112 protein-coding genes, 2 tRNA genes and 2 riboswitches (2 of these 116 cut by a window edge) are annotated in these 114,189 nt (G+C 69.5%); of the genes, 40 read left to right on the top strand and 74 right to left on the bottom strand.

The features are described 5' to 3' along the window. Positions 1-19, top strand: partial view of an MBL fold metallo-hydrolase gene (locus FCG67_RS17225; RefSeq protein ID WP_246045121.1) — the 3' portion only. The gene continues 797 nt to the left of window position 1, outside the view; the window shows 19 of its 816 coding nt (coding positions 798-816); its start codon lies off the left edge, out of view; its stop codon occupies positions 17-19. 12 nt (positions 20-31) lie between these two features. On the opposite strand, the gene FCG67_RS17230 is transcribed toward FCG67_RS17225, so the two are convergent. From FCG67_RS17230 to FCG67_RS17240, 3 genes are all read right to left on the bottom strand, one after another. Then, positions 32-211, bottom strand: a complete 180-nt coding sequence (locus FCG67_RS17230) for a hypothetical protein (RefSeq protein ID WP_136910920.1) — start codon at positions 209-211, stop codon at positions 32-34. A 75-nt stretch (positions 212-286) separates the two neighbouring features. Next, positions 287-362: transfer RNA gene (locus tag FCG67_RS17235), tRNA-Thr, on the bottom strand. Between the two features lie 69 nt (positions 363-431). After that, positions 432-1,625 (bottom strand): DNA polymerase III subunit delta', encoded by a 1,194-nt coding sequence (locus tag FCG67_RS17240; RefSeq protein ID WP_136910921.1) that lies wholly within the window; start codon positions 1,623-1,625, stop codon positions 432-434. Positions 1,626-1,715: 90 nt separating this feature from the next. On the opposite strand from FCG67_RS17240, the gene FCG67_RS17245 reads away from it, so the two are divergent. Then, positions 1,716-2,105, top strand: coding sequence for a VOC family protein (locus tag FCG67_RS17245; protein WP_136910922.1), 390 nt, complete (start codon positions 1,716-1,718; stop codon positions 2,103-2,105). Here FCG67_RS17245 and FCG67_RS17250 read toward each other — a convergent pair. The 4 genes from FCG67_RS17250 to FCG67_RS17265 all read right to left on the bottom strand — a co-directional run bounded on the left by FCG67_RS17250 (position 2,042) and on the right by FCG67_RS17265 (position 6,770). Next, the gene (locus FCG67_RS17250; RefSeq protein WP_136910923.1) at positions 2,042-2,794 is read right to left on the bottom strand and encodes a helix-turn-helix domain-containing protein; all 753 of its coding nucleotides are present in this window, start codon (positions 2,792-2,794) and stop codon (positions 2,042-2,044) included. The genes FCG67_RS17245 and FCG67_RS17250 overlap by 64 nt on opposite strands. Positions 2,795-2,823: 29 nt before the next feature. After that, the gene (gene topA, locus FCG67_RS17255) at positions 2,824-5,739 is read right to left on the bottom strand and encodes a type I DNA topoisomerase (RefSeq protein WP_136910924.1); all 2,916 of its coding nucleotides are present in this window, start codon (positions 5,737-5,739) and stop codon (positions 2,824-2,826) included. A 101-nt stretch (positions 5,740-5,840) separates the two neighbouring features. Next, complete coding sequence (locus FCG67_RS17260) at positions 5,841-6,425, bottom strand: hypothetical protein (RefSeq protein WP_136910925.1); 585 nt, start codon at positions 6,423-6,425, stop codon at positions 5,841-5,843. Between the two features lie 141 nt (positions 6,426-6,566). Beyond that, positions 6,567-6,770: a cold-shock protein gene (locus FCG67_RS17265; protein ID WP_005248460.1), complete on the bottom strand. Its 204-nt coding sequence runs from the start codon at positions 6,768-6,770 to the stop codon at positions 6,567-6,569. Positions 6,771-7,158: 388 nt separating this feature from the next. Here FCG67_RS17265 and FCG67_RS17270 point away from each other — a divergent pair, with 388 nt between their 5' ends. Next, entirely contained in the window at positions 7,159-9,492 is a 2,334-nt protein-coding gene (locus tag FCG67_RS17270; RefSeq protein WP_136910926.1) for a DEAD/DEAH box helicase, read from the top strand. On the opposite strand, the gene FCG67_RS17275 is transcribed toward FCG67_RS17270, so the two are convergent. The 9 genes from FCG67_RS17275 to FCG67_RS17315 form a co-directional block, all read right to left on the bottom strand. Further along, complete coding sequence (locus FCG67_RS17275; protein ID WP_136910927.1) at positions 9,489-11,906, bottom strand: lysylphosphatidylglycerol synthase transmembrane domain-containing protein; 2,418 nt, start codon at positions 11,904-11,906, stop codon at positions 9,489-9,491. The genes FCG67_RS17270 and FCG67_RS17275 overlap by 4 nt on opposite strands. A gap of 13 nt (positions 11,907-11,919) precedes the next feature. Then, positions 11,920-13,728, bottom strand: coding sequence for an APC family permease (locus FCG67_RS17280; protein WP_246045133.1), 1,809 nt, complete (start codon positions 13,726-13,728; stop codon positions 11,920-11,922). A gap of 213 nt (positions 13,729-13,941) precedes the next feature. Next, positions 13,942-14,544, bottom strand: a complete 603-nt coding sequence (locus FCG67_RS17285; protein WP_136910929.1) for an alkylhydroperoxidase domain protein — start codon at positions 14,542-14,544, stop codon at positions 13,942-13,944. Then, on the bottom strand, positions 14,541-15,038 hold the full coding sequence (locus FCG67_RS17290) for a CMD domain-containing protein (protein ID WP_136910930.1): 498 nt from the start codon (positions 15,036-15,038) through the stop codon (positions 14,541-14,543). The genes FCG67_RS17285 and FCG67_RS17290 overlap by 4 nt, the downstream gene beginning before the upstream one ends. Next, positions 15,035-16,057 (bottom strand): LLM class flavin-dependent oxidoreductase, encoded by a 1,023-nt coding sequence (locus FCG67_RS17295; protein WP_136910931.1) that lies wholly within the window; start codon positions 16,055-16,057, stop codon positions 15,035-15,037. Before FCG67_RS17295 ends, FCG67_RS17290 begins: the two co-directional genes overlap by 4 nt. A 1-nt stretch (position 16,058) precedes the next feature. Next, the gene (locus FCG67_RS17300; protein ID WP_136910932.1) at positions 16,059-16,802 is read right to left on the bottom strand and encodes an ABC transporter ATP-binding protein; all 744 of its coding nucleotides are present in this window, start codon (positions 16,800-16,802) and stop codon (positions 16,059-16,061) included. Further along, positions 16,789-17,688, bottom strand: a complete 900-nt coding sequence (locus tag FCG67_RS17305; protein ID WP_136910933.1) for an ABC transporter ATP-binding protein — start codon at positions 17,686-17,688, stop codon at positions 16,789-16,791. The genes FCG67_RS17300 and FCG67_RS17305 overlap by 14 nt, the downstream gene beginning before the upstream one ends. Beyond that, positions 17,669-19,504 carry an ABC transporter permease gene (locus tag FCG67_RS17310; protein WP_136910934.1) on the bottom strand — a complete coding sequence of 612 codons (1,836 nt, stop codon included), beginning with the start codon at positions 19,502-19,504 and terminating at the stop codon, positions 17,669-17,671. The genes FCG67_RS17305 and FCG67_RS17310 overlap by 20 nt, the downstream gene beginning before the upstream one ends. Then, a complete protein-coding gene (locus FCG67_RS17315) occupies positions 19,501-20,649 on the bottom strand; it encodes an ABC transporter substrate-binding protein (RefSeq protein ID WP_136910935.1) in 1,149 nt (382 codons plus the stop codon). The genes FCG67_RS17310 and FCG67_RS17315 overlap by 4 nt, the downstream gene beginning before the upstream one ends. Positions 20,650-20,970: 321 nt before the next feature. Continuing rightward, a riboswitch (SAM riboswitch) is annotated at positions 20,971-21,084 on the bottom strand. Between the two features lie 189 nt (positions 21,085-21,273). Here FCG67_RS17315 and FCG67_RS17320 point away from each other — a divergent pair. Next, on the top strand, positions 21,274-22,050 hold the full coding sequence (locus FCG67_RS17320) for an SDR family oxidoreductase (RefSeq protein ID WP_136910936.1): 777 nt from the start codon (positions 21,274-21,276) through the stop codon (positions 22,048-22,050). Here FCG67_RS17320 and FCG67_RS17325 read toward each other — a convergent pair. Next, the gene (locus FCG67_RS17325) at positions 22,047-22,628 is read right to left on the bottom strand and encodes a TetR/AcrR family transcriptional regulator (protein ID WP_136910937.1); all 582 of its coding nucleotides are present in this window, start codon (positions 22,626-22,628) and stop codon (positions 22,047-22,049) included. The genes FCG67_RS17320 and FCG67_RS17325 overlap by 4 nt on opposite strands. 101 nt (positions 22,629-22,729) lie before the next feature. Here FCG67_RS17325 and FCG67_RS17330 point away from each other — a divergent pair, with 101 nt between their 5' ends. Further along, a complete protein-coding gene (locus FCG67_RS17330) occupies positions 22,730-23,356 on the top strand; it encodes an FMN-dependent NADH-azoreductase (RefSeq protein WP_136910938.1) in 627 nt (208 codons plus the stop codon). After that, positions 23,334-24,557 carry an MFS transporter gene (locus FCG67_RS17335; RefSeq protein ID WP_211243243.1) on the top strand — a complete coding sequence of 408 codons (1,224 nt, stop codon included), beginning with the start codon at positions 23,334-23,336 and terminating at the stop codon, positions 24,555-24,557. The genes FCG67_RS17330 and FCG67_RS17335 overlap by 23 nt, the downstream gene beginning before the upstream one ends. Positions 24,558-24,626: 69 nt before the next feature. Here FCG67_RS17335 and FCG67_RS17340 read toward each other — a convergent pair whose 3' ends face one another. From FCG67_RS17340 to ssd, 10 genes are all read right to left on the bottom strand, one after another. Next, positions 24,627-25,487 carry a hypothetical protein gene (locus tag FCG67_RS17340; RefSeq protein ID WP_136910939.1) on the bottom strand — a complete coding sequence of 287 codons (861 nt, stop codon included), beginning with the start codon at positions 25,485-25,487 and terminating at the stop codon, positions 24,627-24,629. After that, positions 25,484-26,230 carry an HAD family hydrolase gene (locus tag FCG67_RS17345; protein WP_136910940.1) on the bottom strand — a complete coding sequence of 249 codons (747 nt, stop codon included), beginning with the start codon at positions 26,228-26,230 and terminating at the stop codon, positions 25,484-25,486. Before FCG67_RS17345 ends, FCG67_RS17340 begins: the two co-directional genes overlap by 4 nt. Continuing rightward, entirely contained in the window at positions 26,227-27,042 is an 816-nt protein-coding gene (locus FCG67_RS17350) for an AfsA-related hotdog domain-containing protein (protein ID WP_136910941.1), read from the bottom strand. Before FCG67_RS17350 ends, FCG67_RS17345 begins: the two co-directional genes overlap by 4 nt. Before the next feature lie 22 nt (positions 27,043-27,064). Then, a riboswitch (SAM riboswitch) is annotated at positions 27,065-27,176 on the bottom strand. A gap of 125 nt (positions 27,177-27,301) precedes the next feature. Next, complete coding sequence (locus tag FCG67_RS17355; RefSeq protein ID WP_136910942.1) at positions 27,302-27,646, bottom strand: Rv3654c family TadE-like protein; 345 nt, start codon at positions 27,644-27,646, stop codon at positions 27,302-27,304. Continuing rightward, positions 27,643-27,999, bottom strand: coding sequence for a TadE family type IV pilus minor pilin (locus tag FCG67_RS17360; RefSeq protein WP_246045122.1), 357 nt, complete (start codon positions 27,997-27,999; stop codon positions 27,643-27,645). The genes FCG67_RS17355 and FCG67_RS17360 overlap by 4 nt, the downstream gene beginning before the upstream one ends. A gap of 14 nt (positions 28,000-28,013) precedes the next feature. Continuing rightward, positions 28,014-28,217 (bottom strand): DUF4244 domain-containing protein, encoded by a 204-nt coding sequence (locus tag FCG67_RS17365; protein WP_136910943.1) that lies wholly within the window; start codon positions 28,215-28,217, stop codon positions 28,014-28,016. A gap of 72 nt (positions 28,218-28,289) precedes the next feature. Next, positions 28,290-28,874 carry a type II secretion system F family protein gene (locus tag FCG67_RS17370; protein WP_136910944.1) on the bottom strand — a complete coding sequence of 195 codons (585 nt, stop codon included), beginning with the start codon at positions 28,872-28,874 and terminating at the stop codon, positions 28,290-28,292. After that, a complete protein-coding gene (locus FCG67_RS17375) occupies positions 28,871-29,653 on the bottom strand; it encodes a type II secretion system F family protein (protein ID WP_246045134.1) in 783 nt (260 codons plus the stop codon). The genes FCG67_RS17370 and FCG67_RS17375 overlap by 4 nt, the downstream gene beginning before the upstream one ends. Next, positions 29,650-30,840, bottom strand: a complete 1,191-nt coding sequence (locus FCG67_RS17380; protein ID WP_136910945.1) for a TadA family conjugal transfer-associated ATPase — start codon at positions 30,838-30,840, stop codon at positions 29,650-29,652. The genes FCG67_RS17375 and FCG67_RS17380 overlap by 4 nt, the downstream gene beginning before the upstream one ends. After that, a complete protein-coding gene (gene ssd / locus FCG67_RS17385; protein WP_136910946.1) occupies positions 30,837-31,949 on the bottom strand; it encodes a septum site-determining protein Ssd in 1,113 nt (370 codons plus the stop codon). The genes FCG67_RS17380 and ssd overlap by 4 nt, the downstream gene beginning before the upstream one ends. Positions 31,950-32,327: 378 nt before the next feature. On the opposite strand from ssd, the gene FCG67_RS17390 reads away from it, so the two are divergent. Further along, entirely contained in the window at positions 32,328-33,158 is an 831-nt protein-coding gene (locus FCG67_RS17390; protein ID WP_425467855.1) for an HAD-IB family hydrolase, read from the top strand. Between the two features lie 446 nt (positions 33,159-33,604). On the opposite strand, the gene FCG67_RS17395 is transcribed toward FCG67_RS17390, so the two are convergent. Genes FCG67_RS17395 through FCG67_RS17420 form a run of 6 tightly spaced genes read right to left on the bottom strand, consistent with a single transcriptional unit; the run spans position 33,605 to position 40,182 of the window. Further along, positions 33,605-34,357: a Fic family protein gene (locus tag FCG67_RS17395; RefSeq protein WP_136910948.1), complete on the bottom strand. Its 753-nt coding sequence runs from the start codon at positions 34,355-34,357 to the stop codon at positions 33,605-33,607. A gap of 60 nt (positions 34,358-34,417) precedes the next feature. Continuing rightward, on the bottom strand, positions 34,418-34,876 hold the full coding sequence (locus tag FCG67_RS17400; RefSeq protein ID WP_136910949.1) for a VOC family protein: 459 nt from the start codon (positions 34,874-34,876) through the stop codon (positions 34,418-34,420). A 48-nt stretch (positions 34,877-34,924) separates the two neighbouring features. Continuing rightward, on the bottom strand, positions 34,925-36,628 hold the full coding sequence (locus FCG67_RS17405) for a dipeptide ABC transporter ATP-binding protein (RefSeq protein ID WP_136910950.1): 1,704 nt from the start codon (positions 36,626-36,628) through the stop codon (positions 34,925-34,927). Positions 36,629-36,656: 28 nt separating this feature from the next. Then, positions 36,657-37,637 (bottom strand): ABC transporter permease, encoded by a 981-nt coding sequence (locus FCG67_RS17410; RefSeq protein WP_136910951.1) that lies wholly within the window; start codon positions 37,635-37,637, stop codon positions 36,657-36,659. Continuing rightward, positions 37,630-38,556 carry an ABC transporter permease gene (locus FCG67_RS17415; protein ID WP_136910952.1) on the bottom strand — a complete coding sequence of 309 codons (927 nt, stop codon included), beginning with the start codon at positions 38,554-38,556 and terminating at the stop codon, positions 37,630-37,632. The genes FCG67_RS17410 and FCG67_RS17415 overlap by 8 nt, the downstream gene beginning before the upstream one ends. A 33-nt stretch (positions 38,557-38,589) precedes the next feature. Next, the gene (locus FCG67_RS17420) at positions 38,590-40,182 is read right to left on the bottom strand and encodes a peptide ABC transporter substrate-binding protein (protein WP_425467850.1); all 1,593 of its coding nucleotides are present in this window, start codon (positions 40,180-40,182) and stop codon (positions 38,590-38,592) included. A 361-nt stretch (positions 40,183-40,543) separates the two neighbouring features. Here FCG67_RS17420 and acs point away from each other — a divergent pair, with 361 nt between their 5' ends. Both acs and FCG67_RS17430 read left to right on the top strand, forming a co-directional pair. Then, positions 40,544-42,487: an acetate--CoA ligase gene (gene acs, locus FCG67_RS17425; protein ID WP_136910954.1), complete on the top strand. Its 1,944-nt coding sequence runs from the start codon at positions 40,544-40,546 to the stop codon at positions 42,485-42,487. A gap of 232 nt (positions 42,488-42,719) precedes the next feature. After that, positions 42,720-43,907 (top strand): trypsin-like peptidase domain-containing protein, encoded by a 1,188-nt coding sequence (locus FCG67_RS17430; protein WP_136910955.1) that lies wholly within the window; start codon positions 42,720-42,722, stop codon positions 43,905-43,907. Here the strand turns inward: FCG67_RS17430 and FCG67_RS17435 are convergent. Then, complete coding sequence (locus FCG67_RS17435) at positions 43,904-45,304, bottom strand: MFS transporter (protein WP_136910956.1); 1,401 nt, start codon at positions 45,302-45,304, stop codon at positions 43,904-43,906. The two genes, FCG67_RS17430 and FCG67_RS17435, sit on opposite strands and share 4 nt — an antisense overlap. Positions 45,305-45,513: 209 nt before the next feature. Between FCG67_RS17435 and nhaA the strand changes: the two genes are divergently transcribed. The 3 genes from nhaA to FCG67_RS17450 are packed head-to-tail and all read left to right on the top strand — an operon-like array spanning position 45,514 to position 48,299. Then, positions 45,514-46,800 (top strand): Na+/H+ antiporter NhaA, encoded by a 1,287-nt coding sequence (nhaA, locus tag FCG67_RS17440; protein ID WP_136910957.1) that lies wholly within the window; start codon positions 45,514-45,516, stop codon positions 46,798-46,800. A gap of 2 nt (positions 46,801-46,802) precedes the next feature. After that, positions 46,803-47,336, top strand: coding sequence for a phage holin family protein (locus FCG67_RS17445; protein WP_077043945.1), 534 nt, complete (start codon positions 46,803-46,805; stop codon positions 47,334-47,336). Between the two features lie 33 nt (positions 47,337-47,369). Further along, entirely contained in the window at positions 47,370-48,299 is a 930-nt protein-coding gene (locus FCG67_RS17450) for an alpha/beta fold hydrolase (RefSeq protein WP_136910958.1), read from the top strand. Between the two features lie 63 nt (positions 48,300-48,362). On the opposite strand, the gene FCG67_RS17455 is transcribed toward FCG67_RS17450, so the two are convergent. The 4 genes from FCG67_RS17455 to nth are packed head-to-tail and all read right to left on the bottom strand — an operon-like array spanning position 48,363 to position 51,634. Then, complete coding sequence (locus FCG67_RS17455) at positions 48,363-49,553, bottom strand: MarP family serine protease (protein ID WP_136910959.1); 1,191 nt, start codon at positions 49,551-49,553, stop codon at positions 48,363-48,365. Further along, the gene (locus tag FCG67_RS17460) at positions 49,550-50,257 is read right to left on the bottom strand and encodes an NUDIX hydrolase (RefSeq protein WP_136911046.1); all 708 of its coding nucleotides are present in this window, start codon (positions 50,255-50,257) and stop codon (positions 49,550-49,552) included. The genes FCG67_RS17455 and FCG67_RS17460 overlap by 4 nt, the downstream gene beginning before the upstream one ends. Positions 50,258-50,271: 14 nt before the next feature. Next, a complete protein-coding gene (locus tag FCG67_RS17465) occupies positions 50,272-50,946 on the bottom strand; it encodes a TlpA family protein disulfide reductase (protein WP_136910960.1) in 675 nt (224 codons plus the stop codon). A 7-nt stretch (positions 50,947-50,953) separates the two neighbouring features. After that, the gene (gene nth, locus FCG67_RS17470; RefSeq protein WP_136911047.1) at positions 50,954-51,634 is read right to left on the bottom strand and encodes an endonuclease III; all 681 of its coding nucleotides are present in this window, start codon (positions 51,632-51,634) and stop codon (positions 50,954-50,956) included. A 185-nt stretch (positions 51,635-51,819) separates the two neighbouring features. Here nth and FCG67_RS17475 point away from each other — a divergent pair, with 185 nt between their 5' ends. The 4 genes from FCG67_RS17475 to FCG67_RS17490 all read left to right on the top strand — a co-directional run bounded on the left by FCG67_RS17475 (position 51,820) and on the right by FCG67_RS17490 (position 55,060). Beyond that, a complete protein-coding gene (locus FCG67_RS17475; RefSeq protein WP_097212824.1) occupies positions 51,820-52,086 on the top strand; it encodes a hypothetical protein in 267 nt (88 codons plus the stop codon). 179 nt (positions 52,087-52,265) lie between these two features. Further along, positions 52,266-52,940 carry a Crp/Fnr family transcriptional regulator gene (locus FCG67_RS17480; protein WP_077043064.1) on the top strand — a complete coding sequence of 225 codons (675 nt, stop codon included), beginning with the start codon at positions 52,266-52,268 and terminating at the stop codon, positions 52,938-52,940. A 170-nt stretch (positions 52,941-53,110) separates the two neighbouring features. After that, positions 53,111-54,040, top strand: a complete 930-nt coding sequence (locus tag FCG67_RS17485; RefSeq protein ID WP_246045124.1) for an alpha/beta hydrolase — start codon at positions 53,111-53,113, stop codon at positions 54,038-54,040. Between the two features lie 87 nt (positions 54,041-54,127). Further along, positions 54,128-55,060 (top strand): LysR substrate-binding domain-containing protein, encoded by a 933-nt coding sequence (locus tag FCG67_RS17490; protein WP_136910961.1) that lies wholly within the window; start codon positions 54,128-54,130, stop codon positions 55,058-55,060. A gap of 82 nt (positions 55,061-55,142) precedes the next feature. Here FCG67_RS17490 and FCG67_RS17495 read toward each other — a convergent pair whose 3' ends face one another. The 11 genes from FCG67_RS17495 to sp36 all read right to left on the bottom strand — a co-directional run bounded on the left by FCG67_RS17495 (position 55,143) and on the right by sp36 (position 64,315). Beyond that, positions 55,143-56,483, bottom strand: a complete 1,341-nt coding sequence (locus FCG67_RS17495) for an MFS transporter (RefSeq protein WP_136910962.1) — start codon at positions 56,481-56,483, stop codon at positions 55,143-55,145. Positions 56,484-56,691: 208 nt separating this feature from the next. Beyond that, a complete protein-coding gene (locus FCG67_RS17500) occupies positions 56,692-57,687 on the bottom strand; it encodes an amidohydrolase family protein (protein ID WP_136910963.1) in 996 nt (331 codons plus the stop codon). Positions 57,688-57,690: 3 nt separating this feature from the next. Further along, positions 57,691-58,212 carry a 3-hydroxyanthranilate 3,4-dioxygenase gene (locus FCG67_RS17505; protein WP_136910964.1) on the bottom strand — a complete coding sequence of 174 codons (522 nt, stop codon included), beginning with the start codon at positions 58,210-58,212 and terminating at the stop codon, positions 57,691-57,693. After that, on the bottom strand, positions 58,209-58,664 hold the full coding sequence (locus tag FCG67_RS17510) for a RidA family protein (protein ID WP_136910965.1): 456 nt from the start codon (positions 58,662-58,664) through the stop codon (positions 58,209-58,211). The genes FCG67_RS17505 and FCG67_RS17510 overlap by 4 nt, the downstream gene beginning before the upstream one ends. Continuing rightward, complete coding sequence (locus FCG67_RS17515; RefSeq protein ID WP_136910966.1) at positions 58,661-59,419, bottom strand: 2-keto-4-pentenoate hydratase; 759 nt, start codon at positions 59,417-59,419, stop codon at positions 58,661-58,663. The genes FCG67_RS17510 and FCG67_RS17515 overlap by 4 nt, the downstream gene beginning before the upstream one ends. 11 nt (positions 59,420-59,430) lie before the next feature. Next, the gene (locus tag FCG67_RS17520) at positions 59,431-60,252 is read right to left on the bottom strand and encodes a 2-keto-4-pentenoate hydratase (protein WP_246045125.1); all 822 of its coding nucleotides are present in this window, start codon (positions 60,250-60,252) and stop codon (positions 59,431-59,433) included. Continuing rightward, on the bottom strand, positions 60,249-61,724 hold the full coding sequence (locus FCG67_RS17525; protein WP_136910968.1) for a 2-hydroxymuconic semialdehyde dehydrogenase: 1,476 nt from the start codon (positions 61,722-61,724) through the stop codon (positions 60,249-60,251). The genes FCG67_RS17520 and FCG67_RS17525 overlap by 4 nt, the downstream gene beginning before the upstream one ends. Before the next feature lie 76 nt (positions 61,725-61,800). Further along, positions 61,801-62,694, bottom strand: coding sequence for an LLM class flavin-dependent oxidoreductase (locus FCG67_RS17530; RefSeq protein WP_136910969.1), 894 nt, complete (start codon positions 62,692-62,694; stop codon positions 61,801-61,803). 82 nt (positions 62,695-62,776) lie between these two features. Next, the gene (locus FCG67_RS17535) at positions 62,777-63,562 is read right to left on the bottom strand and encodes an MBL fold metallo-hydrolase (RefSeq protein WP_136910970.1); all 786 of its coding nucleotides are present in this window, start codon (positions 63,560-63,562) and stop codon (positions 62,777-62,779) included. 123 nt (positions 63,563-63,685) lie between these two features. Beyond that, a complete protein-coding gene (locus FCG67_RS17540) occupies positions 63,686-64,144 on the bottom strand; it encodes a RidA family protein (protein WP_136910971.1) in 459 nt (152 codons plus the stop codon). A gap of 6 nt (positions 64,145-64,150) precedes the next feature. Continuing rightward, complete coding sequence (gene sp36, locus FCG67_RS17545; protein ID WP_072750449.1) at positions 64,151-64,315, bottom strand: Sp36 family protein; 165 nt, start codon at positions 64,313-64,315, stop codon at positions 64,151-64,153. Positions 64,316-64,369: 54 nt separating this feature from the next. On the opposite strand from sp36, the gene bagA reads away from it, so the two are divergent. Together bagA and bagB are read left to right on the top strand one after the other, a co-directional pair. After that, the gene (gene bagA, locus FCG67_RS17550) at positions 64,370-65,386 is read left to right on the top strand and encodes an ATPase BagA (protein ID WP_136910972.1); all 1,017 of its coding nucleotides are present in this window, start codon (positions 64,370-64,372) and stop codon (positions 65,384-65,386) included. Then, positions 65,383-66,495, top strand: coding sequence for an ATPase BagB (gene bagB / locus FCG67_RS17555; protein WP_136910973.1), 1,113 nt, complete (start codon positions 65,383-65,385; stop codon positions 66,493-66,495). The genes bagA and bagB overlap by 4 nt, the downstream gene beginning before the upstream one ends. Here the strand turns inward: bagB and FCG67_RS17560 are convergent. Then, positions 66,474-67,730 carry an MFS transporter gene (locus tag FCG67_RS17560; RefSeq protein WP_136910974.1) on the bottom strand — a complete coding sequence of 419 codons (1,257 nt, stop codon included), beginning with the start codon at positions 67,728-67,730 and terminating at the stop codon, positions 66,474-66,476. The two genes, bagB and FCG67_RS17560, sit on opposite strands and share 22 nt — an antisense overlap. After that, complete coding sequence (locus FCG67_RS17565; RefSeq protein WP_211243246.1) at positions 67,727-68,209, bottom strand: MarR family winged helix-turn-helix transcriptional regulator; 483 nt, start codon at positions 68,207-68,209, stop codon at positions 67,727-67,729. The genes FCG67_RS17560 and FCG67_RS17565 overlap by 4 nt, the downstream gene beginning before the upstream one ends. Positions 68,210-68,312: 103 nt before the next feature. Here FCG67_RS17565 and FCG67_RS17570 point away from each other — a divergent pair, with 103 nt between their 5' ends. Further along, positions 68,313-68,762 carry a cupin domain-containing protein gene (locus tag FCG67_RS17570; RefSeq protein ID WP_136910975.1) on the top strand — a complete coding sequence of 150 codons (450 nt, stop codon included), beginning with the start codon at positions 68,313-68,315 and terminating at the stop codon, positions 68,760-68,762. A gap of 177 nt (positions 68,763-68,939) precedes the next feature. Beyond that, complete coding sequence (locus tag FCG67_RS17575) at positions 68,940-69,587, top strand: hypothetical protein (protein WP_136910976.1); 648 nt, start codon at positions 68,940-68,942, stop codon at positions 69,585-69,587. A 96-nt stretch (positions 69,588-69,683) separates the two neighbouring features. Here FCG67_RS17575 and FCG67_RS17580 read toward each other — a convergent pair whose 3' ends face one another. The 3 genes from FCG67_RS17580 to FCG67_RS17590 form a co-directional block, all read right to left on the bottom strand. After that, the gene (locus tag FCG67_RS17580) at positions 69,684-70,619 is read right to left on the bottom strand and encodes a hypothetical protein (protein WP_136910977.1); all 936 of its coding nucleotides are present in this window, start codon (positions 70,617-70,619) and stop codon (positions 69,684-69,686) included. Then, a complete protein-coding gene (locus tag FCG67_RS17585; RefSeq protein ID WP_169310554.1) occupies positions 70,612-71,235 on the bottom strand; it encodes an RNA polymerase sigma factor in 624 nt (207 codons plus the stop codon). The genes FCG67_RS17580 and FCG67_RS17585 overlap by 8 nt, the downstream gene beginning before the upstream one ends. 237 nt (positions 71,236-71,472) lie before the next feature. Then, on the bottom strand, positions 71,473-71,796 hold the full coding sequence (locus tag FCG67_RS17590; protein ID WP_077043079.1) for a WhiB family transcriptional regulator: 324 nt from the start codon (positions 71,794-71,796) through the stop codon (positions 71,473-71,475). A 251-nt stretch (positions 71,797-72,047) separates the two neighbouring features. On the opposite strand from FCG67_RS17590, the gene FCG67_RS17595 reads away from it, so the two are divergent. Continuing rightward, positions 72,048-74,420 carry a penicillin-binding protein gene (locus tag FCG67_RS17595; protein WP_211243247.1) on the top strand — a complete coding sequence of 791 codons (2,373 nt, stop codon included), beginning with the start codon at positions 72,048-72,050 and terminating at the stop codon, positions 74,418-74,420. A gap of 69 nt (positions 74,421-74,489) precedes the next feature. Here the strand turns inward: FCG67_RS17595 and FCG67_RS17600 are convergent, their stop codons facing one another. Beyond that, on the bottom strand, positions 74,490-74,966 hold the full coding sequence (locus tag FCG67_RS17600; RefSeq protein WP_077043081.1) for a GatB/YqeY domain-containing protein: 477 nt from the start codon (positions 74,964-74,966) through the stop codon (positions 74,490-74,492). 69 nt (positions 74,967-75,035) lie between these two features. Here FCG67_RS17600 and FCG67_RS17605 point away from each other — a divergent pair, with 69 nt between their 5' ends. Both FCG67_RS17605 and FCG67_RS17610 read left to right on the top strand, forming a co-directional pair. Continuing rightward, positions 75,036-75,998 (top strand): metallophosphoesterase, encoded by a 963-nt coding sequence (locus FCG67_RS17605; RefSeq protein WP_425467851.1) that lies wholly within the window; start codon positions 75,036-75,038, stop codon positions 75,996-75,998. A 38-nt stretch (positions 75,999-76,036) separates the two neighbouring features. Further along, a tRNA-Pro gene (locus tag FCG67_RS17610) sits at positions 76,037-76,110 on the top strand. 100 nt (positions 76,111-76,210) lie between these two features. Here the strand turns inward: FCG67_RS17610 and FCG67_RS17615 are convergent. The 3 genes from FCG67_RS17615 to FCG67_RS17625 all read right to left on the bottom strand — a co-directional run bounded on the left by FCG67_RS17615 (position 76,211) and on the right by FCG67_RS17625 (position 78,918). Further along, positions 76,211-77,146, bottom strand: a complete 936-nt coding sequence (locus FCG67_RS17615; RefSeq protein ID WP_136910980.1) for an AraC family transcriptional regulator — start codon at positions 77,144-77,146, stop codon at positions 76,211-76,213. Between the two features lie 54 nt (positions 77,147-77,200). Beyond that, on the bottom strand, positions 77,201-78,127 hold the full coding sequence (locus FCG67_RS17620; protein ID WP_136910981.1) for an NADP-dependent oxidoreductase: 927 nt from the start codon (positions 78,125-78,127) through the stop codon (positions 77,201-77,203). Positions 78,128-78,276: 149 nt separating this feature from the next. Next, positions 78,277-78,918 carry a TetR/AcrR family transcriptional regulator gene (locus tag FCG67_RS17625; protein ID WP_211243248.1) on the bottom strand — a complete coding sequence of 214 codons (642 nt, stop codon included), beginning with the start codon at positions 78,916-78,918 and terminating at the stop codon, positions 78,277-78,279. Positions 78,919-79,258: 340 nt separating this feature from the next. Here FCG67_RS17625 and FCG67_RS17630 point away from each other — a divergent pair, with 340 nt between their 5' ends. Next, complete coding sequence (locus FCG67_RS17630; RefSeq protein WP_136910982.1) at positions 79,259-79,669, top strand: VOC family protein; 411 nt, start codon at positions 79,259-79,261, stop codon at positions 79,667-79,669. 170 nt (positions 79,670-79,839) lie between these two features. Continuing rightward, positions 79,840-80,034 carry a hypothetical protein gene (locus FCG67_RS17635; protein WP_136910983.1) on the top strand — a complete coding sequence of 65 codons (195 nt, stop codon included), beginning with the start codon at positions 79,840-79,842 and terminating at the stop codon, positions 80,032-80,034. Between the two features lie 130 nt (positions 80,035-80,164). On the opposite strand, the gene FCG67_RS17640 is transcribed toward FCG67_RS17635, so the two are convergent. Continuing rightward, entirely contained in the window at positions 80,165-80,347 is a 183-nt protein-coding gene (locus FCG67_RS17640; protein ID WP_097213001.1) for a hypothetical protein, read from the bottom strand. A gap of 128 nt (positions 80,348-80,475) precedes the next feature. Beyond that, on the bottom strand, positions 80,476-80,958 hold the full coding sequence (locus FCG67_RS17645) for an adenosine-specific kinase (protein ID WP_136910984.1): 483 nt from the start codon (positions 80,956-80,958) through the stop codon (positions 80,476-80,478). 309 nt (positions 80,959-81,267) lie between these two features. On the opposite strand from FCG67_RS17645, the gene FCG67_RS17650 reads away from it, so the two are divergent. Further along, entirely contained in the window at positions 81,268-82,662 is a 1,395-nt protein-coding gene (locus FCG67_RS17650; RefSeq protein ID WP_136910985.1) for an FAD-binding oxidoreductase, read from the top strand. 8 nt (positions 82,663-82,670) lie between these two features. Here the strand turns inward: FCG67_RS17650 and FCG67_RS17655 are convergent, their stop codons facing one another. Continuing rightward, positions 82,671-83,270 carry a TetR/AcrR family transcriptional regulator gene (locus tag FCG67_RS17655; RefSeq protein ID WP_136910986.1) on the bottom strand — a complete coding sequence of 200 codons (600 nt, stop codon included), beginning with the start codon at positions 83,268-83,270 and terminating at the stop codon, positions 82,671-82,673. A gap of 89 nt (positions 83,271-83,359) precedes the next feature. Here FCG67_RS17655 and FCG67_RS17660 point away from each other — a divergent pair, with 89 nt between their 5' ends. After that, the gene (locus tag FCG67_RS17660) at positions 83,360-84,019 is read left to right on the top strand and encodes an enoyl-CoA hydratase-related protein (RefSeq protein ID WP_136911052.1); all 660 of its coding nucleotides are present in this window, start codon (positions 83,360-83,362) and stop codon (positions 84,017-84,019) included. A gap of 5 nt (positions 84,020-84,024) precedes the next feature. Here the strand turns inward: FCG67_RS17660 and FCG67_RS17665 are convergent, their stop codons facing one another. Continuing rightward, a complete protein-coding gene (locus FCG67_RS17665) occupies positions 84,025-84,639 on the bottom strand; it encodes a dihydrofolate reductase family protein (protein WP_136910987.1) in 615 nt (204 codons plus the stop codon). 74 nt (positions 84,640-84,713) lie between these two features. Then, a complete protein-coding gene (locus FCG67_RS17670; protein WP_246045136.1) occupies positions 84,714-85,616 on the bottom strand; it encodes a LysR family transcriptional regulator in 903 nt (300 codons plus the stop codon). 169 nt (positions 85,617-85,785) lie between these two features. Here FCG67_RS17670 and FCG67_RS17675 point away from each other — a divergent pair, with 169 nt between their 5' ends. The 7 genes from FCG67_RS17675 (at position 85,786) to FCG67_RS17705 (ending at position 95,267) form a co-directional block, all read left to right on the top strand. Then, complete coding sequence (locus tag FCG67_RS17675; RefSeq protein ID WP_136910989.1) at positions 85,786-87,216, top strand: MFS transporter; 1,431 nt, start codon at positions 85,786-85,788, stop codon at positions 87,214-87,216. Continuing rightward, positions 87,213-87,965: a 3-hydroxybutyrate dehydrogenase gene (locus FCG67_RS17680; protein ID WP_136910990.1), complete on the top strand. Its 753-nt coding sequence runs from the start codon at positions 87,213-87,215 to the stop codon at positions 87,963-87,965. The genes FCG67_RS17675 and FCG67_RS17680 overlap by 4 nt, the downstream gene beginning before the upstream one ends. Further along, positions 87,965-88,732, top strand: coding sequence for a CoA transferase subunit A (locus FCG67_RS17685; RefSeq protein ID WP_211243249.1), 768 nt, complete (start codon positions 87,965-87,967; stop codon positions 88,730-88,732). The genes FCG67_RS17680 and FCG67_RS17685 overlap by 1 nt, the downstream gene beginning before the upstream one ends. A gap of 2 nt (positions 88,733-88,734) precedes the next feature. Then, positions 88,735-89,415 carry a CoA transferase subunit B gene (locus tag FCG67_RS17690; RefSeq protein ID WP_246045138.1) on the top strand — a complete coding sequence of 227 codons (681 nt, stop codon included), beginning with the start codon at positions 88,735-88,737 and terminating at the stop codon, positions 89,413-89,415. A 267-nt stretch (positions 89,416-89,682) separates the two neighbouring features. Next, positions 89,683-92,286 carry a beta strand repeat-containing protein gene (locus tag FCG67_RS25580; RefSeq protein WP_136910992.1) on the top strand — a complete coding sequence of 868 codons (2,604 nt, stop codon included), beginning with the start codon at positions 89,683-89,685 and terminating at the stop codon, positions 92,284-92,286. A 162-nt stretch (positions 92,287-92,448) separates the two neighbouring features. Further along, positions 92,449-93,804, top strand: a complete 1,356-nt coding sequence (locus FCG67_RS17700) for an MFS transporter (protein WP_136910993.1) — start codon at positions 92,449-92,451, stop codon at positions 93,802-93,804. After that, positions 93,801-95,267, top strand: a complete 1,467-nt coding sequence (locus tag FCG67_RS17705; protein ID WP_136910994.1) for a pyridoxal phosphate-dependent decarboxylase family protein — start codon at positions 93,801-93,803, stop codon at positions 95,265-95,267. The genes FCG67_RS17700 and FCG67_RS17705 overlap by 4 nt, the downstream gene beginning before the upstream one ends. 60 nt (positions 95,268-95,327) lie before the next feature. Here the strand turns inward: FCG67_RS17705 and FCG67_RS17710 are convergent, their stop codons facing one another. From FCG67_RS17710 to mscL, 7 genes are all read right to left on the bottom strand, one after another. Beyond that, on the bottom strand, positions 95,328-95,804 hold the full coding sequence (locus FCG67_RS17710) for a Dps family protein (protein WP_136910995.1): 477 nt from the start codon (positions 95,802-95,804) through the stop codon (positions 95,328-95,330). Between the two features lie 128 nt (positions 95,805-95,932). Further along, entirely contained in the window at positions 95,933-96,391 is a 459-nt protein-coding gene (locus FCG67_RS17715) for a Fur family transcriptional regulator (protein WP_136910996.1), read from the bottom strand. Positions 96,392-96,731: 340 nt separating this feature from the next. Continuing rightward, entirely contained in the window at positions 96,732-98,207 is a 1,476-nt protein-coding gene (locus FCG67_RS17720; protein ID WP_136910997.1) for a catalase, read from the bottom strand. A 289-nt stretch (positions 98,208-98,496) separates the two neighbouring features. Beyond that, entirely contained in the window at positions 98,497-99,996 is a 1,500-nt protein-coding gene (locus FCG67_RS17725) for a flavin-containing monooxygenase (RefSeq protein ID WP_136910998.1), read from the bottom strand. After that, positions 99,993-100,577 carry a TetR/AcrR family transcriptional regulator gene (locus FCG67_RS17730; RefSeq protein ID WP_136910999.1) on the bottom strand — a complete coding sequence of 195 codons (585 nt, stop codon included), beginning with the start codon at positions 100,575-100,577 and terminating at the stop codon, positions 99,993-99,995. The genes FCG67_RS17725 and FCG67_RS17730 overlap by 4 nt, the downstream gene beginning before the upstream one ends. 35 nt (positions 100,578-100,612) lie before the next feature. Further along, positions 100,613-102,007, bottom strand: coding sequence for a hypothetical protein (locus FCG67_RS17735; protein ID WP_246045126.1), 1,395 nt, complete (start codon positions 102,005-102,007; stop codon positions 100,613-100,615). A 135-nt stretch (positions 102,008-102,142) separates the two neighbouring features. Next, positions 102,143-102,550 (bottom strand): large-conductance mechanosensitive channel protein MscL, encoded by a 408-nt coding sequence (gene mscL, locus FCG67_RS17740; protein WP_136911000.1) that lies wholly within the window; start codon positions 102,548-102,550, stop codon positions 102,143-102,145. Between the two features lie 288 nt (positions 102,551-102,838). On the opposite strand from mscL, the gene FCG67_RS17745 reads away from it, so the two are divergent. Then, entirely contained in the window at positions 102,839-103,243 is a 405-nt protein-coding gene (locus FCG67_RS17745; protein WP_136911001.1) for a DUF7144 family membrane protein, read from the top strand. Between the two features lie 114 nt (positions 103,244-103,357). Then, complete coding sequence (locus FCG67_RS17750) at positions 103,358-104,278, top strand: hypothetical protein (RefSeq protein ID WP_136911054.1); 921 nt, start codon at positions 103,358-103,360, stop codon at positions 104,276-104,278. Positions 104,279-104,365: 87 nt separating this feature from the next. Here the strand turns inward: FCG67_RS17750 and FCG67_RS17755 are convergent, their stop codons facing one another. Beyond that, the gene (locus FCG67_RS17755) at positions 104,366-105,400 is read right to left on the bottom strand and encodes an aspartate-semialdehyde dehydrogenase (RefSeq protein ID WP_097213022.1); all 1,035 of its coding nucleotides are present in this window, start codon (positions 105,398-105,400) and stop codon (positions 104,366-104,368) included. 2 nt (positions 105,401-105,402) lie between these two features. Then, complete coding sequence (locus FCG67_RS17760; protein WP_136911002.1) at positions 105,403-106,671, bottom strand: aspartate kinase; 1,269 nt, start codon at positions 106,669-106,671, stop codon at positions 105,403-105,405. A gap of 208 nt (positions 106,672-106,879) precedes the next feature. Between FCG67_RS17760 and FCG67_RS17765 the strand changes: the two genes are divergently transcribed. Both FCG67_RS17765 and FCG67_RS17770 read left to right on the top strand, forming a co-directional pair. After that, positions 106,880-108,061, top strand: a complete 1,182-nt coding sequence (locus FCG67_RS17765; RefSeq protein WP_136911055.1) for a low temperature requirement protein A — start codon at positions 106,880-106,882, stop codon at positions 108,059-108,061. A 42-nt stretch (positions 108,062-108,103) separates the two neighbouring features. After that, positions 108,104-109,639 carry a bifunctional 3'-5' exonuclease/DNA polymerase gene (locus tag FCG67_RS17770; protein WP_211243250.1) on the top strand — a complete coding sequence of 512 codons (1,536 nt, stop codon included), beginning with the start codon at positions 108,104-108,106 and terminating at the stop codon, positions 109,637-109,639. Here FCG67_RS17770 and FCG67_RS17775 read toward each other — a convergent pair. Beyond that, on the bottom strand, positions 109,615-110,613 hold the full coding sequence (locus FCG67_RS17775) for a helix-turn-helix domain-containing protein (protein WP_136911004.1): 999 nt from the start codon (positions 110,611-110,613) through the stop codon (positions 109,615-109,617). The genes FCG67_RS17770 and FCG67_RS17775 overlap by 25 nt on opposite strands. 89 nt (positions 110,614-110,702) lie before the next feature. Then, positions 110,703-111,491: a protein kinase family protein gene (locus FCG67_RS17780; protein ID WP_136911005.1), complete on the bottom strand. Its 789-nt coding sequence runs from the start codon at positions 111,489-111,491 to the stop codon at positions 110,703-110,705. A 329-nt stretch (positions 111,492-111,820) separates the two neighbouring features. Between FCG67_RS17780 and FCG67_RS17785 the strand changes: the two genes are divergently transcribed. Both FCG67_RS17785 and FCG67_RS17790 read left to right on the top strand, forming a co-directional pair. Then, positions 111,821-113,545 (top strand): FUSC family protein, encoded by a 1,725-nt coding sequence (locus FCG67_RS17785; RefSeq protein WP_136911006.1) that lies wholly within the window; start codon positions 111,821-111,823, stop codon positions 113,543-113,545. 55 nt (positions 113,546-113,600) lie between these two features. Then, positions 113,601-114,189: the beginning of an amidohydrolase gene (locus FCG67_RS17790; protein WP_136911007.1), read on the top strand. 638 nt of this gene lie beyond the right edge of the window; the window shows 589 of its 1,227 coding nt (coding positions 1-589); its start codon is at positions 113,601-113,603; its stop codon lies beyond the right edge, outside the window.

Genomic DNA, 114,189 nt, shown 5'->3' on the forward strand with positions numbered 1-114,189 from the left:
CGCCGCCGTCACCGACTGAGCGCGGGTCCGGCTATCCGGCGAGGTCGTCCGGGCCGATCGGGTCGGCGTCCCAGAGGGCCTGGGTGACCGGCGGCCGGGCCCGGTTGACGACGACGAACCCCACCGCGATGAGTGCGCCCACCACGGCTCCGCGCACGACGCGGCGACATGCGCGGGTGGACTTCGTCGGCTCGGGTTCGGTGGGGGTCATGCGAGGAGTCTCCCGCACTCTCGCGCAAAACTCGAAAGGCCCCTCTCCCGCGGGTGCGGGTGAGGGGCCTTCGAGTGGAGCCGCCTAAGAGAATCGAACTCTTGACCTTTTCATTACGAGTGAAATGCTCTACCGACTGAGCTAAGGCGGCGTGCCCGACCTCGCGGTCGAGCCAGAGGGAGTCTAGCGGCTCACCCCGCGGATGCGAAAATTGCCCCCGCTAGTTCAGCTCGGCTCCCAGCTTGGCGACCATGGACGCCACCGCGAACCGGGGCTTGACGTTGATCGAGAGCGCCTCGCGACACTCCAGCACCGCCTCCACACACCGCAGCAGCGCCTCGGGGCTGCCCGCCGCGGCCATCTTCCTGACCTGGTCCGCCTTGTCCGGGTGGTTCGGCTGCGCCCCCGACCCCAGCGCGACCGCCAGCGCGTCCCGGTAGAGCCCCGCCAGGTCCATCAGGGCACGATCGAGGCTGTCGCGGCCCGTCCTGGTGGCCCGCGACTTCTGCCTGCGCTCGAGGTCCTTGAGGGCGCCGGCCGATCCGCGCAGCGCGCCCGCCGCACCCTTGCCGGTGCCGCCCGCGCCGAGGGCGGTGCGCAGCTCCTCGGTCTCGCGTTCGTCGCGGGCCGCGCTCATCTCCTTGGCCTCGGCCTCCGCCGCCCGGACCAGCTCGTCGGCCGCCGCGTATCCGGTGGCAGGCCGGGTCGCGGCGGACGCGATGCCCAGCGCCTGGCCGCGCCGCGCCCTGGCCTCCTCGTCCGTCGCCAGCCGTCGGGCCCGGCCGACGTGGCCGCCACTGATCGAGGCGGCCAGCAGCGCGGTCTCGGCGTCGAGCTGATCGCGCTCGCGCAGCACCCCGGCGATCGCCTCCACCGACGGGGTCACCAGCGCCACGTGCCTGCACCGGGACCGCAGCGTCACCGAGATGTCCTGTGGGTCCACCGAGGGTGCACACAGGAGGAAAACGGTCCGCGCCGGCGGCTCCTCGACGACCTTGAGCAGCGCGTTGGCCGCACCCTCGGTCAGCCGGTCTGCGTCCTCGATCACCACGACCTGCCAGCGCCCGGTGCTGGGGCGACGGGACGCGGTCTGCACGATGCCGCGCATCTCCGCGACGCTGATGCTCAGGCCCTCGGGGATCACCCGGCGCACATCGCCGTGCGTGCCCGCCATCGTGGTGGTGCAGGCGTGGCATCGCCCGCACCCCGGCTCGCCCTCGTCGGTGCACTGCAGCGCGGCGGCGAAGCACAGCGCCGCGACGGAACGCCCGGAGCCGGGCGGCCCGGTGAACAGCCAGGAGTGCGTCATCAGCGAGCCTGCCGAGGCGGCGCCGCCCCGTGCCGCCCTCGCGGCACCGGTCAGCTCCAGCTCGACATGCTCCTGGCCGACCAGTCGATCGAATACTCCCGCCACGGGCCGAGCCTATCGGGCGGGTCCGACGACGCCGGGCGGGCGTCCGAAACGTTCAAGACCGTCCGGACCGCGGCGAACTACCGTCGCGGCATGACACCACAGCTCTCCATGATCGGTCTCGCCGTCGCGGACCTGCCCCGCTCCTTCGACATCTACCGGCGGCTCGGCCTCGACCTGCCCGCCGACCCCGGCCGGGAGCAACACCACGAGATCACCCTGCCGGGCGGGCTGCGGGTGGGCTGGGACACCCTCGAGGTCATCCGCGGCTTCTCCCCCGACTTCACCCCGGGGACCGGTGGCCCGGCGCTGGCCTTCGACTGCGGCACGCCCGAGGCCGTCGACGCCAAGTACACCGAGCTCATCGAGGCCGGCTGCACCGGGGAATCGAAGCCGTGGGACGCGTTCTGGGGACAGCGCTACGCGGTCGTCAGGGACCCCGACGGCCACGGCATCGAACTGTTCTCTGCCCTGCCCGGCTGACCGAGCAGCCCGGTCAGGGAGGTTCCCGCCAGCGCCCGAACCTCCCTGGCCAGGTGCGCCTGATCGCTGAAGCCGGTATCCGCCGCGACCCGGGCGAGCGGGACGCCCGCCCGGGCGAGCCCGAGCGCACGGTCGAAGCGGAGCACCCGGGCCAGTGTCTTCGGGCCGTACCCGAATGCGGACAAGGACTTTCGATGCAGGCGGCGTTCGCTCCAGCCCAGGCTCGCGGCGACCTGTGCCACCGAGACGCCGCTCGCCAGGCGCGCCGCGATCGCGGTCTCGACCGGGCGCCCGAGCCCGTCGAGACGGTCGCGTGCGGCCGCACTGATCGCCCGCAGCGGATCCGCCTCGGCCGCATGGAAGAGGCTGCGCACCATCGCATCCGGCCACAGCTGCTCCAGCGGCACCCGTACGTCTCGCAGCTCGTCGGCGCGGACACCGAACACGTGCGGTCCGACGCCTGACGCGAACCGCAGACCGATCGCCCTGCTGCCCGCGGCCGTGGTGCGGTGCGCCCGGGTGTCCGGACCGGCCACCAGCAGCCCACCCTCGTGCCAGATCAGATCCATGCACCCGTCGGGCAGGACCAAGGCGCCCTCGTCCTGCTTCGAGCGGTCCCCCGGTGGACCCGGGGTCACCGACCAGGCGACCGCTCCCGGAACTTCCGCTCGCAGTTCCCGATACGCCACCTCGGCTACACCACCTCAGCGCGGACCGGTCAGGACTTCTTCGCGGCGGCCTTCTTCGCGGCCGCCTTGGCGGGCGCCTTCTTGGCCGCGGTCTTCTTCGCCGCTGCCTTCTTGGCAGGCGCCTTCTTCGCGGCCGCCTTCTTCTTCACCGGGCCACGCGCACGCCGGTCGGCGAGCAGCTCCGAGGCGCGCTCGTCGGTGATGGTCGCGACATCGTCGTCCTTGCGCAGGCTCGCGTTCGTCTCGCCGTCGGTGACGTACGGGCCGAAGCGGCCGTCCTTGATCACCATCGGCTTGTCCGTCGCCGAGTCGTTGCCGAGCTCACGCAGCGGCGGGGTCGCCGCACCCGTGCGGCCCCGGCGCTTGGGCTCCGCGTAGATCTTCAGGGCGTCCTCGAGGGTCACCGTGAACATCTGCTCCTCGTTCTCCAGCGAACGAGAATCGGTGCCCTTCTTCAGGTACGGGCCGTAGCGCCCGTTCTGCGCGGTGATCTCTTCCTTCGACTCCGGGTCGATGCCGACCACACGCGGCAGCGAGAGCAGCCGCAGCGCGTCCTCGAGAGTCACCGTCGCCACGTCCATGGACTTGAGCAACGAACCGGTCCGCGGCTTCGGGCCCGCGGCCTTCTTGGCGGTCTTCTTCGCGGCGGCCTTCTTCGCGGGCGCCTTGGTCGTGACGGCGCCCTCCCCCTCGGCCGTGACCGGCACGATGTCCGGCTCGGGTTCGGGTTCCGGCTCGGGCAGGATCTCGGTCACGTACGGACCGAAACGCCCCTCCTTCGCGACGATCTCGTGCCCGGTGAGCGGGTCGACGCCGAGCTTGCGCCCGTCCTGTGGGGTGGCGAACAGCTTCTCCGCATACTCCGGCGAGAGCTCGTCCGGCGGCAGGTCGTCGGGCAGGTTTGCCCGCTGCGAGACCGGATCCCCATCGGGGTCATCGGGATTGACGACCATCCGCTCGAGGTACGGCCCGAATCGTCCGACCCGCACCACGACGTCGCGGCCCTCGGAATCGGCGAACAGCCGGATCGAATTCACCTCGCGGGCGTCGATGTCCTCGAGATTGGTGCCGACCATCTTCTTCAGACCGCCGGAGCGGGCGACCGAACCCTCGGCGCCGCGCTCACCACCGAAGTAGAAGCTGGACAACCAGTTTCCACGCTGCTCGCGGCCACCGGCGATCTCGTCGAGGTCGTCCTCCATGCCTGCGGTGAAGTCGAAGTCGACCAGCCGGCCGAAATGCGCCTCCAGCAACCCGATCACGGCGAACGCCACCCACGACGGCACCAGGGCACTGCCACGCTTGTAGACGTAGCCGCGGTCCAGGATCGTCTTGATGATCGACGAATACGTCGACGGGCGACCGATTCCCAGCTCTTCGAGGGTCTTGATCAGGCTGGCCTCGGTGTAGCGGGCGGGCGGGTTCGTGGTGTGACCGTCCGGATCCAGCTTGGTGGCGGTGACCGCCTGCCCGGCGACGAGCACCGGCAGCCGCGACTCGGCGTCGTCGGACTGGCCGCCTGCCTCCTCGTCGACGCTCTCCACGTAGGCCTTGAGGAAGCCCGCGAACGTGATGGTGCGGCCGGACGCCGAGAAGGTGCACTCCTCGCCGGTGCCCGCGGTACCGGTGATCCGCAGCGTCAGCGTGGTGCCGCGCGCGTCGGCCATCTGCGAGGCGACGGTGCGCTGCCAGATCAGCTCGTAGAGCTTGAACTCGTCGGCGGCCAGCTGCGAGTGCAGCTGCCCCGGGGTGGCGAAGACGTCGCCGGCGGGGCGGATCGCCTCGTGCGCCTCCTGCGCGTTCTTCACCTTGCGGGTGTACTGCCGCGGCGACGGGCTGACGTACTCGGCGCCGTACAGCTCGGTGGCCTGTGCCCTGGCCGCGGAGATCGCCGACGCCGACAGCGTCGTCGAGTCGGTACGCATGTAGGTGATGTGGCCGTTCTCGTACAGCCGCTGCGCGGTCCGCATGGTGCGCTCGGAAGTGAAGCGCAGCTTGCGTGCCGCCTCCTGCTGCAGCGTCGAGGTCATGAACGGCGCGTACGGCTTGCGGGTGTACGGCTTGTCCTCGGCGGACGAGACGGTGAGATCGGTGCCGTGCAGTGCCTCGGCGAGACGGCGGGCGTAGCCCTCGTCCAGCACCGTGACGCCGGTCGACTTCAGCTGGCCGTCGGCCCCGAAATCGCGGCCCGCGGCGACGCGGCTGCCGTCGACGCTGACCAGGCGCGCCCCGAAGCTCCGCGGGTTCGCCTCGGCGCCCGCGTCCAGGGTGGCGGAGATGTCCCAGTACTCGGCGGACCGGAAGGCCATCCGCTCGCGTTCGCGCTGCACGATGACGCGCGTCGCCACCGACTGCACGCGGCCCGCCGACAGCTTCGGCATGACCTTCTTCCACAGCACCGGGCTGACCTCGTAGCCGTAGAGGCGGTCGAGGATGCGCCGGGTCTCCTGCGCGTCCACCAGGTCCTGGTCGAGGTCGCGGGTGTCCTGTGCGGCCGCCAGGATGGCGGGCTTGGTGATCTCGTGGAAGACCATCCGGCGGACCGGGATCTTCGGCTTGAGGGTCTCGAGCAGGTGCCAGGCGATGGCCTCGCCCTCGCGGTCGGGGTCAGTGGCGAGGTAGAGCTCGTCGGCGTCCTTGAGCAGGCTCTTGAGCTCGGCGACCTTGGTCTTCTTGTCCGGGCTCACCACGTAGAGCGGCTCGAAGTCGTGGTCGACGTTGACGCCGAGCCGGGCCCACGACTCGCCCTTGTACTTGGCAGGCACGTCCGCCGCGCCCCGCGGGAGGTCGCGAATGTGACCGACCGAGGCCTCGACGACGTAGTTCTTGCCCAGGTAGGGGGCAATTTTCCTGGCCTTGGTCGGCGACTCGACGATCACGAGACGGCGCGTCTGGTCGGCTGTGGCGGGGCTGTCGCCCGCCGTGTCCTTCTCCCGAGCTGCCACCTTGCTGCCTGCACCTTCCTCGACTCGAATCGGCGATCACTTCAGTAACAGAGTGACACACCGCGAGACCATCCTTGCAGATCAATCCCGTGTCGACTGTTCTACACCTGCGGCCAGGCCTCTCGCGCCTCCTGCCGGTCAGGGGCCTGACCGATGTTCTCGACCAGCCGCATCAGCCGCTTGTGCCCCACGATCCGGAGCCCGGGGCCCGCTCCGCGGGTGCCGATGAGGGTGGGCGCGATCCCGGCCCGCATCAACGATTGGGCGAGTATCGGGTGGGTGTCGGGGGCGTGCGGGTCCAGCCCGAGCACGAACCGATCACCCTCGCCCTCGGACCTGCCGGCGGCCAGCACCCAGGCCCGCAGGGCACGCGAGTCCGGGATCCAGCCCACCGGCACGGCCTTGACCGCGCCCTTGGTCCACCGGGTCGCGAGCGCGGCCAGCTCGGGCACCGATGCGGTGCGGACCAGCGGGCTGCCCTCGTCGGACCGGGTGATCTCGGCTGCCAGGCCGGCCTCCTCGATCAATTCGGCGACGGCGTCCGCCCGCCACGAGGCGTCGACGACCACCGAGACCCTGGCCCGGCCGGCGGCGACGGAGACCTGCCCCTGCGCGGCCAGCAGCCCGCTGAGGTCCGATACCGCGGGCGGCACCGCCTCAGCGGAGAAGAAGGACAGCTGGTTCACAAGAGGACAGTAGGCCAGATCCGGCCGCCCGGGCCGTGCTGACACGACGGGACCGCGTTCGACGCCCAGCGGGAAACGACTCGTCCCCCACCACCTCACGGTGCTGGGGGACGAGTTGATCCGTCTCGAGGAACGAATGAATCAGACCGCGCGAACGCCGGTGGCCTGGGGACCCTTGGTGCCCTGACCGACCTCGAACTCGACGCGCTGGTTCTCCTCGAGCGTGCGGAACCCGCTGCCCTGAATCTCGGAGTAGTGGACGAAGACGTCAGCGGAGCCGTCCTCGGGGGCGATGAATCCAAAGCCCTTCTCCGCGTTGAACCACTTCACAGTGCCCTGTGCCATGCTTTTCCTTCACTTTCTAACACCGGATTCGGTGAACAGCAGTCAACAGTCCACCGGGCCGGTTCCGACCGCTGTACCGCTGATTTCCCCCTCAGGAAAAGCATCGCCACCGCGCTCGCAACATCGATCCTGCGAGCGCGTACACGAACACAGAAGCTGCGACCACTTATAAGTCAATCACGGTTCGCGCGACTGCAACAGTCGAAATCCAACAATGGTCGTAAAGAATTGATCTTGTATCCGACGACGCGTCGGCAACCGCTCTATTGGACACTCGTCAAGTTATTGACAAGGGCTGCACAGTGTTAAACACATCCCGGCAAGTACCATCAAAACCGCAGGTGAACGGGCACGTGTACGCGGCCAACCAACGAACTCGGAGTTATCAGTGAGCCAACCGGCCGCCGCAGCCAGCTACGGGCAGTCACTGCTCGATCGGGTGCTGGCAGGCACCCCTCGCGGCGAGGATCCGCTCACCCACGTGGCGGAACTGCCGGCACGCGAGTCCCAGTTCACGCAATGGCCACAGTGGATTCACCCCGATGTCGTCGATGCCATGCGCGGCAACGGAATCCCGCTGCCGTGGACACATCAGGAGGCCGCCGCCTCGCTCGCCGCGGCGGGCGAGCACGTCGTGGTCGCCACCGGCACCGCATCCGGGAAGTCGCTGGCCTACCAGCTGCCCATCCTCACCGCCCTCGCCGAGGACCCGCGCGCGACCGCCCTCTACCTGGCCCCGACCAAGGCCCTCGGGGCCGACCAGATCCGGTCCACCATCGCGCTGACCGAGCAGGCCGAATCGCTCGCGACCGTCTACCCCAACGCCTTTGACGGCGACACCCCGACCGAGGTGCGCCAGTGGGTACGGGCCAACTCCCGCTGGATCTTCACCAACCCGGACATGCTGCACATCGGCATGCTGCGCTCGCACCAGCGCTGGGCCCACTTCTTCCGCAACCTGCGTTACGTCGTGATCGACGAATGCCACTCCTACCGAGGCGTTTTCGGCTCGAACGTGGCGCTGGTCCTGCGCAGGCTGAAGCGGATCGCCCGCCGCTACGCCGCCGACCCGGTGTTCATCCTCGCCAGCGCCACCACCGCGGCACCGGGGGCCGCGGCATCCCGGCTGATCGGCGCCCCCTGCGCGGAGGTCACCGTCGACGGCTCCCCGCACGGCCCGCGAACGGTCGCGCTCTGGGAGCCCCCGCTGATGGCCGAGGTGACCGGCGAGAACGGCGCCCCGGTCCGCCGCGCCGCCGGGTCGGAGGCCGCCCGGATCATGGCCGACCTGATGATCGAGGGCGCCAGGACCCTCACCTTCGTCCGCTCGCGCCGCGGCGCCGAGCTGACCGCGATGGGCACGAAAAGGCTGCTGGCGGAGTCCGCCCCGGACCTGACCGAACGGGTCGCCGCCTACCGGGCCGGCTACCTGGCCGAGGACCGACGCGAGCTGGAGGCCGCGCTCGCGGACGGGACCCTGCTCGGCGCCGCGACCACCAATGCCCTCGAGCTCGGAGTCGACATCGCCGGCCTGGACGCGGTCGTGGTGGCCGGCTTCCCCGGCACCGTCGCCTCGTTCTGGCAGCAGGCCGGGCGGTCCGGCCGCCGCGGCGAGGGCTCGCTTGTGGTGCTGGTCGCGCGCGACGATCCGCTCGACACGTACCTGGTCCACCATCCGGCCGCGCTGCTGGACAAACCCGTCGAGGCCACCGTCACGGACCCGTCCAACCCGTACGTGCTCGGCCCGCAGCTGCTGTGCGCGGCGATGGAGCTACCGCTCAGCGACGCCGAGGTCGAGCAGTTCGGCGCCGTCGATCTGCTCAACCGGCTCGCCGAGCAGGGGCTGATCCGGCGTCGCGCGCACGGCTGGTTCGTCACCGCGGAGTCCAACCCCCATGCGTCCGTGGACATCCGCGGCGGCATCGGCAAGCAGGTCGCGATCGTCGACGCCGAGTCCGGCCGGATGCTCGGCACCGTCGACGGCGGCCGCGCCCCCGCGACCGCCCACCCGGGGGCGGTGCACCTGCACCAGGGCGAGTCCTTCGTGGTGGACATGCTGGACCTGGAGGAGGGCCTGGCGCTGGTGCACGCCGAGACCCCGGAGTGGAGCACCTCGGCGCGCGAGACCACCGAGATCGTCATCACCTCCGTCCTCGAGCACAGCGAGCACGGCCCGGTCACGGTGGCGCTGACCGAGGTCGAGGTCACCCACCAGGTGGTGGGCTACCTCCGGCGGCTGCCGTCCGGCGAGGTCCTCGACTCCGTCGAGCTCGACATGCCTCCGCAGCGCCTGAACACGCGGGCCGTGATGTACACGGTGGAACCGGAGCTGATGGAACGGGCCGGCATCACCGCGGATCGGTTCCCCGGCTCGCTCCACGCCGCCGAGCACGCCGCGATCGGCCTGCTGCCGCTGGTGGCCACCTGCGACCGAGGCGACATCGGCGGGGTCTCGACGGCGCTGCATCAGGACACCGGGCTGCCTACGGTGTTCGTCTACGACGGCCATCAGGGCGGCGCCGGGTTCGCGGACCGCGGGCACGCCGAGTTGCTGCGCTGGCTGCGCGCCACCCGGGACGCGATCGGGTCCTGCGAGTGCACGGCCGGGTGCCCGTCCTGCGTGCAGTCCCCCAAGTGCGGCAACGGGAACGACCCCCTCGACAAGGACGGCGCGGTCCGGCTGCTGACCGCGGTGGTCGACTCGCTTCGGGGAGCGCCCTAGATCAGGTCGGTCTTCTGCATCCAGCGCAGGATCGGCCAGCCGGCGAACACCGGCAGCCAGCAGGTGAGCACCCGGTACAGCAGCACCGACGGCACCGCGACCGCGGCGGGCACCCCGAAGGCGGCGAGTCCACCGATCAGCGCCGCCTCGACCGCGCCGACACCGCCGGGGGTCGGCGCGGCGGAGGCCAGCGTGCCGCCGATCATCGTCACGATGGTGACGGTGACGAAGCTGACGTCGCCGCCGAATGCCGCGACGCTCGCCCAGAGGGCAAGCGCGGCACCGAGAGTGGTGCCCGCACACCCGCCGACGATGAGCAGGAACCGGCCCGGGTCGCGGGCGAGGTCCAGCAGCTCGGTGCTCACGTCGGCGATCTGGGGACGCAGCTCGTCGATCAGCCAGCGCCGCAGCCTCGGCACGATCATGAAGGCCCCGACCACGCCGAGCAGGACACCGACCACCAGGTAGATGACCGTGGCGTTCGGGATGAAGCCGGACAGGTCCGCGCTCCTGCCCGCCGCGATGCTGAAGAGGATCAGCAGCCCGACGTGGGTGACCACCTGGACGGTCTGCTGCAGCGCGACGGCCGCGGTCGCCCGCACCCCACCGAGCCCGTTGTGTTGCAGGAACCGCACGCTGAGCGCCAGGCCCCCGACCCCCGCGGGGGTGGTGGTGGCCGCGAAGGTGTTGGCGAACTGCATGATCACCAGGTTCTTGAGCCGGACCGACTCCGACGCACAGGCCCACAGCGCCACCGCCGTCCCGATGTACTTCAACACCGAGACCACCAGTCCGAGCAGCGCCCACCACCAGTTCGCGTTCTGCAGCTCGGTGAGGAAGGTCGGCACCTGACTGACGAACGGGTAGGCGACGTAGACCAGTCCGATCAACAGCACCAGCTGGATGATCTGGTTCCGGCTGAAGCGGGTGACCTGCTCGGTCTTGATCACCTCGGAGTCGGTCTGGGTCCGGACCTGGTGCCGGGTGGCCGACATCAGTTCGTCCGCGTCCGGCAACGCCCGGCGCAACCGCTTGGGCATCGCGGACTTGGTCAACCGGCCCGACGCCGCGAGGACCGTGTCCTCGCCCAGCGTCGCGAGCGCCGCCCGCACCGCCGGTTCCGCCCCGAACCGTGCCCCTGTGGTCAGCAACAGCTGGGCGATGTCCGACTCGAGCTGTGCGTCCGACGCACCGACCTCCGCGTGCGCGAAGCCCTCGAAATGCACTCGGTCACCGCTGATCCGGAGGTTCTCCGGGCGCAGGTCGCCGTGCGCGACCTGGTTCGCGTGCAGGACCCGCAGGCCGGACCAGGCCGCCTCGAGGTGCTCGGGCTGCGCCTGCTCGAGCGGGGTCCCGGCGGGCACCGAATGCGCGTAGAGCATCCAGCCCCGCTCGAGCGGGGACACCGCGACGGCCAGGCTGGACGAGAGCCCCATCCGGGCGACCGCGGTCGACATCAGCGCCCGGTGCTCGACCGCCCGGCGCAGCGACGCGTACGGCGCGGGTGTCTCCGCGCTCCGGAAGGTGAGCCAGTGCCAGACCTGACGGAGGGCGCCCTCGCTGCGTTGGTGCGGCCCGAAGAGTTCGAGGATCACCTCGTCGTCCGCGCCCGCCTTCCGGAGATCGACCCCGAGATCGACCTTCCGCCAACCGGGGCTGCAGTCGGCGGCGAGCACGAGCGGGCCCGGCCCGGTGGGGCTGAGCACCGACAGCGCGTCGACCCGCAGACCGCGCCTGCCGAGGATCCGGACCGCGAGATCGACGGGGACCTCCAGCGCGGGCGTGCCGACGAACAGCACCACCAGCGCACCGATCAGCCAGCCGGCGGTCAGCCCCAACACCGACCGCGCGGGGACGACGGCGCTGACGAACAGGTGGATCGGCACGAAGGCGAACAGCAGCAGCCACCAGATCCGACGCCAGCGGGCGGGCAGCCACGGACCGGACACGGTCAGCATCGCGGCCAGCATCGCGATCCAGCGCGGGTCGTCGAGGAACTGCGACAGGAAGGTGTCGAGGTGCCCGTCCAGATCGAGGTGCCACTTCGGCGCGGACACCCCCGTGCCGGTGATGGACAGCGCGATGACGGCGAGCAGTCCAGCGGTTGCGTACCCCGCGAGCAGCTTCCAGCGTCGGCCGAGGACGAGGCCGACCAGGATCGCGAACGGGAGGATCACGATCGCGGCGCCGTACAGCAGGTAGATCCGGGTCGAGGCCGCCGCCGAGGCGACGCCGATCAGGTCCGACACCGAGTTCTCCACGGCCTCCCAGCGGCCGCGGGTGATCAGCGACGTGGCGATCACCGCGCCCATGCACAGCGCCGCCAACACGACACGGAGCTGATCATTGGTACGCCGACGCAAAGGCTGCAGGAGGCTGCCCTGGACCGGGATCTCTCGTCCGTCGACTCGCATGGGGTGATCGAGCCTATCCGACGTGCACGTGCGGTCTGCGGGCCACGTCGGGCTCGGCGCGCCGCAGCACCTCCCGGGTCACGGACGCCACCTCGCCGTGCCCGAAGAACAGGAACTGCAGCAGGTTGCGGACCGGGTTTCCCTCCGTCCACTCGAAGTACACGTGCGGGACGGTCCCGGTCCGGCCCCGGATGTCGAGCAGGATCGCGGCGATGGAATTGGGGATGGCCGCGCTGCGAACCGTCAGCACCCGGAAGCCCTCGCGGCGGTGCCCGTGCACCCGCAGGTCGGTGGCGAACTCCGACGCATCGGTCACGCTCACCTCGAGGAAGAGGATGGGATCGGCCGCAGGGATCCGGCTGACGCGGCGCCGAGCGGACTCCTTCGCCCGATACGCCGCCGGGTCCGGGCGGTCGGCGTCGTGCGCGATGACCCGGATGACCCCCCGCGCGGCCTCGTCGATCAGCTCCCGCGCCGTGGTGTCGTAGCTCACCGAGTAGGCACGCAGCTCGTAGGCCCGCGTGAAGCGGGAGGCGAACGAGACGCCCAGGATCGCGATGATGAACAGGATCGCCAGATGCAGGCCCTCGGGGCGTTCGACGATGTTGACGACGGTGGTGTAGACGAAGATGACCGCGACCACCGCGAAGCCGATCGCCTTGCGCCGCTGGCCCCGCCGGTACGCGGACAGCGCGACGGCGACGGAGGCGGAGGTGATCAGCACCAGGACGCCGGTGGCGTAGGCCGAGCCCTGGGCGTCGACGCTGGCGTCGAAATACCAGGTGATGCCGAACGCGATCGCCGCGAACACCAGCACCAGCGGGCGCACCGCCCTTGCCCAGTCCGGGGCCATCCCGAACCGGGGCAGGTACCGCGGGACCAGGTTGAGCAGGCCGGCCATGGCCGAGGCGCCCGCGAACCAGAGGATCGCGATGGTGCTCACGTCGTAGACGGTTCCGAAGACGTTGCCGAGGTACTCGTGGGCCAGGTAGGCCAGCGCGCGCCCGTTGGCAGCTCCCCCGGCCTTGAACTCGTCCGCCGGGATCAGCACGGTGGTCAGGAAGCTGGTCACGATGAGGAACGCGCTCATGATCAGCGCGGCGGTGGTCAGCAGGTGCCGCGCCCCGCGGATCCGGCCGCGCGGCGCGGACCTGGTGTCGCTCGGATCGCCCTCGATCTGGGGCATCACCGCGACCCCCGTCTCGAAGCCGGACAGGCCGAGCGCGAGCTTCGGGAACACCAGCAGCGAGATCGCGACCATCATCCAGGGGTTGCCGTGCTCGGCCGTCAGGGCCGCGGTCCAGTCCGTCACCACGGAGGGCGCGGTCGCCACGTGCCACAGTCCGGCGGCCACCACCACGAGGTTCAGGGCCAGGTACGCCGCGACGAGTGCGACCGCGATCCCGATCGCCTCCGCGAAGCCCTTGAGGAAGACCGCCGCGAGCAGACCGAGCAGCACCAGCGTGACCAGCAGGTTCTCCCCGCGCAGGGCCGCGGGCGCGAACGGGTTCTGCACCACGTGCGCGGCACCGTCGGCGGCGGACAGCGTCATGGTGATGATGAAGTCGGTCGCCGCGAACCCCAACAGAACCAGGACGAAGATCTTGCCGCCCCACTTCGGCAGCAGTCGGGCCAGCATGGCGATCGAGCCCTCACCGCGCGGGCTCTCCTGCGCGACACGGCGATACACCGGCAGCGCGCCGAACAGCGTCAGCGCGACCAGGACCAGGGTCGCCATCGGCGAGAGCACACCGGCGGCCAGGGCGGCGATGCCCGGCTGGTATCCGAGCGAGGAGAAGTAGTCGACGCCCGTCAGGCACATGACCTTCCACCACGGGTGCTTGTGCTCCGGCTTCGACACCACCCGGAACGGCCCCTGGTGCCCGGACGGCTCCTCGGTGATGTTCTCGAACAGCCAGGACCGCACCCGCGACGGTGCTCGATCCCTGGTGGTCACAAGCCGATACTGCCACCGGCCGGGGGTCTCACCCGGGAAAACGCGTCCGGTGGTGCCGTCGCCGCGCCGGCGCTGACCTCACGCCGCCGACACGGGGACCTCCGGTTCGCCGAGGCTGAGCATCAGCCGGTTCGCCCACGAGAACGACGCGGTGGCCAGGACCAGGTCGCCGATCTCCGCGTCGGTGAAGCCGACCGCTCGAAGCCGCGCCAGGTGACCCGCGTCGGCGCGCGGCGGCTGCGCGGCCAGCGCCGCCGCGAAGTCCACGACGGCGTCCCACCGATCGTCGACGCGGGCGGTGACGCCCTCGTCCAGGATCTTCTGCACGTCGGCGGGCCGCTTGGACAACTCGGACGTGAAGCGTGCGTGCACCGAGGTGCAGTACACGCACCCGTTGAGCCGCGAGGTGGCCGTCGCCGCGAGCTCCCGCTCGATGCGAGAGAGCCCACCGCGCCCGTAGAAGATCTCCTTGTCGTTCGCGCTCCGTTCGCCGAGCACCTCCGGATCACGGGCCAGCAGCCGAAAGTACGGGCTCTCGCCGCGGAAGCCCACCAGCTGCGTCCGCTGCTCCTCGGTCGCGTCCTCGAGCCGGATCGGCTCCAGCCAGGGCACCCAGTCCAGGTGGTCCTGGGTGAAATCGCTTGGGCGGCGATGCTGCTCGACCTCGCGTACCTCGCTCATGCCGATTCTCCGATCAGGGTGTACCCGGCGACCAGCCGGATCTGGTAGTTGACGTAGCCGATCAGCTGGGACACGGTCACGATCGCGGCCTCCGTCAGGCCGGCCGAGCGCAGGCCCTCGATTGCCTCCCTGCTGGCGGCCGAGGGGCCGACGGTGACCAACTCGGCGTGCCGCAGCAACGCCGCGAGCCCCGGGTCGTCGACGGTTCCCGCCGTCACCGCCGCGGCGAGATCCGGGGGCAGCAGCGCCGAATAGTGCTCGGCGAGTGCGGGTTGCGCGGCGAGCACGGCCACCCGCAGCGCGACCGCCGCGAGCCGCTCGCGGTGCGGGGACGGCGCTCCGAAGAACGCGTCGTGGAGCCGCTGGGTGTGCTCCGCGACCGCGGGCCGTGCCGATCTGAGCGGGGACACCGCATCTGCCAGCGGGGCACCGAGTACCCCGTCCAGCACGTCCGCCGTCGGTTTCGGCGGGGACTGGGTCGATGACCTCGTCATGATCGTGATTCCTTCCGGTAGGCGCCATTCCAGCCGAGGCGCGGGGCCACCTTCGTGGCGATGAGTTCGATGGAGTGCAGCGTGGCCGCCTGGTCGGGGTCGATCGGATGAACCTGGAAGATCAGGTCGGTGGACTGCTCCACTGCCGGATCGGCGGCGAGCAGGTCGGTCACCTCGTCCGGGGTGCCGACCACGGAATCGCGCAGGATCTCCTCGGCGCTCTCGCTGCCGTCGGCGACGCCGATCCCCTGCAGGTATGCCCGGAATCGCAGCGCGCCACGGCGCGCGAGTTCCCAGGCCGCCTCGTGGTCGTCCGCGACGAACACGCTGCGCGAGGCGCCGATCCGCGGTCGCGTGCCCTCCGGGAGCGCCTCCAGGTACGCCTCGATCAGCGGACCCTGGACCTGTCCGAGAGGGGCATCCGCGAGACCGGGCTCCCTCGGCTGGGTCCGCGACAGCAGGAGACCGTCCCCTGATTCGCCCGCCCGCACGGCGCCCGACCCCGAGAAGGTCGCCTGCCAGCGACGCTCGAGCAGCCCCGACGCCCGCGGGTACAGCGCCTTGCCGTCGACTATCGGGGCCCCGGACAATGCGGCCGTCAGACGCTCGATCTTGTTGTCGTAGAGGGCCCGTCGATCGGCGTCGGCGTGACCGAACAACGCGAAAGCGCTCGCCGACCCCCCGGTGCCGAGACCCAGCTCGAGCCGGCCGCCGGATAGCGCGTCGAGGACCGCGGCGTCCTCCGCCACCCGGATCGGGTCCTCCAGCCCGAGCGTCACGATGGCCGTTCCGAGGCGGATCGCGCCCAGCCGGGCCGCCGCGTGCGCCAGGAAGACGAACGGAGAGGGCAGGCCGCCCTCCGCCGGATCGACGTGATGCTGGGCCACCCAGCCGACGTCGAAACCCAACTCCTCGGCGAGGGCGAACTGCGCCAGCGCGTCGCGGTAGAGATCTCCCGCGTCCCGGCTCTCGTCACCGACCAGCCGGGTGAACCATCCGAGCCGCTTGCTCCCGGTCACGTCATGCCACCTTTCCCAAATATGCTTCTCGTACCGCGGGATTGCCCAACAGATCGGTGGCCTCGCCGTGCAGCACGATCTCGCCGCTCACCAGGACATTGCCGGTGTGCGCGATGGACAGCGCGAGCTCGGCCTGCTGCTCGACGATCAGGATCGCGAGCCCGAACCGCTCGTTGAGCCGGACGATCTCGTCCAGCACCCGGTCCACGAACAGCGGGGACAGCCCCATCGTCGGTTCGTCCATGCAGATCAGCCGAGGCCGGCTCATCAGTGCACGGGCGAACGCCAGCATCTGCTGCTCGCCACCGGACAGCGTCCCCGCCTGCTGCCTGCGCCGCTCCGCCAGTCGCGGGAAGTGATCGAACAGCTCGGCTGCCCGCTCGGCCAGCACCGAGCGCCGCTCGCGGTGCACATAGCCGCCGACGTACAGGTTCTCCTCGACCGTCATCTCCGGAAACACCCGCCGCGCTTCGGGAACCGAGGCCAACCCGGCCTTGATGCGGCCTGCAGGGGCCACCGCGGTGGCGTCCTCCCCGTCGATCAGCACCCGCCCGGTCGTGGGGGTCAGCAGCCCGAGGGCGGTCTTCATGGTCGTCGACTTGCCGGAGGCGTTCCCCCCGAGCAGGGACACGATCTCGCCGGGCCGGACCCGGATGGACACCTCGTTCAGTGCTCGCGAGCGCCCGTAATACACACTCACCCCGTCGAGTTCGAGGATCGGGGCCGCGCGCTCATCGACCGCCATCGGAGTCCACCTGTCCTTCCGCGCCGACCGTGGCGGGCCGCAGCCGACGACGACCGAGATAGGCCTCGATCACCCGCTCATCGGCCTGCACCTCTTCCGGGGTCCCGACCGCGATGATCGAACCCTCGTCCATCACGATCACCCGATCGGAGAGCTGGTTGACGAGTTCGAGCTTGTGCTCGACCAGGACGATGGTCTGCCCATTCGCCTTGAGTTCGGCCAGTTGACGGCCGACCTCGGCGGTTTCGCTCTGATTCATGCCCGCCGCGGGTTCGTCGAGCAGCAGCAGGACCGGGTCGAGGGCGAGGGCCCTTGCGATCTCGGTGCGTCGCCGGTTCGCGTAGGACAGCGTGTACGCCGGGTCGCCCGCACGGGGAGCCAGCCGTTCGCCGAATCTCGCCAGCCCGGAGTCCACCTGGGCGCGCAGGAGTTCCCGTTCGGCCCGCACCTTCCGGGTCGGCACCAGCGCGAGCGCCGACTCCGCGAGGATCGGCACCCAACGGATCACGGGATACCGGGCCAGAGAGCGCAGTGGTCGCGCGGCCCGGAGGGTGCTGTGCAGCCCCACCTCCACGTTCTCGGCCACCGTGAGGTTTCCGAAGACCCGGCCGTTCTGAAAGGTCCTCGCGATACCCGCCTCGGCCGCCTCCTCCGGGGAGCCGGGCCGTACCGCATTGCCGCGCAGCAGGATCCGACCACCATCAGGACGGAGAACGCCAGACACCAGGTTGATCGTGGTGCTCTTTCCCGACCCGTTGGGCCCGATGATGGAGACGAACTCGCCCCTGTTGACCTCGAAGTCGATCCCGTCGACGGCGCGCACGCCGCCGAAGGCGCGGCGCAGCCCCGCCACCGACAGGATCTGCTCAGACTGCTGCGCTGACACGGTCCCTCCTCGTCCAGATTCCCTGTGGCCTGAATCGGATGATCAACAGCAGGATCACCCCGTAGAGCAGAATGCGGACCTCGGGCGCCAGCCGGAACAGCTCAGGGACGCCGATCAGGACCACCGAGCCGAGGATCGCGCCGTAGGGGGACCCGGTCCCACCGAGAACGATGATGGTGACCACCAGGAGCGAGAGCCCCAGGTTGAACACCGTCGGATCGATGTACGAGTACTGGTGCCCGAGGAGCGCTCCCCCGATGCCGGAGAAGATCGCGCTGATCGCGAAGGCCAGCGCCTTGTAGTCGCGCACCCGCACGCCCGACGACCTCGCCGCCACCTCATCGGACCCGACCGACCTGAGCACCGTGCCGAGGTGCGATCGCTGGATCGCGGCCACCACCAGCACGGTCAGCGCCAGGAACACCAGATCGAGGCGGAAAAGGTCGGCGGCGGTGGAGAACTCGTACCCGAAGATCCGCGGCGGCGGGATCCCGAACAGTCCGTAACTGCCCCGGGTCACCGATTCCCAGTTGCGGATGATCGCGACCGTGACGACACCGATCCCGAGCGTCGCGATCGCCACGTAGTGACCGTTGAGCCTCCAGACCGGAGCCGCCAGCACGGAGGACACGATCGCCGCGGTCAGCGCGGCAGTGGCCACCGCCGCCAGGAACGGCCAGTCGTAGCTGATCGTGAGGATGGCCGAGGTGTACGCCCCGATCGCGATCGGGCCGGCCTGGCCGATGGTGAGCTGGCCTGCCGAGCCCGCCACCAGCGTCATCGAGACCGCGATGATGGCATAGGCGATGATCTGGGTCCCGACCACCAGTCCGTAGCTGCCCGAGACCAGGGGCACCCCGATCCCGACCACGGCGAAGGCGGCGGCCGCCTGCCACCACTGCACCCGGATCTGTCGACCCGAACCGAGGAAGGTGCCGGTCAACGGTTCGCTCGAGATCGACGGCGCCTTCGCCAGCAGTCCCCCCGGCCTCAAGACGAGCACCGCGATCAGCACGCCGAAGGTGATCAGGTCCCGGTATCCGTCCCCGAACTGGTAGATCCCCACGGCCTCGATGATGCCGAGCACGAAGCCTCCGAGCACCGCGCCGGGGATCGATCCCAGTCCACCGATCGTGGCCGCGACGAATCCGCTCATCCCGGCGATCGTGCCGCTGGTCGGCGAGATGTTCGAGTTGTACAGCCCGACAAAGATTCCCGCCAGCCCGCCGAGGCCCGACGCGATGATGAACGCCAGGTTCTGCACACGGGGTACCGGGATGCCCATCTGCAACGCCGCATCGGGGTCCTGCGCCGTCGCCCGGATCGCCAGCCCGTACCTGCCGTACTTGAGGAAGCCGGCGAGGCCGGCCATGACCACGATCGTGATGGCGAACATCACGAGGTCCGAGGTCCCGAACCGCACGCCACCGATCTGCCAGTTGTTGGTCGGCAGCACCTGCGGGAACGGTCGTGTCTCGGGGCCGAAGACCATCTGGACGAGGTTCTCGATGATCATGCCCGCTGCGACGGTGGCCAGCAGCGCCGCCACCGCCGGACCCCGGCTCAGCGGGCGCACCGCGACGACGTTGACGACGAACCCGAGTAGGCCCGAGACACCGACCACCACCACGATGGTGGTCCACAGGGACAGCCCCAGTTCGGCGATCAGCCACCACGCGAAGATCGACCCGAAGGCGAACACCGCGCCGTGGGCGAAGTTGATCACGTTGGTGACCCCGAAGATCAGGGTGATCCCGACGGCGATCAGCGCATAGGCGTTGCCGTGGATGAGTCCGGCAAGGAGGGTGTCGATCATGTGGTGGGTACGAACTTCCCGTTCTGGAGCACGAGCTCGCGGGGCGCCACGCCATCGGGACGGCGGGACTGCTGATCGAAGGCGAACTCGCCCAGCCCGATTCCGCTGAACTCGGATTCCTTCAGGCCCTTGAGGACACCCTCCCTCGTCGCACCGCCGTGGTTCGCGGCGTCGACGAGGACCTTCAGCGCGTCATAGGCGTAGACATTGAAGTCACCCGGGTCGACCCCGAACTTCGCCCGGAACTTGCCGACGAAGTCCTGGATACGGGGATCTGCATCCGCCGGGCTGAAGATCCCGTTCACGATGTCGCCCTCCGCCGCCGGGCCCGCCAGCTTGATGAACTGTGGCGTGTTCTGGCCCCCGAAGAACTGCTTGTCGAACCCGACATCCCGGAGCTGCTTGACCACCAGGGCGCCGTCGGGGCCGTAGCCGAGATGCACGAAAGCCTCCGGCGCCGCCTCACGGCCCTTGATCAGGATCGGCTTGACGTCCGTCGAGTCCGGGAGGATCGGCGACGAGTAGACGATCTCGATGCCCTTCTCTGCCGCGAACTGCGAGAAGTACTTGAATGCCTGCTTACCCCAGTCGGTTTCGAGATAGACCACGGAGACCTTCTTCGCCTTGCGGGAAACCCACTCGGCGTTGCGCTCCTGGAAAACGTCGAGGGTGATCGACGGGCTCCACGAGTACTCACCCCCGTTGGTGAACTCGACCGCGGAGTTGGTGAATCCGTACTGCACCAGCTTGCCCCGGTTGTACACCGGGGAAGCGGCGATCGACGCGGGCGAGGAGAAGTCGCCGAGCTCGGCGATCACGGACTGGTCGTCGACGAACTTCGTCGCGATCGGCACGGTCTGCTTCGGATCGGACTGCGAGTCCTCCCATTTGAGCTCGACCTTGCGCCCATCGATACCACCGTTCTGATTGATCTCCTCCAGCGCCAGGTCGAAGCCCTGCTGCCACAGTCGCCCGTACTCTGCCGACGGACCCGTCTTGGGTCCCGACACACCGAAGTAGACGGTGCCGGCCGTGGCCGCCTCCGAGTCGCTGCACGCGGCGGTCAAGCCGAGCAGTGACACCGAGGCGACCATTCCCGCCACTAACCTGCGGGTGCGTCCGGGGACGGCTGGGTGGGTATTCATTCTGCGAATTCCTCCGGGTATTTCGTCCACGCGAGCACGCCGCGACAGACAGGAAGCCACCGCGCACGACCTCGTTGTCGTGGCGGCGAATGGGAATAGGACGGCGAACTGAGGGGACGACGGCATCGCGAAATACACCGATCGCCGATTTCGGCCCGTCATTCGAAAAGGCGGGAATCGACGTCGATATCCGCCTCTTGAGATTCTCGACTGGTCTGCGCAACGCAACACGAGCGCTCGACTCGAATTACCGATCAGTTCTCACACTGATCGGCTTCTACACTCCGTGGTGACAATCAACGTGTTCAGCTTTCGCGACAGTAGGGGCGCTTGCCGTATCCGCATGGATACAGCCCGGTCCTCACCCGGGGCACCCCACCGCTCCGCGAGGGTTGCCGATCAGCTAGCCGGGGCTATCAGCTGATACTCATGACCGTTGGGAGAGAAGGTATCCGGGCCCTCACCACGTGTCAACCGTTCGGTTGGGCTCGCCAACCACCTCTCCCCGCGCCCGCCTTCCCGAACCCGCCCAGCGCTGCACATTTACGTTATCGAAACAGTTCCCGATAATTCGGATCACCATGAAAACAATGGGCCCGAACCCAATTCAGTAGTGTTCGCGACGTGAGCGAATCCAGATGGGCACCTGTCAACCCCTTCGTGCCCGACGGCCGAATACTCGTCATCGGCGCGAGCAGCGGGATAGGTCTCGCGGCCGCCGCGATGGCCTACCGAGCCGGGGCCTCCGTCGTGGGCGTCGCCCGGGGCGAGGCGAACTTGGCACGGTCGTTCGCCGCGATCGGCGGACCGGACACCGCCCGATTGCTCCCGATCGCCGCGGACGTCCGCGATCCGGCCGGGCTCGAGTCGATCTTCACCCGGGCAGGCACGGTCGATCACGTACTGCTGACAGCGGGATTCGCCGCGACCGGTCCCACCCGGACCACCCCGTGGTCGGCCCTGGCACCGGCCTACACCGACCGCCTCGCGACCGCCTACGCCGTCGCGCAGCGCGCGGCGCCTGCCCTGGCGCCCGGGGGTTCGCTCGTCTTCACCTCCGGCGGGTTCGCGGTCCGGCCCGCAGCCGACACGAGCGTCGTGGCCGCCGGACTGGCAGCGCTCGAGACATTCGTCAGGGGCCTCGCGCTCGAGCTGGCGCCGAGAAATCGCGTCAACGCCATCCGGCCGGGGCGGATCGACACCCCGATGCTGCGCGGCGCGCTCGCCCGCAGCGCGGCAGGCCCGGTCGACGACGACTCGGTGTCGGCCGCGGGACGTTCCATCCCACTCGGGCGGGTCGGCAAGGCCGACGAGGCCGCGCACGCCGCGCTCTTCCTGATGGCGAACACGTACATCACCGGCGTCACGCTCGGCGTCGACGGCGGCAAGAGCCTGCTCTAGGCGCCGATGGCACGCTTGCCGAGCTCGATGATCGACGCCCGGAGCGTGGCCTCGTCCACCGAGGGCTCGGTCCCGCCCGTCACCATCGTCAGCAGCTGCGGCACGGTGGACGGCCAGGCCGCGATCCCGATCAGCGTGAAGAGGGAGATCGCGGTGCGCGCGTCGGCCTCGCGGCCGAGCAACTGCGCGAGGCTCTGCACCTTGTCCAGGTACACCTGGCCGCGCGCCTCCTCGCTCGGCAGGTCCTCCTTCCGGTAGTGCAGCGACTCCCACATCAACAGCCGCAGCAGGTCCGGGCGCGCGCGATGGAAGTCGAACACCGCGCCGATGTACTCGTCGAGGTCGGTCTCCTGCGTGAGCGGATGCGCCTGCCCGAGCTCGGTGAGCGCCTCCATGATCACCGCATCGAACAGCTTCTCCTTACTCCCGAAGTACCCGTAGATGCGCTCCTTGTTGACCCCTGCGCGCTCGGCGATCCGGTTGACCCGACCGCCGGCTATGCCGTTCTCCGCGAACTCAGAACGCGCCGCGTCCAGGAGTTTTCGTCGCGTCGATGATCCCTCGGCATGCTCATTCATGCGCGAATCCTATCCGCAATATTTCCGGGATCCCGGAACCCTTGTGCTCCAACCAACTGGTTGGTAGAAGTAGGTCCTGCCCACAATGGAAGGACCTTTCGATGACCAACGCCCTGCATATCAATGCCTCCGCGCGCGGCAAATCGAGCGACTCGCGCACCATCGCCACGACGTTCCTGGACGCCCTGACCGCCCAGGACCCGACACTCACCGTCGACACGCTCGACCTGTTCGAGGAGCGGCTGCCCGATTTCGGCACCGCCGCCGCTGGCGCGAAGCTCGCCGTCTTCACCGGCCAGGAGCAGACGCTCGAACAGCGTCGGGCCTGGGACCAGGCCCGAGAGGTCTTCGACCGCTTCGCGGCGGCGGACCTCTACGTCCTGAGCATCCCGATCTGGAACTCCGGGATCCCGTACATCCTCAAGCAGTGGATCGATCTCGTCACCCAGCCGGGTTGGGCGTTCGAGTTCGACCCCGCGCAGGGGTACTCCGGGCTGCTCACGGGCAAGCGCGCCGTCACCGTCTACACCAGCGGTGTCCACAGCCCCGGCGTCCCCCTGGAGTTCGGAGCCGATTTCGCGACCCCGTTCGTCGAGGACTGGCTGCGTTTCGTCGGCATCGACTCGGTCGCCGAGATCCGGTACGCCCCGACGGTCCTGACGCCCGACCCCTCGGTGGGACTGGCCGTCGCCCAGGAGCGGGCACGTGAGCTCGCAGCCGACTTCTGATCTCGCGGCGGCGCCCGCCGTCGCGGCGGCGGAGCCGCGCTGGGCACCCACGGGACGAACGATCGGCCTGATCTGTCTCGCGGGCACCCTCGTCGTCGGGCAGCTGTACGTCGTCCTCCCACTCCTCGACGACCTGTCGCAGGAGTGGGGGGCGACGCGCTCGGCCGTGACGTGGACGACGACCTGCTTCGGGCTGGCGTACGCGCTGGGGTTTCTCGTCACGGGTCCGCTCTCCGACCGTTGGGGCAGGGGCCCGGTGATCGTCGGCGGGCTGCTGGTGACCTCGGTGACGACCCTGCTCGTGGCACTCGCCCCGAGTCTCGAGCTCGGCCTCGCGGCCCGGATCGCGCAGGGCGCGACCGCGTCGCTGTTCGCCCCCGCCGCGTTCGCCTATCTCGCCGAGAACATCGACCCGCGGCGCCGGGTGCTCGCGCTCACCTGCCTGACCAGCTCTTTCCTCGCGGCGGGCGTGCTCGCGCAGGTGGCCTCGCAGGCGGTCGCGGCCGCCTGGGGCCCGAGCGCGATCTTCCTGCTGAGCAGCCTGGGATTCGTGCTGTTCGGCGTGGCGGCGTGGCTCGTGCTCGCGCCGCGGGCACCGGCCCCCTTGCCGCCCGCGAACGAGCCGCGCGGCCCGCGCGCCTCGTTCGGCCCCTTCGTCGCCCTGCTGCGAAACCCGGTGCTGGCCTTGCTGTTCGTCAGCTGCGTCAGCGTTCTCGGCGTGTTCGTCGGCCTGTACACCGGGATCCAGCTCAGCCCGCCGGACGGCATCGACGGCGGCGGAATGCTGGCGCTCCGGGCCAGCGCCCTGCCCGCGATGATCGCGGTGCCGCTGCTGGCGGGCCGGCTCGCACGGGTGGCTCCGACGACCCGGGTCGTGTCGGCGCTGCTCGCGGCGGCGATCACCGCCGCGGCCACGGCGGCGCCGTTCGGGAACGCATGGGTCGCGCTGTGCCTGCTGTTCTTCGTGGCGGCGATCGCGGTCGCGGCGCCCGCGCTGGTGCAGGCCATCGCGGAGCGGGCAGGCGCAGCGCGCGGCGCGGCCACCTCGCTGTACACCTTCACCCTGTTCCTCGGCGCAAGCGCCGGACCGCAGGTGGCCAATCTGCTCGCCGGGTTCGGCTACTGGGCCGTTGCGGGCGCGATGGCCGCGGTGGCCCTCACGGGCGCCGCCCTCGCCTACGTGGCGGCGAGGCTCGACTGAAAGGAATCACAGCATGCCAGAGCCCCTGTCCCCTTGCGGGACAGGGGCTCTGGCATGCACCCGAGGAGTTCAGGCCCTGGTCGTGAACTCCTCGAAGCCGGGAACCGGGATCTTCAACTGCGCGTGGATGTCGCCGCCGAGACCGAACTGACCGATAGCGCCGCCGTAGTTCTGCTGGTAGCTCTGCCAGAGCACCACGACGCTGACGATGCGATTGGCCCCCGGGCTGTCCGGGGCCGGAAACGCGTTCGGCAGCGAGGCCCGATAGGTCGCATGACCGTCCTGGTCGGTGACGAACACGTTCGGCACCCCCAGCGGCCCGGGGCGCGTCGGCGCGGCCGGGTCCAGGTCCCGCTGGCGCAGCGACATCACGGTGTACAGCGACTCCGGGATCAGACCCGAGAACTCGAAGGAGAACTCGCCGTCCCTGCCGTCCGCGCTGACCCCCACCCGCACGGTGCCCCGCGCCCGCAGCCAGTCCCCGAGGGTGACCGGTTGGGTCAGACGCCTACCGTCCTCGTACCGGAGGTCCGGGATCGGCGTCTCGTGGAACGCGTAACTGGGCCGCCGGACCTGCGCGGCCTCGGGCACCTGATCGGGCGCGAACACGATCGGATAGTTGTTGGCGGGCAACGGGAGCGGCAAGGTGTGCAGCACCGTCGCCCCGTCCTCCGCCGACAGCTCCGCCCCGAGTTCGCGCACGATCGTGTACGGCTCCACGCCCCCGAACTCGGGAACCGGGGTGCCCGCATCGACGATCGCGCTCCCCCACTCCCGCCTGACGGAACCGTCGCCCGCGTCCCGGGTGATCCACCCGACCACGACGAAATTGCCGTCGCGGTCGACCGCCTCGCTGGGCGGATAGAGCGGGCCCTGCGTGGTGGGGGTGAGCTCGTAGAGCCTGGATTCGGCTGAAACCTGTTCTGTCATCGAAGACCTCGCTGGCCGGTGCTGGTGGCGGCGAGCAGCGGGAGGGCTCCGGCCAGGCTCGTGGTGGCGCTGCCGAGCACCCGCCACCGACCCCGGGCCGCGTGCGCCCGGAGCACCGGATCGCTGCCCCGGAGCCCCGGGTGCCCGACCGCCTCGAGGAAGGCGAGGTCGCTGTCGTGGTCGCCATACCCGTAGCTGTTCCCGGTATCGACCCCGAGTTCGTCCAGTACCGAGGTGACCGCCTCCGCCTTCGCCTGCCCGATCATCGGCCGCTCGACCTCACCGGTCAGCACCCCCTGGTCGTCGGTGACCGGGCGGCTCGCCACGATCCGGTCGGCACCGACCGCCTCCCCTATCGGCCCAAGCGCGGGCGCGAACGAGCCCGACAGCAGCACGATCGCGGCACCGGCGTCGCGATGGTCGCGCAGTGCGGCGACGGTGTCCGCGTAGTACGGGGCGGCGGTGGACTCGAACTCCCGGTACCACCGGCGACCCGATTCCTCCAGCTCGACGAGAGGCACCCCCCGAAATGTGCGGTAGTAGCTCCGGTTGACCTCCTCCCGCGGGGCGCCCTCATCCGACGCCCGCCGCAGTGCGCCGAGCAGCCTCGAGTACTCGCTGCCGTCGTCGCCCCGCTCGCGCAGCCAGTGCTCGAGGAACGCGAACATGCTCTTGACGGTGATCAGCGTCTCGTCGACGTCGAAGAAGGCGACCTGCACGGGCCGGGGGCCGGTGTGCGTCACGCGGTGGCCCCGAGGAAGGCCTCGATGGCCTTCGCGGCCTTGCGTCGCTCGATCTGGCTGATCGTCGAGTTCTCCAGCGCGGCAAACGAGATCGTCGCGGTCGCGACGCTGCGGCCGAACTGGGTCACCTCGATGTCGATCGTGAACTGCAGCTTGGCCGGATCCTGGATCGAGGCGGCTCCGAACCGCGCGCGCAGCGATGCGGGCAACGGGAACAGGAAGGTCTTGAACGACAGGTCGATCGAGTTCCACACGACGTAGTAGTGCTGTTCGGGCGAGCGGTTGCCGTACTCGAGCTCAAAGGCCCCGAGGAACAGCTGCCGTGCCGCCTCGACGATCACCAACCCCTGGACGTGCTCGCCGGTCTGATGATCGATGAGCAGCTCGTTGTCGCCGTCGATCCGGAGGTCGGAGGTGAAGCTCCCGTCCTCGTCGCGCGCCAGATTGGCGATGAGGACGTTGGTCTCCTGGTACTTGTGGACGTGATGGCGCGGCGCCGGGGCGGCGATGTCGCCGAGCAGGCGAACCTCCGCGGCCGGGGCATGGATCGACGCGACGTGCTCGACGTATTCCTTGTCGTGCCGCTTGATCCCCTGCCCGAGCCTGATGGTCAGGTCGGTGCGCACGTTCCGGAACGCGCCGCCGCGCAGCGCGGCGACGAGACCCGACACGGTGTGGACGCGGGTGCCATCGGCGAAGCCACGGAATCGATCGGCGACGACGACCAGATCCGTCAGCGGGATCTCGGGGATGACTTCGGCGGCCGGGAGCTGCGACGAGAGGGCCGCCGGGGCGAGCTGAACTGCGGACATGGGTATCCCCTTCGAGGACTGAATTGAGCGCTTATGGCGTCGGATGACCGCCATCCGGTCGTCACCCGGAGCACCCCGCCGCACTGGAGGGTTGCCGATCAGCGAGCCGGGGCTTGACGCTGATACTCATGACCGTGGACAGAAAATTAGGTCCACCCGAATCGCGCGTCAACCCAACCAACCGATTGGTTGCTGTGAGGTGAGGCTCAAGTTTGCGATCGGGTAAGGGCGTTCGACGCCGGAGCACCGGGATGCGCCGCTACGGGACCGGGCCCGCCCTGGCCGCGGCGACGGCATCGCCACCCCCGACGGCCGGGAGCGGCAGCCGGACCCCGACGGTCACCACCACGTCCCAGTCCTCGATCCGGCAGTCGCGGACCGTCCCCCGCATCCGCCCGGCGATCGTGGTCGCCGCGGCGCAGGCCGCCTCCGTGCCGCGCTCGAGGGCGGCCGCGGCCGCGAGGGCCGCCAGGTCCGCGGCCGACTGCGCCCGGTGCCGTGCCGACACCGCCGAGCCGAGGTGGATCACCAGGGCCGCCACCGCGATCAGCGCCAGCATCGCCCAGCAGGCGAGGACGGTCGCCGCTCCACGCTCGTCCCTCACCCGCCGCCGCCTCCCCTCGGCAACGAATCCGAGGGCGATCCCGCAGAGCCCGGGTCCTCCACGGCAGCAACCGCTTCCGCGGAGACGTCGAGTGCCGGCAGCAGCGGCACCGCGACCTCGACCGCCGCCGTGGCGAACCCGTCGACCTCCCGCACCGTGATATGCGCACCCCGCGGAGCCACCCGCTGCGCCGCGGGGATCGCCTCCGCCCGGTCGCCGCGCGCGACGAGCCGGGCCGCCTCCCGCGCGGCGTCCACGCAGCGAACATGCGCGGACACCGCGAGAAAGGAACCCAGGCACAGCACCACGACCACCGTGATCGAGGCGATCGCGATCGCGGCCTCCACCGTCACCGCACCGACATCGTTCAGACCGCGGTGTTCAGCGCCTTGTCGATGATCCCGGTCAGCGCCGTCACGATGGAGTCGCCCGTCACCACCGAATACAGCACCGCCCCGAATGCCGCCGCGGCAATGGTGCCGATCGCGTACTCCGCGGTCGACATGCCTTCCTCGGCAGCCACGGCGAGCAGCAATCGGGTACGCAGCACACCAATCCCCTTGGTCACCATGATGTTCCCCCCTCTCGATCACCGTCGCGGTATCTCCGCAACGGGTTCTCTCGGCCCTTCGGATGTGCGAACTCACAGCACACCCCCGCTCAGCACCCGGGTGGCCAGACCGACCACCACCGGGACGATTCCGAGGCAGAGGAAGGCTGGGAGGAAGCACAGCCCGAGCGGACCGCTGATCAGCACACCCGCCCGCTCCGCCGCGGCCACCGCCCGGTCCTCGAGCGCGAGCCTGCGCTGCGCCGCCAACTCGGCCACCGCACCCGCGAACGCCGCGCCGGACCGCGAGGACCGGCGAGCCATCCGCGCGAGCCCCTCCGTCTCCGAGTGCGCCGCCGCATGCTCCCAGGCGATCTCGGGCTCCGCGCCGAGGGCCAGCAGGTTCGCGGCCGAGTCGAGCGCGCTGCCCAGCGGCTCCGGAGCGGACACCGCGACCGCCTCCGCCGCCGCGGCGACAGGCATCCCCGACTGCAGGCACGCGGCCAAGAGGTCGAATCCGGCTGCGATCGCCATGGGATCGGCGGCCTCGCGGTGCCGCGCACTCTCGACCCGGCCGGCGGGGGCCGCCACCGGTCCACGCAGCCGCGTCGCCGCCGAACCGGCACCGGGAGCGGCGAGCACGGCGGCCGCGAACAGCACCGCCACCGCGGCGCTCATCGGGTCACCCGCCCGGTGATGCGGTCCGTCCAGAGCAGGCCGGCGCAGACGAACAACGTGCCGAGCACCAGCAGCGTTCCCCCGAGGCCGCCGGACAGCAGTACCCGCAGCGGGCTCGCACCCATCAACTGGCCCAGCGCGATCCCCAGCAACGGCAGGCAGGCGAGCACCGCTGCCGTGGCCCTGGCCCCCGACAGCCCCGCCTCCACCCGGTCCCGGAACCTGATGCGCCCCAACAGGTCCGCGCGGACCGCATCGAGCAGGTCAGCCAGCGCGACGCCGTACCGGTCGGCAACCCGCCATGCCGCCGATACCCGCCCCAACTCGATGTCGATCGCGCTCCCTGCGCCCTGCAATCCGTCGGCGGCGCTGCCCCCGAGCCGGGCGCGGGCCGCGGCAGCCCGGAACGCATCAGCCGCCGCACCACTCGATTCCCTCGCCGCCGTGGTGCAGGCGTTCGCCGGATGGGCGCCCACCCGCAGCTCCCCCGTCGCGGCCTCCAGGCAGCCGAGCAGCCCGCGCAGTTCCGCGTTCCGCGTGCCCTCGCGGCGACGCCGTGCGCGTCGATATGCGGTCGTCAGCGCGAGCGCGGCACCCGCACACCCCACCGTCGGCGCGTAGATCATCACGGCGGCAATCGATCCGAACACCACGGCCGCCCACAACCGGGCATGTCCCCGCAGCCCGGCACCGCGAGGCGGTGGGCTCAGCCTCGTCATCGTCCTGGTGGTGGGCGCGACGACCAGCGTGAGCGCGGCGACCGTCAGCGCCGCGATCACCACGACCCCACCCCGACACCGCGTCGCTCGAGCAGGTCCGCGAGGCGGTGCGCTCCCGGACAGCTCTCGGCGGTCGGGGTCCATGCCGGCAACACGCCGACCTGCCCGCGCTCGTCCCGATCCAGCACGCCGATCTGAGCGAGCATGCGCCTGCCGTCCGCCGCGCGGTGTACGTGCAGCACCACCTGTACCGCCGCCGCGAGCTGGCTGTGCAGCGCGGCGCGGTCCAGGCCGCCGAGCGCCGCCAATGCCTCCAACCGGGCGGGCACCTCCTCCGGCGAGTTCGCGTGCACGGTGCCGGCCCCGCCGTCGTGACCGGTGTTCAACGCGGTGAGCAGGTCCACCACCTCGCCGCCGCGCACCTCCCCGACCACGATGCGATCCGGCCGCATCCGGAGCGCCTGCCGCACCAGTTGCCGGACCGTCACCTCGCCGACCCCCTCCACGTTCGGGGCGCGGGCGACCAGCCGCACCACGTGCGGATGAGTCGGCGCCAGCTCGGCCGCGTCCTCCACGCAGACGATCCGCTCACGGCGGTCGACCTGCGCCAGCAGCGCGGCGAGCAGGGTGGTCTTACCCGCGCCCGTCCCGCCGACGACCAGGAACGCCAGCCGGGCGGCGACGATCCGCACGAGCAGTTCACGGGCCTCGGCGGGCACCGTGCCGCCAGAGCAGAGCGCGTCGAGACCCTGCGTCGCCGGGCGCAGCACCCGCAGCGACACGCAGGTCCCGCCGTATGCGAGCGGGGCGAGCACCGCGTGCAACCGAACCCCGAACCCGGCCCCCGCCACCGCCGGGAGGCGGCCGTCCACCCAGGGCTGGGCGTCGTCGAGTCGCCTGCCCGCCGCCAGCGCGAGGCGCTGCGCCAGCCGCCGCACCGCGGCCTCGTCGGCGAACCGTACCGGTGCGCGCTCGAGGCCGGAGCCCCGGTCCACCCAGACCTGGTCCGGCGCGGTGACCAGGACATCGGAGACATCCGGCTGCGCGAGAAGCGGTTCCAGCGCTCCGGCACCGGTGAGTTCGGTCTCCAGTACCTGCAGCGCGTCGAGCAGGTCCGTGTCCCCGAGCACCCCGGAGGCCTCCGCCCGGATCGCGGCGGCCACCATCGCCGGGCTGGGCTGCGCCGACGTCCGTGACAATCGCTCCCTGACCCGGTCCAGGAGTTCGGGCGAGACCAGGGCGCTCACGCGGCCCGCCCCCCGCCACCCGTCCCGAGCACCTCGAGGACCGCCCGCGCACCCGCGGCCAACGGCGATCGCCTGCGCAGCCGCAGGCCGCCGCGCTCGAGGTCAGCCGACAGCCGTGGCTGTGGCCGCATCACCGCGAGCACCGGGAGCCCGAGGAGCTCGCCGACGTCCGCGCCGCGCAGCCCACCGGGTGCCGGACCGCGCACCACCACGCCCACGTTCGGATTCCTGGTGCGTGCCGCGGCCACCACGGATTCGGCGGCAGCCGCCGACCGCACCTGGGCGGGCACGACGACCGCCACCAGATCGGCCAGGTCGAACACCGCGGCTGCCAGGTCGCCGGGCCCCCGCCCGACGTCGCACACCACGAGATCGCCGGCACCGCAGCCCGATTCGACCATCGCCCGCATCGCCGCCGCGGTCGGCCGTCCGACGTCGCCGCGCCCGCAGGACAGCACGGCCACCCCGGCGCCCGCGCCGGGCAGGGCGTCGTGCAGTGCGGTCGCCGACACCCGCCCGCCCTCGACGACCACCGCCGGCCAGCGCAGCCCCGGGCGGTCCTCGAGACCGAGCAGCAGGTCGAGGCCGCCGCCCTGCGGATCGGCATCCACCAGCAACGCGCGACTCCCGGCCCGCCGGGCGGGGCCGGTCAGCGCGATCGCCGCGGCCAGGGTGGACGCCCCGGCGCCGCCGCAGCCACCGACCACGGCGACCACCGAGCCACCCGCCACCGTGCGGTCGCGCCGCTGCGCCAGCGATTCGACCAGGGCGGGTTCATCGGCGGGCAGGACGAGGACCGACTCCGCCCCCACTGCGGCGGCGGCCTGCCACTCGAGGAGGCCGGGCGGGCCCGAGCACACCACATGGACGGCCGACCTGCGCGGCAACGCGTCGGCGGCACAGGCTCGGGCGGCGGCCGGATCCAGCGCGATCGACGCCGCGCCGTCCCACACCTGCCGGGGAACGGGGAGCACCCGCTCGTCCAGGGCGCGGTCGGCCGCGGCCGCAGCACGGCGCACGCTCATGCACAGGCCGTCCTCCGCGAGCACCGCGAGGATCGGCCGGACATTCGGCGGATGCGGGGCACCCGATGCGTGTGGGGGTTCCATGCCGACGAGCCTGCGCGACCGGACGGGACCGCAGTCCGGAGATCTCGCCGGATGTGGACAGAATCGGGCCTGGGGATGGATTCCGGTACCCGCGAACCACTCCGGCGTCGAGGACCTTGCGAAACAGCGCTGTCAACGCGGGAGAGGACGAGGCCCGAACGGCCAGAAAATGGAGGAAGACCCCCGCCAGGGGGGGAGGAGGCGGGGGTCTTCAGAGTTCAGCCCCGGGGGGTCGGGCTGAACACACCCAGATCAAGTCCAGGTGATTTTGATACTACACCCGCCGCGATCCGAGTTTGCAAATTCGAATTTCCTGTCGGAGATCCGAAGGTGAACACTGAGAATCGCGCTCCGATCCACGATTCACCTGGGGGCTCTATCCTGGATTCCGTGACCGCAGAGGCGAACAGACAGCCCGGGAACGGCCGGGTCGCGGCGTTCTTCGACCTGGACAAGACGATCATCGCCAAGTCGAGCACGCTCGCGTTCAGCAAGCCCTTCTTCGACCAGGGCCTGATCAATCGGCGCTCCGTCCTCAAGAGCAGTTACGCCCAGTTCCTCTTCCTGCTCGCGGGCGCCGACCACGACCAGATGGAGCGAATGCGCACCCACCTGACCAATATGTGCGCGGGCTGGGACGTGGAGCAGGTGCGTGCGGTGGTCGCCGAGACGCTGCACGACATCGTCGACCCGCTCGTGTTCGCCGAGGCGGCCGATCTGATCGCCGACCACAAGCTCCGCGGCCACGATGTCATCGTGGTGTCGGCATCGGGCGAGGAGGTGGTGTCTCCGATCGCGGACGCCCTCGGGGCCGACCACGCCGCCGCGACCCGGATGGAGGTCAAGGACGGGCGCTTCACCGGCGAGGTCGACTTCTACTGCTACGGCGAGGGCAAGGTCGACGCGATCCGCGAACTGGCGCGACGGGAGAACTACGATCTCGATCGGAGTTTCGCCTACTCGGATTCGGTGACCGACCTACCGATGCTCGCCGCGGTCGGCCACCCCACCGCCGTCAACCCGGACCGCGCCCTTCGGAAGGAGGCCGCCGGAAACGGTTGGCCCATACTGACTTTCTCAAATCCGGTGTCCCTGCGGGCCCGCCTTCAGCCGCCGTCGAGATCCACCGTCGCGACGACCGCAGCGGTCGGCTTCGGCGCGTTGGCGGCAGGCGCGCTGACGTACGGAATGCTGCGCCGTCGGCGCTGACCTGGCCCGAAGACTGGGATCAATCCAGGTGTGCGAACCCCTTGAAGCGAGTGCGGTCACAGGGTACAAAGGAGTTACGGATGAACGGCAGGCCAAGGTCGACCCGGAAGAGAAGGATCGGTCTCCCGGCCGCGAAGTCCCAGCACGGACACCAGGCACCCACGCGGAGCCGCAAGCCACTATAAGGGCAGCAGCGTTGTGGGCCTGCGTGACTCGGACATTCGGCAGCGAGGACCTTGCACGAGTTGCAGAGGCGAACTGACGATGCTCGAGCCTACGCCGAGGCCGGACACACAACCCACCAAAGCACGCTTGGTAACCCGGCGATCCGTGCTAGCGGGCGGCGAAGTCGACGAGAGTCGGCAGCGCCGCTCGCATTGCGTTCGGGGCCGTTGACGCGCGATCCCAGTGCCGTTGCCTCCCAGACGAAGTCCGCCCCGGACGGATCAGCCCGCGGCCGCCGCATCCGCGATCGACATGGCCTCCCTCGCCCCGGCCTCCATCGCGCCGCAGCACAGGATCACCCAGCTGCCGACACCCTCGGCGGTTCCCGACGCGAAGCCCGTGACACCGTCGCGGTACGCCTGCTGCCGCCGCAGCCAACTCACCTCGGGCACACCCAGATTGTGGGGATCCAGCCCGGTCGACGCAGCCACCAGTCGGGACGCGGCCCGCGCGACGACCCCGTCGGCGGCGCCGAACGGGGACAGCGACAACAACTCCCCGTGCACCACGGCCGCCAGGACCGGAGCGGGCGCCTTCGTTCCGCCGGTGACCAACTGCGCGAGACCGTCGAGTCGCTCGGCGACCCCGGGGTCCGTCCGCGGTCGGCCCAGCGTGGACTCGTCGGTGACCAGGTCGGCCGCCGCGAGCAGGTGCAGCCGGGCCAGCGCCTGGAGCGGCGCCCGCTGCCAGGTCGGCACCATGATGGTGAGCGCGTCGCCGTCGATGGCCTGGGCCACCCGCAGCGCGCCCGCCAGGATCGGGTCGCCCTCCTCGCCCTCGGCGGGCAGTTCGGTGCTGCCCCCGTCGATGGATGCGGACGCCCGCGCGGCACGGATCGCCGCCTCGGCCGCGGTCGTGGGCCAACCGCGGCGATTGGTCTTGTGCCGGTGCACCTCGCCGAGCGCATCGCGTGCCCGGTCGGCGGCCTCACGCACGCCGGGCAGGTCCACCAAGGGCTGCAGGGGGTCGTTCACGCTGCTCAACGCTACCCGGCGCGGCTGTCGGGCCCGCGCGAGGAGGGCCAGGCGGCACCGCTAGCGATCCCCGGGGTCGGCCTCCCCGATGGTGACGCGACCGTCCTCGTGCACCACCAGACCCGGGTTGTGCGCGATCTCCCAGCGGTAGCCGTCCGGATCGGTGAAGTACCCGCTGTACCCGCCCCAGGCCCGCCGGGCACCCGGCACCAGGACCGTTCCGCCTGCTCGCGCCGCGGTCGCGAGAACCTCGTCCACCTCCCCAGGGCTGCCGACGTTGTGTCCGAGGGTGATGGGGGCCCGGCCCTGCTCGCCCGCGACGGGCGCCGTCGGCCCGGCCTCGCGCACCATCTCGTCGACCGACCACAGCGAGAGCAGCATGCCGGACCCGATCTGCAGGAACAGCACCTCGCCCTCGACGTACAGCGTCGGCGTCCACCCCAGTCCGCCGACGTAGAACGCGTGCGATCGAGCCGGGTCGACGACGCCGAGGGTGAGCACGCTCAGATGCTGGTCCACCCCTCCACTGAACCACCGTGCACGTCAGATGAGCCAGACTGTTCGGTCTCAGGACCCCCGCACGAGATCGCGGCCGGGGATCGCCTCGAGCAGCTTCCGGGTGTATTCGTGCTGCGGGTTGTCGAACACCTCCACCGTCGTGGCGGCCTCGACCACCCGGCCCCGGCTCATCACCACCACGTCGTCGGCGATCTGCCGCACCACCGCCAGATCGTGTGAGATGAACAGATATGACAGGCCGAGCTGGGCTTGCAGATCGCCCAGCAGGTTCAGGATCTGCGCCTGCACGAGCACATCCAGCGCCGAGACCGCCTCATCGCAGACGAGCACCTCGGGCCTCAGTGCCAGCGCCCGCGCGATCGCCACCCGTTGCCGCTGGCCACCGGACAGTTCATTGGGGTACCGCCGCAGCACCGAGCTCGGCAGCGACACCTTGTCCAGCAGGTCGCGCACGATCAGCTCCCGCTCGCCCCTGTCCCCCACCCGGTGGGTGCGCAGCGGCTCCTCGACGGTCCGATAGATCGAGTACATCGGGTCCAGCGATCCGTACGGATTCTGGAAGATCGGCTGCACCTGGCGCCGGAATGCGAATGTGGACTTCGCATCGAACTCCGCCAGGTCGCGTCCCTCGAAGGTGACGGTCCCCGAGGTCGGCTTCATCAGGCCCAGAACCATATGCGCCACAGTCGATTTACCCGATCCGGACTCACCGACGATCGCCGTCGTGGTGCCGCGCTCGAGGCGGAAGGACACGGAGTCGACCGCCGTGAACTCGGTGTGCCGCCACGGCGCACCGCCCCGGGTCCTGAATTCTTTGACCAGGTCCGAGGCCACCACGACATCGCCGCCCGCCGCCCTGGACCCGCCGTCCACCGCCGCGGCGTGTTCGGCCACCTCCACTGCGCGCGCCCGGATCCGCGCGCGGGCTCGGACGGACTCGAGCTGCTGCGAGGCAAGGGACGGCGCGGCGGACACCAGTTTCCGGGTGTACGCGTGCCGCGGATCGCCGAGGATCTCGCGGGCCGGTCCGGATTCGACGACCCGCCCCTGATGCATCACCACCAGGTGCTCGGCCCGTTCCGCCGCCAGGCCCAGGTCGTGCGTGATCAGCAGCACGGCCGTGCCGAGTTCGCCGGTGAGCCCGGCGAGATGGTCGAGGATCTGCCGCTGCACCGTCACGTCCAGGGCGGAGGTCGGCTCGTCCGCGATCAGCAGCTTCGGCCGGCAGGACAGCCCGATGGCGATGAGCGCACGCTGGCACATACCGCCCGAGAACTCGTGCGGATACTGATCGACCCGGTGGCCCGCATCCGGGAGGCCCGCCTCGGCGAGCAGCTCGACGGCTCGGGCCCTGGCCGCCTTCCCCTTCGCGATCCCGTTGGCCGCCAGGGTTTCCGCGATCTGAAAGCCTATCTTCCACACGGGATTCAGGTTCGACATCGGGTCCTGCGGAACCAGTCCGATGCCGCGACCCCGGACCGCCACCATGTCCGCCTTCGATGCCCCGACCAGGTCCCGCCCGTCGAAGCGGATCTGCCCCGCGGTGACCGCCCCGGTGCCGGGCAGCAGGTCGATGATGGCGTGGGCAACGGTCGACTTGCCCGAGCCCGACTCCCCCACGATCGCCACGGTCTGCCCCGGGTAGGCGGTCAGGCTCACCCCGCGCACCGCGGGTACCGCGCGACCGCCGGAGTGGAAGTCGACGCTGAGGTCCCGGATCTCGAGCAGCGGACCGGGCTCGTGGCCTGTCATCTCTTCCTCGACCTGCTCATCAGCTCGATCATCGCTTCCTCGCCTTGGGATCGAGCGCGTCACGCAGGGCGTCGCCGAGCATGATGAAGCCCAGGACCGTGACCGCCAGCGCCGCCGCGGGGTAGAAGATGATCCCCGAACCGGACCGCAGCCGGCTCTGACCGGTGCTGATGTCCCCTCCCCAGGACACCACGCTCGGCGGCAGCCCGATGCCGAGGTAGGACAGCGTCGCCTCGGTGACGATGAAGACGCCGAGCCAGATCGTGGTCACCACGATCACCGGGCCGATCGCGTTGGGGAGCACGTGCCGCAACAGGATGCGGAATCGGGAGACGCCCAGCGCCGTCGCCGCGAGCACGAAGTCGTTGCCGCGCACCGAGATGACCGAGCCCCTTGCGATCCTGGCCACGTGCGGCCAGGCGAACAGGGCCAGGATCAGCATCACCGTCCAGATGCTCCGGTTCCGGAACAGCTGCATCATCACGATCGCCGCGAGGATGAGCGGGATGCCGAAGAAGATGTCGGTGATCCGGGAGACGACCGCATCGAGCCGGCCGCCGTAGAACCCCGCGAGGGCACCGACGGTGCCACCGATGAGCAGGAAGATCGCGGTCGCGCCGACGCCGGTGAGCACCGAGGCCCGCGCGCCGTACACGGTGCGGGCGAAGATGTCGCAGCCCTGCAGGTCGAACCCGAACGGATGCCCGGCCCCCGGCCCCCGCATGCTGTTCTGCCCCAGACACATTCGTGGGTCCTGACCTGTGAACAGTCCGGGCACCGCGACCACCACGAAGACGAAGAGGATCAGCAGGGCCGAGACGAGGAACATCGGGTTTCGCCGCAGGCCGCGCCAGGCATCGCGCCACATGCTGGTCGGCGGCGAGGCCTCGTCGAGCCGATCGACGCCGAGCGCCTCCACCTCGTCCGGTCCGGCGACGAAGTAGTTCTGCCCGGCGCGCGCCTCGGGGGATGCGCGATCGGGTGTCCCGGGGAGCTCCGGATCAGGCATAGCGAATCCTCGGGTCGAGCGCGGCGTACAGCAGGTCCACCAGCAGGTTGGCCACCAGGAACACGACCACCAGCACCGTCACGAAGGACACCACGGTGGGGGCCTCGCCTCGGATCACGGCCTGGTAGATCGTGCCGCCGACGCCGTTGATGTTGAAGATGCCCTCGGTGACGATCGCGCCCGCCATCAGCGCTCCCAGGTCGGCGCCGAGGAAGGTGACCACCGGGATCAGCGAGTTGCGCAGGATGTGGACCACCACGACGCGGCGACGACTCAAGCCCTTGGCCGTGGCGGTACGGACGTGATCGGCGTCCTTGTTCTCCGCCACGGACGTCCTGGTCAGCCGCAGCACGTACGCGAAGGAGACCAGCCCCAGCACGATGGCGGGCACCAGAAGTCTCGAGAAGCCGGCATCGGCACCGACGGTGACCGGGGCGATCCCCCACCTCACCCCGAGGAAGAACTGGGCAAGGAAGCCGATCACGAATACCGGCACCGCGATGATGAACAGGCTGAGCACCAGCAAGGTCGCGTCGAACGCCTTGCCCTTGCGCAGTCCGGCGATGACACCGAAGAAGATGCCGAATGCGGCCTCGATGACGATCGCCATGAAGGCGAGCCTGATGGTGACGGGGAACGCCCTGGCCAGCACGTCCCGCACCGGCTGGCCGGAGAACGAGGTGCCGAAGTCGAGGGTGAAGATGCCCTTGAGGTAGAGCAGGTACTGCACGACGAAGGGCCGGTCGAGGTGGTATCGCTCGCGTAGCTGGTCCGCCACGGCGGGGCTGAGCGGCTTGTCGCCCGCGAGCGCCTGGATGGGGTCGCCCGGGATCAGGAACACCATCGCGTAGATGAGCAGCGTCGCCCCGATGAACACGGGGATCATCTGCAGCAGTCTCCGCCCGATGTACCACCCCACCAGGTCACTTCCTTCCGGCCGTGTGGCACGGCGTCAGGACTTCTTGATCGCCTCGTACATCGGCAGGCCGTTCCAGCTGATCTGCACGTCGCTCACCGCCTCGGAGTGCCCGGCCGCCGTGATGTAGTCCCACAGCGGGAGCACGGGCAGGTCCCGGAGCAGGATCTCCTGCGCCTGCCCGGCGAGGGCGAACGACTCGTCCTGATCGGTCGCGGCCTCTGCCCTACGGACCAGGTCGTCGAACGCCGGGTTCGAGTAGTCCTCGTCGTTCGAGCCCGCGCCGGTGACGAACTGCGGCTCGAGGAACTCGAGGATCGACGGGTAGTCGCCCTGCCAGCCGGACCGGAAGGCGGACGCGATGGTCCGGTTCGTGATCTCGGTCCGGATCTGCTTGAACGTCGGATACGGCGCGCCGACCGCGTCGATGCCGAGCGTGTTCCGGATGCTGTTGGCGGCCGCGTCGACCCACGCCTGGTGGCCGCCGTCGGAGTTGTAGGCGATCTCGAACCGGCCGCTCCACGGGGAGAGGGCGTCGGCCTGCGCCCACAGGGCCTTCGCGGCCTCCGCGTCGTACTCGAGCGCCGAGACGCCAGGCAGGTTCGCGTTGAACCCGGGCAGCGAGCTCGCGGTGAAGTCGCGCGCGGGCGTGCGCAGGCCCTGGAATATCTGCTGGGTGATCTGCCCGCGGTCGATCGCCCGCGACACCGCCTGCCTGCGCAGACCGCCCTCCGGCCCGGCGAAGTGCGGCAGGTCTCCCGGGATGCCGATCTGCGCGTTCTGCGCGGTCGGGGCCTCGAGGGCGCGGTCACCGAGATCAGCCCTGAAGGTGGTGAGCGCGCTCTCCGGGACGGTGTCGAGGACGTCCAGGTTGCCGGCCTGCAGATCCGAGTAGGCGGTGTCGAGCGAGCTGTAGAAGACGAAGCTCAGGCCGCCGTTGTTCGGGGTCCGGTTGCCCCGGTAGTCGGGGTTCGGCACCAGATCCAGCTTGACGTTGTGCTGCCACGCGTCGCCGTCCGCGAACCGGTACGGGCCGTTCCCGACCGGCCGCTCACCGAACGCCGCCATGTCCAGGAACGCCACCTCCGGCAACGGGTAGAACGGGGTGAAGCCGAGCCGCAGCCGGAAGTCAACGGTCGGCTGCTTGAGGTCGACGGTGAAGGTGGTGTCGTCGACGATCTTGAGCCCGGACATCGTCTGCGCGGTCGGCGGGCCGGCGGCGACCTCGTCGTAACCGATGATCGGCTCGAAGAAACTGGACTGCAGCTGGGCGTTCGTCGAGAGGGCGCCGTAGTTCCAGGCGTCAACGAACGACTTCGCGGTGACCGGTGTCCCGTCGGTGAAGGTCGAGTCGGGTTTGATCTTGATCTCGAACGACTTCGAATCGGTGGTCTCGATCGACTGGGCGACCTCGTGCTGGAGGTTGCCCCTCGCGTCGTAGGACTCGAGTCCGGCGAAGAGCCGGTCGACGATGCGGCCGCCGCCGTTCTCGTTCGTGTTCGTCGGGATCAACGGGTTCTGGGGTTCGCTGCCGTTGGCCGTGACCATGCCGCTGCCGCCGTCGGAGGTCGACGAGCACGCGGACAGCACCAGCGCCCCGGACAACGCGAGCGCTGTCAGTGCGGTCACCCTGTGGAACTTCAAGAGTCGCCTCCTGTTCGTTCACACCAAGACGCCGCCGTCGGCACGCCGGGTGAGCGCGGCGCGCACACGGCCGACCGTGGATGCCGCGAAGACTAGCCACCGAGTGCCCTGGTGTCCGGCGTTTGTCCCGGTCGGGACCAAGTCGTCGGGCAATCGCAACACCCCGGATACCTGGTGGCTGAATCCGTTCGTCGCCCACTTCGACCACCGGGCGCACACACGTGACCGATCGCCGCAGATCCGGGGGTTGCAACCGATTGCAACGATGCGCTCACCGAGACATGTGACTACCCTCACAAAGGCGCGAAAAGCGCCCCCAGGATCACCGAAAGAGGGCACGGGCGACATGAGCAGTAGCACCGCCGATACCAACGCAGCCGAGCACGCGACGAGCTACCCGCCGAGCGCGGAGTTCGTCGCCACCGCGAATGCCGGGCCGGAGCTCCAGGCAGCGGCGGATGCCGACCGGCTGGGGTTCTGGGCCGACCAGGCTTCGCGCCTGCACTGGCACGAGCCGTGGAGCGAGGTCCTGGACTGGTCCGACGCCCCGGTCGCCAAGTGGTTCGTCGGCGGCAAGCTCAACGTCGCGTACAACTGCGTGGACCGGCACGTTCTCGACGGCCACGGCGACCAGGTCGCCATCCACTGGGAGGGCGAGCCGGGCGACAGCCGCGACGTCACCTACAACGACCTGCTCGCCGAGGTGAGCAGGGCCGCAAACACTTTCACCGAGCTCGGCCTCGTGGCAGGCGACCGGGTCGCCATCTACATGCCGATGGTCCCCGAGGCGATCGTCTCGATGCTGGCCTGCGCCCGGCTCGGCCTGACTCATTCGGTTGTCTTCGCCGGCTTCTCCGCGTCCGCGCTGCGGTCGCGGATCGACGACGCCGAAGCCAAGCTGGTCATCACCACCGACGGCCAGTGGCGCCGCGGGCAGGCGGCCCCCCTCAAGACCGCCGTGGACACCGCAGTCGACGGGGCGGAATCCGTCCAGAACGTGCTGGTGGTCAAGCGCACCGACATCGATGTCGAGTGGACCGAGGGCCGCGACCTCTGGTGGCACGAGACGGTGGCCACGGCCTCGCCGGAGCACGAGGCACAGGCCTTCGACGCCGAGCACCCGCTCTTCATCCTCTACACCTCCGGCACCACGGGTAAGCCCAAGGGCATCATCCACACCTCGGGTGGCTACCTCACCCAGGCGTCGTACACCCACCACAACGTTTTCGACCACAAGGCGGGCAAGGACGTCTACTGGTGCACCGCCGACATCGGCTGGGTGACCGGGCACAGCTACATCGTCTATGGGCCGCTGTCGAACCGGGCCACCCAGGTGGTCTACGAGGGCACCCCGAACTCGCCGGACGAGCACCGGCACTTCAACATCATCGAAAAGTACGGCGTCAGTATCTATTACACGGCACCGACCCTGGTCCGCACCTTCATGAAGTGGGGCCGGGAGATCCCCGACGCGCACGACCTGTCCTCGCTGCGGCTGCTGGGCAGCGTCGGCGAGCCGATCAACCCCGAGGCGTGGCGCTGGTTCCGCGACGTGATCGGCGGCGAGCGTTGCCCGATCGTGGACACCTGGTGGCAGACCGAGACCGGCGCGATCATGATCTCCCCGCTGCCCGGTGTCACGGCCACCAAGCCGGGTTCCGCGATGGCGCCGCTGCCCGGCATCTCCGCGAAGATCGTCGACGACGACGCCAAGCCGCTCGGCGCGGGTGGCAACGGCTACCTGGTGCTCGACCAGCCGTGGCCGTCGATGCTGCGCGGCATCTGGGGCGACATGGAGCGCTTCAAGGACACCTACTGGTCCCGGTACGCGGTGGAGGGCTGGTACTTCGCCGGTGACGGCGCCCGCTACGACGAGGACGGCGACCTCTGGGTGCTCGGCCGGGTGGACGACGTCATGAACGTCTCCGGACACCGGATCTCCACCTCCGAGGTCGAGTCGGCGCTGGTCGGCCATCACAGCGTGGCCGAGGCCGCGGTGGTCGGTGCCGCCGACGAGACCACCGGCCAGGGCATCGTCGCGTTCGTGATCCTGCGCGAGGGCGCCGAGAACACGGGCGAGACGCTGATCGCCGAGCTCAAGGTCCAGGTGTCGACGGAGATCAGCCCGATCGCCCGGCCGCGCCAGATCACCATCGTCCCCGAGCTGCCGAAGACCAGGAGCGGCAAGATCATGCGCCGGCTGCTCCGCGACGTCGCCGAGGGCCGCGATCTGGGCGACACCTCGACGCTGGTCGATCCCAAGGTGTTCGACGCGATCCGGGGCAGCTGACCCTCCCTCCCCTCACCACGGCGGTGCCCCTGTGCGGCTCGAACGCACGGGGCACCGTCGTATCGTCTCGCGTCGGGCACAGCGGTCGGCCGCCGTCGCGAACCTTCCCGGCCGTGCCGGATTGGCCTACCATGGGTCCGTCAGCGATGGCCCACAGTCCCATTCATGACGAGTGCCGAGCCGAGTGACGCTCACGGGTGAGCCGCGGGTCCGAGCTCGAACGGAGACCGTCATGCCTGATCGGCGCCGGCGAACCAGGTTTGCCGCCCTGCTCGTGCTGCTGCTCGCGGCGCTCGTCGGCTCCCCCGCCGTCGCGCTCGGCGACCAGGATTCCCCCGAACGTCCCGTGCCGAGCCCGGAGCAACGTGCGGCCGCCCTCATCACCCCGCCCGTCGTCCTGGTCAAGGCGGAGGTCCGGGGCTGGGTTCGCTTTCCCGACGGCCAGCCGATCAAGATCGATCCCTTCGTAACCGGCTGGCGCTGTAGCGGATTCGTCGTCAACCCGGACGGCTGGGTGGCCACGGCCGGCCACTGCGCCGAGGGCGCCCGCGAGGCACTCCTGCGAACCGCGGCCGACTGGGCGGTGCGCGTGATCCCCACCCTCGATCCCGCGCTCGTGAACGAGACCGCCCAAGCGAACTGGCGGGTCGAGGGCGACGAGCCCGGATCGCCCCCCGCTACCGCCATGACCGTGATCGCCGGCGGAACCGCCGAGGGCGAGGCACTCCCCGCCGAGGTCACCGGCCTGGTGCCGCTCACCGCGGGGGACGTCGCGCTGCTCAAGGTCCAGCGGGGCGGCCTGGCCGCCGCCGAGTTGAGCACCGATGACGGCGTCGACCTGGGCACGCCGGTGGTGTCGGCGGGATTTCCCGGCAACACCGACACCGCGGCCGAGCCGTCGCTGCGGCCCGCGGTCGCGGGCGGCGAGATCAGCGCCAAGAAGGCCACCGGAATCGTCCCGGTCTACCAGACCGACGCGGAGGTGTCCGAGGCCATGAGCGGAGGCCCCACCGCCGACCTCGACGGCGTGGCGGTCGGGATCAACAGCTTCGGAATCCACGGGCAGACACAGCCGTTCGCCTTTGTCGCCCCGGCGCGCGGCCTCACGGACCTGATGCGCGAGAAGGGCGTGACCCCGACGCTCGGGCCTGCCGACACCGCCTACCGCGCGGGGGTCGAGCACTACTTCGACGGCAACTACACCGCGGCCATCGCCGACTTCGACCAGGCGCTGTCCCTCGCCCCCGGTTATCCGGGGGCGGCGGACCTCCGGACCAGCGCCGAACAGGAGCGGGACCGGTACGGCGACGTGGCGCCGTCGGACTCGGGCCCGAACTGGGGCCTGCTCGCCGCCCTGGCTGTGCTGCTGGTGGTGGGCGCGGGCGTAGTGGTGGTGATCCGGCGGGCGGATCAGGCCTAGAGCTCGGCCCCGCGCGGATCGAGCTCGGGCGCGTCCAGCGAGGAGTCCTTGGTCTCGCGCATCACCAGCAGCGCGATGAAGGTCAGGGCGCCCGCCGCCAGCAGGTAGATGCCGACCCACCCGACGCCATAGCTGGTCGCGAGCCAGGTCGCGATGAACGGCGCGACCGCCGCACCCAGGATGCTTGCCGTGTTGTAGGCGATACCCGAGCCGGTGTAGCGCACATTGGTCGGGAACAGTTCCGGCAGCACCGCGCTCATCGGGCCGAAGGTGAAGCCCATCAACAGCATTCCGACGATGAGGAAGACCAGCATGCGGGCGTCGGTCATCTTCTCGGGGTCAAGGGCCACCGAGAACGTCAGCCCGAAGACCATGATCGCGCCGGTGGCGACCAGCAGGGTGATGCGCCGACCGTACCGGTCCGCGAGCCAGCCGGTGATGGGCACGCCCGCCGCGAAGAACAACACGGCGATCAGCTGCAGCACAAGGAAATCCGAGTACTTGAAGCCGAGCCCGGTGCCGCCTGCGGCGACGGTCTTTCCGGTGCCGTAGCTCAGCACCCAGGTGGTCATGATGTAGAAGAGGGTGTACGTCGCGAGCATCACGAAGGTGCCGATGATCAGCTGACGCCAGCTCGTCTTGAAGACCGTCGCCAGCGGGGTCTTGACCTTCTCGCCGCGCTCGACGGCGCGCGCGAAGACCGGGGTCTCCTCCAGCTTCAGCCGCACGTACAGGCCGATGATCACCATGATCGCGCTGAGCAGGAACGGGATTCGCCAACCCCAGGTCAGGAAGGCGCTGTCCAGGTCGGGGTTCGCGTTGTCGTGGCCCATGAACAGGGTGATGATCAGGAACAGCCCATTGGCCAGGAAGAACCCGATCGGCGCGCCGAGCTGCGGCCACATCGCCGCCCAGGCCCGCTTGCCGGACTTCGCCGTCTCGGTCGCGAGCAGTGCCGCCCCCGACCATTCGCCACCGAGCCCGAGGCCCTGACAGAAACGCATCAGGGCCAGCAGCGCGGGGGCGATCAGCCCGACCGAGTGGTACGTCGGCAGCAGCCCGATGACGAACGTCGCGATGCCCATGGTGAGCAGCGATCCGACCAGGGTGGCCTTGCGGCCGATCCGGTCGCCGTAGTGGCCGAACACGATCGAGCCGAGCGGACGGGCGACGAACGCGAGACCGAAGGTGGCCAGCGAGGCCAGCAGCGCGGTGGTGCCGTTGCCTTTGGGAAAGAACAGGTGCGGGAAGACCGAGACGGCCGCCGTCGCATAGATGTAGAAGTCGTAGAACTCGATCGAGGTGCCGATCATGCTGGCCACCACGATCCGACTGCGGGGCACCGCGTCCTTCGCGGCAACCGCCTCGTCGACCAGCACGTCCGGGGCTTTGCTCATCAGATTCTCCTGCACACCTGTTCCACGGAATGGACATCCGCCGCCCAAACCTCAGGAAGCAGATCACTCAGGTCGTTTCCGGGGCAATCCAGCGCGAGGTGTTTGCGCCGAGCGGTATCAAGATCGCGTTAAGCTGCCATCGGAGCGCCGGGAAGTCTGGTCGGCACATGGCACACCTGTACGCCCGCGACCTTCGGGAGAATCCTGACGTGATCCAACCGCTCCGCTCCGAACTGACCCGCTATCTGCGCACCGAGACCGTCGGTGGGTCGATCCTGCTGGTGGCGGCTGCCGTCGCCGTCATCTGGGCGAACTCCCCGTGGGCCGACGCCTACACCGCCCTGCGGGACTTTCAGGTCGGGCCGAGCGCGATCCACCTGAACCTGAGCCTGAACACCTGGGCCCAGGACGGCCTGCTGGCGGTGTTCTTCTTCGTCGCGGGCCTCGAACTCAAACGCGAGTTGGTCGTCGGCGAGCTCGCCGACCGCAAGAAGGCCCTGCTGCCGATCATCGCGGCGGTCGGTGGCGTGGTCCTGCCCGCGGTGATCGCGCTCGCGGTCGGCTGGGGCACCCCCGGCATCGAGCAGGCATGGGCGATCCCGGTCGCCACCGACATCGCCTTTGCCCTCGGCGTGCTCGCGCTGACCGGGTCGAGGATCCCGGCCAGCGCCAGGGTGTTCCTGCTGAGCCTCGCGGTCGTCGACGACCTGCTCGCCATCATCATCATCGCCGCGCTGTTCACAACGTCGATCGCGATGCTGTGGCTGCTCGGCGCGGTCGCCTGTCTGGCCGCCTACGCGTACGCCCAGCACCGGCGGATCACCACCCCGCTGCTGTACGTCCCGCTGGCATTGCTCGCCTGGTACTCGATGCACGAGGCGGGCATCCACGCCACCCTCGCGGGCGTCGCCATCGGCCTGCTGACCAGGGTGCGCAAGGATCCGGGCGAGGCGGAGGCCCCCGCGACCCGGCTCGAGCACCGGATCCAGCCGTTCTCCGCCGGGTTCTGTGTGCCGGTGTTCGCCCTGTTCGCCTCCGGGGTCCCGCTGGGCCCCGAGGTGCTCGAGTCGATGTTCACCGACCGCATCGCGCTGGCGATCATCCTGGGCCTGCTGGTCGGCAAGACCGTCGGCATCTTCGGCGTCTCGTGGGTCGCGGTCCGGCTCGGCATAGCCACGAAGCCGGGAAACCTCGGCTTCCGCGACATGTTCGCGCTGTCGGTGCTCGGCGCGATCGGGTTCACCGTTAGCCTTCTGGTGGCCGAACTCGCGCTCGAAGGAGCCGAGGTGGAAACGGCCAAGGCTGCGGTCCTGCTGACCTCGCTGACGGCGTCGCTGATCGGCTCGGCGCTACTGTTACGCCGGGGGCGCGTCCACCAGGCGCGCGCCAACGCGGCCGGTTCCGCGACCGGTCAGAAACGACCACATTCCGGCGAGCCGGACGACGACACACTCCGGCGAGCCGGACGACGACACACTGGAGAGGCGCAGACGTGAGCATCAGTGACCGCAACGGCGACAGGTACGACCGGCTGACCGGGGACGGGGTGCCGAACACCATCACGTCGATCCCGCTCACCGACGTCGATGCGCACGCCCCCGGCACCGCCAGCATCGGGAACCTGGTCAAGGACGCGACCACGCAGGTCTCCACCCTGGTCCGCGCCGAGGTGGCGCTTGCGAAGGCCGAGGTGACCAGCGAGGTCAAGAAGGGCCTGCAGGGCTCGCTGTTCTTCCTCCTCGCGCTCACCGTCCTGCTGTTCAGCTCCTTCTTCTTCTTCTTCTTCCTCGCCGAGACCCTCGCCGTCTGGACGCCGCGTTGGCTCGCGTTCCTGATCGTGTTCCTGCTGATGGTGGTGACCACCGCGGTGCTGGCGCTGTTCGGCTACCTGCGGGTGCGCAAGCTGCGTGCCCCGGAGAAGACCATCGACTCGCTCCGGCAGGCCGCGACGGTGCTGCCGAACGCCGCGGAGTCGAGCTACAAGCACGGCGACTACACGCCCGGCGAGTACGCCCGCCGGACCGCGCCGTAGCCCCGGCGTCGAACCGAGAGCATCACCCTTCCTGTGACCTACCCGGATCCCTCCACAGTCCGATTCGACGGCCCGTGGCAGCACCGCGACGTGCATGCCAACGGCATCCGCTTCCACGCGGTCGAGGCGGGCCCGTCCGACCCCGGCGCGCCGCTGGTAGTCCTGCTGCACGGATTCGCCGACTTCTGGTGGTCCTGGCGACATCAGCTGACGGCCCTCTCGGACGCCGGCTATCGCGCAGTCGCGTTGGACCTGCGCGGCTACGGGGACAGCGACAAGCCGCCGCGCGGCTACGACGGCTGGACCCTGGCCGGTGACGTCGCCGGCCTGATCCGTGCCCTCGGCCACACCGAGGCAACGCTCGTCGGCCACGCCGACGGCGGCCTGGTGTGCTGGGCGACGGCGGTGCTGCACCCCCGGCTGGTGCGCTCGATCGCCCTCGTCAGCTCGCCGCATCCGATCGCGCTCAAGCGGTCGGTGCTGGCCGACCGGGCCCAGCGGTCCGCCTTCCTGCCCGCGTTCCTGCGCTGCCAGCTGCCGTGGCGGCCCGAGCGGGTGTTGACCCGCGACGACGGCGCCGAGGTCGAGCGGCTGCTGCGCGGGCGATCCGGTCCGGAGTGGCCGCAGACCGAGGAGTTCGCCGAGGTCGTCGAGCGGGCCAGGTCCGCGATCCAGATCCCGGGCGCCGCGCACTGCTCGCTGGAGTACCAGCGCTGGGCGTTCCGCAGCCAGTGGCGGCCCGACGGCCGCCGGTTCATGAAGGCGATGAACCAGGTGATGACCATCCCGGTGCTGCAGATCCACGGGGACCGGGACCCGTACGTGCTGGCCGCCGCGTTACGCCGCGACACCAGGTGGGCCCCGGGTCGGGGCCTGCACACCGTCGCGGGCGCGGGCCACTTCGCCCACCAGGAACGGCCGGCCGAGGTGACAGCCGCACTGACGGAGTTCCTGAAGCGCTGACGCGCCTGTGAGTCCTTCTGGCCCGCACAGGGGCCACAAGGACTCACAGGCGGCGGAGCCGCCTTACAGGATGCAGCCGCCGGTGTTGACCGCGCTGCTCGCCGCGGAGGCCCCCGCCAGCTGACGCGAGACCTCCTCCGCGGTGAGCACGAAGCCGGTGTCGCTGTTGTCCACGGCCGCGCCGAACACGACGCCGAGCACCTGGCCCTGCTCGTCGACCAGCGGTCCACCGGAATTGCCCTGACGGATCGAGCCGCGCACCGTGTACACCTCGCGCTCGACCTCGGCGGCGCGGTAGATGTCCGGGCCGGTCAGATCCAAGGTCTCGCGCACCCGCGCCGCGCTGGCCGTGTACGGACCGCCGCCCGGGTAGCCGAGGACGATCGCGTTGTCCCCGCTCGCGGCCTCCTCCGGCGCGAACGGCAGCACCGGGGCCCGCAGGCCGGGCACTGCCAGCACCGCGACGTCGACGGCCGGATCGAAGAGCACCACCTCGGCGTCCAGCGGCCCGTCCGCGGTGTCCACCGAGACCCCTGTCGTCCCCGCCACGACGTGCGCGTTGGTCATGACCCGCTCCGGGGCCACCACGAACCCGGACCCCTCGAGCGCGCGCTGGCAGCTCGGCGCCACCCCGCGCACCCGGAGCACGCTGGTCTGCAGCCGCTGCGCCACGGGACTGCGCAGCACGCCGGGATCGGGCGCCTCGACGACGGCGATCGGGGTGCGGCCGAACGGCCCGATCACGTCGGGCAGCCCGGAGGTGTCCAGCAGCGCCGAGAACTCGTCCGGCAGCTTGCGCATCCAGCTCGGGGCGTACTCGTCGACCTGCGTCAGGACCTTCGACCCGCGGACCGCGCTGGCGACCTCTGGTTGCGAGGACGCGGTCAGCGGGATGGCCAGCAGCCACGCGGCCACCAGGACGGCGGTCAACTGCAGGCCCGCGCCGATGACGCTGTCCACGGACCGCGCGACCGGGCTGTGCATGCCGCCGCGGGCGGCGCGGCCGAGCACCATGCCCGCGACCTCGCCGATCACCACTAGCACGACGATCAGCGTTATGCCCGCGAGCACGCGCATCCGCCCCTCGTCGACGTGCACCAGCACGTGCGGCGCGATCAGGATCCCCGCGACCGCACCGAGCACTACGCCGAAGAAGGCCAGGGCCGACGCGACCGCCCCGTGCCGCCACCCCGACGTGGCCGCGAGAACGGCGATCGCAAGGATCGCGAGGTCGATCCAGGCTGAACCGGTCATCGCTCGTGTACCTCCACGATCCCCGCCTCCACCTCGGCCAGCGCGACCTCGAGGTCGCGGATGTCGGAGCGGTCCCATTCGATCTCCCAGCCGGAGATCGCGATCAGCCCGGCCAGCACGCCCGCGGTGAAGCCCCACACGAGCATGTCGTCGACGAGGAACGCCGGCCCCTGGTAGCCGAGCCGGTGCCGGACCTGGAAACGATTGTCCGGGTCGAGCAGGGTGCGCATCGGCACCCGCGCCACCCGCTCGGTCTCGGCGAGATCCACCGCACGGACCGGGGTGGGGCGGTCCCAGTACCCGATCACCGGCGTCACGTCGAAGCCCGAGGGCGGGACGAAGATGCCCGGCAGCACCGCGAGGGTGCGCACCCCGGCCGGATCGAGCCCGGTCTCCTCCTCGGCCTCCCGCAGCGCGGTCCCGACGGGCCCGTCGTCCCCCGGATCGCTGGCGCCGCCGGGAAAGGCGATCTGGCCGCCGTGCTGGCGGAGGGTGGAGGCGCGCTGGAGCAGCAACAGGTCGGCGTCCTCGGGCAGGCCACCGACCGCGATGGGATCGGCCTCCGCGGAACCACCGAAGAGCACCAGCACCGCGGCCTCGCGCGCCTGCACTCCGCTCGGCGTCCGCCGCAGCAGCACGGGGTTGACGGAATTGGTGTCCGACGGCGGCAGCGTCGAGACCCGGCGCAGCCATTCCGGCGGCAGGTGGTTGGTCTCGCTCACGCGCTCACGCCCAGCTTCTCGTGCACCGCCGCGGCGATCTGGTCGGCACTCTCGAACGGCACCGGCAGCACCCCTGCGACGGTGCCGTCGGCCCGGACCAGCACCGTCACGGGTAGCACGTTCGGCGCCCCGACGGCGGCGGCGATCTTGCCCGCGCCGTCCTGTACGCCCGGCAGGTGCACGCCGTATTCGGTGAGCGCGGACAACGCGTTCCCTTCCTTGGGGTCCTGATGGACGGTCAGCACGGTGAGGGCATCCCCGGCGCGGTCCGCGTACTCCTGCAGGGCGGGCAGTTCCCTGGCGCAGGGCCCACACCAGTAGGCCCAGAGGTTGACCAGCGCGGGCTTGCCCGCCAGCGCGGCACCGACGTCGATCCGGCCACCGTCGGAGAGGCACTCGAGCCCGATCCCGGCCAGCGGTCCGGCCGGTACCGCGCCGGGTGTCGGAGTGGGGCAGGCGCTCAGCGCGGCCTCGGCACGAACCCCGGCCAGCGCCTCGGGCGTGTCGCCGGGGGCCCGCTCCTGCGGCGCGACGGTGGAGTTGCCGATGGAGTCCGCATAGCCGCGCGATCCGGTCTCATCCGAGTCGCCCCGCGGCCAGATCGCGACGATCAGTGCCGCCACGACGACGAGGGCGGCCAGGCTCCAACGGCCGGTGTTCGACAATCGCACGCTCAGCTCACCGACCCGCCAGCTCGAGCAGATGTTCGGTCTCGGGGCCCTTCACCAGGGCGGCAGCGGCCACCGGGTCGGTGGTCCCGATGCCGAAGGAGGGACAGTCCTTGGCCAGCAGGCACACCCCGCAGGCCGGCTTCTTCGCGTGGCAGACCCGGCGGCCGTGGAAGATCACCCGGTGCGAGAGGTCGGTCCACTCCTTGCGCGGGATCAGCTCGCCGATCGCGTGCTCGACCTTCACCGGGTCCTCCTCCTGCGTCCAGCCCCACCGCCGGACGAGCCTGCCGAAGTGGGTGTCGACGGTGATCCCGGGCACACCGAACGCGTTCCCGAGGACCACGTTGGCGGTCTTCCTGCCGAAGCCAGGCAGCGTCACCAGATTCTTCAGGTCGCCAGGGACCTCGCCGTCGAACCGCTCGAGCAGCGCCTGCCCGAGCCCGATGATCGAGTTCGTCTTGTTGCGGTAGAAGCCGGTGCTCCGGATGTACTCCTCGAGCTCCGTTCGATCCGCCTCGGCGTAGTCGCGGGCGGTCCGGTACCGGGCGAACAGCGCGGGCGTCACCTGGTTAACCCGCACGTCAGTGCACTGCGCGGACAGGATCGTGGCCACCGACAGCTCGAGCGGGGTGGTGAAGTCGAGCTCGCAGTAGACGTGCGGAAACGCCACGGTGAGCGTGCGGTACATCCGCCGCGCCCGGCGCACGAGGCCGAGGCGGGTCTCCTCCTTTGCCGGTCGCGAGGTCGGCGCCGCCCCACGCGGGGCCGGGGTCTGCGATGCGGTGGTGGACACCGGACCAACTCTACGGACGGTGCCAAACGGAACTGGACATCGTTTCGCTTCTGAGACAAACGCCGTGTTTACTACCCCGTATGCAAGGACTGGCTGTGGTGCTCTTCCCAGTGCTGCTCATTCTTTTTGCACTGGCAATGGAGCGGGTGGAGTTCCGGCTGCGCCGGCTGACCGTGCGTGAGCAGGAGGTCCAGGAGTTCCTGGACAAGGCGAGTCATGCCGACGTCGCCACCCTGGCCAACGAGGGACTGCCGCGGGCGCTCGCCCGGTTCCACCTCCGCCGCAAGCGCGGCGCCGAGGATGAGGACGAGGACGAATCGCAGGCGCCGGAGCAGCGCGCGAGCTGACGTTTCCGGAGTGTCGGACGCCGTTCGGCATGCGCCGCGTGGCGTCGGTCACTAGTCTTCGACGTCGGGACGATAGACTTCCAGCGAGTACTCAACGATAGGTCGACGCGATCGTGCGTCGATCACGTCGGGGGAGACCACACGATGGCGTCCCCCAACGACCCGAAGAAGGAGCACACGTGGACGAGATCCTGGCCAGAGCCGGAATCTTCCAGGGCGTCGAACCGTCGGCGGTGGCCGCGCTGGTCAAGCAGCTGCAGCCGGTCGACTTCCCGCGTGGGCACGTGATCTTCAACGAAGGCGAGCCCGGCGACCGGCTGTACATCATCGTGTCCGGCAAGATCAAGCTCGGACGCCGCTCCCCCGACGGTCGCGAGAACCTGCTCACGATCATGGGCCCGTCCGACATGTTCGGTGAGCTCTCGATCTTCGACCCGGGTCCGCGTACCTCCACCGCCACCACGGTCACCGAGGTCCGCGCGGTGCAGATGGACCGCGACGCCCTCAAGTCGTGGATCGATCAGCGCCCCGAGATCGCGGAGCAGCTGCTGCGCGTGCTGGCCCGTCGCCTGCGCCGCACCAACAACAACCTCGCGGACCTGATCTTCACCGACGTCCCCGGCCGTGTCGCCAAGGCGCTGCTGCAGCTCGCCCAGCGTTTCGGCACCCAGGAGGCCGGGTCGCTCCGCGTGACGCACGACCTCACCCAGGAAGAGATCGCCCAGCTGGTCGGCGCCTCCCGCGAGACCGTGAACAAGGCGCTCGCCGACTTCGCGCACCGCGGCTGGCTGCGGCTCGAGGGCAAGAGCGTGCTGATCTCCGACTCGGAGCGTCTGGCCCGACGGGCGCGGTAACTCCCCCACACGCACGCACGAATCGGCCATCCCGGATCTCCGGGGTGGCCGATTGTACGTTGACCCCAATTCCTATACCCAAACCGGCATGGCAGCGAGCAATCTTTGCATTCGACAGGCATGAGTCCGGGACGGCAGTATTGACCTGAGCCGACGTGGAGGTCATAGCGATGGGAAGCAGGTCGAGGGTGGAGATCCGGCGCAGCGCGGGTATCCAGACCGAGCATCCGATGTCCGATCCGCAGACCGACGTCGAGTACAACGTCCGAAACACCGTCTCGCCAGAGCTCTTCGACGAGATCATCGGCGAATACCTCGCCCGATCCGAGCGCGCGGTACAGGGCCTGCGCGGATTCACCGACATCTACTACGACCCGCACAGCCAACAAAAACTGGACGTCTGGGGAGTCACCGACGACCCCAGGCCGGTTTTCATCGCCATCCACGGCGGCTACTGGCGCGCACTCTCCCGACACCACACGGCCTTCATGGCGCGCACCCTCGACTCGGAAGGGATCGCCACTGTCACCGTCGACTACGGTCTCGCGCCGGAAACCACACTCGAGGAAATCGTCCGCCAGGTCCGAGCGGCGGTCGCATGGGTCTACCACCACGGCGCGGGCCACGGACTCGACCCCGATCGCATCGTCGTCGGCGGAAGTTCCGCCGGAGGGCACCTCACCGGCGCCGTCATGGTCCCGGGCTGGCAGCGTGCGCTCGGCCTGCCCGAGACCGTCGTGCGTGGCGCCATGCCGATCAGCGGACTGTTCGACCTCCGCCCGCTCGTCGACTCGTTCGCGAACGAGTGGCTCGAACTCGACATCGAGCGGGCGCACGCATTGAGCCCACTGCTTCTTGTGGACGGACCCGGACCGGCCGCCGTGATCGCCGTCGCGGACCGAGACGGTGCCGGATTCCTCACGCAGACCCACCGGTTCCACGACGCCTGGGCGGAGCACTCACCCTGCACCTTGCTCGTCGTTCCCGATCGCAACCACTACGACATCTTTCTCGATCTGGCCGACTCCACGACGGCGCTCAATCGCGCCCTCGTCGGCATGATCAACGGACTCGCGGAGCAGCGCTCACCTGCGGGCTAGTCAGGTATAGCAAAACGGGTATAGCAAAGACAAAGAACTGTAGGGTTCAGCTATTTCCGAGGGTCAAATCCCGATAGGCTCGGCGGCATGGACACGCCCCGACTCCTCGACGGCCGGCTCAAGCTCCGGCACCTGATACTGGTCGACGCGCTGACCCGACAGGGCAGTGTGGTCGGCGCGGCCGCCGCACTCCACGTGACCCAGCCCGTGGCCACCCGCAGCCTGCACGACCTCGAGTCGATTCTCGGCGTGGAGCTGTACGAGCGCGGTCCGCGCGGTATCACGCCGACGATCTTCGGGGAGGCCTTCACCTCGCACGCAAGGGCCGTCATCGCACAGCTGACGCAGGCCGGCAGGCATGTGGTCGAGCTGGCCGACGCCGATCGCGGGACCGTGGTGGTCGGCACCCACCTCGCCGGATCGAACGTCCTGCTCCCGGGAGCCATCGCGCGCCTGAAGGTGGAACGACCACTGCTCACGGTGATCGTGCGCGAGGGAACCCCAGAGACGCTGCTCGTCGAGCTCGAGGCCGGCCGTGTCGACCTGATCGTGGGTCGGCTCACCTCCCCCACCGACCAGTCCGCCATCCGCGACACCCTCTACGAGGAATCGGTGGAACTGGTCACCCGCGCCCGCCATCCACTGGCCGAGCTCGACAGCCTGACCCTCGCGGACCTGGCCGACTACCCCTGGATCCTGCCGGGTGTCGAGACCTCGCTGCGCCGCGAACTCGAGGAGTTCTTCGCCAGGAACGGCATGCCGCTGCCCGAGAACCGGGTCGAGGCAACCTCGTTCCTCACCGTCCGTCAGCTGCTCATCGAAACCGACATGATCGCCGTGTTGCCGAGCCTGATCCCGCGCGACGACGCTCGGCTGACCACCCTCCCGGTGACGCTGGATCCGATCGGGCACCGCGTCGGGATCACGCTCTCCCCCGGACGCACCCTCAGCCCTTCGGCCGAGGCGCTCGTCGGCAACCTGCGCCGCATCGCTGCGGAGCTCGCACCCACAGATCGGTGAGTCGGTCCCACGACACCGAACAGCGACGAGCCGCCCACCCGTCGGGTGAGCGGCTCGTCGAATGATCCTGGGCGGGTGCGGCCTACACGCGTACGCGCTCCGCGGCGGCCGAGAGCTCCGGCCCCCGCGAGCTCGACGGGACGAGCCGGAACAGCGCGATCGCACCGGCCAGACTGATCGAGCAGATGACCACCAGGTACCAGGTGACACCGACCGAGGAACCGGTCGCGTTCAGCAGCGCCGTCGAGATCATCGGCGCGAGCCCACCACCGAGGATGGCCGCGGTCTGCAGGATGAGCGACGATCCGGAGTAGCGCACCCGGGCCGGGAAGGTGTCCGCGATGATGCTGCCCTGCACGCAGTGCGTGACGGGAATGATCAGGCCCATCCCGAGGAAGGCGATCACCGCGAGCGCCGAGTTCTCGGTGTTGAGCAACGGGAAGAACGCGATGCACCACAGCAGGATGGCCGCCGACCCCGCGATGAACATCGTCCGCCTGCCGTAGCGGTCCGCGACCGTCGTCCACACCGGGATCGTGGCGAACCACAACACGGCGGCGGCGGTCACGCTGAGCACCAGGAACTGCTTGTCATATCCCAGGTGCTGGGTGCCATAGGACAGCGTGAACACCATGAAGGCGTACGCGACGGCGGAGTTGGCCACCACCGCGAGCAGGGTCAGCGAAAGCCGAGGGAACCCGACCTTGAGCGACTCCTTCAGCGGGAAGCGGACCACGTCCCCCTTCTCGAGAATGCCTGCAAACGACGGGGATTCGGTCACCCGCAGCCTGATCACCAGGCCGATCGCGACGAGCACGAAACTCAGCAGGAACGGGATACGCCAGCCCCACGACTCGAAAGCCGCGTCCGAGAGCACCGCGTTCGTCGTCAGGAAGATGGCGTTGGCGAGCACGAGCCCGGCAGGCGTGCCCATCTGCGGAAACCCGGCATAGAGGTTCTTCTTACCCTCGGGCGCATGCTCCATCGACATCAGGGTGGCGCCCGCACCCTCGCCGCCGAGGCCGATGCCCTGCACGATCCGCATCGCGACCAGCAGGACCGGGGCCCAGAAGCCGATGGAGTCGTAGTTGGGGATGAGACCGATGAGCGTGGATCCGACGCCCATCATCACCAGCGATACGACCAGTGTCGCCTTGCGACCGATGCGGTCACCGAAGTGCCCGAACACCAGGCCGCCAAGGGGACGGGCGATGAAGCCGACCGCGAAGGTGCTGAACGCGGCGAGGGTGCCCACCGACGGGCTCAGGCTGGGGAAGAACTGCTTGTTGAAGATGAGCGCTGCGGCGGTGCCGTAGAGGAAGAAGTCGTACCACTCGAGCGTTGTGCCCGCGAGGGTGGCCATGGCCACCCGGCTGCGGGCCGCCGCGGCAGGGCCGGGACGGTGTTCCGGGTTCTCGTTCATCGTGGGACCTATCATGTTGGGAGACAACGAATGTGATTGCGATAGCCGCGAGAGTCGAAGTTCCGCTTACCGTGAGACCGAGCGCGGGAGGCGGTGACGATCACAGTCTCACCCTGTGAGCCATGACACACAAATGCCGATTCGCTGATCTGTCATACCTATTTCGGCATAGCCGGGATCGCTTTCGGCCGGCCCGCCCACCTACCGGTCAGCTCAGCCCCAGGAATCGCTCGGCATTGCCACGGGAAATGAGCTGCCGTGCAGCATCATCGAGAAACTCGCTCTTGCGCACCACCTCCCCGACCGGACGTTCCCCGAGCGGATAGGGGTAGTCACTACCGACCATCACCCTCTCGACACCGACCGTGTCGACCAGCAGTCGCAGCGCCCGTTCGTCGAAGACCACAGAGTCGACGTAGAAGCGCCCGAGGTAGTGCGACGGCGGGAATTCGGATGTCCCGATCACGTCGTTGCGCCCGTGCCAGGCATTCTCCATCCTCCCCAGCCAGAAGGCGAAAGATCCACCGCCATGCGCGAATCCGATCTTCAGACTCTCGTCGATCCGGTCGAACACGCCGCCGAGTATCAACGCCAGTATCGAGAGGTGGGTCTCGGCAGGCATCGCGGTCAGCCACTGCGCCATCCACCGATCCAACCGAGGGGAGTTCGCCATGTCCCACGGGTGCACGAACACCGGCACCCCCAGCGAGGCACAGTGCTGCAGGAAGGTGACCACGCCTTCGCTGTCGAGGTCCAGGTCGCCGACGTGGTTGCCGATCTCGACGCCCCGATGACCGTTGGCGACGCACCGCTCGAGCTCACGGCACGCGGCATCGGTGTCCTGCAATGGAACCTGACAGAACGGAATCAGTCGATCCGCGGCAGGCGCGACGATCTCCAGCGCCAGGTCGTTGAAGATCCGTGCGATCCGCTCGCCCTGCTCGCCGGTCCGGCCGTAGTTGAAGAATGCCGGGGTCGGCGAGACCACCTGGGTGCGGACACCGTCCGCGTCCATGTCCCGCAACCGGATCTCGGCATCCCAGCAGTCCGCCTGGATCCGGCGGAACTCCTTCGTGCCCATCATGATCATCGCCTCGGACTCGGACTCGACCCGCAGCCATGGCGCCTCCGGGCCCGCCGCCGCAGTGAGGTCGGGCCAGCCGTTCGGCACGTAGTGGGTGTGGACGTCGATCATTCCGCTCACGTCTCACCCCTTGCCCGGATGGAGGGCCCCGCAGTTCCCGCAGGTGCGGGCTTCGACACTCTCGTAGAACAGGGTGAACACCGGAGGCAGGTCGGCGACGATGTCCCGGACCTGGAGTTCGACCTCGTGGATCAGCGCATCGCAGTCGATGCAGTACCACTGGAACTTCTCGAGGGTGCCCTCCTCGCGCACCCGCTCGATGACCAGGCCGATCGAGCCCGCGGTCGGACGCTGCGGCGAATGAGGCAGATTGCCGGGCAGCAGCCAGGTCTCGCCCTCGCGAATGTGCACGGTCTCGGGGCCGTTCTCCGTCATGACGTTGACGTGGATATCGCCCTTGAGCTGGTAGAACCACTCCTCGTACGGATCCAGGTGGTAATCGGTGCGCTGGTTCGGCCCACCGACCACCTGGACGATGAAGTCGCTGCCGAGGGCCATGGTCTGGTTGTTCACCGGAGGCTCGAGCAGATGCTCGTTGTCGGCGATCCACTTCTGGAAGTTGATGGTCGGCGGGACTCGGGTCATGGCGTGGCCTCCGATGTGGCGGTTGGGTTCTGCGGGCGGGCGACGGGTCGGTACGCGACGCCCTGCATCTCGATCAGCAGGTGGGGGTGCGGGAGCTGGTGTACCGCGACGGTGGTGCGGGTGGGACCCGTCTCGTCGAACAATTCCGCGTACACCTCGTTGTAGCCGCCGAAGTCGTTCATCGACACCAGGTACGAGGTGACCTGGACGAGGTCGGAGAGCTCGGCGCCGACCTCGGCGAGGATGGCGCGCATGTTCTCGATGACCGCACGCGTCTGGGCGCGGATGTCGAGCGAGGTGGTGCCCATCTCGTCGACCGCGACGCCGACGAACGTGTTGTCCGGCCGTCGCGAACTCGTTCCCGAGACGTATACGAAATCCCCGGCGACCTTGACGTGCGGGAACCGGCCCCGCGGCGTGGCCAGCCGCCCGATCACCTTGGCGTCGCTCATTTCGCTCCCCGCACGCTGACGCGGCCGAGGCCGGCGATGTGGCACTGCGCGACCTCGGCGGTCAACGTGACCGCCGCGGTGGCCGCACCCGCGAGCACCACCTGCCCCGCCCGCAGTGGCATCGCCCGACGACGCGCCATGTCCACCAGCGCGTGCAACGCGCGCACCGGATTGCCGAGGATCGCCGAGGTGGATCCGACCGCTTGCCTGCTGCCCACCTCCAGCCGAACAGCTCGGTTGTCGACATCCTGCATCCGCTGCCATTGCCCCAGCACATAGCCCGCAGCTGAGGTGTTGTCGGCCACCACGTCGGTGTACGTGAAACGGAAGTCCCGATAGCGGGAGTCGATGATCTCCATGGCAGGCGCCACCGCGTCCACGCAGGACACGATGTCCACGGCCGGATCGTCCGGGTCCACGTCGCGGGCCAGCCGGTACGCGATCTCCGGCTCGATCTTCGGGTGGATGAACCGGGCCAGGTCGACGTCGCCGCCGTCCTCGATCCGCATGGCGTCGGTGAGCTGCCCGACGATCACGTCGGACACACCCATCTGGGCCATCTTCGCCTTGCTCGTGAACCCGAGCTTCACCCCGACGATGGACTCCCCTCGGCCCGTCCGGCGGCCGATCAGGGCGTTCTGGATCCGGTAGGCATCGTCGCTGTCGATCTCATGGCTGTCCGCGAGGCTGGGTGTGTCGGCGGCCGTCCGCTGGGCGAGGTCCAGGCGATCTGCGAGCCCGTCGATTTCGATCATGTTGAGCTCCTTCACTTCTCACGTCCTCCCGGTACCGACTCGATCACGGCGTCGACCTCGCCCAGCCCGTCGAGCCGAAGCCGGAAGGTGCCGGCCTCGGTGATCGGAACCATGGGACCCAGTGCACCGGACATGACGATGTCGCCTGCCCGCAACGGCTGCTCACGAGTGACGAGCTCCCGGGCCAACCAGGCGACGGCCACGACCGGGGAGCCGAGACAGGCGTGACCCGCACCGAAGGACACCTGCTCGCCGTCCCGTTCCAGGGTCATCCCGACCCGTGACAGATCCAGTCCGGTCAGCGAGTACGGGGTGGTCCCCAGGACGACGGCTCCGCTCGACGCGTTGTCCGCGACCGTGTCGGTGATCGCCAGGTCCCAGTCGGTGATCCGTGAGTCGACGATCTCGATGGCGGGCAGGACGAAGTCGGTCGCGCGCAGGACGTCGGCGACGGTCGCTCCCGGCCGGTCGATGTCCCGTCCGAGCACGAACGCGATCTCGCCCTCGGCCCGCGGCTGCAGGAACCGGGCGGCAGGCACGGGCTCGGTGTGGCCGTACATCATGTCGTCGAGAAGCACGCCGAAGTCCGGCCGGAAGACACCGAACTGCTGCTGCACCGCCGGCGCCGTGAGTCCGATCTTCGCGCCGACCACGCGCGCCCCCCGACCCACCTCGGCGGCGATGACCCGACGCTGGACCTCGTAGGCGGCGTCGACGTCGCTCTCGCCCAGGAACTCCCGCACCGGCGCGGCAGGCACCAGCGACGCCCTGGCGGCGATGAGCCGCTCGGCGGCCGCATCGAGTGCCGTGGTCGATCCCAATGTCACAGTCACAGTTGCACACACACATTCGTGGGTTCGGTGTAGAAGTGGAGTGATGATTCGCCGCCCTCCCGGCCGATCCCGGAGAGCCCCGCACCGCCGAAGGGCGAGCGGAGCTCGCGCGTGAACCAGGTGTTCACCCAGGAGATTCCGACCCGCATCTGCTGCGCGACGCGGTGCCCGCGGCGCAGGTCGTTCGTCCAGACCGCCGCGGCGAGCCCGTACTCGGTGTCATTGGCGAGCGAGATCGCCTCCTGCTCGGTGTCGAAAGGGATGAGCGCCGCGACCGGTCCGAAGATCTCCTCTCGCACCGCGCGATCGGCATTCGTCAGCCCGGTCCAGAGCGTCGGCTCGATCCAGGAGCCGCCGGCGAGCTCCGCACCCAGGTCGGGGATCCCGCCGCCGGTGAGCACCTTCGCCCCGGCCTGTTCGGCGATCTCGAGGTAACTGCGAACCTTTTCGCGGTGAGCCTGCGAGATCAGCGGCCCGGTGGTCGTCGTCGCGTCGGCGGGTCGGCCGAGCCGAAGTCCCTCGGCGCGCTCGACGAGCCCGGCCGCGATGTCGTCGAAGATGCTGCGCTGCACGTACACCCGTTCGGCACACAGGCACACCTGCCCGGTGTTCGCGAACACAGACCTGGTCAGGCCGGCGAGGGCCTCGTCGATGTCGACATCGTCGAACACCACCGCGGCATTCTTGCCGCCGAGCTCGAAGGAGACGGGACGAACTCGCGGCGCGACCGTCTTCATCACATGGGATCCGGTCGCCGAGGAGCCGGTGAAGGTGACCCCGTCGATGTCCGGATGATCGGTGAGGAATTCCCCGGCCGAGTTCCCACCGAACCCGTGCACCACGTTGTAGACGCCCGCAGGAAGTCCCACCTCCTCCAAGACCTCCGCGAGCAGCGTCGCGGTGGAGGGCGTCTCCTCGCTCGGCTTGACGACAACGGCGTTGCCGCAGGCAAGTGCGGGCGCCACCTTCCAGGTCAGCAGCAGCAGCGGCAGGTTCCACGGCACGATCACCGCGACCACCCCCAAGGGCTTGCGTACCGCGTAGTTCAGCGCCTGCCGCCCGCCGCCGAGGTCGGTGAGGAACGACTCCTGTCCCGCCGAGGCGACCACGTCCGCAAAGGTGCGGAAGTTGGTCAGCGCGCGGGCCACGTCGAGCTCGCGGGCCTGGGTGATCGGCTTTCCGGTGTCGGCCATCTCCGCGGCGACGAACTCCTCGAACCGCTCCTCGATCCGATCCGCCGCCCGCCGCAACAGGGCCGCCCGCTCCCGCACGGGGGTATCGGCCCAACCGTTGTCGAGCGCGCGCCGCGCCGATCGCACGGCACGGTCGACGAGAGCGATGTCCGCCTCGTGCACCCGGGCCACCAGCTGCCCGGTGGCGGGATCGAGGTTCTCGAAGCTTCGCTCCGGGTCCGGATCGACGAAGCCGCCGTCCACGTAGTTGCGAATCCAGGCTTCGCGGGGTGTGGTCATGCATTCATGATTGGCGGGGAATCCATGCCGAACAAATGCGAATTTCCTCGCCAGCTATGCGTATATCGGCATAGCTTCACCCCCGCCGGTCGGCGACCGCCTCACGAACCGCAGGGACGACCTCCACCGCCCACTTCTGGTGCTGGAACGGGTCATCGCCCTCGGCGCCGAAAACGAAGGTGTCCATACCCGATTCGAGCACCAGCTCGGTCAGCTCGTCGACCCACTGCTCGAACGGCCCGTTGAGGAACCCGCTGCTCGGCCCGTCGGTGATGGCCCCGAACACGTTGTAGATCCGCTGGATCGCCGCGGGGTCGCGGCCGGCCGCCATCGCGGACTCGTCGATGCGCGCGTGCAGGCCGGGCAGCACCGGCGGTGGAAAGTAGCTGACCGACGGGACCCAGCCGTCAGCCTCGCGGCCGAGCAGACCGAGCATCCGCGGACCCCCGACCCCGAGCCACAGCCCGATGTCGTGCGCGGGCCGCGGCCCCGGATGCGCACCCGAGAGCCGGTGGTGAACGCCCTCGTACCGCACCGACTTCTCGTCCGACCACATGAGCCGGATGACCTCGACGGCCTCGGACAACGCGCTCGCGGCCTCACCGGGCGTGCATTCCGGTCCGCCCATCCCCCCGATCGCCGGCCAGAACGCACCCGCCCCGAGCGCCAGCTCGAACCGCCCGCCGGAGATGACGTCCAGGCTCGCGGCCGCCTTCGCCATCACCGCGGGTGGTCGCAGCGGAAGGCACGCCACGTCGGGGAACACCCGGACCCGGGTGGTGCGCGCGAGCACCACGGCCATCAGCGACCAGGTGTCCAGGAATCGCTTCTGATACGGATGATCCTGGATGCCGACGAGATCGAGCCCCTCGTCGTCCGCCATCGCGACGAGGTCGAGGATCTCGTCGACCCGGTCGGCGTCCGGGGTGGGGAACATGCCGAACTGCAGTGGACGTCCGTAGTCGGTCATCGCCGCGCTCCTCGGTCTCGACTGCGTCTGATGTCCACAGTCACCGACGTGGCCCGAATGCGCAACGGTCGCCGAGGCCGGCTCAGCGGCGCAGGTACTCCAGCTGCACCCGCACGGACTGCTCCGCGACCGGCCAGAGGCTCTGATCGACGTCGGAGTAGACGTGCTCGACCACCGCGCGGGGGCCAGCGTGGGCACCGAGGACCTCGAGCGCCGCGCGCACCTGATCGAGTCGCTCCTCGCGGTGGCTCAGGTACTGCTTCGCCACCGTCTGCAGGTCCGGCAGGTCCGGACCGTGCCCGGGCAGCACCGCCCGGCCCGTGCCCAGGTCGATGAGCGCGCGCAGCGAGGCCAGGTAGTCGCCGAGGTCGCCGTCGGAGGCGTCCAGAACGGTGGTGCCCCGACCCAGGATGGTGTCGCCGGTCAGCACCGACCCCTCCCCCTCGATCACGAACGAGGTCGAGTCCTTGGTGTGGCCTGGGGTGCGCAGCACCCGAATCGCGAGACCGACCTCTTCGATCAGCTCACCGTCCGGCAGGCCCGCGTCGGTGTGCGTCCGGAACCGCGGGTCAACGGAACGGACCGGACTGCCGGTCAGCGCGGCGAACCGCTCGACGCCCCCGGTGTGGTCCCCGTGCCGGTGCGTGATCAGGGTCAGCGCCACGGGGCCGACCGCCGCCACCCGCAGCAGGTGCTCCTCGTCGGCGTCACCCGGATCGATCACCACACATTCCTCGCGGCCGGGCGCCCGCAGGATCCAGGTGTTGGTGCCGTCGAGCGTCATCATGCCCGGGTTGTTCTCCAGCATCACCGCCGCGATCGGGGTGACCTGGCGCAGCTGGGCGTACGCCGGATGTGCCGTGGTCATGGGCTCACTGTACGACCCCGGCGTCGCCGCGGGCGTTGGGCCGCATGTGGATTGAAAACTCGCGCTGACGCCCGCGCGCGGGCCCATCGATTGTCGGGCCGATCGCGCGCGGGCGCGCAGCAGCTAGCGGACTTCCGCGATGACCTCGACCTCGACCGGCGCGTTCAGCGGCAGCTCGGACACGCCGACCGCGGACCGGGCATGCACGCCCGCGTCGCCGAAGACCTCGCCGAACAGCTCGGAGGCGCCGTTGATGACACCGGGCTGCCCGGTGAACCCCTCCGCGGAGGCCACGAAGCCGACCACCTTGACGATGCGCACCACCGAGTCGAGTCCGACCAGCGCATCGATCGCGGCCAACGCGTTGAGCGCGCAGGTCCGGGCGGCGACCTTGGCGAAGTCCGCGGCGACCGCGCCGCCGACCTTGCCGGTCAGCTGCAGCTCACCGTCGATGAAGGGCAGCTGGCCGGAGGTGTAGACCAGGTTCCCGGTCCGCACCGCCGGAACGTAGGCCGCGACCGGCGCCGCCACGTCGGGCAGCTCGATCCGCAGGTCCGCGAGCCTGGCCTTCCAATCGGTCATGACGGATCAGCCCTTCGGACGCTTGAGGTAGGCCACGTGCTGCTCGCCGGTCGGGCCGGGCAGCACCGACACCAGTTCCCAGCCGTCGCCACCCCACTGGTCGAGGATCTGCTTGGTCGCGTGGGTCAACAGCGGAACGGTGGCATATTCCCAGGTAGTCAATTCGCTCATGCCGCTGAGCCTAGTCGGCCGACGCCGCGCTCCCGCGACTTATAGGCTCGGGGGGTGGCAGCACCCGCGACAGCACCCGTATACGAGTGGCCCGCCAAGGCGGACAAGGCTCGCCTGCATTTCGTCTCAGGGAAGGGCGGCACCGGAAAGTCCACGGTCGCGGCCGCTTTGGCGCTCGCGCTGGCCGCGGGCGGCCGACGGGTCCTGCTCGTCGAGGTCGAGGGCAGGCAGTCCATCGCGCAGCTCTTCGACGTGCCCCCGCTGCCGCCCGAGGAAACGAAGATCGCCACGGCCGACGACGGCGGCGAGGTCTACGCGCTCGCCCTCGACATCGAGCACGCGTTCCTCGAGTACCTGGACATGTTCTACAACCTCGGCTTCGCCGGTCGGGCCATGCGCAAGCTCGGCGCCATCGAGTTCGCCACCACCATCGCGCCCGGCCTGCGGGACGTGCTGGTCACCGGCAAGATCAAGGAGTGTGTGGTGCGCACGGACAAGTCTGGCGCCCGGATCTACGACGAGGTCGTCGTCGACTCCCCACCCACCGGCCGGATCGGCAGCTTCCTCGACGTGACGAAGGCGATGGCCGACCTCGCCAAGGGCGGACCGGTGTATTCGCAGTCGGAGGGGGTGGTCCGGCTGCTGCACTCCGACGAGACGATGGTCCACCTGGTGACCCTGCTCGAAGCCCTGCCCGTGCAGGAGACCACCGACGCGGTCGTGGAGCTGGAGGCGGCCGACCTCCGGCTGGGCACGGTGATCGTCAACCGCAGCGGCACCGCCTACCTGCCGACCAAGGCGATGGCGCAGGCCGCCGACGGAACCATCGACGCGGACGCGGTCCGGGCCGGGCTGGACGCCGCCGGGATCTCGCTGTCCGAGGCCGACTTCGCGGGCCTGCTCACCGAGACCATCGAGTACGCCTCGACGCTGCGCGCCCAGGACGACAGCGCCGCCACCCTCGACGAGTTGGACGTCGCGCGGCTGCACCTGACGGCGCTGACCGACGGCATCGACCTCGGCGGGCTGTACGAGCTTGCCGAGCAGCTGGCCGAGCAGGGCGTCCGATGACCACGACTCTCGACATCGACGCGATCCTCACCGACCCCGCGTCACGGATCGTGGTGTGTTGTGGGGCGGGCGGCGTCGGCAAGACGACCACCGCCGCGTCGATGGCGCTGCGCGCGGCCGAGGAGGGGCGCCGGGTCGTGGTGCTCACCATCGATCCCGCCCGCAGGCTCGCCCAGGCGCTCGGGGTGCGCGAACTCGACAACTCCCCGCAGCCGGTGCAGCTGGCCCCTGGCGCCACCGGTGAGCTGCACGCGATGATGCTGAACATGCGTCGCACGTTCGACGACATGGTGATCGAGCACTCCGCCCCGGACACCGCGCAGCAGATCCTCGCCAACCCCTTCTATCAAACGGTTGCCACGTCCTTCTCCGGCACGCAGGAGTACATGGCCATGGAGAAGCTGGGTCAGCTGGCCGCCAGCGACGAGTGGGATCTGGTGGTCGTGGACACCCCGCCCTCGCGCAACGCGCTCGACTTCCTCGATGCCCCGCAACGCCTCGGCGCGTTCCTCGACGGCCGGATGATCCGGATGCTCTCCGCTCCGGGCCGCGGGATCGGACGCCTGGTCACCGGCGCCATGGGCCTGGCGCTCAAGGCGGTGAACACCATCGTCGGCAGCCAGATGCTGTCCGACGCATCGGCGTTCGTGCAGTCTTTCGAGTCGATGTTCGGCGGGTTCCGGGAGCGGGCCAACCACACCTATCAACTGCTCCGTGCGGAGGGCACCCATTTCCTGGTGATCGCGGCAGCCGAGCCGGACGCGCTCCGGGAGGCGTCGTTCTTCGTCGATCGGCTGTCCACCGAGGGGATGCCGCTGGCGGGGCTGGTGCTCAACCGGACCCATCCGACCCTGAGCTCCCTGTCGGCGGATCGGGCGACGGCCGCGGCCGATCAGCTGAAGGAACGGGGCGAGCACCCGTTGGCGGCGGCGGTCCTGAAGATCCACGCCGAACGGGCCCGCACCGCGCAGCGAGAGCTGCGGCTGCTCGGCCGGTTCACGGGCGCCCATCCCCGGGTGCCGGTGGTCGGCGTGCCGTCGTTGCCTTTCGAGGTCTCCGACCTCGAGGCGCTGCGCGCGGTCGCCGATCAGCTGACCGGCCGGGGCTGACCGACCTCGTCGACCACCGCCGGCCGGGGTTGCCGCACCACGAGCGCGGCGGCGCCTGCGGCGATCAGGCAGGCGGCCGCGCCCATCGCGAGCGCGACCCGGCCGCCGAACTGCTCGGCGACGGCACCCGCGATCGGCCCACCGATCGGCGTCGACCCGAGGAAGGCCACCGACCACAGGGCCATCACCCTGCCGCGCATGCCGGGTTCGGCCTCGAGCTGCAGGGTGCTGTTCCCGATGGAGAGGAATCCGACGCTCGCGGCGCCGACCAGCACCAGGATCACCAGCTCGAGCCAGAGGGTCGGGGCGACCGCGGCCGCGGCGATCAGCACCCCGAACGACGTCGCCGCCCAGATCAGTGCGGGGATCCCGGTCTTGCCGCGGGCGGCGACGAACAGCCCACCGACCACCGCACCGAATCCCATCGCGGCGGTCATGAATCCGTAGACGCTGGCGTCGCCCCCGAAGGTGTCACGCGCGAGCACCGGCAGCACCACCTGGAACTCGTAGGCCAGGCAGCCGACCAGCGCCATCATCAGCAGCGGGACCAGCAGCGCCGGGGTGCGCCGCACGTACCTCAGGCCCTCCCGCAGCTGACCCGGCCCCCGGTGCGCGGGCGGAGAGGGACGTAGGGCGCCGAGGTCGAGGGTGACCAGCGACACGACCACCGCGACGAAGCTGACCGCGTTCAGGAGGAAGCAGAGCCCGAGACCGCCTGCCGCGATGATGATGCCTGCGACCGCGGGCCCGACCGCGCGGGCCACGTTGACCAGGACCGAGTTCAGGCTGACCGCGTTGCGCAGGTCCTCGGGGCCGACCATCTCCAGCACGAACGCCTGTCGTGCGGGGTTCTCGAAGCTGTTGTTCACCCCGAGCAGGAACGCGAGCACGTACACCTGCCACAGGGTCACCGTGTGGGTCACCGTGAGAATCCCGAGCACCAGCGCGAGCACGCCCATCATCGACTGCAGCCCGATCATCAGCCTGCGCTTGTCCAGGCGGTCGGCGACGACGCCGCCGTACGGGCCGAACAGCAGCACCGGCAGGGTCTGCAGCGCGATCACCAGGCCGAGCGCGGTGCCCGACCCGGTCAGCTGGAGCACCAACCACGCCTGCGCGACGGCCTGCATCCAGGTGCCGACCATCGACACCGCCTGCCCGCCGTAGTACCGGCGGAAGTTCGGGGTGGCGAGGGACGCGAAGGTCCGGTGCGCGGTCGCCGCGAGCGTGGTCACGGCCGGCCGCGCGCGGCGGTGCCCGACCCGGAGTCGGCCGGCTGCGGCGCGATCTCCCTGGCCAGCGACTCGAGCGCGGGCAACGCGGATCGAAGGGCCTGCTCCTGCTCCTCGGGCAGCCGGGAGAGTGCGTCGGTGAACAGTCGGGTCCGTTCGCCGCGCAGCCGGCGATGCATCCGCTCACCGGCCTCGGTGACCTGCACCTGCGCGACCCGGCGGTCCCTCGGGTCGGTCGAACGCTCGAGCAGGCCGTCGGCCTCGAGCTTGCCGACCACCCGCGAGAGCATTGTCGGGTTCAGTCCCTCGGTCTCGGCCAGCGCGCCCAACCGCAGCGGGCCCAGTCGCCCGACGGTGCCGAGCACGGAGAGCTGCGTCCGGGTCATGCCGTCGCCCGAGACCTGCCGGTCGACCAACCGGGCGATCCGGCCGAGGGCGATCTTGAGGCGGGTGACCTCGTCCTCCGAGTGCACCGTCGCCATCGCTACCCCTTCGCTATTAGTTGCCTATCGGCAAGCATATAACTCTCCGAGGAAACGTGTCGACCGCCTGACGGGAACGGCAGGCGCTGCAACGATCGGTGCCATGACGGAACTGCCCGACTGGGCGCGCGAGCTGAACCTCGCGCCACACCCCGAGGGCGGCTGGTATCGGGAGACCTGGCGCAGTGGCATCACCGTCCCGGCGACCTCCCTGCCCGGCGACTACCCCGGAGCCCGGGCCGCCGGGACCGCCATCCTGTTCCTGTTGATGCCGGGCCAACAGTCCGCGTGGCACACCGTGCGCAGCGAGGAGATCTGGCTCCACCACCGCGGCGGCCCGCTCCTACTGGACCTCGGCGGGGACAGCGACCGGCCAGGCCGGGTCACCGAACACCTCCTCGGCCCCGACATCGTTGCCGGTCAGGCTCCGCAGCTCGTGGTCCCGGCGCGGCACTGGCAGCGGGCCAGGCCGGCCGGAGACGAACCGACCCTGGTCAGCTGCGTCGTCGTACCGGGATTCGACTTCGCCGACTTCCGGCTGGTCGACGACTAGCCGTCCGGATGGATCATCCGGCATAGGCCGGCGGCATCGTATCGACCATCTTCGTATCGTTTAACGCAATTGTGTTCTGCCGCAATTCTTTTGAAGCTCCAATTGCGGCGCGGCGGCGCATCTATGCTCTCTGCGCACGGGGCGGATATCGTCCCCATCGAGAACCTGGAGGTTGGGATGATTCGTTCGGTTGTGGGCCGGGTGGCCACGGTCGCGGCTACGGCTCTCATGGTCGGCGGAGGTGCAGCGGTCGGATCCGGTACCGCGTCGGCCGATCTGGTCGAAGTCATGGTGGTCAAGCACTTCGGGGACATTTCCGTGACCAGGATCGCGGACCAAACCGGCCATGGGCCCGCGTACGTGCGGCCGGGCGAGACCATCACGATCACGAACGAGTTCCAGGTCAACGAGGGACCCGATCGGCTGCTCACCCGCATCACCGATCACAGTCCGGACGGTCTCGAGTACGTCCCGGGCAGCGCGAGGTTGAGTATTCAGCACGGCTACACGTATCCCTGGGAACATGTGCCGGTGACACCTGAGCTCGGCCCCGGCACGGTCACGATGTCGGCCGCCCCGGGGACGGGATGGACGATGACACCCGCGGACACGGTTCACTTCAGGGCCACCTATCGCGTTCCCGACGCCGCCCAGGACGGATCGAGGCCCGCCAGCGGCGTCACCTTCGACGTCGCCGGGCAGGAGCAGAGCACGGAGTGGAACCCGAGCAGCCTGCCCATCGTGGTCGGAGAGCGACCCGACCCCTCTGCCGGGTCGGGCTCTGCGGACCGCATCAATTCCGGTTCCGCCGCGCTGATCGGGTGATGACGGGGTGACCTGACGCTCGCTCAGGCCAGATCGTCCTCGCCACCGCGGGCTGCGATGCGCCGCAGCCCGCGGTGGCCTCATCCGAGTGCACGCTCAGGCGTAGGCCAGCGGCATCGTGTTGACCATCTCGGCCGAGACGTAGACCTGACCGCCTGCAGGCGCTCCTTCGCGGTCTGCCGTTTCGGTGCTGAGCAGGGCGCTCGTCTCACGGTCGATGACCAGCCGGTCGGCGTAGCCCTCCTCGAAGGTGAACTCCAGGACATCGCCGGGCCGACCGGTTCTATCCGCGCCGACCCCCAGGTCACGTGCCTTGATCGCCTCGAGGTCGAGCCCGGCCAGGACCCGGTATATCCCCGCCTTGACCTCGGGAGTGACTCCCGGGTCGGGGAGCAGTTCGGTCGCCAACCGGTACAGCGCCCGGTCGGGCGCCTCCCCGGGATACCCCAGCCCCAGTTCGCTCGACAGGCTCAACATCCGTGTCCGCAGCCGGTACGGGTCGGTGGGGAGCTCGGCCAGCTGCGCGCTCGTCAGGTAGCCGGAGGTTTCTTCGAGGTCGCCCCCGGCCTTGCCGACGAGGGCGGTTCCGTCCGGGCGCACGTATCTGTCGTATGTCGGCTGGCCCTCGTCGGTGAGGTTGACGAACCGCAGGTGCCGGATCGGTCCGGTTCCGGCCGGATCGGACGTCTCCGCAACCAGAGCCGCTTGCTGCAGGGTGAACTGCGGGCCTGCGGCGAGGACCTGCGCGTGCTCGGGCCCGCCGAGTCCGTCGTCTCCGACGACGAAAATCGACGCAGCGACAGCAACGCAGGCGGCTGCACCCACGCCCGCCACGACCCGCCAGATCCGTCGACGGCGCTGGTCGAGTCGAACGACCGTGGCGCGGGAATCGGGGGCCTCGACGGCGGGTGGCTGCGTGGAGGTCTCGGTCTCGATGGTGCGCATCAGGTTCTCTCTCGCTCGGAGGACGACCTCGTCGCGGGGAGGCTGCGGCTCGGGTCGCCGACCGCGGATCTCCGTGAAATCACGCATGCCCTTCTCCTTGCCTCGACTCGGTCTGTTGTCGTCCTGTTCTTGCGGGATCGGCGGGTTCCGGTTCACGGAGCTTGCGTCGGAGTCGGTTCAAGCGAGACCGCACGGTTCCGATCGGGATCTGTAGCGTCTCGGCGATCTCGGCGTAGCTGAGTTCCTCCCATGCATGGAGAAGCAGCGTGTCGAGATCGGCCTGCGGCAATCGCCGGAGTCGGCGCTCGAGCGCCCGGAACTCACGCCGGGCATCGAGCGAATTGTCGACCTGCTCCTCGAAGGCCACCGGGTCCTCGGGCCTCGCGTGACGGGCGAGCAGGGCGACCTCCCTATTGAGGCGGCGACGATTCCCGTGCAGGAGATTGCCTGCGATGCCGTACAGCCAGGGCAGCGCCTGCTCGTACTCGAGATCGAAACCGGCCCGTCTACCGAACGCGATCGTGAACACGTCCGAGGCGAGATCATCCGCGGCATCCGCCCCTGCCCTACGAGCGAGGTATCGGTGAATCGTGGCGAAATGACGATCGAAGATGCCCGCGAAGGCGTCCGGATCCGTCAGCGACCGGGCGATCAGCTCATTGTCTCGCGGGGCCGGGACCTCGCGGAGTGCATCAGTGTCCACATGCCTACTTGTCACCGACGCCGCTCCCGGTTCACGGCCGGCTCAGCCCGAGGATGAGGCGGGACACCCCCGTAGATAACAACACGGTCACGTGGCCATTCGGTCCACGGGGAAAACCGGCAGGAGTTTCTACGGGTGAAATGAATCGAGCGGGTTCTCACAGCCGATAACGCGGGGTGTCGTTACCTCCGCGGACCGGCCCGGCCGGGGCTTTTCGCCCCAGCCGGCGCGCCGGTGTCAGACGGCGTTGGACTGCGACCGCTGGGTGTCGAAGAAGTCGGCCCAGGACTCGACCTCGGGGTGCTGCTTGAGCAGGGCACGGCGCTGACGCTCGGTCATGCCTCCCCACACACCGAACTCGACCCTGTTGTCGAGGGCGTCGGCGCCGCACTGCATGAGAACAGGGCAATGCCGACAAATCGTGGCGGCCTTGCGCTGCGCGGCACCACGAACGAACAACTGGTCAGGATCAACTGCCCGGCATCTGGCCTGTGCGACCCAAGCGATACGGGCCTCGGCTTCCTCGACGTCCAACCGGTGGGCCGTGGTGATAACGGTCATTCTGGTGCCCCTCTGCAGTCCAAGCGTCGCCCTCGCAGACGCTCTGGAATTACGTATGACCCGCCGTATCACAGCGAGTCACACCACATTCCTCAACGAGTGTTATCTCTATCACACTCAGAAGACAACTTAGGCATTGAAGATCGCCTAGCGCAAGGTGCTGAGGCATTTTTTTGGTACGGACGTCCATCAAGTGCTGCATGCGGCCCACATCTGCAGGTCGCGGACGCTCGTCCACGTAGGCTGTCCCCGTGCCGATCGCAAAAACTGTCGCGAAGCTCGCCGGATGCTCCGCTCTTGCCGGGGCTCTGCTCGCGGGCGTCATGTTTCCCCTGGCCGGCGGGTTCGGAATCCTCTCGAACCGGGCCGCCGATACCGTCGACAACGTCTCGGCCGAGCTGGTGCAGGGCGATGCCCCCACCGTCTCGACCATGGTCGACTCCGCGGGCAACCCCATCGCCTGGCTCTATGAGCAGCGCCGATTCGAGGTGCCGAGCGACAAGATCTCCAACAACATGAAGCTGGCGATCGTCTCCGTCGAGGACAAGCGGTTCGCCGATCACCAGGGCGTGGACTGGCAGGGCACGCTGCGCGCCTTCCTGACGAACACCACCAGCGGCCAGGTCCAGCAGGGCGCCTCCACGATCGACCAGCAGTACGTGAAGAACTACCAGCTGCTGGTCGTCGCCAAGACCGACGCGGAGCGCCGGGCCGCCATCGAGACGACCCCGGCCCGCAAGGTGCGCGAGATCCGGATGGCGTTGACCCTGGACAAGAAGCTGACGAAGGACGAGATCCTCACCCGGTACCTGAACCTGGTCCCGTTCGGCAACGCCTCGTTCGGCATCCAGGACGCGGCCCGCACCTACTTCGGGATCGACGCGAAGGATCTCGGGCTCACCCAGTCCGCGATGCTCGCGGGCATGGTGCAGTCCAGCTCCGCGCTGAACCCGTACACCAACCCCGAGGGCGTGCTCGAGCGCCGAAACATCGTGCTCGACACCATGATCGCGAACATCCCCGACCGCGCAGCCGAGATCCGCGCGGCCAAGGAGGAGCCGCTCGGCGTCCTGCCCGAGCCGAACACCCTGCCCCGCGGCTGCATCGCCGCGGGCGACCGCGGCTTCTTCTGCGACTACGCGCTGCAGTACCTGGCCAACTCCGGGATCAGTCGCGAACAGGTCAACAAGGGCGGCTACCTGATCAAGACCACCCTCGACCCGGTCCTGCAGAACTCGACGCACAGCGCACTGACCGCCACCGCGAACCCCACGATCGACGGGGTGGCCGAGGTGATGAACGTCGTGCAGCCCGGGCAGGATCAGCACCGGGTGCTGGCGATGAGCAGCAGCCGGACCTACGGCCTCAACGGCGAGATCAACGAGACCGTGCAGCCGCAGCCGTACTCACTGGTCGGCAGCGGCGCGGGTTCGGTGTTCAAGCTCTTCACCACCGCCGCGGCGATGGAGAAGGGCCTCGGCACCAACGCGACCCTCCAGGTCCCCGGCCGCGCGGAGGTCAAGGGCATGGGCTTCGGCGGCGCGAAGGGCTGCCCGGCCAACATGTATTGCGTCGAGAACGCCGGCAAGTACCCGGCCACGATGTCCGTCACCGACGCCCTCGCCCAGTCCCCGAACACCGCGTTCGTGAAGCTGATCGAGCAGGTGGGCGTCGCCCCGACCGTCGACATGGCGGTGCGCCTCGGCATGCGCTCCTACGCGCAGCCGGGCACGTCCGGTCACGACAACCAGTCGATGGCGGACTTCCAGAAGGAGCAGAACCTCGGGTCGTTCACCCTCGGCCCCACCTGGATCAACCCGCTCGAGCTCTCGAACGTCGCCGCGACCCTCGCCTCGCACGGAAAATGGTGCCCGCCGACGCCGATCGACTCGATCTACGACCGCAACGGCAAGCCGGTGTCGATCACCCAGGAGGCCTGTGAGCAGGTAGTCGAGCCGGGCCTGGCCGATACCCTCGCCAACGCGATGAGCAAGGACGACAAGCCCGGTGGCACCTCGGCCGGCGCCGCCGGATCCGTCGGCTGGACGCTGCCGATGGCAGGCAAGACCGGCACCACCGAGTCGCACATGTCCTCGGCGTTCGTCGGCTTCACGAACAACCTGGCGGCCAGCGTCTACGTGTACGCGGACTCGCCGACCCCCCGCGAGATCTGCACCTCGCCGCTGCGACAGTGCGGCGACGGCAACGTGTTCGGCGGTAACGAACCCGCAAGGGCCTGGTATCTCGCGATGAAGCCGGTGGTCGACAAGTACGGTCCGACCTCGCTGCCGCCGATCGACCCGAAGTACCAGAAGGGTTCGAAGAACGGTCAGGTGCCGGAGGTGACCGGGATGACCCAGTCGCAGGCGACCGGCGCATTGCAGGCGGCCGGGTTCACCGTCAACGCCGTCACCACGTCGGGACCGCCGCCGCGCGGCGACGTGCTGAGCACCTCGCCCGCAGGCTCTGCTGTGCCCGGTTCGGCGATCACGATCTACGTGAGCGACGGCTCGGCGAAGGCCGCCGCACCGCCCGCACCGGCGCCCGGACCGGCGGCCGCGGTACCGCCGCCGATCCAGATCCCGGGCCTGCCGCCGATCCAGCTCCCCCCGCTGCCGCGCTGAGGCGGCTGCGCCGCCCGTGAGTGCTTGTGGACCCCATAGGGACTGGAAGCACTCACGGGCGCGCAGCGCCTAAAGTCGGTCCTTGACCGCCTTCGAGACGCGGGTGCCGTCGGCCTTGCCTGCCGCGAGCGCGGTGGCGGCCTTCATGACCTGACCCATCTGCCGCATCCCGGGCCGCTCACCGATCTCCTCCGCGACCTGCGCGATCGCGGTGTCCGCAACGTCGGCCAGCTCGGCGTCGGTCAGCGGGGTCGGGAGGTACTCGTCGATGATCTGCGCCTCGGCCCGCTCGGTCGCGGCCAGCTCGCCGCGCCCCGCCTCGGTGTAGATCTCCGCGGACTCGCCGCGCTTCTTGGACTCCTTCGCCAGGACCTTGAGGACCTCTTCGTCGGTGAGTTCGCGGGCCTCCTTGCCGGAGACCTCCTCGGTCTGCACAGCGGCGAGCAGCATCCGCAGGGTCTGCAGACGGAGTGCGTCCTTGGCCTTCATGGCGGCCGTCATGTCGGCCCGGAGCGTGGATTTGAGGGAGGAAGTCGAATCGGACATGGTGCCGAACGCTACGCGCTCCGTGCACTGACGCGCATGTCGATTGCGCGCGCTGCGTATCCTGAAATGGTGTTAGACGACTCACGCAACGTGCTCCGGGGAACAGCGGCCGGACTGGCGGGCGCCGCAGCGCTCGGAATCGGGTATGCCTCGCTGATCGAGCGGAACGCATTCACCCTGCGTGAGGTCACCATGCCGGTCCTCGAACCGGGGTCATCGTCGCTGCGGGTGCTGCACATCAGCGACCTCCACATGATGCCGAATCAGAAGCTCAAGCAGAACTGGCTTCGCGAGCTCGACCGGCTCGACCCCGACCTGGTGGTGAACACCGGTGACAACCTGTCGCACCAGCGTGCGGTGCCCGCGGTGGTGCAGTCGCTGACCAACCTGCTCGGCCGCCCGGGGTTGTTCGTCTTCGGCAGCAACGACTACTTCGCCCCGAAGCCGAAGAACCCGTTCAAGTACTTCAAGAAGGAACACAAGCGCACCCACGGCGAGCCGTTGCCGTGGCAGGATCTGCGCGCGGCCTTCACCGAACGCGGCTGGCTGGACGTCACGCACACCCGGCGGGAGCTGGAGGTGGCCGGCATCCGGATCGCCACCGCGGGCGTCGATGATCCGCACCTCAAGCGGGATCGCTACGACACCATCGCCGGGCCGCCGAACCCGATGGCCAACCTCAAGCTCGGCATCACCCACTCGCCGGAGCCCCGCGTGCTGGACCGGTTCGCGGAGGACGGTTACGACCTGGTGCTCGCCGGACACACCCACGGCGGCCAGTTGTGCCTGCCGTTCTACGGTGCGCTGGTCACGAACTGCCAGATCGACCGCTCGCGGGTCAAGGGCCCGTCGAAATGGGGAGCCCACACCCAGCTGCACGTCTCCGCCGGCATCGGCACCTCCCCGTACGCGCCTGCCCGGTTCTGCTGCCGGCCGGAGGCGACGCTGTTGACCCTGGTCGCGGCGCCGAACAAGGGCCCCAGTAAGGGCGTGCGACCAGGCGTTTCGTCTTCCGCGGCAGTCGTGCGCTAGACTTTCGCTCGCTGCCCGATGAGGGCAGATGCAGGGCACGGGGTGTGGCGCAGCTTGGTAGCGCGCTTCGTTCGGGACGAAGAGGTCGTGGGTTCAAATCCCGCCACCCCGACAGTGCCAGAAGGACCCGATCCGCGACGCGGATCGGGTCCTTCGTCGTTATGGGAGGGCTCGGCCGGATCGTCCCGCGGCGCCGACGCCTGCGGTCGACATCAGGCCGCGCGCACCTGACGTCGATAGCTCCCCGGCGCCAGCCCGTACTCGCGCTTGAACGCCTTCGCGAAGGCGAACTCCGAGCCGTAGCCGGCCCGGGCGGCGACGGAGCTGAGCGGTGCGTCGGATTCACGCAACACCCTGGCTGCGGTCGTCATGCGCCAGCGGGTCAGGTACGCCATCGGCGGTTCCCCGACCAGGGCGGTGAACCGCCGGGCGAAAGCGGCGCGGGACAGTCCGGCCCGGCCGGCGAGCGACTCGACCGACCACGGGGCCGACGGATCCTCGTGAATGGCGGCCAGCGCGGGAGCGACCGCCCTGTCGGCCAGCGCGGCGGCCCAACCCTCCGCGTCCGCGCCGGGCTGGGCCTCGAGCCAGGCCCGCAGGATGTACAGCAGCAGCGAGTCGATCAGCGCCGGCACGATCCCGTCTGACCCGACGCGCGGGTTCTCCAGCTCGGCGCCGAGGAGCTGGACCGCCGCACTGAGCTCGGGGTGACGGCCGTGTCCGGTCGGCAGGTGCACCACCTCGGGCAGCTGCCGGACCAGTGGGTGCGGCCGCCGTTGGTCGAGGTGGTAGTTCCCGCACAGCAGGCTGGTCCGGGGGCCGTCGCCGCCGACCGACACCGTGCCGATCGGCGACCCCGGTTGAAACTGCTCGGCCGTCTCCACCGCGGCCGGGGTGGACGGGTGGTCGGCGAGGATGTGGCCGCGGCCATCGCGCAGGAAGATCACGTCACCGGGGCTCAGCGCGACCGGCTTCAGGTGCGGCGCGTCCTCGAGGGGGACGAGCCAGCAGGTGCCGTGCAGCACCACATGGAAGCCCGCCCCCGCGACCGGCGGCAACCGCAGCCCCCACGGCGCGCGCCCGTCGGTGCGGACGGAGGAGGGATGTCCGGTCCGCATCGACGCCAGCGCCTCGGTCAGGATGTCCACCGCCCCGCGCCTCCTTCGATTGCCCAGCGATCGCAACGATACGGCCGCCCCGCGTCAGGCGACGCTCAGCACGACCTTGCCCCGCACCTGCCCCGACTCGAGCAGCTCGTGCGCCTTGCCCGCGTCGGCGAGCGGGAACGTCTCCTCGATGTGCGGGCGGATCCGCCCGGCGTCGACGAGCTCGGCGATCGCCTCGAGTGCGGCATAGTCCGGTTCGACCGACACCCCGGCGAAGCGCCGACCCGCCGCCTCGACCTCGGCGGCGAGTTCCCGGTTCCCGTGCTCGAGGATGCTGACGAGGGTGCCGCCGAGGCGCAGCACGCTCAGCGAACGCGCACCCTGGGCAGTGGAGTCGAACACGACGTCTATGTCGCGGAGCACCTCGGTGAAGTCGGTGACCTGGTAGTCGATCACCTCGTCGGCGCCGAGCCCGCGGACGAAGTCGTGCTTGGTGGCACTGGCCAACGCGATCACGTGCGCCCCGCGGGATTTCGCGATCTGCACCGCCAGGTGGCCGACACCGCCCGCGGCACGGTGGATGAGCACGCGGTCACCGGCATCCACCCGTGCCGCGTCGACGAGTCCCTGCCAGGCGGTGAGCGCGGCGAGCGGGAGGGCGGCCGCCTGCACGTGATCGAGCGAGGCCGGCTTGCGGGCCACCTGCCTGGACGGCGCGGCGACGTACTCCGCATAGCCGGTCGCGGCGCGCGGGAAGAACGGCATCCCGAAGACCTCGTCGCCGACCGCGAACCGGGCCCCAGGCCCGGCCTCCTCGACCACCCCGGAGATGTCCCAGCCGACGCCGAAACTCGGCTCCCCCAGCAGCTTGAGGGCGCCCGATCGGACAGCCACGTCCACCGGGTTCACCGCGCTCGCGTGGACCCGGATGAGCACCTCGCCGCTGAGCGGCGCGGGTCGTTCGGTCTCGGCGATCTCGAGCACCTCGGGACCACCGAAGGACTTCTGGATGACAGCCAACATGGGAACTCTCCTTTGTCGTTTTCGTCGTTGCCGTCGACATTAGGGAGAACCAACGAGCCGGAGAATATCCTGATTGCTCGGAAACATGTCCGATCGTCTCGCCGGTGGGCAGCTGCGGTGGCCGGGTCGATGCGGCCGCGCCGCTCCGGTCACTCGCCCGCGCGCACCGCGTAGTCCGCAAGCGCAGGCTCGACGAGGTCGAAGGCCCGCCGCCCCGATTCACCGACGCGCTCGGCGATCTCGTCATTGCCGAGACCGTCGAGCGTGAACCGCACGACGTCCCCGAAGAGCACCCGGTGGACGCCACCGAGCACCGCCGCGACCGCGCGTGCGGTGATGTCACCCGGCTCCGCGCCGGTCTCGACCGCCAGGACCGCCGCGAGCGATTCCTCACGCTGCTCGTTCAGCTCACGCAGCCGCGCGGTCAGGGTGGGGCTGTCGGCGATCATCCTGGCAAAAGGCAACCCCGAGAAGCCGATGACGGGGTCCTGACGCTGCACGTCCGCCGCGAAGGCCCGGCGCAGCGCCGCCAGCGCGGACTCCCCCGGCTCCCGCTCCGACACCGTCCTCGCGAGCCCGGACGTGAATGCCTCGTGGTGGTCGAGAGCCAGATCCTCCTTGCGCGGGAAGTAGTTGGTGACGGTCTTCTTGGCCACCCGTGCCGCGGACGCAATGTCCGCGATGGTCGTCTCCTCGAATCCGTGCTCGAGGAACAGCTCGGTCGCCCGGTCCGAGATCTCCTGCCGGGTCTCCCGCTTCTTCAGTTCCCGCAACCCCATGCCATCTGCCATGAGTGCAGCCTCCCATAGGTTCGACGTCTTTTTACATCCGACGTAATAATTTCCTTGACCTTACGTGCCCCGAATGTATAATTACGTCCGTCGTAAGTTTCTAGCCGACAGAACAGGGGCTCCCGTGACCGCCAACCCGCACTCCCTGCCCACCGCCCTCGCCGCCGCATCCAGCACCCCGGGTGCACCAAAGCTCCCCCGGGCCGGCCGCCCGCACCAGCCACTCCCCGGCCGCGTCAATCCGGTACGTCGCCCATTCGGCGCACCGCGACGTCACGGCTACTGACCTCGGGCACCCGCCGCGCCACACCCTCACCCATCTCGCCCGAAGGAGTCACCCATGCAGGTCACCACTTCCACCATCTCGCTCACCGTCGACGACGTCGCCGCGTCGAGCGCGTTCTTCGTCACCCACCTCGGCTACCGCGAGCAGGCCGCGGCGGACGGTTTCGCCTCGCTGAACCGGCCCGACGCGGCGGTCGACATCGTCCTGCTCCAGCGCGGGATCGAGGTGCTGCCCGAAGGGTTCCGCGACCGCCACGCGGACGGCCTCATCCTCGCGTTCACCGTCGACGATCTCGCTACACAAGAGGCGCGGATCAAGTCGGAGGGCGTCGAGATCACGATGGCGCTGCGGGAAGAGCCCTGGGGCGAGAAGTTGTTCCAGGTGACCGACCCCAACGGCATCGTCGTCCAGTTCGTCGAATGGGCCGACCAGGACGCGCCAGAGGACGCCGCGGCGCTCGCCTGAGGCCCCCGCTCCGCCTGAGGCCCTCCGGTGCCGTCCCGACGTCGGGGCGCACCGGAGGGCTCCGGCGAATAGACGCAATGACCACACGAGAAGTCCCGCAATATTCGCCGCGCCTGCCCGAACGCGATGTGCTGTAATAGCGAGGTTTGGGGGATTCCGGAGGGGGAATTATGTCCGATCCATTGCAGGTTGACCCTGCCGATCTCGATGCGTTTCCATCGACGGTGCATGATCTCACCGACCAGAACGAGTCCGCCCGCGACTTTCGGGGCGAATGGCTGAGCCTGTCCAGCACGAGTGGTCGCCTCTTCTTCGCGGTCACCCAGGCATTTCAGAAGAAGCGGTGCAGGCTCGGCGCCAACTGAGCGGAACCCGAGACACCACGTACTCGCCAAAAGGAAAGTGACCCTGGACTTCTAAACCGAGCTCCGGTCCACGCTCCGGCCGGAGCCGCAGGCGTTGGGGAGTCCCTTTCGTTAGCCGGTTCACCAGCTCTCAGCGGACCAGCGCCTCGAAGACCTCGTAGACCATCCAGGCCGGCCAGAACAGCCCCTGAACGATCGCGAGGACATACTCCCAGAACGTGTCCGCCTGCTGCCAGAACCACACCAGCGCTCCGAAGATACCCAGGGCGTAGATCGCACCACCCCCGGCGGCGCCGGTTTTGCTGTCGCTCATGATGATGCCTCCCCGTCGACGAGTCCCGATCTGCCTTCAATGTCATCACCGTCGGTCGCCGCCGCCGGGGCCATTGGTCACCTCGCGGCCCTCCACCTCCCGGCACGCACCCGGTCAACGCAAGGCGCTCAGAGCTTGTAGCCGATCGTGCGGAGCAATGCCCGGCGGTCGGCGACGTCGGCACTCGTCTCCACCCCGACCGGTGGGCGTCCGTCGATCACGCCAGCGATGCCCCGGCCGAGCTCCGTCTCGGCCACGATGATCTCGACGGGGTTCGCTGTGGCGCAGAAGATGCCGCATACCTCCGGTACCTGTTTCAGAGCGTTAAGGATGTTCACCGGATATCCGTCCTCCACGAACACGAAGAACGAGTGGCCCGCGCCGACCGCGATCGCGTTGCGCGTGGCCAGCTCGACGAGGCGATCGTCGTTGCCCGAGCAGCGCACGAGGCAAGGTCCGGAGGCCTCGCAGAACGCCACACCGAACCGGAGGTGGGGACTCACTCCAGCCAGTGCCTCGTGCAGGTCCTCGACGGTCTTGATGAAGTGGGACTGCCCGACGACCACGTTCATGTTGTCGGGCTTTTCGACCGCCACGATGTGCAACTCCACGATCACCTCCTGGGGTGACTGCGATTCGGCAGGCCAGCGTCGACTAACAGTCTGCCCCGCTCCGGCGAGGGCCACAACAACGTGATTCGAACGCGATCAGCAGCCGCGCCAGGCCATCGCCCGGATCAGGCGGCCCGGGACTCCTTGCCGCCCGCGAGCGCCACCGAATACGATTGACGCACGTCACAGGTGCCTTGTTCGGGGCGCCGTCGCGGTCCGGTCGGCACCGAGGTCCGGCGTTCTCGGACAGTGGGGAGCAACGCGCGACCGCACGCCATGCGGAGCCGGCCCCGACGGACGGAGAGCGTGATGACTGAGGTGAGAGACGACCTCGACGTGCTGAGGTCGGCGATCGGCGGGCCGGTGTTCGGCCCCGACGACACCGGATACGACGAGGCCAGATCGATCTGGAACGGCGACATCGATCGCCGTCCGCTCTGCGTCGCGCGATGCCTGTCCGCTGCTGACGTCGGTTCCGCGCTTGGCTTCGCCCGGGATCGAGAACTCGAGGTCTCGGTCCGGGGCGGCGGGCACGCCTACAGCGGCACCTCCGTCAGCGAGGGCGGCCTGATGATCGACCTCAGCGAGATGAACGGCACCTCGGTGGAACCCGAGACCGGGATGGCACGGATCGGGGGCGGCGCCACGATGGCTGACCTGGACGCCGCGACCCAGGCACACGGGCTGGCCGTGACCGGCGGGGTGATCAGCCACACCGGGGTCGGAGGGCTCACCCTCGGTGGCGGCATGGGTTGGCTGACCCAGCTCGCCGGGCTGTCCATCGACAACCTGGCATCGGCCGAGGTGGTGCTCGCGGACAGCAGCGTCGTCCGGGCCTCCGACGACGAGCACCCGGATCTGTTCTGGGCGCTGCGGGGCGGCGGCGGGAACTTCGGCGTGGTCACCGAGTTCGAGTACCGCCTCCATCCGGTCGGCCCCGAGGTGAACCTCGGGCTGTTCTTCTGGTCGCTCGACGACGGCGCCGCCGCGCTTCGCCTGTGCCAGGAGTTCATCCCGACACTACCGGCCAGGGCCGGCTGCCTGATTGCGGCCGGGATGTGTGCACCGCCGGAACCCTTTGTGCCCGAGCAGTTCCGGGGCATGCCCGGCCACGCGCTCATCGTTGCCGGATACTCGTCTGCGGCGGAACACGCGTCCACGGTGGCACCGATCAGGGACGCCCTGGCACCGCTGTTCGAGTTCGTCACCCCGATCCCCTACACCGGACTGCAGCAGATGTTCGACGACGCCGCACCCTGGGGCATCCTCGGCTACGAGAAAGCGCTCGACCTCGATGCCCTCACGGACGAGGCGATCGCCGTGATCGTCGAGCAGGCGCCGCGCAAGAGTTCTCCGCTCTCGTTCATGCCCATCTTCCGCCTCGACGGCGCCTTCACTGCCGTCGGCGAGGACGACACGGCATTCGGTGGTGCTCGCACCCCACACTATGTCTGCAACATCGCCGGGATGTCCGACACCCCAGAGGTATTCGCCGCCGACCGGGCGTGGACCCGCTCGATCTGGGAGGCGCTCCGTCCGCTCTCGTCCAACCAGGGCAGCTACGTCAACTTCATGGCGGAACCGGACGAGGACCGAGTCCGGGCCGCGTACGGGCCCGGCAAGTACGACCGGCTGGCCGCGGTCAAGGCACAGTACGACCCCGACAACACCTTCCATCTCAACGCCAACATCAGGCCGGCCTGAGCCGCGGGCTAGCTTTGCGGACGGGTCGCGACGATCGCCCGCACGGCGTCGGGTAGCCGGTCCCGGCGACTCCTCGGCGGCCGGGCGCCCGCCTGGAGGTAACGCCCGGCGAAGCTGTACGGCAGGTCGACAAGGGCAAGCACCACCAGGTCCGTCTCCCGCTTGCCCGCCCGCCCGAACACCGCGCGCGCCAGCTCCGCGATCAGGCCGCCGGTCTGCTCGTCGGACTGTCCGACCTCGGCGATCAACTCGTCGCCCAGGCTCAGGTGCAGCACGTCCTCGCGGCGGAGCCGATCCAGCAACAACATGTCGGCCGGCTCGGCGACGCAGTGGTCGTAGAGCGCGAGGGCCAGCTCCACCACCACCTCGACCGGCTCCCCGGCGGGGTCGAACCCGGCGGGCCGGACCTGCTGGGTGCGGCGCACAGCTCGCAGCCAGGTCCGCGCGAGCAGTTCGTCGATCGAGGCGAAGCGGTGATAGATCGACCCGGTCGGCGCGCCCGCCCGCGCGGCGATCAGGGCGACCGTCGCGGACCGCGGACCGCGCTCGAGGATCACCTCGCGCGCGGCGTCGAGCAGTGCGTCGGTGGAGAACGTGGTGCGGACCATTCGCCGAGTATCGCAGAATCCGCGGCTGGACAGCCATCCGCTCTAGAAGATAGTTTCTAGAAATGACATTCCTGAACACCCCCGACGACCTGCCCACCCTCACACGAGACGGCGACGTCTTCGTGCTGAGTCTGGGGTCCGGCGAGAACCGCTTCAACCCCGACTGGCTCGACGCGGTCGACGCGCACCTCGACACCGTCGAGGCCGCCGAGGGGCCAAGGGCCCTCGTCACCACCGCCGCGGGCAAGATCTGGAGCAACGGCCTCGACCTACAGTGGCTGATGGCCAACGCCGACCAGATCCCGGCGTTCGGCGCGCGGGTCGAGACACTGTTCGCCCGCGTCCTCGTCCTGGGGTTGCCGACGGTCGCGGCGCTGCAGGGACATGCCTTCGGCGCGGGCGCCATGCTGGCGCTCGCCCACGATCAACGGGTCATGCGCGCCGACCGCGGGTTCTTCTGCTTCCCCGAGGTCGACATCCAGATCCCATTCTCGGTGGGCATGTCCGACCTGATCGCCGCCAAGCTCCCGGTCCGCACCGCGCACGACGCCATGACCACCGGCAGGCGCTATGGCGGGGCCGACTCCACCGCCGAGGGCATCGTCGACGAGGCGGTCGACGAGCAATCCGTCCTGCCCGCCGCGATGGACCGCGCCCGGGCCCTCACGCCCAAGGCAGGCGAGACCCTGGGCACGATCAAGGAACGCCGGTACCGCACGGCGCTCGCGGAGCTGCGGAACCCCGCCTAGGCCCGCTACTCCTCGCCGAAGTCGCCGTACTCGGGCTCACCCGAACGCTCGTACGAGCTGATGACCACGCCCGAACTCGTGACGCGCGACTGCGCCAACGCGAAGGCGGTCGGCAGCGCGTCGGTCGGGAACAGCCGCTTTCCGGTGCCGAGCAGGACCGGGAAGGACAGCAGGTGCAGCGTGTCGACCAGACCCTCCCGCAGCAGCCACTGCACGAGTGCCCCGCTGCCGTGGACCTGGAGCTCACGCCCGTTCTGTGCCTTGAGGTCCGCGACTGCCCGGCGCGTGTCACCGCCGATCAGGCGGCTGTTCTGCCAGTCGGCCGCGGCGAGGGTGGTCGTGGCGACGTGCTTCGGCAGCCTGTTGAGCCGGCCGGCGATCGGGTCGGCCGGGTCGTCGTGATTCGGCCAGTACGACGCGAAGATCTCGTACGTCTTCCGGCCGAGCAGAAACGCGTCCGCCTGGTCGAACACCTCGATCATGAACCGCCCGAAGTCCTCGTCACCGTATGGCGCCGACCACCCACCGTGGACGAACCCGTCGCTGGGGTCCTCCTCGGGACCGCCCGGTGCCTGGTAGACGCCGTCGAGGGTGACGAAGGTGGTGACAGTCAGTTTCATCGTCGTGCTCCTGTGTGCTCGGTGTCGCGGGTGTCATGGGTTCTGACTCCCGGACGGACCGAAACTCATCGGCGCTACCGAAACGTCCCGAGCAGCCGGTCGCGCTCCCGCTCGGCGGTGTCCCTGATCTCCTCGACGACAGCCGCCACCTCCCGCCTGCGCAGCGCCTCCGACCGGGCCACCAGCCAATAGGTCAGTTTCGTCGAGACCAACTCCGGCAGCAGCCGCACCAGGTCCGGGTGCCGGTCGGCCATGAAGCAGGGCAGCAGCCCGATCCCCGCCGCGGCCCTGGTGGCCTCCACGTGCACGAAGACGTTCGTGGAGCTCACCGACTCCCGCATCTCGGGAGCGATGCTCCGCGCGACGTCCAGGTCGTCGACCTGCAGCATCGAATCGACGAAGTACACAAGGGGGTGTTCGGCCAGTTCCTCGATCGCGCGCGGGGTGCCGCGCTCGCGCAGATAGTCACGGGAGGCGTACAGCCCCAGCACGTAGTCCGCCAGCGGCAGGGCCTCGGCCCGGTGCACCTGCGGCCGTCCGACCACGATCTCCACGTCCATGCCGGACCGCTGCCTGGACGCCCGGCGGGTGGTCGCCACGATCTCCACCGCGAGGTCCGGGTGACGCCTGCGCACCCGCGCGGCGGCGGGGGCGGCGATGTACGCGCTGAACCCGTCCGTCGCGGACACCCGCACGACGCCTTTGAGCCTGCCCTGCCCGGAGGAATCGGAGGCGAGCGCGTCGACGACCGTCTCGACGCTCTCCGCGGCAGCCAGCGCCTGCCTGCCGAGGTCCGTCAGTTCCCAGCCACCCGCCGCCCGCACCAGCAGCCGTCCACCCAGGCTCTTCTCCAGCGCTGCGATGCGGCGGGAGATGGTCGTGTGGTTGACACCGAGATCCTCTGCGGCCGAGGTGAAGCGCCCGGTCCGGCCGACGGCGAGCAGCACCAGGAGGTCGTCGGCGCTCGGACGACCCAGAGAATGCCGCTCCACGGAATCCACCACATCTGCATTCTTGCAGATCCAGAGTGCGATTTTCCTCATTGTGGGCCGCATCGCGTGCACCAATACTCATCGCAGGACGCCGAATGTGGACTGCATCACAGGGCGAACTCGATTGTCGGGCCGAGCACATGAGGAGTCAGCGATGAGTACCGAACAACTGTCACGGGCGGGCGGGGGCGACCCGGCCCCGGCCCCGGACACCGCGCCGTCCGGGCTGAAAAAGGTCGTCGGTGCGTCGATGGCGGGCACCGTCGTCGAATGGTACGAGTTCTTCCTCTACGGCACCGCCGCCACGCTGGTCTTCTCCAAGGTCTTCTTCCCCGCGGGCGGTAACGAGCTCGATGCGATCATCGCCGCGTTCGTCACCTACGCGGTCGGCTTCGCGGCCCGGCCCATCGGCGGCATCGTCTTCGGACACTTCGGCGACAAGTTCGGACGCAAGAAGCTGCTGCAGTTCAGCCTGCTGCTCGTCGGCGCGGCCACCTTCCTGATGGGCTGCATCCCCACCTTCGGGCAGATCGGCTACTGGGCGCCCGCGATCCTGGTGGCGCTGCGCTTCATTCAGGGCTTCGCCGTCGGCGGCGAATGGGGCGGAGCGGTGCTGCTCGTCGCCGAGCACAGCCCCAACCGCAGTCGCGGGTTCTGGGCCAGTTGGCCGCAGGCGGGCGTCCCCGCAGGCAACCTGCTCGCCACCATCGTGCTCCTGGTCCTGACGAGCACACTCTCCGACGCGGCCTTCCTCAGCTGGGGCTGGCGCGTGGCGTTCTGGCTGTCCGCCCTGATCGTGTTGGTGGGCTATTACATTCGCACCAAGGTCAGCGACGCACCGATCTTCCTCGAGGCACAGAAACTGGTCGAGAAGAACAAGGCCGCCTCGTACGGCGTGTTCGAGGTGCTGCGCCGCTACCCGCGCGGCGTGCTCACCGCGATGGGGCTGCGGTTCGCGGAGAACATCATGTACTACCTGGTGGTGACCTTCTCGATCACCTATCTCAAGGTGGTCGTGCACGCCGACACCAGCAAGATCCTGTGGATGATGCTCATCGCCCACGCCGTGCATTTCGTCGCGGTTCCGCTGTGCGGCCGGCTGTCCGACACCCTCGGCCGCCGCCCCACCTACCTGATCGGCGCCGTCCTGGCGGGCACCTGGGGCTTCTTCGCCTTCCCGATGATGGACAGCGCGCACAACGCGGTCGTCCTGGCGGCCATCGTGATCGGGCTGATCATCCACGCCTTCATGTACGCCGGCCAGCCCGCGATCATGGCGGAGATGTTCCCGACCCGGATGCGCTACTCCGGCGTCTCGCTCGGCTACCAGGTCACCTCCATCGTGGCGGGCTCGCTCGCGCCGATCATCGCGGCCAGCCTGCTCAGCCGTTTCGACTCGTCCGTGCCGATCGCGTTCTACCTGCTCGGCGCTTCGGTCGTGACCATCATCGCGGTCGCCTTCGCCCGTGAGACCAAGGGCATCTCGCTCGAATCCGTCGACGCCGCGGACGCGAGGACCCTCGCCGAGGAGAAGGCGGCGGACGCACCGCTCGTCACCGGCCAGAGCGCGGCGGTGGCCCGATGACCGCGCAGACGCTCGCCGGGCGCTCGGCCCTGATCACCGGCGGCGCGAGCGGGATCGGTGCGGCCACCGCAAGGGCGCTCGCGGCGAGGGGCGCCCGCGTCGTGATCGCCGATGTCGACGACATCGCCGCCAAGTCGCTCGCCGACGAACTCGACGGCCGGGCCTGGGCCGTCGACCTGCTCGACACCGAGGCGCTCGCCGGGCTCACGCTCGAGATGGACATCCTGGTGAACAACGCGGGCGTGCAGAGCATCAGCCCCATCGAGGATTTCCCGCCCGCGGAATTCCGCAGGCTGTTGACGCTGATGGTGGAGGCACCGTTCCTGCTGATCCGGGCGGCCCTTCCGCACATGTACGCCAACGGATTCGGCCGGATCATCAACATCTCCTCGGTGCACGGGCTGCGCGCCTCCGAGTTCAAGTCCGCGTATGTCACCGCGAAACACGGCCTCGAGGGACTGTCCAAGGTGACCGCGCTCGAGGGTGGCCGACATGGGGTGACCAGCAACTGCGTCAACCCGGGGTACGTGCGAACCCCCCTGGTGGAGAAGCAGATCGCCGACCAGGCCGCCGTGCACGGCATCCCGGAGGAGGAAGTGCTCGCACGAGTGATGCTCACCGAGAGCGCGATCAAGAGGCTGGTCGAACCCGCCGAGGTCGCCTCGCTGGTGGCGTGGCTGGCGGGCGACGAGGCCGGCATGGTGACCGGCGCCTCGTACACGATGGACGGCGGGTGGAGCGCGCGATGATGGACAAGACCGTACGCACGGCCGCCGAGGCCGTCGCGGACATCACCGACGGCTCCAGCCTGGCGGTGGGCGGGTTCGGGCTCTGCGGCATCCCCTCGTCGCTCATCCAGGCGGTACTCGACGGCGGCGCCTCGGATCTCGAGGTTGTCAGCAACAATTGCGGCGTCGACGACTGGGGTCTGGGATTGCTCCTCGGCGCGGGCCGGATCCGGAAGATGGTCTCCTCCTATGTCGGGGAGAACAAGGAGTTCGAGCGCCAGTTCCTCTCCGGCGAACTGGAACTGGAGCTGACACCGCAGGGCACGTTGGCGGAGAAGCTCCGGGCCGGCGGCTCGGGCATCGCCGCGTTCTACACCCAGAGCGGGGTCGGCACCCAGGTCGCCGAGGGCGGGCTGCCGCGCCGGTACGACGGCGCGGGCGGTGTCGCGGTGGCCTCGCCCGCCAAGCCGGTGCAGGCCTTCGGCGGCCGCGACTACGTGCTCGAGGAGGCGATCAGCACCGACTTCGCCCTCGTCCACGCCGCACGGGGCGACCGGCACGGCAATCTGGTGTTCGATCTGTCGGCCCGCAACTTCTCGCCGCTGGCGGCCATGGCGGGCCGGATCACCGTCGCCCAGGTCGAGGAACTGGTGGAACCGGGCGAGCTCGATCCCGACGCCGTGCACCTGCCGGGGGTGTACGTGCACCGCGTCCTCGAGGTCGGCCACGGCATCACCAAACGGATCGAGAAGCGCACCGTCAGAACGACTACCGAGAGCGAGCGATGAGCATGGCCGGCGGCAACACCACGGCGGGCGCCCGCACCCGCGAGGAGATGGCGGCGCGCGCCGCGCAGGAACTGCGCGACGGCTGGTACGTGAACCTGGGGATCGGACTTCCCACACTGGTGCCGAACTTCGTGCCCCCGGACTGCTCGGTGGTGCTCCAGTCCGAGAACGGAATCCTCGGCGTCGGCCCGTATCCGACTGAGCCAGAGATGGATCCGGATCTGATCAACGCGGGCAAGGAGACGGTGACGGTACTTCCGGGCGCGTCGTTCTTCGACTCCGCGCTCAGCTTCGGGATGATCCGCGGCGGCAAGATCGACGCGGCGATCCTCGGCGGCATGCAGGTCTCGGCGACCGGCGACCTGGCGAACTGGATGATCCCCGGCAAGATGGTGAAAGGACCGGGCGGGGCGATGGACCTCGTGCACGGCGCCGGACGGGTGATCGTGCTGATGGAGCACTGCGCCAGGGACGGCGCACCGAAGATCGTCCAGCGGTGTTCGCTGCCGCTCACCGGCCGGGCGGTGGTCCACCGCATCATCACCGATCTGGCCGTCATCGACGTCACCGCCGCCGGCCTGGTCCTGCGTGAGGTCGCGCCGGGCATCGAGGTGGCACAGGTGCTGGCGTGCACCGAACCCGAACTGATGGTCGACCTGCCGCTCGTGGCGGCGCAGGCCTGAGCGGCCCGCCGCCGGGTGCCGATGAACGCGTTGCATTTTTGGCGCCGGATCGCAAGTCGAAAACCCGGTCCGAGAGTCCACGGAGACCAGTTCGAGGCAACTTTCCAGGCATTATGCGCAAATTCTGGCACGACTTGTTACCCGACCGTAACTTGTGTCGCGTGTAGTCAAAACTGCAACAAGTTCCCGATTGCGGTGGCACAGTGTGGAAACTTCATCCCACCGATGCTCGATTTCCCTCCCGTGAGTCGGGCGCAAGGAGTTTCCATGTCGAGATCCCAAGTGCGGCGTGTTGCCGTACCGGTCACCAGCGCGGCGGTCGTCGCCGGACTGATGCTGATTGGAACCCCGGCGAACGCCGGGACGACCACCTTCAACAGCGCCTGCGTTGCGGGCAGCATCATCGGTGACGTCCAGAAGAACGTCGGCGCATCGATGACGGTTGACGCACCGGCGACGGTGGCACCGGGCGAGGTGTTCACCTACCGCATCAAGCCGAACGCCTCCTCCTACCCCGACAAGGACTCGGGCGCGACGACGACGAATCTCTCTCGGATCAAGTACGACTACGAACTCCCAGCCAACACCGAGTGGGTCAGCGGCGCGGTGGTACCCGGTACCGCAATCGGCCTCGACAACGTTGCACCGAACGTCCTGCTGGTCAACGACTCAGGCAATGCGGACGCGAGCGGGCGTGTCATCCGACTCTCCGGAAACAACCAGGTCATCGGTAACGGACCCTCCACCTCCACCAACTCCGAGGGTGGTATCCGGGTTCCCAAGACAAAGAAGAACCTGGACGGCTCGGCCAGTAGCGGAGACACCTGGTATCAACTCCCCGCGGTCGACGTGACCGTCAAGGCCATCGCGCCCGGCGTGATCACGCCGCGGGTCCGGATCACGGGCAACGCCGCGAACCACGGCGCCATGGAGTCCTTCAGCACCTCTCTGGCCAAGGCCAGCTTCCTGGGCACCCAGTGGGCACCCACCCGGTGCACCCCGCGCGATTCGCAGAGCGCGCCCCTCAATGCCGGCGCCGGTCCGCTGGCCACCATCAACGTGGGCGCCGCCGCCGCGGACACCACCACCACCCTGAACGTCCCCGGCACCGCCAAGACCGGCACCGCCGTCGACCTCACCGCCACCGTCGCCCCCGCGGGCGCCACCGGCACCGTCCAGTTCAAGGACGGCGCCGACAACATCGGCAGCGCCGTCCCGGTCAACAACGGCACCGCCACCCTGAACCACACCTTCACCGCGGACGGCGCGCACGCCATCACCGCCGTGTACAGCGGTGATGCCGCCAACAAGCCGTCCACCTCGGCGGCGGCGACCGTGACCGTCAGCACCGACCCGGTCATCGTCGACACCACCACCACTCTCAACGTCCCGGCCACCGCCAAGACCGGCACCGCCGTCGACCTCACCGCCACCGTCGCCCCCGCGGGCGCCACCGGCACCGTCCAGTTCAAGGACGGCGCCGACAACATCGGCAACGCCGTCCCCGTGAACAACGGCACCGCCACCCTCAGCCACACCTTCACCACCAATGGAGCCCATTCGGTCACCGCGGTCTACAGCGGAGATGCCGGCAACAAGCCGTCCACCTCTGCGGCGGCCAATGTCGATGTCACCACCGACCCGGTCATCGTCGACACCACCACCACACTGAACGTCCCGGCCACCGCCAAGACCGGCACCGCCGTCGACCTCACCGCCACCGTCGCCCCCGCGGGCGCCACCGGCACCGTCCAGTTCAAGGACGGCGCCGACAACATCGGCAACGCCGTCCCGGTCAACAACGGCACCGCCACCCTCAACCACACGTTCACCACCACCGGAAACCATTCCATCACCGCCGTTTACAGCGGTGATGCCGGTAACAAGCCGTCCACCTCGGCGGCATCGAACGTCGACGTCTCCGTCAACGCCGTCGACACCACCACCACGCTGAACGTCCCGGCCACCGCCAAGACCGGCACCGCCGTCGACCTCACCGCCACCATCGCCCCCGCACCCAGCGGCGGCTCGGTCCAGTTCAAGGACGGCGCCACCAACATCGGTGGACCGGTCACCCTCAACGGTGCCACCGCCACCCTGAACCACACCTTCACCACCGACGGAGCGCACCCGGTGACCGCCGTCTACAGCGGCGCCGACGGCTTCAACACCAGCACCAGCACCGCCTCGACCGTCGACGTCTCCACCGACCCCGTCATCGTCGACACCGTGACCACGCTCAACGTCCCGGGCGAGGCGAAAACCGGTGACTCGGTGGACCTCTGGGCCCTGGTGAAGGACAACGAGGGCAACAACGCCGCCGGTGGCACCGTGCAGTTCAAGGACGGTGGCACCAACATCGGCGGCCCGATCGGGCTGGTCGACGGCGGCGCGAAGCTGAGCCACACGTTCACCACCACCGGAGCGCATTCGATCTCCGCGGTCTACAGCGGCGCCGAGAACTTCAACGGCTCCACCGGACAGGCACAGACCGTCACGGTCACCGACCCGGCGCCCGTCGAGGTCGCGACGGTGACGACGCTGACCGTTCCCGGCACCGCAACCAAGGGCACGCCGGTGGACCTGTCGGCAGCTGTGAAGACCGAGTCCGGCGACGCGGTGACCTCGGGCACCGTGACCTTCATGGACGGCGACACCGCGATCGGTGAGGCCGTCGACGTGGTCAACGGACAGGCCACGCTGTCCTACAAGTTCACCCAGACCGGTGACCGTCAGATCAAGGCCGTCTACAGCGGCGCAACCGGATTCAAGGAGTCGACGTCGAGCGCGTCGACCGTGAAGGTCTCCGGCGGCGGTAACCCGGGCGGCACCGGATCGCTCGGCTCGCTCGGCAGCATCTTCGGTTCCTAACACCATCGACGACGAACGCCCCCACCGGCCAGGTGGGGGCGTTCGTCGTCCGGTCGAGGTTTCACGTGAATCACCGTGTCCCGCCGGGCGGCCACCGGGGCCGGCGAATTCTCCCTGAGCGCAACCCTCTCGCGGGCCCGCGCAATGACCTATGTTGGCCGGATGACCATGGCTCCCCCACGGCTGAGCAGATCGACCGTCACCGGCTACTCGCTCGGCTCGGTCGGCACCGGAGGCTTCGCCACACTGCCCGGGCTGGTACTCGCCTACTACCTCACCGACACGCTCGGGGTCGCCGCCGCGGCGGCCTCGATGGTGGTGTTCGTACCCAAGGCACTCGACGTGCTGATCAACCCGTACATCGGGTCTCGCAGCGATGCCGACGCGGCCCGCACCGGGACCCGCCGCCGCTTCCTGCTCCTCGGCGCACTGACCCTGCCGGTGTTCTTCGCGCTCACCTTCGCGGTGCCCGCCGGCACCTCCACTCTCGTCGGCTGCCTCTGGGTGACCACGGCCTTCATCCTCGCCGCGATCGCCTTCGGACTGTTCCAGGTTCCGTACATCGCGCTCCCCGCCGAGCTGACCGAGGACTATCACGAGCGGTCCCGGTTGATGTCCTGGCGCGTCGCGGTGCTCGCCGTCGCGATCCTGCTGTTCGGCGCGGGCGGCCCGGAACTGCGCGAACTCGGCGGCGGGGGCAGGACGGGATACCTGCTGATGGCCGTGATCGCCGGGGTGACCCTCGGGCTCGGCATGCTCGCCGCCTGGCGGATCGCGCCGCGCAGCGCGGGCGTCGGTCACGCACCCGTCGAGGCGTCGTCGGGCCACGGGCTCGCCGACAGCCTCGCCGCGGTGCGCTCGAGCGGCCCGTTCCGATTCCTGCTCGGCACGTTCGCGCTCCAGGCCCTTGCCATCGGCAGCATGCTCGGCGCCGCCCAGTACGCGGCCACCTACGTGCTCGACTCCGAGCGCGCGGTGTCGATCCTGTTCGCCGCCCTGGTCGCACCGGCACTGGCGGTGATGCCGATGTGGATCCGGCTGGTGCGGGCGTGGGGCAAGCAACGCGCGTACTTCCTGGCATCGGGCCTGTTCCTGGCGGCCTCCGTCGCGATGCTCGGTCTGATCGCCGCCCCCGGGCCGTGGGTGTACGCGGTGGTGGCGGTGGCGGGGATCGGTTACGCCGGCATGCAGATGCTGCCGATGTCGATGCTGCCGGACGTGATCAGCGACCACCAGAACACCGCCGCCGGATCCGTGCGGGCCGGCGCCTTCAGCGGGGTGTGGACCGCCGCGGAGACCCTGGGCCTGGCGCTCGGCCCCGCCGTGGTGCTGGCCATCCTCGCCGTGACGGGGTTCGTCTCCTCCACCTCCGACCACCCCGTCGCGCAGTCCGACGGCGCGATCACCGGCATCGTGATCGCCCTCGCCGCCGTACCCGCGGTGCTCGTGGCCGCGAGCATGGTGGCACTGCGCGGATACCGACTGGCAGCCGAAGAACTGAACAGGAGCAGCAAGTGATCTTCGAACGCAGCACCGCCGAGGTGCTCGCCCAGCTCGACGAGCTGAGGAAGGCGGACGCTCCGACCGAGGGCGGGCACCTGCTGTCCTACGTGTACGACCCCGGGGTCGCGGAACTGCACGAGGTGGCGGCAGAGGCGGCCCGAAAGGCCCAGCCGCTCAACGGACTCGACCCCACCACGTTCCCGTCCGTCGCGGCGCTCGAGCGCGACCTCATCGCGACGGCCCGCGACGTGCTGGCCGCGGGCGTACCCGACGTCGTCGGCAGCGTCACCAGCGGCGGTACCGAGAGCTGCATCCTCGCGGTCAAGTCCGCCCGCGACACCTGGCGCGCGAGCACAGGCAGCGAGGCGCGGCCGACCCTGGTGATCGGATCCACCGCGCACGCCGCATTCATCAAGGCGGCGCATTACCTGGACCTGCGGTTGCGTGTGTTGCCGGTGGACCCCGACACCTGCAGGCTGCGCGCCGAGGACGTGGCGGCCGCGCTGGACGAGACCGTCGCGCTGGTGGTCGCGTCGACACCGTCCTATCCGCACGGTGCCATGGACCCCGTCGCTGAGATCGCGGAAGTCTGTGCGGCCCAAGGTGTCGCCGTGCACGTCGACGGCTGCATCGGGGCCTGGGTGCTGCCGTGGTGGCCGGGCGCCGAGGACCGCCCCGCCTGGGACCTGCGGGTGCCGGGCGTCGCGAGCATCTCGGTGGACCTGCACAAGTACGGCTACGCCCCGAAGGGCGTGTCGGTTCTGCTCTACCGAGACCGCGACCGGCACCGGCGCCAGTGGTTCGCGACCAGCGCCTGGCCCGGCTACGCCGTCGTCAATCCCACCATCCTCGGCTCCCGAACGGTGATGCCGATCGCCGCGGGCTGGGCGGTGTCGCAGACGCTCGGGCGCAGCGGGTTCGCCGAGCTGACCGGGCAGATCGCGCGGGCGGCCGAACAGGTGCACAAGGCGATCGACGGCATCGAGGGGCTCCGGGTCGTCGGCGACCCGATCGGCCCGCTGCTCGCCGTGGCCGCAGACCCCGACGTCCCCGCCGACCGCAGCGTGGATCCGCACCGGTGGGCCGACGCCGCGAAGGACCTGGGCTGGACGTTGCAGCCGCAGCCGGGGCGGACCCAGTCGGACGGCACCACGCTGCCGCGCACCACCCACCTGACCCTCACGCCGGTCACCGAGCGGGTCAGCGTCGAGCTGTGCGACGCGCTGGCCGAGGCGGCAGATGCGGTGCGCGGCGTGCCGGGCGCACAGGCGCCCGCCGACGTGGTCGCGGCCGCCGGCCAGATCCGACCCGAGGACCTCACCAGTGACAATTGCGCCGCCGTCCTCGCCCTCGTGGGGCTGGAGCCCGGCGGCGGGCTGGACGGCCCGCTGGCCGAGGTGCTGGCGCTGATCGAGGCACTGCCCGAACCGGTGGCGGAGCGACTGCTGATCGAGTTCCTCGCGCGGTTCATGGAGTAGGCGCCTGCGGCGCCTGTGCGCGCTTGACGAGGGTCAGGACTCGTCAAGCGCGCACGGGGCTCACGCTCCCTGCGCCTGCCACATCCAGTGCAGCTGCTCGAGCCGCGCGGTGATGGCGATGAGCAGGTCCTGGGTGACCGGGTCGGCCTTCTCGGTGAGCTCGATGCGGGCGCGGAGGCGTTCGATGACCGCGGTCAGGTTCGCCACGATCGCCTCGACCACGTCGGTGTCCTTCGTCCAGCCCGCGTCGAAGCCCTTCGTCCCCGCGTCCGCGGCGACCGTGGCGGAGCGGCCGTCGGGGCTGACCCCGACCGCGGTCGCACGCTCGGCCGCCTGATCGGTGAAATCACGTGCGGCGGCAACCAATTCGTCCAGCGAGGGGTGTACCGACAGGAAGCTCCGACCGATGACGTTCCAGTGCGCCTGCTTGGCGATGAGACCGAGGTCGATCAGGTCCACGACGGTGCCCTGCAGGGCCTCCCCCGCGATCTGCTGCTGTCCGGCGTCGAGGGTGCTGACGATGGGGCTGGTGGTCATGATTCGCTCCTGCGGTTTCGTATGCGGTCGGTTTCGTAGGGAGGGTGGATGTCGCCATCCGCCCTCACCCAGTTCAACGACGCTTGACCACAATGGTTCCCGAATGTGGCGAAGGGCACTCCCACACGCTAATCGGCCTGGGCCGTACCCCCACCCGCGGCGGCCTGACACCGCGGGCAGCTCCCCCAGAAGACGACCTCGGCCTCGTCGATCACGAATCCGTGGGTGTCCGAGGGCTGCAGGCAGGGGGCGCGGCCGACGACGCAGTCGGAGTCGAACACCGCGCCGCAGCCGCGGCAGACCAGGTGGTGGTGATTGTCCCCGGTTCGGACCTCGAACCGGGCGGGCGAACCGGCCGGTTCGAATCGGCGGAGTATCCCGGCGGCCACGCAGGCCTTCAGCACGTCGTACACCGCCTGGGTGGACACCGAGCCGAGTTCCCGGCGCGCCTCGGTGGCGAGCCGATCGACATCCGAATGCGGCTGCGCAGCAACAGCATTCAACACAGCGACTCGTGGAGCGGTCACCCGGAGCCCCGCCGCGCGCAATTGCGCCCGGGGGTCGAGGTAACCGCCTCCGTGCCCCATGACCCCAGTATGCGCCGGTCCAGGACCACATCAAAGGAGCGATGATCGGCCTCGGACTGACGGCACCGCGGGCACGATGAAGGGCCGCCCGAGAAGATCGGGCGGCCCTTCGGGTCGACGTCCCACAGGCGCCTCTCGGCGAGTGGTCGCTCGAAGCGACTAAAGGGGTGAGGCCCGGGGCATGTCCGGACGTCGACGAGGGGTTCAACGGGCACCGGCCCGAGTTTGTTCCCGGGCGACGGCGCCTGCCGTCGCCAAGCCCGCGACCTCGACGTATGCCCCTGATACACGTCCGCCCGGACCGGGAGCCCCCGGTCCGGGCGGATGGTCGCGCTCGGTGTCAGCTCAGCGCTTTGATCGCCTTCGCGACGCCCTCGCCGTAGGCCGGGTCACAGGCGGTGCAGTTGTCGATGTGCCGCTGCACGACCTGGTCCGAGGCGCCGTTGATGGCGCGCGCGGTGTTGTCGAACAGCACCTGCTTCTGCTCGTCGCTCATGTTGTTGAACAACACGCGCGGCTGCGAGAAGTAGTTGTCGTCGTCCTCGCGGTAGTCGAAGTGATCCGCGACCGCCCCGATCGCCTGCGCCGGGTTCCGGTACTGCGGCTGCTCCTGCCACTTGCCGTAGCTGTTGGGCTCGTAGTGCAGCGAGCCGCCCTGGTTGCCGTCGACCCGCATGGCGCCGTCCCGGTGGAAATTGTGCACCGGGCTCCTGGGTGCGTTGACCGGGATCTGGAAGTTGTTCACACCCAGCCGGTAACGCTGCGCGTCACCGTAGGAGAACAGCCGGCCCTGCAGCATCCGGTCCGGGGAGAAGCTGATCCCGGGCACCACGTGCGCGGGGTTGAACGCGGCCTGCTCGACCTCGGCGAAGTAGTTGTCGGGGTTCCGGTTGAGCTCCCACTCACCGACCTCGATCAGCGGGTAGTCGCCCTTCGGCCAGACCTTGGTGAGGTCGAAGGGGTGGTACGGCACCTTCGCCGCGTCGGCCTCCGGCATGATCTGCACGCACAGCTTCCACTTCGGGAAGTCGCCCTCCTCGATCGCGTCGAAGAGATCGCGCTGGTGGCTCTCGCGGTCGTTGCCGACGAGCTCGGCGGCCTCCGCGTCGGTGAGGTTCTCGATGCCCTGCTGGACGACGTGGTGGAACTTCACCCAGAAGCGCTCACCCTCGGCATTGATGAAACTGAACGTGTGCGAGCCGAAGCCGTGCATGTGCCGGTACGAGGCCGGGATGCCGCGGTCGCTCATCACGATCGTCACCTGGTGCAGCGACTCCGGCAGGTTCGTCCAGAAATCCCAGTTGTTGTTGGCGCTGCGCAGGTTCGTGCGGGGATCACGCTTGACCGCGTGGTTGAGGTCCGGGAACTTCAGCGGATCGCGGAAGAAGAAGACCGGGGTGTTGTTGCCGACGAGATCCCAGTTCCCCTCCTCGGTGTAGAACTTCACGGCGAAGCCGCGGATGTCGCGCTCGGCATCGGCCGCGCCGCGCTCGCCCGCCACCGTGGAGAACCGTGCGAACAGCTCCGTCTTCTTGCCGACCTCGGAGAAGATCTTCGCGCTCGTGTACTGGGTGATGTCGTTGGTCACGGTGAACGTGCCGTAGGCGCCGGAGCCCTTGGCGTGCATGCGCCGCTCCGGGATGACCTCGCGGTCGAAATGGGCGAGCTTCTCGAGGAACCAGACGTCCTGCAACAGCTGCGGCCCGCGCGGGCCCGCAGTGGCGACATTCTGGTTGTCGGGTACCGGTGCGCCGAACGCGGTGGTCAGCTTCTCGTCGGCACCCGTGGTGTGTCGAGGGTCATTGCCATTGCTCATTTAGTGGATCCCTTCCTTACTCTCCGCGCCTCGCGGTATCAGCACGCACTCGGCTGTGGACCTCGGTCAGAATTTCCAATCCGGGCAGGGGCGACCCACCGCGACGTGGGCTGCGCGGCGTTGGGGCTGTGACTCGGTCACCCCTTCCCACTGGAGCATCTTTCCCCGAACAAGGCAAGAAAGGGCGAAAGGGGCGAATTCCGTTCACACCTTTCGCGAGAGTCCGGGTACGGCGGCGCTGCGGCCTCGGTGGCCGTGCGCTGATCCGATCACGATCCGTGCTGCTCGCTCATCCCGCACTCGCCCGCACCGTGCGCCGGGTCAGATAGTTCTCGGCGTCGAATCTCTTTGTCCGGGACCGATATCGGAAAGTGAAGGTGGGCCACATCACCGAGTTGCGCCCCTCCTTGTCGAGGTACCAGCTCGAGCATCCGCCGGTGTTCCAGACCGTGTTCCGGAGCTGGCAGGCGATCTCCTCGTTGTAGCGCGCCTCCGCGCCGGGGAGGACCTCGACAGAGCCGCCGTCGAGGTGAGCAAGCGCACCGTTGATGTACGCGGCCTGCGACTCCAGCATATACACGATCGAGCTGTGCCCCAGGTTCGTGTTCGGCCCGTACATGAGGAACAGGTTGGGGAACCCGACGACGGTGGTACCCAGGTACGCCCGGGGGCTGCCCGCCCAGTGCTGCGCCAGCGTCCGTCCGTCGCGACCCCGGAGGTGCCGGGCCACGGGCGGCTCGGTTGGCGAGAAACCGGTGGCGAAGATGATCGCGTCGACCGGCGTCTCCGTGCCCGCGCCGTCGACGACGCCCCCCTCGGTGACCCCGGCGAGCCCCGAATCGACCAGATCGACATCGGCTCGGGCCAGGGTCCGCAACCAGTCGTTGGACAGCAGGATCCGCTTGCAGGCGATCGTGAACTCCGGCGTCAGCTTTCGTCGCAGCGCCCGGTCGGGCACCTGCCGCCGCAGGTGCGCCGCGGCGAAGAGCTGGAAGGCCGGCAACAGCCGCGGCACCTTCGCCATCGCGAGCACGTACCCCTCGCTAGCGGTGTAGATGGACCCCCGAATGATCTTCTGCGTGAGCGGAATACGACGATAGAGCCGCTTCTCCAGTCGGGTGAGCGTGCGGTCGCCGCGCGGCAGCACCCAGGCGGGCGTGCGCTGGAACACGGTCAACCGGTCGACCCGGTCGACGATCTCCGGCACGAACTGCACGGCGGAGGCGCCCGTCCCGATCACTGCGACCCGCTTCCCGGTCAGGTCGTAGTCGTGATCCCAGGCGGCCGAGTGGAACAGCCGTCCCCGGAACGTCTCGATGCCCGGCACGTCCGGCAGCCTGGGCGTCGACAGCGCACCTGTCGCGGCGACGAGGGTCTGCGCGGTCAGCTCGCCCAGCGAGGTGCGCACCCTCCAGGTGCCAGCGGCGTCATCCCACGACGCCTCGAGCAGCTCGCATCCGGTCAGGATCCTGTCGCGGATCCCGTTGTCGGCGACCATCTTCCGCAGGTATGCCTGGATCTCCGGCTGCCGGGCGAAGGTGTGACTCCAGTCCGGGCTCGGCGCGAACGAGAACGAGTACAGGGCAGTGGGGACGTCGCACGCGCACCCGGGGTAGGTGTTGTCGCGCCAGGTTCCGCCGATGTCGGCGCCCCGCTCGATGACGAGGATGTCGGCCGCCGGATCATCGCGCAGCACCCGCTCGGTGACCGCGAGGCCCGCGAACCCGGCGCCCACCACCAGCACGCCGACGTGGTCCGGCAACGCGAGCGGTTTCGGTGTGGCGGTCACTTCATCACCAGGCCCTTCCAGACCGGGAGCAGCCGCTCCCGGAGTTCGCTGTCGGATTCGGGGGTGCGGAACAACGCCGAGACGGCGAGGCCGCGGGCCAGCTCGATGCTCAGGTCGATCGCGTCCACGCCCATCCGCTCGCCCATGACCTCGGCGCTGCCGAGCCGCAGGGCGTCGCCGACCTTGCGTTCGAGCGGGATCGTCGCCTCGTGCAGGGCCGGATCGGTGCGGGCGGCCACCCACAGCTCGAGGGCGGCGTAGAACAGCGGGCCGGTGAACGCGTCGACGAGGGTTTCGATCCCCTGGTCGGGATCGGGCCGGGCGTCGAGGATCTCGGCCAGGCGCTTCTCGACCAGGTGCTCGACGGCGGCGACCACCAGCGATTCCTTGGTCGGGAAGTGATGCAGCTGGGCCCCTCGGGAGACCCCCGCCCTGCGCGCGATCTCCTGGGTGCTGGTCCGGGCGTAGCCGACCTCGACCAGCAGCGCGATCGCCGCGTCGAGCAGCTTCGTCCGGGTCGCGGCCGTTCGCTGCGCTTGCGTGCGCGGGGCCTGCTCGGTGTCCTGGGTCACACCGACCACGGTAGCGAGGAAACTAAAAACAGTCCAGACTGTCGCTAAGTCTGACTATCAGCCTCGGCAGGTGGCTGCTCGACCCCGGGTGACGGCGCCTCGGTCCCGGCCGCCGCCGCTGCAACTCCCGGCCTGGCGAGCACCTCGACGGCGATCAGCGCGAGCAGGGCCAGCAACGCGATCGTGAACACCACGACCCCGGACGGGTAGGTCCAGAAGACCAGCACCGCGACGGCGATCGCGACGATCGCCACCCGCAGCGGGACCCTCAGTCGCGCGGTCCACACCTCGAACTGGGTCGGCGCCCTGCCCTCCCCCGTCTTCCGGATCTTGTCGACGCCCCTGGTGAACCCGCGCCGCACCGCGAGCGCGGAATGCGAACCACCGGTCAGGTAGCCGATCAGCGCGACCACGATCCCGGTCAGGAACCAGGCCCGCAGCATCGTCTTGAGCGGAGCGGCGATCGCGTCCACCACCGCCGAGGCCGCCGCCGGGGACAGCACGTCCGACGGGATCTCGTCGATGTACACCGCGCGGGCGATGTGGAGCGACACGCTCAGCAGCGCCATGGCGATCGCGACCCCCAGCCCGACCAGCGACAGGGCCCGCAACCGCCTGCCGTGCGGCGCCGCGAACACCGCCCCGATCGCCGCGAGCACCCCCAGCCACGGCAACCAGGTGGCCGCCTTGTCCAGAGCATTGACCGCCTTCTGTGCCTTCACGAGGTCGGCGGACTGGAAGATCACGAAGCTGGCGTCGGTCTCGGGGATCTTGTCGGCGAAGGCGAACCCGCGTTCGGTCAGGTTCTCCTTGACGGTTCCGAGAATCGCATTGAGCGGCACGCTCACCGTGCCCTTCTCGTCGATCTCGACCACGCCGGTCTCGCCGGTCGCGACCGCGACGAGGCTCTGGTGGGCGATCCGGTTCGCGTCGATCCACGCGCTCTCGAACTTGTCGCTGGTCACCAGCGAGTGCACTGTGTCCCGGATGAATCCCTCGGCCTGGCCGGCGATCACCGGGGCGAGGCCGACCACCTGCGGCGGCACCCGCGGCGCGTTCTCGGTCAGGGCCGTCAGCGCCTCCTGCGTGATCTTCTCGACGTCGAGCCGGGTGAAGATCTGACGCGTCACCTGGTCGGTGATCTCGTCCTGGATTGCCGGGTCGGAGCCGAGCGGCGCCACGGTCGCCACGTACCGGTCGGTGTCGAGGATCTCGCTCCGCGTGAAGCGGGCCAGCAGCGAAGTCAGCAGCAGCACCGCGACCAGGACGATCAGGAGTCCGGACGCGGTCCAGCGCAGCGCGCCGACGACGCCGCGCCGCTCGGCCACCTCGGTCGCGGCCACCTGGGCGCGCTCGGTCGCGGCGACCTGGGCGCGCAGGCGGATCAGCTCCGCCCGCTCGTCGGCATCGAGCGGCTTCGCATCGTCGGTCGGCGTCATAGAAAAAGCATGCGGCCTCGGGCGGCGATTCGACAGCGCCGATCATCAATCTCACCCGCACCGGATGAGGAGAAAAAAATGGCGGCGTCTCCGACCCTCGAGGACCGGAGACGCCGCGTGGCGAAAGACGGACGGCTAGGACTCGACCCGGGTCGAGTTGGCGTCCGCATTGGCGTCGGCGAGCAGGTTCCGGATCTCGGTCAGGAGCTCGATATCCGTCGCCTCCTTCTCCTCCTCGGTCATGAAGCGCTCCTTGACCGAGTTGAACGGGACGATGAGAACGAAGTACACGACCGCCGCGATGAGGACGAAATTGATCACGGCGCTCAGGACGGCGCCGACGTTCACGAACGTCTCGGGGCTGTCGGTGATCTGGAAACCGAATCCCATATCGTTCGACCCGCCCAACGACGCGACGAGCGGGTTCACGATGTTCTCGGTGAACGCGGTCACGATCGCGGTGAAGGCGGCGCCGACGACGACGGCAACGGCGAGGTCCAGCACGTTGCCCCGCAGGAGAAATTCCTTGAATCCCTTGAGCACTTTGTTGGTCCTTTCGTTGTGAATATTCAACCAATTATCACGGAATGATATAGGTCGGCGCAGCACCGTACATGATTCCGCGGCCCATCTCACCCAGAGAGGATGACGCGATCGGCCGATCCCGCGCCCTAACGTTTGCGTCATGTCCTATGACCACAACCGACAAGCGACGGCCGTCAAGACGATCGCGATCGTCTCGCTCGTCGCGATCGTCCTGACCGCCGCACCGATCCTCGTCGCGCTCATCTTCTGATCCGCCACCCGACCGACACCTCACCGAAGGAACCCATGGACGACAAGAGCCCCGGAGGCTGGGGCGTTTTCGCCGGCCTCATGCTGATCATGACCGGCACCTTCAATGCGGTCGAGGGCATCGCCTCCCTCACCGCGCCCACCCGGCTGTTCGTCGGGGAAGAGAAGATGCTGATCCTCGACTACGACCGGTGGGGGTGGGTGCTCATCGCGTGGGGCGTCCTCCTCGTCGTCGGCGGCGGCGCGCTGCTGGCCGGGGCCACCTGGGCCCGGGTCTTCGGTGTCACCCTCGCGCTGCTGAACGCGGTCGGGCACCTGACGCTGATCGGCACCCAGCCCTGGCTGTCGATCCTGGTGATCGCCATCAACATCGGTGTCATCTGGGGCCTCACCGCCGGCTGGCCCGCGAACCGCGCGCCCGCGCAGAGCGCCCCCGCCTGACGCACTCCCACCTGTGCCCGCCGCCCATCCCACAACGGGACGGGCGGCGGGCACACGTTTTTCACCTACCCCGGATGAGGAGTCCCTTCCGGCGGTCGCGTTGACTTGACCACCGTGAAGTCCTCGAAACTCTCGGTGAGCCTCGCCAGGGAAGCACTGGAAGTCCGGAAGCAGACCGCCAGGGGCTGGCTGAAGCGGACCTCGGCCGGTCGGACGGTGGCACGGATCATCAAGGGAATCGTCGACATCGAGCTCGCCGACCGCGCGATGACCCTGGCCGCGCAGGAGTTCACCTCGGTGCTGCCGGTCATCATCGCGGTCGGCACCATCGGGAACCTGGAGGGCGTTGGCACCACCATCTCGGATCAGCTCGGCTTCGATCCGTCCGGACTGGACCTGTACGCCCTCGCGCCCGGCGCCCTCGAGGCGAGCACGCCGACGTTCGCCACCTTCGGCGTCATCGGCATGTTGATGATCATCCTGAGCGGGACGTCCTTCGCCCGAGCCATGGGCCGGCTCTACGGGAAGATCTGGAACATCCCGACCCTGTCCATCCGCGGCAGTTGGCGGTGGGTGGCGGTGCTGTTCGCGGTCGCCTCGTCGGTGGCCCTGCTCAGCGTGGCCCGGAACCTGTCCGGGTTGGACTGGGTCGGACCGCCGCTGGCGTTCGGCACCGAGCTGGCCATCTGGTTCGCGTTGTGGGCCGTGGTGCCGTACCTGCTCACCGAGGGCAGGCTGGCGGGCCGGGTGCTGTGGGCCACCGCCGCGCTGACCGCGCTCGGGCTGGCCGTGCTCCGCATCGGGGGCCGGATCTACCTGCCGATGGCGGGCGCATCCGCGCAGGAGAAGTTCGGCTCGCTCGGGCTGGTGTTCACCACCATCACCTGGATGTTCGTCCTGTCGGGCGTCGTCGTCGCCGCGGCGACGATCGTCAAGGCCCTTGCCCTGGACGAGGGCTGGATCGGGCGGCTGCTCCGCGGCCCCGCCCCGGTGCTCGAACCGGCGAACGGCACCAGCATCGCCGAGGCGGTCTGACCGTCACCGGCGCGGCCACCCGCGAGTGTGCACCTCCCGACGCCCGCACTCGGGCGATGCGACGGTAGGTGCACACTCGGCGGAAGGTCAGCCGACGAGCAGCTCCGCGATCTGAATGGTGTTGAGCGCGGCACCCTTGCGCAGGTTGTCGCCGGAGACGAACAGCGCGAGGCCACGGCCGCCCGGCACGCCCGGATCCTGACGGATGCGGCCGACCAGCGACGGATCGCCGCCCGCCGCCTGCAGCGGGGTGGGCACGTCGACCAGCTGCACACCGGGCGCGGTCGCCAGCAGCTCCTTGGCGCGCTCGACGGACAGCGGGTTGCCGAACTCGGCGTTGATCGAGAGCGAGTGGCCGGTGAACACGGGCACCCGGACGCAGGTGCCGCTGACCAACAGGTCGGGCAGGCCGAGGATCTTGCGGCTCTCGTTGCGCAGCTTCTGGTCCTCGTCGGTCTCGCCGCTGCCGTCCTCGACCAGCGAGCCGGCCAGGGGGATGACATCGAACGCGATCGGGGCGACGTACTTGTTCGGCGCCGGGAACGTCACGGCGCTGCCGTCGTGCACCAGCTTCTCGACGTCATCGATCACCGCGCGGGCCTGGGTCGCCAGCTCCTCGACGCCGGCCAGGCCGCTGCCGGACACGGCCTGGTAGCTGCTGATGATCAGCCGCTGCAGTCCGGCTTCGTCGTGCAGCACCTTCAGCACCGGCATCGCGGCCATCGTGGTGCAGTTCGGGTTGGCGATGATGCCCTTCGGCGGGTTCTTCGCCTCCTCCGGGTTGACCTCGCTGACCACCAGCGGGACCTCGGGGTCCTTGCGCCAGGCGGAGGAGTTGTCGATCACGGTCGCGCCCGCCGCGGCGAACCGCGGGGCCTGGACGCGGGAGAGGGTCGCACCCGCCGAGAACAGCGCGATGTCGATGCCCTTGAGGTCCTCGTCCGAGGTCGCGGCGGTGTCCTCGACCACGATCTCTTCGCCGCGGAACGGCAGCTTCGTGCCAGCCGAGCGGGCCGACGCGAAGAACCGAACCTTGTCCGCGGGGAAGTTGCGTTCCGCGAGGAGCGCGCGCATGACCGCGCCGACCTGTCCGGTCGCGCCGACTACAGCAACAGTTGTCATCTCTAGCGTCCCGTTCCCGCGTGGACGACGGCCTCTTCGTCGCCGCCCAGATCGAATGCCTTGTGGATCGCGCGCACCGCGTCGTCCAGATCGTCGTCGGCGACCAGCACCGAGATGCGGATCTCCGAGGTCGAGATCAGGTCGATGTTGATGCCGGCCTCGGCGAGCGCCTCGCAGAAGGTGGCCGTGACGCCCGGGTGGCTCTTCATGCCGGCGCCGACCAGCGACACCTTGCCGATGCGCTCGTCGGAGAGGACCTGGGTGAACCCGATCTCGCCCTGCAGCTCCGTCAGCTTCTCCACCGCGGCGGGGACATCCGTCTTCGGCAGCGTGAAGGTGATATCGGTCTTGCCGGTCTCCACCTTCGAGATGTTCTGCAGCACCATGTCGATGTTGATCTCGGTCTCGGCGACGGCACGGAAGACCTTGGCCGCGTAGCCCGGTACGTCGGGCAGCCCGACGACGGTGACCTTGGCCTCGCTGCGGTCGTGCGCGACGCCGGTGAGGATGGCTTCTTCCACGGGAATGTCCTCCATCGATCCGGACACCATGGTGCCGGGCTTTGTGGTGTACGAGGAACGAACGTGCACGGGCACGTTGTAGCGACGCGCGTACTCGACGCAACGCAACATGAGCACCTTCGCGCCGCACGCGGCCATCTCCAGCATCTCCTCGAAGGAGACGGTGTCGAGCCGCTGCGCGTCGGGGACGATTCGCGGGTCCGCGGTGAAGATGCCGTCGACGTCGGTGTAGATCTCGCAGACGTCGGCCTTCAGCGCGGCGGCGAGGGCGACGGCGGTGGTGTCGGAACCGCCGCGACCGAGGGTCGTGACGTCCTTGCTGTCCTGGCTGACGCCCTGGAACCCGGCGACCAGGACGATCGAACCGCGGTCGAGCGCGTCGCGGACGCGACCAGGGGTGACGTCGATGATCTTCGCGTTGCCGTGCGCGCCGGTGGTGATGACCCCGGCCTGCGACCCGGTGAAGGAGCGGGCCTCTTCGCCGAGGGAGTGGATCGCCATGGCCACCAGCGAGTTGGAGATGCGCTCGCCCGAGGTCAGCAGCATGTCCATCTCGCGCGCGGGCGGGCCGCCGGGGCACACCTGCTGAGCCAGGTCGAGCAGCTCGTCGGTGGTGTCGCCCATCGCCGAGACCACGACAACCACGTCGTTGCCCGCGCGCTTGGTCTCCACGATCCGTTCGGCGACGCGTCGGATGCGCTCGGCAGATGCCACCGAGGATCCGCCGTACTTCTGCACGACGAGCGCCACGCTAATCAACCTCCGGATCTGGGAACTGGGTACGAAGTCCAGTTGGCAAGCTTACCGACGACACCGGGCTCGCTCGCAGTCAGCCGGGGCGACCGGGCGACGCCCGGTTACCCGACGGGACACTAGTGCTCCCCGACCCCCTGCGCAGGCCCTTTCGTGGTGGCACAGTAGCCGAGTGGAATTTCCCAGGCGAACCCATATGCAGGCAATGCAGGAACGGTCCTCCGTCTCCCCGCTCGAGCTGTTCTTCGACCTCGTCTTCGTCTTCGCGTTGACCGGCGTCACGGCGCTGATGGCCGACGACACCTCGGCCAGGAATCTGGTGCGCGGCGTGCTGGTGATGGCCGTCCTGTGGTGGAGCTGGATCGGCTATGCGTGGCTGGCCAACGTCGTGCGCGCCGACGAGGGTTTCGCGCGGGTCGCGATGTTCTTCGCGATGGGCTCGATGTTCATCGTCGCGCTGACCATCCCCGAGGCGTTCGACGACCTGCCCGGCGGGCTCTCCGGCCCGGTGGTCTTCGCCGTCGGCTACTTCTTCGTCCGGCTGATGCACCTGGTCACCTTCTGGATCGCCAGTGCAGGCGATCTCCAGCTACGCGGCCAACTGATCCGGTTCGTGCCGTCCATGGTCGCGGGCACCACCCTGCTGCTGATCGCGTCCCAGCTCTCGGGCACCGCGCAGACCCTGATGTGGCTGGCCGCGCTCGTCGGCGACTATCTGGGCACCCTGTTCGGCGGCGAGGGCTGGCGGCTGAACTCCCCGAGCCACTTCGCCGAGCGACACGGGCTGATCATCATCGTCGCGCTCGGCGAGTCCATCGTGTCCATCGGCATCGGGGTGACCGCGCTGCCCATCGCCTGGCCGATCGTGGTCGGCTCGCTGCTCGGGCTGGCCGTCAGCGGCCTGCTCTGGTGGGCGTACTTCGACACCACCACCCTGGCCGCCGAGCGCGCCCTCTCCGCGGCCACCGGCGCGACGCAGATCAAGCTGGCACGCGGTGGGTACACCTTCCTGCACCTGCCGATGGTCGTCGGCATCGTGCTGATCTCGCTGGGCCTGAAGAAGGTGCTGAACTATGTCGGCGACGGCAGCCATCACACCCTCACCGACCCCCTCTACGGCATCCCGCTGGTGGCGCTCTTCGGCGGCGCCGCGCTCTTCCTGCTGGGCCTGGCCGCATTCAAGGCGTACGTGACCAGGCTGATGGGACCGGTCAACCGCGCGCGGATCACCACCGCGGTCGTGCTCGTGGCGCTGATCCCGCTGGCCTGGCACCTGCCGGCGCTGGCCTCGCTCGGGCTGCTCACCGCGGTCCTGCTCGCCCTGATCCTCTTCGAGACCGTGCGCTTCGCCGAGCACCGCGACGAGATCCGGCACGGCGCGCACTGACCCATCCCGGTGTTGTCGTACCCGCACGGCACACTGGGCGCCGTGCGAATCGTGTTGGTGCCCGGACCCGAGCACGCCCTGGCGATCCGCACGGACGACCGCGGGCGCGCGCTGGGCGACCCGCTCCCCTTTCCCGACCCGTCCGCGGCGGTCCGCGCGCTCGAACCGGGCGAGCACCCGCGGTGGGTGTGGGCCGACACCGCGGCCGTCTATCCCGCCGTGCTGCGCGACGGCCTACGCGTGCAGCGCTGCCACGACCTGGCGCTCACCGGCGCCCTGCTGAGCGTGCGGGCGGGCGGGCCCGCCGTCTCCCCCCAACCCCCGGCCGACGAACGCCCCGGGCTGTTCGACGCCGCACCACCCCTCGACCCCGCGGCGGTTGTCGCCGACCACGAGGCACAGCTCGCGCTGATCGGCGACGATCCGCGCCTGCGCCTGCTTGTCGCGGCCGAGTCCGCAGGCGCTCTCGCCGCCGCCGAGATGAGCCACCACGGATTGCCGTTCTCGGCCCTCGAACACCACCGGCTACTCGAGAACACCCTCGGCCCGCGCACCACCGGAGACGCTGTGCCGCAGCGGATCCGGGAGATCACCGAGGTGATCGGTGCGGCCTTCGGGCGGCGGGTCAACCCCGCCTCGCACGTCGAGCTGGTCGAGGCCTTCGCCCGCGACGGCGTCGAACTCACCTCCACCCGCGCATACCTGCTCCGCGATATCGACCACCCGGCGATCGAGCCCCTGCTGCACTACCGCGATCTGGCCAAGCTGCACGCCGCGAACGGCTGGACCTGGCTCGACACCTGGGTGCGCGGCGACCGATTCCGGCCCGTCTATGTTCCGGGCGGGGTGGTGTCCGGACGCTGGGCCAGTCGCGGCGGAGGGGCGCTGCAGATCCCGAAAGCCTTGCGCACCAGCGTCATCGCAGACACTGGACACACCTTCGTCATCGCCGACGCGGGGCAACTCGAGCCCCGCATTCTGGCGGCCATGTCCGGCGACCCGCTGATGGTCGCCGCGGCGGGCGCGGACGACCTGTATGCGCCGGTCGCCGCCGAGGTGTTCGACGGCGATCGCAGCAAGGCCAAGGTGGCGATCCTCGGCGTCCTGTACGGGGCCACCGCAGGTGAGTCACGTGCACTGTTGACGTTGCTGCGCAAGCGATTTCCGGTCGCGGTGCAGTACGTCGAGGATGCCGCACGGGCGGGTGAACGCGGCGAGGTGGTGCACTCCTGGCTGGGCCGGGCCTGCCCCCCACCGGACGCCGACTGGTGGTCCGGCGGCGATGCACACGCGCGCGGCCGGTTCACCCGCAACTTCGTGGTGCAGGCCACGGCGGCGGAGTGGGCGCTGTGCCTGCTGGCCGATCTCCGTCGGCGACTCGCGGACGACGACACCGCCGAACTGGTGTTCTTCCAGCACGACGAGGTGGTCGTGCACTGTCGCGATCCGGAGTCCGCCACCGCGCACGTGCTGGCCGCGACGGAGGCCGCCACCCGGCTGCTGTTCGGCGACACGAGGGTGCGCTTCCCGATGGACGTCGCGGTGCGGGACTGCTACGCCGATCCGCTGGATACCTGAAGCGGTGCAGCCGGTTCCGATTGCCGACGGATCCCCCGCGGCGAGGCCCCGGTGATGTCCCGGACCGCTCGGCTGAACTGACTCAGGCCGACGAAGCCACTGCGGAGCGCCACCTGGCTGATGGTGAGGTGCGCGGCACCCGGATCGGTCAGCAGGGCGACTCCCCACCTGACCCGGCGTCGACGGATCAGCTCATAGACCGAGTACTCCTCCTCCTCGAACAGTTTCTGCAGGTAGCGGGGGCTGACGTTGATGCTCGAGGCGACCTGGGCGATCGTCAGCCGGGGGTCGGTGAAGTTGCTCTCGACGAATTCCCTTGCCCGCGCCCGGTTTCGGATACCGATCTCGTCACGAACCTGGGTATCTCCGGTCGCCTGGTGGATCACCGCCAGGCACAGGTCGAGGATGGCACGCTCGATCAGCGCGGCCTCCGCGGACCCCGGAGCGCACACGTCGATCGCCGCGAACTTCTCGATCGCCGCGGCGATCGCGTCGCCGAGCGGCGAGGCGGAGACCGCGGCCCCGACCAGGGTCCTGGCGTCCACGGACCGTGCGGTCAGCAGATCGTGGGGCAGGTAGACGAAGACGTAGTCCCCGCGATGGGAGAGCTCGACCTCGAACGGGGCGGCGAAGTCCACGAAGGCGATCTGACCCGCCTCCGCACAGCTGGCGATGCGGTTCTGCCGGATCCGGATCTCCCCCGCCCGCACACACACCATCGACAGGTACACGCCGTGGTCGTCCGCCAGCCGGTCCGGCGCCCTGATCCCCGAAACCGCTGAGGTCCGAAGCCTGTTCACCCGGATCGAGCCGAAATCCGCCGAGTGCATGACGGCGCGGAAACGGTCAGGGTTGATCGCCACCATGTCAGCCGCCGCCGACAGGGTCTCGAGGCCTTCCGGTCCGCTGAGACACAGACCGTCGGTGAACTGTCGCGTCAACGACGCGGCCTGCGGTAGAGACTTCCCCTTCATACGCACCCCTGCCCACCCCCGACAAAGGAACCTTCTGTGCGGTGAAGACTACAGCCCGAGCGGACCGTACGGTCTCGTACGAGACCGATTCACCAGGCCGGAGCTGCCGCGACCTCGTCGAGCAGGTGTGCGACCCACTCGGCGCTGACGTCGGCGCCCCCACCGACGGTCCGGTGGATGATCTCCGCAACGGGCGAGGGCGCCCGCGCATGCAGCGCCGCGGCACCCGCCCCGGAACGGTCCCCGGTCGCGAGGGTGGCGAGCGCCACGCCGAGACCACGCACGTCACAGGAACGGTCAGCATCCGGGAGCGGACCCGGAAAGGCCAGGAACACATGCCCTTCCATGCTCACGCGGAGCCGATCAGGATCGTCGAGGGCGAGCACACCGTCCACCTCGTGCGCCCGGCAGACCGCGTGCGCCAGGGGCCGGACCGCGGCGGCGGCATCGACGGCCGACAGCCGACCCTCCACGACCTCGGACAGCGAGCAACTCGGCACCCACTCGGTGACGACAGCCCCCGCCGATTCCGCGTCGACCATGTCGACGATCCGCGGGACGGCCGAGGCGCGGATGCCGCACATCCACACGGTGCGGGCGAAGACCTCGTCCGTGTCCACCTGCGCGCCCGCGTCGCCGCGGACACCGTCACCGGTGAAGAGGGTCAGCCCGACCTCACGGCCGGTGACCAGGTCGAGTCCGCGCCAGAACTCCGCAGACGGCACCGCGCCGCAGCAGGAGAGCAGGCGGTACCGTCCGACCGCGAAGGTGCTGCCCGGGATCCGTCCCGACGGCGCGACGCAACCGGGGACGTGTGGCCTGACGAGACCAGTCGAGTTCGCTGCGACGATGGGCACCCGTTCGGTGTCAGCGCGCATAGACCGGCATTCGGCCCGGCGAATGAGTGACATCCAATGTCATCGGTGCATCCTCACACAGGGCCGGAAAGTAAATGACCCCTAAAACCATGGGACTTCGGGCCGCCGAAATGGACGGTCATTGTCGAGATCGACGGAGTGACCCGAACCCGCAGGTAGGACCCGCCCGCGGGCGGCGGCGGCCGAGAACGGTGCCCGCACCCAGGCGCGAATTGTCGAAACCTCGTGCGCGAATCGCACGGTCCCGCGGACCGATTTCGCGGCCATTTGACCTATCCCGCACGAGCGCGGCGCCGCCGACCCCCGCGGACGCAGATGGTGGCGCCCGAATGGAGGTGGAGTTGAATTGGACGGTGCCCGATGCGACCCCCGACCCCTCACGCAATGCCCCGCTGCCTCCGGCGCCGCGGACCCGGTCGCTGGCGTTCGGTCTCCCGCCCGCGGGCAGGCGATGGCCGGGCGGGGTGCGGGCGGCGCTGGCGTTCGGGGTGCCCGCGCTCCTCGCCGTCGCGTTCGGCCACCAGGAGCAGGCGCTGATCTTCAGCCTCGGCGCCTTCGCGGTGATCTACGGCGAGGGCAGGCCATACCGGGCGCGCTGGCGAGTCGTCCTCCTCGCGGGAGCGGCCCTGTTCACGGCCGCGGGCCTCGGCGCTTTGGTCGGCGGAACCGTCTACCGGACTTGGCCTTTCGACTCGGCGCTACCGGCGCTCATCGAGGTCGCGATGCTGGCCGCGGTCGCGCTCGTCGGGACCTATGTGGTGTCTGCGGCGAGGCTGGGCCCGCCCGGATCGTTCTTCTTCGTGCTGACGTGTGCGGTCGCCACGATCATGTCGAGGTCCGGCATCTCGGCCGTGGTCATCGTGGGCTGCACGGCAATCGGTGTGGTCAGCGCGCTGGTCGTGGCGATGGCGGGTGCGCTCCGCGACCGCCGGGCACCCGAGCGGGACGCGGTGGCCGCGGCCGTGCGCACGGTGAACGCCTACGTCGAACTGCGCAACAGCGATGCCCCCGCTGTCGGGGCGAGACACCAGGCCGCGACCGCGGTGCACGCCGCCTGGGCGGCGGTCTACGACGCGGGGCTGCCGGAGCGCCGGCCCGCGGCGGATCCGGTCCGGTCGCTGCTGTCCGCGCACCTGCGACTGGTGGGGGTCGCGCGCTCCGACGACGACGGGCCGGATCTCGAACTCGACGCCCCCGCCCCGCAGATCCCGTTGGCGCGCCCTGACTTCCGGTACCGGATACGACGCTCGTTCACCCTCGACTCGCACGCCTGCAGCACGGCACTGCGGGTGCTGTTGGCGTGTCTCGTCGCGGGTTCGCTGAGCGTGGCCGTGGGCTTGGACCGGCCGGACTGGGCGGTGATCGCGGCGGTCCTGGTCCTGCACCAGGGACCCGACCGGATCCGCGGCACCGTGCGCGGGGTGCACCGCTTCGTCGGGACCGCGGCCGGTCTGGTGCTGTTCGCCGCGCTGTATGCGCTCACGCCGACCGGCGCCGGCCTGATCGTGTTGTTGATGGTGTTGCAGTTCCTGATCGAGCTGTACATCGCCCGCAACTACGGACTCGCGGTCATCTTCATCACCCCGCTGGCGATGCTCATCGGTGGCGCCTCGCATCCCGATGCGGACATTGGGCCGATGATTCGGGGCCGCTTCCTCGAGACCCTGCTCGGCGTCGTCGTGGCGCTGGCCGTCCTGTGGGCGGTGACCCCACACGCACACCGCCGCGACCTCCGCTGGACCGAGACCCGCACGCTCGACACCGCGCTCACCCTGGTGTCCGGGCTGCGTGCCACCGCGCCGACCGCGGCCGCCATGATGGCGCTGCGCCGGGACGTCCAGTTCGAGCTGATCGGCGCGGGTTTGAGCGCCGCCGATGCCGCCCACAACGAACGAGCCTGGATGCAGCGGCAGTGGCCGCGGCATCTCGAGATCTGCACGCTGGGTTACGACCTGCTCGCGCAGTGCTGGGCGACCGCCCCGAACGGGCGGCTCGCCGATCCGGACGGTTGGGAGGCTCGACTCCGCGCCTGCCGATTCACCCGCGAAGCATGAGACGCGGACCGGCGGTCCGGGTTTGACTGGGTGCCCGTCGAGCGGAAGGACCACCATGGTCGACACCACGGCCCTGACCGAGCTGTACAAAGACCTCCACGCCCATCCCGAGCTGTCGTTCCACGAAACCCGGACCGCGGGTATCGCCGCGGACCGACTGCGTGCGCTGGGTTTCGAGACCAGCACCGGCGTGGGCGGGACCGGCGTCGTCGGAACACTACGCCGCGGTGACGGCCCCACCGTGCTGTTGCGCGCCGACATGGATGCGCTGCCGGTCGCGGAGGAGACCGGGCTGTCCTATGCCAGCACCGCACGCGGCACCGATCCCGACGGCGCGGACGTCCCGGTGGCGCACGCGTGCGGCCACGACATGCACGTGGTGTGCCTGCTCGGCGCGCTGGAAGAGTTGGCGGGCGACCGAACCGGATGGCGCGGAACGATTCTCGCGGTGTTCCAGCCGGCCGAGGAACTCGGTGGCGGCGCGCAGGCCATGGTCGACGACGGCCTGTTCGACAGGTTCGGCACCCCCGACGTGGTGCTTGGTCAGCACGTGGGCCCGTTCCCGGCCGGCATGCTCGCCGTCCGGCCGGGACCCGCCTTCGCCGCGACGGACGCACTGCGAATCAGGATGTTCGGCAAGGGCG

Origin of the sequence: Rhodococcus oryzae (assembly GCF_005049235.1) — a bacterium.
GTDB lineage: Bacteria > Actinomycetota > Actinomycetes > Mycobacteriales > Mycobacteriaceae > Rhodococcus_G > Rhodococcus_G oryzae.

Coding starts and splice junctions, on each gene's coding strand:
- FCG67_RS17690 (WP_246045138.1), top strand. CDS start 88,735: ATGGCCGGCGGCAACACCACGGCGGGCGCCCGCACCCGCGAGGAGATG.
- FCG67_RS17620 (WP_136910981.1), bottom strand. CDS start 78,127: ATGTTGGCTGTCATCCAGAAGTCCTTCGGTGGTCCCGAGGTGCTCGAG.
- FCG67_RS17370 (WP_136910944.1), bottom strand. CDS start 28,874: ATGAGCGCCGCGGTGGCGGTGCTGTTCGCGGCCGCCGTGCTCGCCGCT.
- FCG67_RS17495 (WP_136910962.1), bottom strand. CDS start 56,483: ATGAACGAGAACCCGGAACACCGTCCCGGCCCTGCCGCGGCGGCCCGC.
- nth (WP_136911047.1), bottom strand. CDS start 51,634: ATGTACCGCACGCTCACCGTGGCGTTTCCGCACGTCTACTGCGAGCTC.
- FCG67_RS17290 (WP_136910930.1), bottom strand. CDS start 15,038: ATGACGAGGTCATCGACCCAGTCCCCGCCGAAACCGACGGCGGACGTG.
- FCG67_RS17515 (WP_136910966.1), bottom strand. CDS start 59,419: ATGATCGAAATCGACGGGCTCGCAGATCGCCTGGACCTCGCCCAGCGG.
- FCG67_RS17580 (WP_136910977.1), bottom strand. CDS start 70,619: ATGCGTGATTTCACGGAGATCCGCGGTCGGCGACCCGAGCCGCAGCCT.
- FCG67_RS17280 (WP_246045133.1), bottom strand. CDS start 13,728: ATGTGCCTGACGGGCGTCGACTACTTCTCCTCGCTCGGATACCAGCCG.
- bagB (WP_136910973.1), top strand. CDS start 65,383: ATGACCACGACTCTCGACATCGACGCGATCCTCACCGACCCCGCGTCA.
- FCG67_RS17535 (WP_136910970.1), bottom strand. CDS start 63,562: ATGACCACGGCACATCCGGCGTACGCCCAGCTGCGCCAGGTCACCCCG.
- FCG67_RS17330 (WP_136910938.1), top strand. CDS start 22,730: ATGACCAACGCCCTGCATATCAATGCCTCCGCGCGCGGCAAATCGAGC.
- FCG67_RS17310 (WP_136910934.1), bottom strand. CDS start 19,504: ATGATCGACACCCTCCTTGCCGGACTCATCCACGGCAACGCCTATGCG.
- FCG67_RS17350 (WP_136910941.1), bottom strand. CDS start 27,042: ATGTCCGCAGTTCAGCTCGCCCCGGCGGCCCTCTCGTCGCAGCTCCCG.
- FCG67_RS17410 (WP_136910951.1), bottom strand. CDS start 37,637: ATGCCTGATCCGGAGCTCCCCGGGACACCCGATCGCGCATCCCCCGAG.
- FCG67_RS17700 (WP_136910993.1), top strand. CDS start 92,449: ATGACCATGGCTCCCCCACGGCTGAGCAGATCGACCGTCACCGGCTAC.
- FCG67_RS17435 (WP_136910956.1), bottom strand. CDS start 45,304: ATGAGCAAAGCCCCGGACGTGCTGGTCGACGAGGCGGTTGCCGCGAAG.
- FCG67_RS17490 (WP_136910961.1), top strand. CDS start 54,128: ATGGACACGCCCCGACTCCTCGACGGCCGGCTCAAGCTCCGGCACCTG.
- FCG67_RS17635 (WP_136910983.1), top strand. CDS start 79,840: ATGTCCGATCCATTGCAGGTTGACCCTGCCGATCTCGATGCGTTTCCA.
- FCG67_RS17715 (WP_136910996.1), bottom strand. CDS start 96,391: ATGGGGCACGGAGGCGGTTACCTCGACCCCCGGGCGCAATTGCGCGCG.
- FCG67_RS17540 (WP_136910971.1), bottom strand. CDS start 64,144: ATGACCGATTGGAAGGCCAGGCTCGCGGACCTGCGGATCGAGCTGCCC.
- acs (WP_136910954.1), top strand. CDS start 40,544: ATGAGCAGTAGCACCGCCGATACCAACGCAGCCGAGCACGCGACGAGC.
- FCG67_RS17655 (WP_136910986.1), bottom strand. CDS start 83,270: ATGGTCCGCACCACGTTCTCCACCGACGCACTGCTCGACGCCGCGCGC.
- FCG67_RS17780 (WP_136911005.1), bottom strand. CDS start 111,491: ATGCGCGCTGACACCGAACGGGTGCCCATCGTCGCAGCGAACTCGACT.
- FCG67_RS17510 (WP_136910965.1), bottom strand. CDS start 58,664: ATGAGCGACGCCAAGGTGATCGGGCGGCTGGCCACGCCGCGGGGCCGG.
- FCG67_RS17755 (WP_097213022.1), bottom strand. CDS start 105,400: ATGACAACTGTTGCTGTAGTCGGCGCGACCGGACAGGTCGGCGCGGTC.
- FCG67_RS17775 (WP_136911004.1), bottom strand. CDS start 110,613: ATGAAGGGGAAGTCTCTACCGCAGGCCGCGTCGTTGACGCGACAGTTC.
- FCG67_RS25580 (WP_136910992.1), top strand. CDS start 89,683: ATGTCGAGATCCCAAGTGCGGCGTGTTGCCGTACCGGTCACCAGCGCG.
- FCG67_RS17640 (WP_097213001.1), bottom strand. CDS start 80,347: ATGAGCGACAGCAAAACCGGCGCCGCCGGGGGTGGTGCGATCTACGCC.
- FCG67_RS17575 (WP_136910976.1), top strand. CDS start 68,940: ATGATTCGTTCGGTTGTGGGCCGGGTGGCCACGGTCGCGGCTACGGCT.
- sp36 (WP_072750449.1), bottom strand. CDS start 64,315: ATGAGCGAATTGACTACCTGGGAATATGCCACCGTTCCGCTGTTGACC.
- FCG67_RS17675 (WP_136910989.1), top strand. CDS start 85,786: ATGAGTACCGAACAACTGTCACGGGCGGGCGGGGGCGACCCGGCCCCG.
- FCG67_RS17275 (WP_136910927.1), bottom strand. CDS start 11,906: ATGCGAGTCGACGGACGAGAGATCCCGGTCCAGGGCAGCCTCCTGCAG.
- FCG67_RS17625 (WP_211243248.1), bottom strand. CDS start 78,918: ATGGCAGATGGCATGGGGTTGCGGGAACTGAAGAAGCGGGAGACCCGG.
- FCG67_RS17735 (WP_246045126.1), bottom strand. CDS start 102,007: ATGACGCCGACCGACGATGCGAAGCCGCTCGATGCCGACGAGCGGGCG.
- FCG67_RS17665 (WP_136910987.1), bottom strand. CDS start 84,639: ATGAAACTGACTGTCACCACCTTCGTCACCCTCGACGGCGTCTACCAG.
- FCG67_RS17685 (WP_211243249.1), top strand. CDS start 87,965: ATGGACAAGACCGTACGCACGGCCGCCGAGGCCGTCGCGGACATCACC.
- FCG67_RS17475 (WP_097212824.1), top strand. CDS start 51,820: ATGCAAGGACTGGCTGTGGTGCTCTTCCCAGTGCTGCTCATTCTTTTT.
- FCG67_RS17570 (WP_136910975.1), top strand. CDS start 68,313: ATGACGGAACTGCCCGACTGGGCGCGCGAGCTGAACCTCGCGCCACAC.
- FCG67_RS17710 (WP_136910995.1), bottom strand. CDS start 95,804: ATGACCACCAGCCCCATCGTCAGCACCCTCGACGCCGGACAGCAGCAG.
- FCG67_RS17230 (WP_136910920.1), bottom strand. CDS start 211: ATGACCCCCACCGAACCCGAGCCGACGAAGTCCACCCGCGCATGTCGC.
- FCG67_RS17340 (WP_136910939.1), bottom strand. CDS start 25,487: ATGACAGAACAGGTTTCAGCCGAATCCAGGCTCTACGAGCTCACCCCC.
- FCG67_RS17315 (WP_136910935.1), bottom strand. CDS start 20,649: ATGAATACCCACCCAGCCGTCCCCGGACGCACCCGCAGGTTAGTGGCG.
- FCG67_RS17680 (WP_136910990.1), top strand. CDS start 87,213: ATGACCGCGCAGACGCTCGCCGGGCGCTCGGCCCTGATCACCGGCGGC.
- FCG67_RS17600 (WP_077043081.1), bottom strand. CDS start 74,966: ATGTCCGATTCGACTTCCTCCCTCAAATCCACGCTCCGGGCCGACATG.
- FCG67_RS17455 (WP_136910959.1), bottom strand. CDS start 49,553: ATGACCGGTTCAGCCTGGATCGACCTCGCGATCCTTGCGATCGCCGTT.
- FCG67_RS17485 (WP_246045124.1), top strand. CDS start 53,111: ATGGGAAGCAGGTCGAGGGTGGAGATCCGGCGCAGCGCGGGTATCCAG.
- FCG67_RS17590 (WP_077043079.1), bottom strand. CDS start 71,796: ATGACCGTTATCACCACGGCCCACCGGTTGGACGTCGAGGAAGCCGAG.
- FCG67_RS17525 (WP_136910968.1), bottom strand. CDS start 61,724: ATGACCACACCCCGCGAAGCCTGGATTCGCAACTACGTGGACGGCGGC.
- FCG67_RS17430 (WP_136910955.1), top strand. CDS start 42,720: ATGCCTGATCGGCGCCGGCGAACCAGGTTTGCCGCCCTGCTCGTGCTG.
- FCG67_RS17325 (WP_136910937.1), bottom strand. CDS start 22,628: ATGAATGAGCATGCCGAGGGATCATCGACGCGACGAAAACTCCTGGAC.
- FCG67_RS17565 (WP_211243246.1), bottom strand. CDS start 68,209: ATGGCGACGGTGCACTCGGAGGACGAGGTCACCCGCCTCAAGATCGCC.
- FCG67_RS17530 (WP_136910969.1), bottom strand. CDS start 62,694: ATGACCGACTACGGACGTCCACTGCAGTTCGGCATGTTCCCCACCCCG.
- FCG67_RS17650 (WP_136910985.1), top strand. CDS start 81,268: ATGACTGAGGTGAGAGACGACCTCGACGTGCTGAGGTCGGCGATCGGC.
- FCG67_RS17405 (WP_136910950.1), bottom strand. CDS start 36,628: ATGACAGGCCACGAGCCCGGTCCGCTGCTCGAGATCCGGGACCTCAGC.
- FCG67_RS17300 (WP_136910932.1), bottom strand. CDS start 16,802: ATGGCGGTCGATGAGCGCGCGGCCCCGATCCTCGAACTCGACGGGGTG.
- FCG67_RS17265 (WP_005248460.1), bottom strand. CDS start 6,770: ATGGCACAGGGCACTGTGAAGTGGTTCAACGCGGAGAAGGGCTTTGGA.
- FCG67_RS17285 (WP_136910929.1), bottom strand. CDS start 14,544: ATGAGCGAGGTACGCGAGGTCGAGCAGCATCGCCGCCCAAGCGATTTC.
- FCG67_RS17505 (WP_136910964.1), bottom strand. CDS start 58,212: ATGACCCGAGTCCCGCCGACCATCAACTTCCAGAAGTGGATCGCCGAC.
- FCG67_RS17245 (WP_136910922.1), top strand. CDS start 1,716: ATGACACCACAGCTCTCCATGATCGGTCTCGCCGTCGCGGACCTGCCC.
- FCG67_RS17785 (WP_136911006.1), top strand. CDS start 111,821: ATGGAGGTGGAGTTGAATTGGACGGTGCCCGATGCGACCCCCGACCCC.
- FCG67_RS17765 (WP_136911055.1), top strand. CDS start 106,880: ATGCAGGAACGGTCCTCCGTCTCCCCGCTCGAGCTGTTCTTCGACCTC.
- ssd (WP_136910946.1), bottom strand. CDS start 31,949: ATGGAACCCCCACACGCATCGGGTGCCCCGCATCCGCCGAATGTCCGG.
- FCG67_RS17630 (WP_136910982.1), top strand. CDS start 79,259: ATGCAGGTCACCACTTCCACCATCTCGCTCACCGTCGACGACGTCGCC.
- FCG67_RS17720 (WP_136910997.1), bottom strand. CDS start 98,207: ATGAGCAATGGCAATGACCCTCGACACACCACGGGTGCCGACGAGAAG.
- FCG67_RS17745 (WP_136911001.1), top strand. CDS start 102,839: ATGGACGACAAGAGCCCCGGAGGCTGGGGCGTTTTCGCCGGCCTCATG.
- FCG67_RS17365 (WP_136910943.1), bottom strand. CDS start 28,217: ATGGTGACCAAGGGGATTGGTGTGCTGCGTACCCGATTGCTGCTCGCC.